Below are 110,962 nucleotides of genomic sequence, written 5' to 3'. Positions count from 1 at the left end.
GAAGATCGAACCGTTAAAAGCGCCGAACAAGTCGACATTTCCAACTCCTTCCAGGCTTCGATGAACTGAAGCGACCCGCCTTCGAAACCTACTTAACTCATTGAATCTCAAGGAGTTTTCCGTTTCGTCTGCGCCGGAAGTGGGGCGAATTATAGAGACTCAGGATCTGCCGTCAACCCTTAATTTCGCTTTTCTTTCAATAACTTGCGGATAGGCCAAAAAACATCCAATTCCCTCTATATAGAAAAGGATTCAGCACCCCTTCTATATAGAGAGAGAACCATCAGAGCACTCCATCCTCTTTCATCGCAGCCACTGCTCCAGCCCCAAGACCCAGCACCCGCTGCAAAACGTCCAAGGTGTGTTCGCCCAACAAAGGAGGCGCAAGGCGATACTCGACAGGCGTCCGCGACAACCGGATCGGGCTGGCCACCTGCGGCACCATCCCCGCCAGCGCGTGAGGCAGCTCAATCGCCAACCCGCGAGACTTCACCTGTGGATCCTCGAACACCTGTGACAGATCATTGATCGGTCCACACGGTACACCCGCCTGCTCAAGCTGAGTTACCCACTCGGCAGTAGTCTTGAAAACCGTCGCCTGACGAATCAGCGGAATCAGCACCGCACGGTTCGCCACCCGCAGCTTATTAGTCGCGAAACGCGGATCGTCCGCCCACTGGGGCTGCCCCGCCACTTCGGCAAATTTGCGGAACTGCCCGTCATTGCCCACGGTAAGAATGAAGTCGCCATCGGCCGTAGGAAAATCCTGGTACGGCACGATATTCGGGTGCGCATTCCCTAGCCGCTTTGGCGCATTGCCCGTCGTCAGGTAATTCATCGCCTGGTTAGCCAGACAAGCCACCTGCACATCCAGCAAAGCCATATCGATATGCTGCCCGCCGCCATCGTGATCACGGTGAGCCAATGCCGCCAAAATCGCCACGGTCGAATACAACCCCGTCAGGATATCCGTAAGCGCCACACCCACCTTCACCGGCCCGGCACCTTCATCACCCTCAGGTCGCCCGGTCAGACTCATCAGCCCGCCAAGCCCCTGGATCATGAAGTCATAACCCGCACGCTTGGCATACGGTCCGGTCTGACCAAAACCGGTGATCGAGCAATAGATCAGATCCGGATTGATCGCCTTCAGCGACTCGTAATCCAAGCCATACGCCGCCAGACCACCCACCTTGAAGTTTTCGATCAGGATGTCGGACTTGGCTGCCAGCTCCCGAACGAGCTTCTGGCCCTCGGGACGCGTAAAGTCGATCGTCACCGATTGCTTGTTGCGATTGGCCGACAGGTAATAAGCCGCCTCGCTAGTGTTCTCGCCATAAGCGTCCTTCAGGAAGGGCGGCCCCCAGGCGCGAGTGTCGTCACCATTGCCCGGGCGCTCGACCTTGATCACTTCCGCCCCAAGGTCAGCAAGAATTTGCCCGGCCCATGGGCCGGCCAGCACTCGCGATAAATCCAGTACCCGCAGATGCGACAGCGCGCCCATGGTCGCTCTCCTATTAATAGAACGCCTGCAGGCCGGTCTGCGCACGACCGAGGATCAGCGCGTGAACGTCGTGAGTGCCTTCATAGGTATTCACCACTTCCAGGTTGACCAGGTGACGGGCCACGCCGAATTCATCGGATATCCCGTTGCCGCCCAACATGTCACGCGCCATGCGGGCGATCTCGAGAGACTTGCCGCAAGAGTTGCGCTTCATGATCGAAGTGATTTCAACCGCAGCAGTGCCTTCGTCCTTCATGCGGCCCAGACGCAGACAGCCTTGCAGTGCCAAAGTGATCTCGGTCTGCATGTCAGCCAGCTTCTTCTGGATCAACTGAGTGGCGGCCAGCGGACGACCGAACTGTTGACGATCCAGGGTGTACTGGCGAGCGGTGTGCCAGCAGAACTCGGCAGCACCCAACGCGCCCCAAGAGATGCCATAACGTGCGGAGTTGAGGCAGGTGAACGGACCTTTCAGTCCACGCACATCCGGGAAGATGTTCTCTTCCGGCACGAACACATTGTCCATGACAATTTCGCCGGTGATCGAAGCCCGCAGGCCGACCTTGCCGTGAATCGCCGGAGCGCTCAGGCCTTTCCAGCCCTTCTCCAGAACGAAACCGCGAATATCGCCAGCATCGTCCTTGGCCCAGACCACGAACACATCGGCGATCGGGCTGTTGGTGATCCACATCTTGGCACCAGTCAGGCTGTAGCCGCCGTCGACTTTACGTGCACGTGTAATCATCGCGCCTGGATCGGAACCGTGGTTCGGCTCGGTCAGACCGAAGCAGCCGATCCACTCGCCGGAAGCCAGCTTCGGCAGGTACTTCTGCTTCTGTGCTTCAGTACCGAATTCGTTGATCGGCACCATCACCAGCGAAGACTGCACGCTCATCATCGAACGGTAGCCAGAGTCGACACGCTCGACTTCACGAGCGATCAGGCCATAGCTGACGTAGTTGAGGCCGCTGCCACCGTACTGCTCGGGGATGGTCGCGCCCAACAGGCCGACCTCACCCATTTCACGGAAGATCGCCGGGTCAGTCTTTTCATGGCGGAAGGCTTCGAGCACGCGCGGCGCGAGGCTCTGCTGGGCGAATTGCTCGGCAGTGTCGCGGATCATGCGTTCTTCTTCAGTCAGCTGTTGATCCAGCAGCAGTGGATCGATCCAGTTGAAGCTAGCTTTACCGCCCATGAGTGAGTCCTCGCAAATCGGGTGAATTAACGTGGCATTGATCCTAGGCGCGCTTCGCCATCCCGACAAACGAGGATTTCGCATCCTGTTGTGCTAATTTCTCACTCCGAAACGTCGCGAGATGCCGATTAAGCGATGTATTAGTGAGGTTGACGTACATGCGCCGCAAGATACCCAGCACCACCGCCCTGATCAGCTTCGAGGCTGCTGCCCGTCACGAGAGCTTTACCAAGGCCGCTGAAGAACTTTCCCTCACCCAGGGCGCCATTTGCCGACAGATCGCCAGCCTGGAGGACTTCCTCAGCGTCGAACTCTTCCGACGCTCGCGTCGCGGGGTGAAGCTGACAGAAGCGGGCCTTTCCTACAGTCGTCGGGTCGCCACCCAACTCGACGCCGTTGAGCGCGACACCCTGTCGGTGATGGGTCAGCAAGGCACCAATGTGATTGAGCTCGCCGTGGTGCCCACCTTCGGCACGCAATGGCTGTTGCCAAGACTGAAGGACTTCCAGCTCAAGCACCCGGAAGTGACGGTCAACCTGACCAACCGCACCCGCCCGTTCCTGTTTGCCGACACCGAATTCGATGCCGCCATCTACTTTGGCGATGCCGACTGGTCCGGTACCGAATCCCACAGGCTGATGGGCGAGAATCCGATGCCGGTATGCAGTCCCGTCCTGCTCGGCAACAAGACGCATCTGACACCCGATGAAATCGCCGATCTGCCGCTGCTCCAGCAAACCACCCGCCCCTACGCCTGGCGACAGTGGTTCAACTCGCAACACCTGAACATCCCCCGCGACATGACAGGTCCGCGCTACGAGCTATTCTCCATGCTGGCCCAGGCGGCCATGCACGACATGGGCATCGCGCTGATCCCACCGTTCCTGATTCAGCGCGAACTGGCCGAGAAACGCTTGGTGATTGCCAACCCGAAAGCGCTCTCCAGCATCAAGGCGTATTACCTGATGATTCCGGAGCGAAAGGTCGAATCCGCGTCACTCAAGGCTTTTCGCGACTGGCTGGTGAACCAGGCACACAGCTACAACCTAGAAGGCTAAAGGGTTTCAGCGATTGCTAACCCCGTAGTCAGGAAAATCAAAGCCCTACAGATATAACTATTTGTCGCAAATAGACAGACTGTATCCGAAAGTCGTACAGACGTCCCACAAGCGCCTGCCGACGTGGCTTTGCGCCCTCATTCGCGACTCATTGCGACCTATTCACGTCACCGATGAGAAAATTCTTCAAATTCATCCAGACTCCTTGAAAGGCACGGCCTGCAAGGGATTCAACTGGCCATCTGCGACATTCGGTCACGGGATGACTTGTAGTTAATTTTCCGTCACCCGTCATAATCCCTTGAAGGGCATAAACTTCGCCTGCAAAATGCCGCGCCCCGCCCTGATTTGGCGGGATCGTGCTGATCGGCCGCCCCAGTCGCACCATCCGTAGTGCATGGGTTTACTCAATAAGATCACGCAGGAGATTTGACGTGCACATTGGTGTTCCTCTCGAAACCCAGACCGGTGAAACACGGGTTGCTGCAACCCCGGAAACCATTAAAAAGCTGATCAGCCAAGGTCATAAGGTCACTGTGCAAACCGGCGCCGGCGTTAAAGCCAGCGTTGTCGACAGTGCCTATGAAGCGGCAGGCGCAACCATTGGCAGTGCCAATGACGCGTTTGGCGCCGAGCTGATTCTCAAAGTGGTCGCGCCAAGCGATGCCGAACTGACGCTGATCAAGCGCGGAACGGTGCTGGTGGGCATGCTCAACCCGTTCAACAACGACACCATCGCGAAGATGGCCGAGTGCGGAATTACCGCGTTCGCCCTGGAAGCGGCACCACGTACCTCCCGGGCCCAGAGTCTCGACGTGCTGTCGTCCCAGGCGAATATTGCCGGCTATAAGGCGGTGCTGCTGGCCGCTCACTACTATCCGCGCTTCATGCCGATGCTGATGACCGCTGCGGGCACCGTGAAAGCGGCGCGCGTGCTGATTCTGGGGGCCGGTGTGGCCGGGTTGCAGGCGATTGCCACGGCGAAACGTCTGGGTGCCGTCATCGAAGCGTCCGACGTACGTCCGGCCGTGAAGGAACAGATCGAGTCCCTCGGCGCCAAGTTCGTCGACGTGCCTTACGAGACCGATGAAGAACGCGAATGCGCGGTCGGCGTCGGCGGTTACGCACGCCCGATGCCGGCGAGCTGGATGCAGCGTCAGGCCCAGGCCGTGCACGAGCGCGCCAAGCAGGCTGACATCGTCATCACCACCGCACTGATTCCGGGCCGCAAGGCACCGACGCTGCTGAGCGCAGACACCGTTGCGCAGATGAAACCCGGCTCGGTGGTCATCGACCTCGCGGCCGCTCAGGGTGGCAACTGTCCGCTGACCGTGGCCGACCAGGTCGTGATCGAGAACGGCGTGACCATCGTCGGCCCGACCAACCTCGCCGGTGAAGTCGCCGCAGACGCCTCGGCGCTGTACGCACGCAACCTGCTGGACTTCCTGAAGCTGGTCTTCACCAAAGAAGGCCAGTTCGAAGTGAACCTCGAAGACGACATCGTCGCCGCGTGCCTGATGTGCCGCGACGGCCAAGTCATCCGCAAAAACGCCTAAGCAGGGATTCAGACGATGGAAGAGCTTATCTCCCCCGGTATCTACAACCTGATCATCTTCGTGCTGGCGATTTATGTCGGTTACCACGTGGTCTGGAACGTTACACCCGCGCTGCACACGCCTTTGATGGCAGTGACCAACGCCATTTCGGCGATCGTGATTGTCGGCGCCATGCTCGCGGCCGCACTGACCGTCACCCCGCTGGGCAAGACCATGGGCACCCTCGCCGTGGCACTGGCCGCGGTCAACGTGTTCGGTGGCTTCCTGGTGACCCGCCGCATGCTTGAGATGTTCAAGAAGAAAGCCCCGAAAGCAAAAGAAGAGGCGCCTAAGTAATGAGCATGAACCTCGTCACGACGCTCTACCTGATCGCGTCGATCTGCTTCATCCAGGCCCTCAAGGGTCTGTCGCACCCGACCACATCGCGCCGCGGCAACCTGTTCGGCATGCTCGGCATGGCGCTGGCAATTATCACCACTGTCGGCCTCATCTATAAGCTGGGCGCTGAGCTGGCCACCGCCGGTATTGGCTATGTGATCGTCGGCCTGCTGATCGGCGGCACCGCCGGTTCGATCATGGCCAAACGCGTTGAAATGACCAAGATGCCTGAACTGGTTGCGTTCATGCACAGCATGATCGGCCTGGCAGCGGTGTTCATCGCCATTGCTGCCGTGGTCGAGCCGCAGTCGCTGGGCATCGTCAAGCAACTGGGCGACTCGATCCCGGCGGGTAACCGTCTGGAGCTGTTCCTGGGCGCAGCCATCGGTGCAATCACCTTCTCCGGTTCGGTGATCGCCTTCGGCAAGCTGTCTGGCAAGTACAAGTTCCGTCTGTTCCAGGGCGCACCGGTACAGTTCAGCGGTCAGCACAAGCTGAACGCAGTGCTGGGTCTGGCGACTCTGATCCTCGGTGTCACCTTCATGCTGACCGGCAACCTCGCCGCGTTCGCGCTGATGCTGGCCCTGGCGTTCGTCATGGGTGTGCTGATCATCATCCCGATCGGCGGCGCCGACATGCCGGTGGTGGTGTCGATGCTCAACAGCTATTCCGGCTGGGCGGCGGCGGGTATCGGCTTCTCACTGAACAACTCGATGCTGATCATTGCCGGTTCGCTGGTGGGCTCGAGCGGTGCGATCCTCTCGTACATCATGTGCAAGGCGATGAACCGTTCCTTCTTTAATGTACTGCTCGGCGGTTTCGGCAATACAGCAGACGCCGGTCCTGCCGGTGAGAAGGAAGCCCGTCCGGTGAAATCCGGTTCGGCTGACGACGCGACCTTCCTGCTGACCAACGCCGACACCGTGATCATCGTTCCGGGTTACGGCCTGGCGGTGGCCCGTGCACAGCACGCCTTGAAAGAGCTGACCGAGAAGCTGACCCACCATGGCGTGACCGTGAAGTACGCTATCCACCCGGTGGCCGGTCGGATGCCTGGCCACATGAACGTACTGCTGGCCGAGGCCGAAGTGCCGTACGACCAGGTGTTCGAGATGGAAGACATCAACTCCGAGTTCGGCCAGGCCGACGTGGTACTGGTGCTCGGCGCCAACGACGTGGTCAACCCGGCCGCCAAGAACGATCCGAAATCGCCGATTGCCGGCATGCCGATCCTCGAAGCGTTCAAGGCCAAGACCATCATCGTCAACAAGCGCTCGATGGCCAGCGGCTATGCCGGTCTGGACAACGAACTGTTCTACCTGGACAAGACCATGATGGTCTTCGGCGACGCGAAAAAAGTCATCGAAGACATGGTCAAAGCGGTCGAATAACTCGCTCGCTGCTTCACCGGACGCCCCGACATGTCGGGGCGTTTTTGTTTGCGCAAAACGTCGGACAATTTGCCGCGTTGTTGCAGATCCAGTAACGGTGTTTTACTTGAAACCCGCTAAATAGACGCCTCGTTTGCGACCTTGGTAGCGGGACAGGCGCTCGCGAAATTCACTAGACTGCGCATCCTGCTACTCGCTGCCCGAGAAAATAATCCATGTACCGTGACCGTATTCGCCTGCCTTCGTTGTTGGATAAAGTGATGAGCGCCGCCGACGCCGCTGCGCTGATTGAGGACGGCATGACCGTCGGCATGAGCGGCTTCACCCGCGCCGGCGAAGCCAAGGCCGTGCCCCATGCGCTGGCCGAGCGAGCCAAGGTCACGCCGCTGAAGATCAGCCTGATGACCGGCGCCAGTCTGGGCAACGACCTCGACAAACAACTGACCGAGGCCGGTGTGCTGTCGCGGCGTATGCCGTTCCAGGTCGACAGCACCCTGCGCAAGGCGATCAACGCCGGCGAAGTGATGTTCATCGACCAGCACCTGTCGGAAACCGTGGAGCAACTGCGCAACCAGCAATTGAAGCTGCCGGATATCGCCGTGATTGAAGCCGTGGCCATCACCGAACAGGGCCATATCGTGCCGACCACCTCGGTGGGCAACTCGGCGAGCTTCGCGATCTTCGCCAAACACGTGATCGTCGAGATCAACCTGGCGCACAACGCCAACCTCGAAGGTCTGCATGACATCTATATTCCGACCTACCGCCCGACCCGTACGCCGATTCCGCTGGTAAAGGTCGACGATCGCATCGGTAGCACCGCGATCCCGATCCCGCCGGAGAAGATCGTCGCCATCGTCATCACCCAGCAGTCTGACTCGCCGTCCACCGTGTCCTCACCGGATGTCGACACCAAAGCCATCGCCGATCACTTGATCACCTTTCTCAAGCAGGAAGTCGATGCCGGGCGCATGACCAATAAGCTCGGCCCACTGCAGGCCGGGATCGGCAACATTGCCAACGCGGTGATGTGCGGGCTGATCGATTCGCCGTTCGAAGACCTGACCATGTACTCCGAAGTGCTGCAGGACTCGACCTTTGACCTGATCGACGCCGGCAAGCTGAGCTTCGCCTCGGGCAGCTCGATCACCCTGTCGGAGCGGCGCAACAGCGACGTGTTCGGCAACCTGGAGAAGTACAAGGACAAGCTGGTACTGCGTCCCCAGGAGATCTCCAACCACCCGGAAGTGGTGCGGCGCCTGGGCATCATCGGCATCAACACGGCCCTTGAATTCGACATCTATGGCAACGTCAACTCCACCCACGTCTGCGGCACGCGGATGATGAACGGCATCGGCGGCTCGGGCGACTTCGCGCGCAACGCACACCTGGCGGTGTTCGTGACCAAGTCGATCGCCAAGGGCGGCGCGATTTCCAGCGTGGTGCCGATGGTCAGCCACGTCGACCATACCGAGCATGACGTCGACATCCTGGTGACCGAGGTGGGCCTGGCCGACCTGCGCGGCCTGGCGCCACGGGAACGCGCCCGAGTGATCATCGATAACTGTGTGCACCCGGACTTCCGCCAGGCGTTGAATGACTACTTCAACAAAGCCTGCGCCATTGGCGGCCACACCCCGCATATTCTGCGTGATGCTCTGAGCTGGCACATCAATCTGGAAGACACCGGACGCATGCTGGCGGTGTAGTCCGCACAGATTTTCCGCTGGCGCAAACACAGTTTCGCCAGCGGGATTCTGAAAACCACCGAAGCCGTCAAAAACTGTACTGCTGTACCGGTCTTTTCCTACGGCTTTTGCCTACTCGAATCATCGAATTGGGTAAAAATGCACCAAATAAGCGCAGACAGGTACAGTTTGCGCGATTTTGACCCATACACCCTCTATAAACAGTTAACTGGTCACTCACAATACAGGTGAACTGTATCTAGAGAGTCTGGCCAAACGAGAGGATCATGGGCACCAGTTAAACCACTACCTAATCCCGCCACAAGCGGAAGGATGTCAACCATGGAACGTACACTCAGTTCCGAACTGTTCTTCGAAGACAAAGCTGTAAACACCCAGGCTTCCCTGCCTCTGCGCGTTATCGCCAACCTGATGCTGTGGCAGCGCCGCATCTCCAGCCGCCATCAACTGGCTCGTCTGGATTCGCGTCTGCTGGCTGACGCCGGGATTAGCGAAGCACAACGCTACGAAGAGCTGAGCAAGCCGTTCTGGCGCTAAGCAGCGTCGCTGGCTCTGGTCGCTAGACCCACCGCCAGCAACCCGAATTGAATACACAAGACCCGTCGCGGGAAACCGCGACGGGTTTTGTCGTTTGTGGGCTAGGAAAACCGAGTCTCCACCCTTGATCATCGAACAGGTACAGTTCTCATAATTTAATTAAAGGCAGGTACAGTTACGAGAAATCGATTAAGGCCAGCATCCTGACGACTGTGCGAAGTCGCAATGGAAGCCTAAGATCCATGCAGAACGTGGCGAATGCTGTGCGACTGGCGTCTGACCTTCAGACACCGAGCCACCTCTCAATACGGTTTATCCACAGGAGTTCTCCCATGTCCCGTCTTCGTCTGCTCAGCGCCGCCGCTCTGCTGGCCGTAGCTGCCAACGCCAGCGCCACCAGCTTCATCGTGACCACCGACGCCGTTGTTGGCGCGCTCAAGTCCTCTTCCGATGCCACCTCCGACGTCACCTCGTCCTTCCGGGACGACAAGATCGTGCTCGCTGCCCGTGACGACGCTGCCAGCTTCGTGGCCAGCGAAGGCGAAATCCGTGGCGTGAAACTGGAGAGCGCACTGGATCACATCCGTCATCAGGCTCCGCAACTGAACGCGACCGACGCACAGCTGGCCCAGGCCATTCTGACGATCTAAGCGACAGGGGCATCTCGGGACACGCCGCTAGTGTCCCGATGTTTCGGCACTGGCTCTAGTCCGGGCATTGCGCTAGCCTTGGGACTCGCCAACAGCTGCCGAGTCCCATGCGTTTTCTTACAAATCTGCTTATCCCTTCTGTACTGATCGCCGCCTGCTGGGTTCCTCTGGCAGACGCCTTCGATGTGTCCACACAGAACACTGTGGTCAGCGTCTGGGCCACCGGCATGGTGTCTTCCGCGCCGTTCGACCGTAAACTGATCATCGCCGCGCACGACGATGCTGCAGCGTTCGTTGCCAGTGACGGCCAGATGCGCGGTGCGCAGCTCGAATCCGCCCTGCATTACCTGCGCAAGAGCCGGCCAAAACTTCATGTCAGCGACCTTGAACTGGCACAGTCAATTCTCGTCCAATAGTCATCCCTGTCCTTTCGGAGTCGTTCCATGCGTAGCCCGCTGATTGCTGCCGCCCTTGGCCTGCTGTTGTTGGCCGATATGGCCCAGGCACACACCCTGGTAGCCACCAGTAACATCATCGTCCGCGCCTCCCAGCGCACCATCGATTTCACCTCCGACACCACTACGTCGATTCGCGATTCGAAAATCATCCGCGAAGCCCATGACGACGCTGCCAGTTTCGTGGCCAGCGACGGTGATATCCGTGGTGCAAACCTGGAAGCGGCCTTCAAGACCTTGCGCACCCGCGTGCCGGAAGCCCGCGATGCCAGCGATCAGGTACTCGCCGAAGCCATCCTCGCACTGTGAAGTCACTCGGCGCCTGGCTGCTGGCCGGGGCGTTGTTGCTGCTTGGCAACAGCGCCCACGCCGGCCTGCAATTGCGGCTCAAGACCGACGGCCTGAGCCCCACCCAACAACAGGCCAGCCAGGCGCTGCTCGATGAGGCCATGCAGGCATTGCCGCCGAGCTTCATCGAACGCCTGGATCGGCGCATCGATGTCGGCTGGACCGATGACATGCCCGGCAACGCCTACGGCCAGGCGACACTCGTCTCCGAGCTGGACCTGAACCGCAAACTGCTCGCCAGCCTCACCGACGGCAGCGCGGCCACGCAAAAAAACAATCGCCCCCACGGCACCGTTCGCCGGGAACTGCTGGCCACGGTGCTGCACGAAATCACCCACATTTACGATCGCGCGCGCTTGTGGCCGGCGGCCGAACGCACGCTGATCCAGCGCTGCACCCGGCGCAACAACAGCGCCGGGCTGGTCGGCATTCCCGACGAGTGCCGCGGCCAGAACGGTCGGCGCTTCACCCTCAGCGATGATCCACGCCTGCTCGACCTCGCCGGCTGGCAGCAATACGTCGGCCGTCGTGGCGAACGTGAACAGCACAACCGGCAGATCGCCCGCAGCCCCGACCTTTACGAAATCTCCAGCCCGAAGGAGTTTGTCGCGGTCAACATGGAGTATTTCCTCCTCGACCCGAGCTACGCCTGCCGTCGCCCGGCGCTGTATCGCTATTACCAGGAACACTTCGGTTGGGCACCGCCGGCAAAGGATGAATGCGCCAAAACCTTCGCTTTCCTCAATGCCGGAAACGACTTTGCCAAACAGCCCCTCGGCCAGGTCGATCCGGAGCGCGTGTACGCGGTGGATTACCTGTTGGCCGAAGCTAACCAGAATTGGGTCAGCCGCTGGGGCCACAGCATGTTGCGTCTGGTGATCTGTGCACCGGGCCGACCACGCGGGCCGGACTGCCGACTGGATCTGGATCAGCATCTGGTGCTGTCATACCGCGCCTTCGTCGGTGACGTACAGCTGTCGAGCTGGGACGGACTGGTCGGCAAGTACCCGTCACGACTGTTCGTGTTGCCGCTGGCGCAGGTGATCGACGAATACACCAAGACCGAACTGCGCAGCCTGGCGTCGGTGCCGCTGAATCTCTCGCGCAGCGAAATCGAGGGCGTGGTCGAACACGCCGCCGAAATGCACTGGAGCTACGACGGCAATTACTTCTTCCTCTCCAACAACTGTGCGGTCGAAGGCCTGAAACTGCTGCGCAGCGGCAGCAACAACGCCCGGCTCACCGGCCTCGACAGCATCATGCCCAATGGTTTGCTGGAAGTGCTGAAGGGGCGAGGTCTGGCCGACACCAGCGTGCTCGATGATCCGAAAGAGGCATTGCGCCTGGGTTATCGCTTCGACTCGTTCCGAGATCGTTATCAAGCGATGTTCGATGTGTTGAAGAAGCAATTGCCGATCAAGCAGACAACCGTTGAAGAATGGCTTTCGCTGTCTGCCGAAGAACGTCGTCCATGGTTCGAACGGGCTGACCTGCGCACCAGCGCCGCGCTGTTGTTGCTGGAGCAAGCCAGTTTCCGCCGCCAACTGTTGCTGGCTCAGGATGAGGTCAAGCAACGCTACCTCGGCGCCCGGGAGCTGGAGAACGGTGGAATGGACAAGGCCAACGCGACCTTGCAGCAGATCCTCGCCAACAGCGGCTTCCTCAGCCGACCGGCAGAATTGCTCGACTCCCGAGGTTATGGCCTGCCGCAACCAAGCGAATTCAGCCGACTGGAAGCAGAAAGCAGCCAGCGCCAGAAACAATTGCTGGCCCTGACCGGCGATCTCGATAAGGAAGTACGCGCATTGCTCGAGCCCAAACGAGCGGCCGAGATTGCGGCCAGCGAGGCCAACGTGAAGCAGATCGGCGAGCACCTGCGCAAACTGCACAAAGCCTCGGGCGGACTGGAATTGCCCTGAAAAACAACGGCCCTGAAAACAAAAGACCGCAGCCTGTGAAGGCTGCGGTCTTTTTTATACCTGACAGATCAGTACAGAACGCCATCCAACACTTCGTAAACAACCCCGCTACCCACCGCGATCAGCACGATGTCACCGCCGGCACGACGCCATTCATAACCCGGGTAATACGGCAGGCGACTCAACGCGCGGTTATCCAGCCGCTCGCCGTAATAGCCATGGGGCAGCGGTCGGCCACGGACCAGATGAATGCCTGGAGGCGGCGGCGCACCGCGCACGAAGTAGCCATGATTGTCACGGATCACCTGACGCACCGGGCCGAAGTCCCGAGGCGGCGGGCCGCCGCGATGGTTGCTTTGCCATTCATAGTGATCGCCACCGCGATTGTCGTAGTGGCCCTGTTGCGGGCCGCCGTGGTCGTGATCGTCGCGCGGATCGGCGCTGGCCAGCAGCGGCGTCGCGCTGATCATTAGCACGCCCAGACTGGCAATCAGACGTTTCGGCATTTTCATCGGGTCTTTCCTCACTGCACTGACAGCAAAAAGGGATTCAGAACGTGGTTCTGAATCCCTCGGTCTTGCTCAATTAGTCTGTGCCGCGAGGCCCTAATTCCTCTGTATCAGGAACTTTACCTTCAGCTGACGCGAGCCTTACGCACGCCTTCGGACAGCGCCGAACACAGGCTCAGCACGCCATCGATGGCCTGATCCGGCGTGGTCGCGCTGGCGATGTGATCAATCAGCGCCGAGCCCACCACCACACCATCGGCCAGACGCGCGATGGACGCGGCCTGCTCCGGCGTGCGGATACCGAAGCCGATGCTGATCGGCAGATCGGTATGCCGACGCAGACGCGCCACCGCTTCCTCGACGTGTTCCAGAGTCGCCGCACCGGCACCGGTCACACCGGCAACCGACACGTAGTAAACGAAGCCGGAGCTGCCGTTCAACACTTTCGGCAGACGCGCATCATCGGTGGTCGGGGTGGTCAGGCGGATGAAGTCGATGCCCGCTGCCTGGGCCGGGTCGCACAGCTCCGAGTTGTGCTCCGGTGGCATGTCGACCACGATCAGGCCATCAACGCCGGCCTCTTTGGCTTCGGCGATGAAGCGCTCGACGCCGAACTTGTGGATCGGGTTGAAGTAACCCATCAGCACCAGCGGCGTGTCGCTGTTGTCCTTGCGGAACTCGCGAACCATTTGCAGGGTTTTGATCAGGTTCTGCTTGGCGCCCAAAGCACGGATGTTCGCCAGCTGAATCGCCGGGCCGTCGGCCATCGGGTCGGTGAACGGCATGCCCAGTTCGATCACGTCGGCACCGGCTTTCGGCAGGCCTTTGAGGATTGCCAGCGAGGTGTCGTAGTCCGGGTCGCCAGCAGTGACGAAGGTCACCAGGGCGGCGCGATTCTGTTCCTTGAGTTCGGCAAAACGGGTTTGCAGGCGGCTCATCAGTGTTTCTCCTGCTTCGATTGCTCTTGTTGAGAGTGTTCCATGTGGTGCATGACGGTCTGCATGTCTTTGTCGCCGCGGCCGGACAGGTTGACCACCATCAGGTGATCCTTCGGCAGTTTCGGTGCGCGTTTGAATACTTCGGCCAACGCATGAGCGCTTTCCAATGCAGGGATGATCCCCTCGAGGCGGCAGCATTTGTGGAACGCATCAAGGGCTTCGTCGTCGGTCACCGAGGTGTACTGGACGCGGCCGATGTCATGCAACCACGCGTGCTCAGGGCCGATGCCCGGATAGTCGAGGCCGGCGGAAATCGAGTGGGCGTCGATGATCTGGCCATCGTCGTCCTGCAGCAGGAAGGTACGGTTGCCGTGCAGCACACCCGGTACGCCGCCGTTGAGGCTGGCCGCGTGTTTGCCGGTCTCGATGCCGTAACCGGCGGCTTCGACGCCGATGATCTCGACGCTCTTGTCATCGAGGAACGGGTGGAACAGGCCCATGGCGTTGGAACCGCCACCGATGCACGCCACCAGGCTGTCCGGCAGACGACCTTCCTGAGCTTGCAACTGATCGCGGGTTTCCTTGCCGATCACCGCCTGGAAGTCGCGAACCATGGCTGGATAAGGGTGCGGGCCGGCCACGGTGCCGATCAGGTAAAAGGTGCTGTCGACGTTGGTCACCCAGTCACGCAGCGCTTCGTTCATCGCGTCTTTCAGGGTGCCGGTGCCGGCGACCACCGGGATCACCTCGGCGCCCAGCAGCTTCATGCGGAATACGTTCGCCTGCTGACGCTCGATGTCGGTGGTGCCCATGTAGATCACGCAGTCCAGACCGAAACGCGCAGCCACGGTGGCGGTAGCCACGCCGTGCATGCCGGCGCCGGTCTCGGCGATGATGCGTTTCTTGCCCATGCGCCGCGCCAGCAGGATCTGGCCGATGCAGTTGTTGATCTTGTGCGCGCCGGTGTGGTTCAGCTCTTCGCGCTTGAGGTAGATCTTGGCGCCACCGCAGAACTCGGTCAGGCGCTCGGCGAAATACAGCGGGCTCGGACGTCCGACGTAGTCGCGCTGGAAGTAGGCCAATTCTTCTTTGAACGCCGGATCTTCCTTGGCCGCTTCGTATTCACGAGCCAGGTCGAGGATCAACGGCATCAGGGTTTCGGCGACGTAACGGCCGCCGAACGAGCCAAACAGGCCGTTGGCGTCAGGGCCGTTACGCAGATCGGAGGTGTTCGAAGTCTGGGTCATGGTTCGCTCCAGCGGATTTCACGAGAAGACAATGGCGTTCACTCTACCCCTGACCTTCCAGACTGAAAACCGATAAGATCGCCACAACCTGTCAGGAAAACTCACAGATATCATGAGCCATGACCTCCCCCCGCTGAACGCCCTGCGCGCCTTCGAAGCCACCGCCCGCCTGAACAGTGTCAGCCAGGCTGCGGAGCAACTGCACGTGACTCACGGTGCGGTCAGCCGCCAGCTCAAGGTGCTGGAAGAGCATCTCGGCGTCAGTCTTTTCGTCAAGGACGGTCGTGGCCTGAAACTCACAGATGCCGGCATCCGTCTGCGCGATGCCAGCGGCGAGGCGTTCGACCGCTTGCGCAGCGTTTGCGCCGAACTGACCCAAAGCACCGCCGATGCGCCGTTCGTACTCGGTTGCTCCGGTAGCTTGCTGGCGCGCTGGTTCATTCCCCGACTGGGAAGGCTGAATGCCGATCTGCCGGACTTGCGTCTGCACCTGTCCGCCGGTGAAGGCGATCTCGACCCGCGTCGCCCGGGACTGGATGCATTGCTGCTGTTCGCCGAACCGCCATGGCCGGCGGACATGCAGGTGTACGAGCTGGCCAGCGAGCGAATCGGCCCGGTCATGAGTCCGCTGTTCAGCGGCTACCAGCGCCTGCAATCGGCACCGCCCATTGCCCTGCTCGACGAACCCTTGCTGCACACGACTTCACGCCCGCAAGCCTGGCCGAGCTGGGCGCAGCAAAGCGGCCTCGACGCCAAGGCGTTGAAGCTGGGGCAGGGTTTCGAGCATTTGTATTACTTGCTGGAAGCGGCCGTCGCCGGGCTGGGCGTGGCGATCGCGCCGGAACCGCTGGTGACCGAAGACTTGAAGGCCGGTCGCCTGGTCGCGCCATGGGGCTTCAGTGAAACCCCGGCGCAACTGGCGTTGTGGCTACCCAAGCGCGCCGCAGACGGGCGCGCCCGGCAATTGGCGCAGTGGCTCAGGAACGAGCTGCGCCAGGCAGATCACTCGCCGCGCTTGAACAGCAAGTAAGCGGCCAGCAGACCCAGCGCACCGACCGCCACACCGGCGGTCGTCCACGGATGTTCCTGCGCGTAATCGCGGGTGGCGATCCCGGTCTCGCGGGTTTTGACTTTGACTTCTTCGTAGGCATCGCTGAGCAGGCTGCGCGAATGTTTCAGCGCACTTTCGGCATTGCTTTTCAGCGCCTTGAGGGTCTTGCGCGACTCGTCAGAAGCGTCGTCCTTCAGGCTTTCCAACGACTTGAGCAGACTCTCGATCTCCGCTTCCATGCTTTGCAACGAGGCTTTGCGTAACGAGGTGTTGGCCATGGTGGCTCTCCTGCATTGGTGATGAGTGGCGTGTGTTGTTTGGGACTTCACGGGTTCTGGAAAGTGCAGAAAATCTGAACTTCCCTTCGCCCAAGTCGCCGAAATCAACACGGCAAATCGCTGCTAGGCTCAATTGCACACTTCAAGGAGAACACCATGAGTGACCATCACACCTACAAGAAAGTCGAGCTGGTCGGCTCGTCCACCAGCAGCATCGAAGACGCTATCAACAACGCATTGGCGGAAGCCGCCAAGAGCATCAAGCATCTGGAATGGTTCGAAGTGACCGAAACCCGAGGCCACATCAAGGACGGCAAAGCGGCGCACTTTCAAGTGACCCTGAAAGTCGGGTTCCGGATTGCCAGCAGCTGAGTTTGGTCTACGCTTCTGAACTTGCGCGCTGGCCGAGTGCCATAGGAATGGCAATGCGCTACGAGGTGAGTGCATCGAGCGAACGGCTCGATGCCTGCCTTTTTTAATCCGACCAGGGAGTGCGACCGATGAAGAAGTTCATGTTGGCGGTAGGTTTGTTGAGCCTTGCGGGTGGTGCGTTTGCTGCCGGCAAGCCTTGTGAAGAACTGAAGGCCGAGATTGCAGCCAAGCTGGATGCCAAGGGCGTTTCCGGGTATTCGCTGGAGATTGTCGACAAGGGTGCGGCCAGTGGCGGCAAAGTCGTCGGCACCTGCGAAGGCGGCGCCAAAGAGATCGTCTACACCCGCGGCTGATCACGCCGGAAAAACGAAAGCCGACGCAATGCGTCGGCTTTTTTGTTCGCGGCGATCGGGCTCAGCCCTTCATGACCTGCGCCAGCAGCTCGTAGGAATGCAGGCGATCGGCGTGTTCATACAGGTCGCAGGTGAAGATCAGCTCATCAGCCTGAGTCTGTTCGATCAGCACTTCGAGTTTCGCGCGGATTTTCTGCGGACTGCCGACCATCGCCAGACCGAGGAAATCCCCCACCGCCTCACGCTCGTGGGGCAGCCACAGGCCGTCCATGGTTTTCACCGGCGGACGCTGCACCAGACTTTGCCCACGCATCAGCGCGAGAATTCGCTGGTACACCGAGGTCGCCAGGTAATCAGCCTGTTCATCGGTATCGGCCGCCACCAGCGGCACGCCGAGCATCACGTACGGTTTGTCGAGTACCGCCGATGGCTTGAAGTGATTGCGGTAGACGCGAATCGCCTCATGCATGAAGCGCGGTGCGAAATGCGAGGCGAAGGCGTAGGGCAAACCGCGCTCGCCGGCCAGTTGTGCACTGAACAGGCTGGAGCCGAGCAGCCAGATCGGCACATTGGTGCCGGTGCCCGGCATCGCGATCACGCGCTGATCAGGGGTGCGCGGCCCGAGATAGCGCGCCAGTTCAGCCACGTCTTCAGGGAAATCATCGGCGCTGCCGGAGCGCTCGCGGCGCAGGGCACGGGCAGTCATCTGATCGGAACCCGGTGCACGGCCCAGGCCGAGGTCGATCCGACCCGGATAGAGGCTTTCAAGGGTGCCAAACTGCTCGGCGATCACCAGCGGCGCATGGTTGGGCAGCATCACACCGCCAGAGCCGACCCGGATGGTCGACGTGCCGCCGGCCAGATAGCCCAGCAACACCGAGGTGGCGGAACTGGCGATGCCATCCATGTTGTGGTGCTCGGCGACCCAGAACCGGGTGTAGCCGAACTTTTCGACGTGCTGTGCCAGATCCAGCGAGTTGCGCAGCGACTGGGCCGGGCTGCCGTTCTCGCGCACCGGCACCAGGTCGAGGGTGGAAAACTTTACGTCGGACAGTTGCTTCATAAACCTGCATCTCCGATTGAGGGCGCAGGTGTGTTCTTGGCGAACGCAAACCTGCCCAATTCATAAGCGTGTTCTGTGCAATGAGGGCATATACCCGAGTTTCAATAGCCGATCCGAAATTTCCTACTAAAAAAGTCAACGATTTACTTGGGCTGAACTTTGTCCCGGCGTCTATCCTCAGAAGCCTTGCAGGCAAAAACCACGACGGCGCGGCGTTTCGCGCCCGATTTGAAGGAGGCACACATGGCTATCGTAAAGAAGGCATCCGCGCATTGGGAAGGTGACCTGAAAACCGGCATCGGCTCGATTTCCACCGAAACCGGCGTCCTGCGCGAAGCGCCCTACGGCTTCAAGGCCCGCTTCGAAGGCGGCAAGGGCACCAATCCGGAAGAACTGATCGGCGCCGCCCATGCGGGCTGTTTCTCCATGGCGTTCTCAATGATTCTCGGTGACGCCGGGCTCAAGGCCGACAGCATCGACACCCAGGCCGAGGTCACGCTGGACCAGGTGGATGGCGGCTTTGCGATCACCGCAGTGAAACTGATCCTCAAGGCAAAAATTCCGGGAGCGACCCAGGCGCAGTTCGAAGAGCTGAGCAACAAGGCCAAGGAAGGTTGCCCGGTGTCCAAGGTGCTGAATGCGAAGATCAGTCTCGACGCATCGCTGGTCAGCTGACTGCTTTGAGCCTGATCAGAACCCGCCAGGCAAAAATGTGGTCGAATAAATGACAGCAGCTTTCGCGCATCTTCGTGCGCGCTGCTTCGATGGAGCTTCAACCATGAAACGTTTTGCCTTGGCGGTTATCTGTGGCGTGCTGGCAACGTCGGCCTTCGCAGCGCCCAAAGACTGCGAAGAACTCAAGCAAGAGATCGAAATCAAGATTCAGGCGAATGCCGTGCCCTCCTACACCCTGGAGATAGTCTCCAAAGAGGAGGCTGAGAAACACGACATCGCCATGATCGTCGGCACCTGCGACAACGGCACCAAAGCCATCATCTATCAGAAGAACGACCGCTGATACGCCTCAGATGATGCAGTTGACTTCGCGGTCCTCGGCGACGATGTCCCGCTTGTCGTTGTACAGGCGGGCACTCGGGGTAAACGCCAGCGAACGGCCTTCGAGCAAGTAACGCTGACCCGCCTCGAAATGATCGTAGCGGATGGTCAGATAGCACAGCCGCTCAACGGGTCCGGTCATCAGGCTGCCGCCTCCGCCGAACACTTCAAAGTCGAAGCGTACCCGTAGCTCGTGGCTGCCGGGCGTTACCTGAAAGAAACGCCCGTCAGTCAGCCGCCTGTTGTCGAGACGCTCGGCCATCAGCAGTTTTCCGCCGGGGGTTGGCGTGGAGAATTCGACCCAGGCCATGTTCGGATCGACGGGGGGCAACGATGTCTGGCACCCGGCGAGTACGCCTGCGGCCAGCAACAGCATCAACGTGCGCATGATGGATGTCCGTGAGTTCGGACATCCAGCATAACGCCGATCAGGTTCGCTGGCAGCCCGCTGGCGTGCCCTGGCCCACCACGTTGCGTTGTTGGTCATAGAGCTTGGCCCACGGACGGAAACCGATGCTACCCGCCTGCAACTGATACCGCTGGCCAGCGTTGAAATCCTTGAATTTCACGTTCAACTGACAATCGCGCCACAGCGGCTCGGCATCCGGGCCGATGTTGGTCGCCTCGACCGGGAATTGATAACGAACCGTCAGTTCATGGCTGCCGGGCTGCACTTCGAAGTAACGATGATCGACGGAAGCCTTGTTGTCGACTTCCAGCGCCTGCAACGCCGTGTCCTGTTGCCGGGCATCCAGATCGATCCAGGCTTGCGAGGGGTCAGGGGACGGCATTCCGAATCCGGCACAACCGGCCAGCGTCAGCACGCTTCCTGTCAGTATCAACATGCGCATAGCGGAGCTCCAATGGGCGGGATAGTCTTGGGCAGACTTTCCGGGGGGATTTCTTATTTTGATCAGGCCGCTTCCAAGCCATGGGTTACTTGATCGCGTTTTGCGGATTTTGTTTCCGGGTGTGATGATTTTGTTGCTCAACGGTTGCTCAAGCCTGAGCTATTACAGCCAGCTGGCCAGCGGTCAGCTGCAGCTTTTGCGGGCGCGGGAGCCGGTGGCCAAGGTGATCGCCGACCCGACCCGCGACGCCAGACTGCGCACTCACCTGGCCCAATCCCAGAAAGCCCGGGCTTTTGCCAGCGAACATTTGCACCTGCCGGACAACCAAAGCTATCGCCTCTACGCCGACATCGGTCGGCCGTTTGTCGTGTGGAATGTGTTCGCCACCCCGGAGTTTTCCCTGAGCCCGCAGAACCATTGCTTCCCGATTGCCGGTTGCGTGGCCTACCGCGGCTATTACAGCCAGAGCGCGGCGCGGGGCGAAGCAGCGATTCAGCGCCTGCAAGGCATGGACGTGTCGATCGGCGGCGTCGAGGCCTACTCGACCCTCGGCTGGTTCAACGATCCGATCCTCAATTCGATGATGGGCTGGGGCGACGAGCGTCTGGCGACGCTGATCTTCCATGAACTGGCCCACCAACGTTTCTATGTGAAGGATGACACCGAGTTCAACGAGTCCTTCGCGACCTTCGTCGAGCAGGAAGGTACGCGGCAGTGGCGAGCGTTTCGTGGCTTGCCCCCGGAAAACGACTCGAAACTGAAGCAGCGGGATCAATTCATTCAGCTGATCCTCGATACCCGTTCACGCCTCGAAAAACTCTATGCACAACCATTGGCGACAGCGCAGATGCGCGAGCGCAAGGCGGCAGAGTTCGAACGGTTTCGACAGGATTACCGAGCGATGCGCGATGACCAGTGGGCCGGCGACAAACGCTATGACGCCTGGGTCAATGCGCCGTTGAACAACGCACGGCTATTGCCGTTCGGGCTGTATGACCAGTGGGTACCGGCGTTTGCGGCGTTGTTCAGGCAGGTTGGTGGGGATTGGGTCAGGTTTTACGCAGAGGTCGAAAAGTTGGGTGGCTTGCCGGTCGTTGAGCGTAAGTCGGCTTTGAAAGTGCTGGCAGGCTCATAAACCTACAGCGGCTTTTTTGGCCCCATCGCGAGCAAGCTCGCTCCCACAGGGACAGTGTTTCAGCAGTGGTACTCGGTTTCCTGTGGGAGCGGGCTTGCCCGCGAAGGCGATATCACTGGCGCTGCAAAAACGCCTGATGCAGCTCCGCCAGCGTCTCGAAGTGATACGCCGGTGCTTCAGCGCTCAGCTCTTCATGGCTGCCAAAACCGTAACCCACGGCCGCCGCATCCAGCCCGTTGCTGCGAGCACCGATCAGGTCATGCTTGCGGTCACCGATCATCAGCGTATTGGCCGGATCCAGCCCTTCCTCGGCCATCAGGTGCGCAATCAGCTCGACCTTGTTGGTACGGGTGCCGTCCAGTTCGCTGCCGTAAATCACCTTGAAGTGTCTGGCGAAATCAAAGTGCCGGGCGATTTCCCGGGCGAACACCCAAGGCTTCGACGTCGCGATATACAGCTGCCGACCCTGGCCGCTCAGGGTTTCCAGCAACGGCGTGACGCCCTCGAACACCCGATTCTCGTACAGGCCGGTGACCTTGAAGCGCTCGCGATAGAAATTCACCGCCTCCCAGGCTTTCGCTTCATCAAAACCATAAAACTGCATGAACGCCTGCAACAGCGGCGGGCCGATGAAGTGTTCCAGCTTGGTCAGGTCCGGCTCATCGATGCCGAGCTTGCTCAAGGCGAACTGAATGGAACGGGTGATGCCCTCACGCGGATCGGTAAGGGTGCCATCGAGGTCGAACAGTACGGTCTGGTAATGCATGAAAAATCCCGGGCAATAGAGAGAAAAATCAGAGCTGGTCGTAGCCTTCAGCCAGATGCAGGTCCTTGAGCTTCACGTAGTTCGCCGCGCTGTAGGTGAAAAAGGCGTTTTCCTTGTCGGTCAGCGGACGGACCTGTTTCACCGGACTGCCCACGTACAGGAAACCGCTTTCCAGGCGTTTGCCCGGTGGCACGAGACTGCCGGCGCCGATGATCACATCGTCCTCGACCACCGCGCCGTCCATGACGATGCTGCCCATGCCGATAAGTACGCGGCTGCCGACCGTACAGCCATGCAGCATGACCTTGTGGGCGATGGTCACGTCATCGCCAATCAGCAGCGGAAAACCGTCCGGGTTGAACGGGCCAGCGTGAGTGATGTGCAACACACAACCATCCTGCACGCTGGTGCGCGCACCGATGCGGATGCAGTGCATGTCGCCGCGGATCACGGTCAGCGGCCACACGGAGCTGTCTTCGCCGATTTCGACGTCGCCGATCACCACCGCGGAGCCGTCGACAAAGGCGCCTGGGCTCAAGCGTGGGGTGTGATTCTGGTACTTGCGAAGGGACACGATTAGTTCTCTCTCTGTCGCCGATAGCTGCGGTGGGTGTCGATTGTAATTAAGATGGGCGCATGTTTCTTCCAGCCAAGGTGCCAACCGTGAGCGTGAACAACCCTCTTCTGCAGTCCTACGACCTGCCGCCGTTCTCCGCGATCCGTGCCGAACACGTGCAGCCGGCCATCGAAACCATCCTGGCCGACAACCGCGCCGCCATTGCCGAAATCCTCAAGACCCAGGGCCAGAACCCGACCTGGGCCGGGCTGGTGCTGGCGATGGACGAACTCAATGATCGCCTGGGCGCTGCCTGGAGCCCGGTCAGCCACCTCAATGCCGTGTGCAACAGCGCCGAACTGCGTGAAGCCTACGAGTCGTGCCTGCCGGCGTTGAGCGCCTATTCCACCGAAATGGGCCAGAACCGCGAACTGTTCCAGGCTTATGAAGCCCTGGCCAACAGCCCGGAAGCCGCCGGTTTCGACGTGGCGCAGAAAACCATTCTGGAACACGCCCTGCGCGATTTCCGTCTGTCGGGCATCGACCTGCCGGAAGCCGAGCAGAAGCGCTATGCCGAAGTGCAGAGCAAGCTGTCCGAGCTGGGCAGCCGCTTCTCCAACCAGTTGCTCGACGCCACTCAGGCCTGGACCAAGCACTTGACCGACGAAGCCGCACTCGCCGGCCTGACCGATTCGGCCAAGGCGCAAATGGCCGCTGCGGCACAGGACAAAGGCCTCGACGGCTGGCTGATCACCCTGGAATTCCCGAGCTACTACGCGGTGATGACCTACGCCCAGGACCGTGCGCTGCGCGAAGAAGTCTACGCCGCCTACTGCACCCGTGCGTCGGATCAAGGCCCGAACGCCGGCCAGAACGACAACGGCCCGGTGATGGGCGAAATCCTCGACCTGCGTCAGGAACTGGCCAAACTGCTTGGTTTCTCCAGCTTCTCCGAACTGAGCCTGGCGACCAAAATGGCCGAGTCCAGCGATCAGGTGCTGAGCTTCCTGCGCGACCTGGCCAAGCGCAGCAAACCGTTTGCCGCCCAGGATCTGCAACAGCTCAAGGCTTACGCCGCCGAGCAGGGCTGCGCCGATCTGCAAAGCTGGGACAGCGGTTTCTACGGTGAAAAACTCCGTGAACAGCGTTACAGCGTCGCTCAGGAAACCCTGCGCGCCTACTTCCCGATCGACAAAGTGCTGGGTGGTCTGTTCGCCATCGTTCAGCGCCTGTACGGCATCGAAATCGCCGAACTGAAAGGCTTCGACACCTGGCACCCGGACGTGCGCCTGTTCGAAATCAAAGAAAACGGCCAGCACGTCGGTCGCTTCTTCTTCGACCTCTACGCCCGCGCCAACAAGCGTGGCGGCGCGTGGATGGACGGCGCCCGCGACCGTCGCCGCACCCTCGACGGTGTACTGCAAAGCCCGGTGGCCAACCTGGTGTGCAACTTCACCCCGGCCGACAGCGGCAAGCCTGCGCTGCTGACCCACGATGAAGTGACCACCCTGTTCCACGAATTCGGCCACGGCCTGCATCACCTGCTGACCCGCGTCGAGCATGCCGGCGTTTCCGGCATCAACGGCGTGGCGTGGGACGCAGTCGAGCTGCCGAGCCAGTTCATGGAGAACTGGTGCTGGGAGCCGGAAGGCCTCGCGCTGATTTCCGGCCACTACGAAACCGGCGAGCCGCTGCCACAGGATCTGCTGGAAAAAATGCTCGCGGCGAAAAACTTCCAGTCCGGCCTGATGATGGTGCGCCAACTGGAATTCTCGCTGTTCGACTTCGAACTGCACGCCACTCACGGTGACGGCCGCAGCGTCGCGCAGGTTCTGGAAGGCGTGCGTGACGAGGTGTCGGTGATGCGTCCGCCGGCCTACAACCGCTTCCCGAACAGCTTCGCCCACATCTTCGCCGGCGGTTACGCGGCGGGTTACTACAGCTACAAGTGGGCGGAAGTGCTGTCGGCAGATGCCTTTTCGAAGTTCGAAGAAGACGGCGTGCTGAATGCCGACACCGGTCGCGCCTTCCGTGAAGCGATCCTGGCCCGCGGTGGCTCGCAGGAGCCGATGGTGCTGTTCGTCGACTTCCGTGGCCGTGAGCCGTCGATTGACGCACTCTTGCGCCACAGCGGCCTGAGTGAGGACGCGGCAGCATGAGTGAGGCACCCGTGAAGACCAAAAAACGCTTTATCGCCGGGGCGGTCTGCCCGGCGTGCAGCGAGCCGGACAAACTGATGATGTGGAGCGAGGACGATGTCCCGCACCGCGAATGTGTGGCGTGCGGCTACAGCGATACGCTCAATGCCCAAGGGCTGTCGGTGCCGAAAGAGCTGGGCACGCGGGTCAACACCAGCGCGCTCAAGCCTGCCCCGGACAAAACGGTTCAGGCGGTGCAGTTCTTCCCGAATCCGAAGTTGAAGAAAAAGCCCGACGAGCAGCACTGATCCTCAATCACCTTCCCCGATTCGTCGGTGGAAGGTGGTATTGGCTTAACACCTGTCCCCCGCACTTGCTTCGTAGGCTGGCCTTTTGCGCCACGCCTCGAAGGAAGCTGCCATGCCCGACACCAATCCCCTCCTGCAACACTGGACGCTGCCACCGTGGCCAGCGATTCGCGCCGAGCACCTGCTGCCGGCGGTCACCTGCATCATTGCGGACAACCAAAGAATCATCGCCCAGGTGATCGCCAGTCAGACCGAACATCCCGGCTGGGATGATCTGGTACTGAGCATCGACGAAGCCGACGCGCGCCTCGGTGAAGTTCGCTCGATTCTTGAAACGTTGTCGATGGTCAGATCCGACGATGCGGTCTGGCTCGTGGAAAGCGCCAAAGCGCATCTGGCGATCAATCAGTATCGCTCTGAAAAAGCCCACAATCGCCGGTTGTACGAGACCTATCAGCGTTTGGCGCAGAGCTCGATCGCCGGCAGTTTCGATGAGGCGCGCAACATCGCACTGTCGCGAATTCTGCGCCGATTCAAGCAGTCGGGCATTGAGCTTCCCACTGAACAGCAGCAGGAGCTGGCGCGGTTGAACCGCGAGATCGGAGGCTTGGAATTCGTATTTCTGGACAACCTCGATCGCTGGACCGAGGCGTGGAGCAAACGTATTGACGATATTGCGCTGCTCGCAGGCTTGTCGCCGGCCATGAAAGATCGGCTGGCACTCGCCGCACGCCAGACCGGGCATGACGGCTGGTTGATCCGGCTGGACCAGAACACCTGCCAGCACATCCTCAAGTACGCCGAAAACCGCGCCCTGCGGGAGGAATGCTACGTTGCCTACATGACCCGTGCCTCCGATCGCGGGCCGCTGGCCGGTCGCTTCGATAACGGCCCGGTGCTGACCAGGCTGCTTGCCCTGCGCCAGCAAAAAGCCCGTTTGCTCGGCCATGAAAACGCCGCGCAACTGAGTCTGGCCAAAAACAGCACCCGGACGACGGAATGGGTCAGTGGTTTTCTCCAGCGTCAGGTGGCGCAGCTGGCACCTGCCCTCGCGCAGGATGCAAAACAACTGGCAGCCTTCGCGCAGCAACGCGGGATTGACCGGGTTCAGCCGTGGGATGAAGACTTCCTCGCCGAAGAATGGCGCCAGCAGCAGTTTCCCGGTGCGCTGGAAAACCTGCGTGATTACTTTCCGCTCGAGGGCACCCTGCGCAGGCTCTTTCTGTTCTGCGAACGGATGTTCGGGATCCGCATCGTCGAGCGGTCCGGTGGCGGCCACTGGCATGACGATGTGCGCCTGCTGGAAATCAGCGAGCATGAACAGGTCATCGGCTACATCTACCTCGACCCGTTTCACCGCGACAACGCGGTGGACTTCCCCGGCACCTCCACGCTGCGCAATCGCCGGATCAACGCCGAAGGCCGCCCGGCGCTGCCGATTGCCCTGCTCTACAGCAATTTCACACCGGCCACCGATACCCATCCGTGCTGGCTCGAAATCGACGATCTGCGGGTGCTGTTTCATGAGTTTGGCCATTGCCTCCAACACGTGCTGACACGCTCGCCCCATCACAGCCTGTCCGGCATCCTGCAACTGGGCCATGAAGCGGCGGAGTTTTCCGGGCAGTTGTTCGAGCAGTGGTGTTTGTCGCGGGAGTTTGTGCTGTGGCTCGGCGCGCATTTTCAGACCGGCGAACGCTTGAGCGCCACACGGGTCGACGCGGCACTGTCAGCTGCTCAGGCCCACTCCAGCCGGCAGCAGGCCTTGTTGCTGATGGGGGCGATGATTGATTTCGAGCTGCACCTGACCCCCGGCGACGGGCGCTCGGTCGAGGAGGTTTGCACCGCTGTGCAGCGCCGCCTGGGTCCTCTGCAACTACCGGACGATCACCGGTTCGCCAATGGATTCGATTACATGGTGACCCAATACGAGGCCTCGGTTTACGCCTACGTCTGGTCGGGCGTGCTGGCTCAGGAAGCATTCAAACGCTTCAGTCGCGACTGGGTGTTCAACGCGCAAACCGGCCGTGAGTTTCGTGCAACGTTCTTTGCGCCAGGCGCGGGGCGTCCGTTGCTGGACGCGGTAGAAGCGTTCATCGGCGGCCTCGTTGACGGAGAGGCCGGAGGGGTTACTTCAGATTGACCGTCTGAAACCAGCTCTTCATCGAGCACGTGGCAAACGCGCTGGTGCTGCAATCGCCATTGGCCAGCGCGGTACGCAATTTATCGACATCGGCCTGCATCACGTAGCGCACGCTGTCCCGGAAGTGCCCACTCTCACCAAAGCCGCCCTGAGTCATTTCGTTCAGAGCGTCTTCCTTGCTCCAGCCCTGCACGACGATCCGGTACATCGCCGCCATCAGGCCGGTGCGATCGGAGCCGTGCTTGCAGTGCATCAACACCGGGCCGTCGGCTTCGGCGGACTGGATGGCACGCAGGGTCTTGAGCACGTCACTGTCGTCCACGTGATTGGTGCGATAGGGCAATTGCACCTGATGGATACCGGGGGCTTTCAACCAGTTGGAATCCGCTTCCGGCAGGAAGTTGATGACCGTGGCCACCTTCAGGTTGTTCAGCAACGGTACCGCGCCGTCGTCGGGGAGCGCGCTGCGATACAGCGTGGGCGACATCTGGAACAGGTTGTATTGCACCTCTACCGGTTGCGCCCACTCGACGGGACGGGAAGCCGGAGTGTCCGCAGCCTGAGCGGGAATCCAGCTGAACAGCGCAAACAGCGACAAACAGAATGCGGAGGAAAAACGCGTCAGGAACATGCTTTACGGCGACCGTGTGGGTTTCGTCAGTGAAGGCCGCAGCTTGCTAGCCACGTAGTCAAATCCCCGTGAGGCGCTTGTAAAAGAATCGTGAATACGCCGGCTCCCTTGGTCGAAAAGCGGTCTTTTTTCGGCTGAATCGGTTCATCCGGTTGCTTAGCCTGCTACCATTTGTCACATCATGTTGCAGACGCGTCGCCTTTCTCCCGGTCATTCCGGCCACGTCGCAGCCAGAAAATTCTTGAGCCGTTCGCAGAAACGGCTGACAACCATCAATGCCTGATGAGGTGCATTACCCATGTCTGATGAAGATCGAGACAACCCGCGGCGTGAGTTTTTGCGCAAATCCCTGACCCTGATTCCGGTCGTGACTCTGGCCGGCAGCGGTCTCGGCAGCACGGTGCTGCAAGCAGCGCCTGAAAGCGCGCCTGCCACAGCTCCGGCGAAAACGGCCGCCTTTGAGGCCAGCACTTATCAGCCGAGCTACTTCACCGCCGAAGAGTGGGCGTTCATCAATGCCGCCGTCGCGCAGTTGATCCCCAACGATGCGCAAGGCCCAGGTGCACTCGAAGCTGGCGTGCCGGAATACATCGACCGTCAGATGAACACCCCGTACGCCGCCGGTGCTCTTTGGTACATGCAGGGCCCGTTCAATGCCGACGCCGCGCCAGAGATGGGCTGGCAGAGCAAACTGGTGCCAAAAGAGATCTATCGCCTCGGCATTGCCGCCACGGATCAGTGGGCAAAATCCATCAACGGTAAAACATTTGCCGAGCAAGACAGCGCTACCCGAGACGATCTGCTCAAGCAGCTTGAAGCCGGAAAACCGCAATTCGACGCGGTTCCGGCGAAGATTTTCTTCAGTCTGCTGCTGCAAAACACCAAGGAAGGGTTCTTCTGCGACCCGATCCACGGCGGCAATAAAGGCATGGTCGGCTGGACCATGATCGGCTTCCCCGGCGCCCGCGCCGATTTCATGGATTGGGTGGAACGCAACGAGCAGTACCCCTTCCCGGCAGTTTCGATTCGCGGCGAGAGGGCGTGAGCATGGCAACGGTAATGAAGAAGGTCGACGCAGTGATCGTCGGTTTCGGCTGGACAGGCGCGATCATGGCCAAGGAGCTGACCGAAGCCGGACTCAACGTGCTGGCGCTGGAACGCGGACCGATGCAGGACACCTACCCGGACGGCAACTATCCCCAGGTGATCGACGAACTCACCTACAGCGTGCGGAAAAAACTCTTCCAGGACGTTTCCAAGGAAACCGTCACCATCCGTCACAGCGTCAACGACATCGCCCTGCCGAACCGCCAGTTGGGCGCGTTCCTGCCGGGCAATGGCGTGGGCGGCGCCGGTTTGCACTGGTCGGGCGTGCACTTTCGGGTCGACCCGATCGAGTTGCGCATGCGCAGCCACTACGAAGAGCGCTACGGCAAAAGCTTCATCCCCAAGGACATGACCATCCAGGACTTCGGCGTCAGCTATGAAGAGCTGGAACCGTTCTTCGATTTCGCCGAAAAAGTCTTCGGCACCTCCGGCCAGGCCTGGACCGTGAATGGCCAACTGGTCGGTCAGGGCAAGGGCGGCAACCCGTACGCACCGGATCGCTCGAACCCGTTCCCGCTGGAAGCGCAGAAAAACACGGTTTCCGCACAGCTGTTCGGCAAAGCGGCTACCGAAGTCGGTTACAAACCCTACAACCTGCCTTCCGCAAATACGTCGGGGCCGTACACCAATCCCTACGGTGCGCAGATGGGCCCGTGCAACTTCTGCGGTTTCTGCAGCGGTTACGTTTGCTACATGTATTCCAAAGCGTCGCCGAACGTGAACATTCTGCCGGCGCTGAAGCCGCTGCCGAATTTCGAACTGCGGCCGAACGCTCATGTGCTGCGGGTCAACCTCGACAGCACGAAAACCAAGGCCACCGGCGTCACCTACATCGACGGCCAGGGTCGCGAGATCGAACAACCGGCGGATCTGGTGATCCTCGGCGCGTTCCAGTTGCACAACGTGCGCCTGATGCTGCTTTCCGGCATCGGCAAACCCTACGACCCGGTCAGCGGTGAAGGCGTGGTCGGGCGCAACTTCGCCTACCAGAACATGGCCACCATCAAGGCGTTCTTCGACAAGGACACCCACACCAACAACTTCATCGGCGCCGGCGGCAACGGTGTGGCGGTGGATGACTTCAACGCCGACAACTTCGATCACGGGCCGCATGGCTTCGTCGGTGGCTCGCCGATGTGGGTCAACCAGGCCGGCAGCCGACCGATCGCCGGCACCTCCAACCCGCCGGGCACTCCGGCCTGGGGCAGTGCGTGGAAACGCGCCACCGCCGATTACTACACCCACCAAGTGTCGATGGACGCCCACGGCGCGCATCAGTCCTACCGTGGCAACTACCTCGATCTGGACCCGGTGTACCGCGATGCCTACGGCATGCCGCTGCTGCGGATGACGTTCGACTGGCAGGAAAACGACATCAAGATGAACCGCTTCATGGTCGAGAAAATGGGCAAGATCGCCGAGGCCATGGGCCCGAAAGCCATCGCCGTGATCGGCAAGAAAGTCGGCGACCACTTCAACACCGCGTCGTACCAGACCACCCACCTCAACGGTGGCGCGATCATGGGCACCGATCCGAAGACCAGCGCGCTGAACCGCTACCTGCAGAGCTGGGACGTGCACAACGTATTCGTCCCGGGCGCCTCGGCATTCCCGCAAGGCCTGGGCTACAACCCGACCGGCCTGGTTGCCGCGCTGACCTACTGGTCGGCGAAAGCGATCCGCGAGCATTACCTGAAAAACCCCGGCCCGCTGGTTCAGGCTTAAGGAGCGATGACCATGAAGACTCTCGTTATCGCGACCCTGGCCCTGCTCGGCAGCACTGCCGTTCATGGCGCCGAAGTTGATCAATCCTTGATCAAGCAAGGCGAATACCTCGCCCGAGCCGGCGACTGTGTGGCCTGCCACACGGCCAGGGACGGCAAGCCGTTCGCCGGTGGCCTGCCGATGGAAACCCCGATCGGCACGATCTACTCGACCAACATCACCCCGGATAAAACCGGCGTCGGTGACTACAGTTTCGAGGATTTCGACCAGGCCGTGCGCCATGGCGTGGCCAAAAACGGCAATACCTTGTACCCGGCGATGCCATATCCGTCCTACGCCCGCGTCAGCGAAACGGACATGCAGGCGCTTTACGCCTACTTCATGCACGGCGTGGAACCGGTGGCGCAAGAGAACAAGGCCAGCGACATCCCGTGGCCACTGAGCATGCGCTGGCCGCTGATGGGCTGGCGCTGGCTGTTCGCGCCGAAGGTCGAGGATTACAAAGCCGCGTCGGAGGATGCCGTCGTCAGCCGTGGGGCGTATCTGGTGGAAGGCCTCGGACATTGCGGCGCCTGCCATACGCCACGGGCCCTGACCATGCAGGAAAAATCCCTGAGCGCGGCCGAAGGCAGCAGTTTTCTGTCAGGCAGTGCGCCGCTGGAAGGCTGGATCGCCAAGAGCCTGCGCGGCGACTACAAGGACGGTCTCGGCAGCTGGAGCGAAGAACAACTGGTGCAGTTCCTCAAAACCGGTCGCAGCGACCGCAGTGCGGTGTTCGGCGGCATGAGCGACGTGGTCACCCACAGCATGCAGTACATGACCGACGCCGACCTGACCGCGATTGCCCGCTACCTGAAATCGCTGCCAGCCAATGATCCTGCCGACCAGCCGCACCAGTACGACGAGAAAGCTGCCAAGGCCTTGTGGAACGGTGATGACAGTCAGCGTGGCGCGTCTGTGTACATCGACAACTGCGCGGCGTGCCACCGCACGGACGGCCACGGCTACACCCGGGTGTTCCCGGCGCTGGCAGGCAATCCGGTGTTGCAATCGGACGACCCGACCTCGCTTATCCACATTGTGCTCAAGGGCGGCACCTTGCCTGCGACGCACGCAGCGCCATCGACCTTCACCATGCCGGGTTTCGCCTGGCGTCTGTCGGATCAGGAAGTGGCGGATGTCGTGAGCTTTATTCGTGGAAGTTGGGGTAACAAGGGCTCCACCGTCACCGCAAAAGATGTTGCCAAGTTACGTACCGACGATATGACTACAACATCAGCCGGTGATCTCGGACAAGTAACAAACCACAACTAAACGCAGTAACCCCTGCATGATCAGTCATGCAGGGGTTATTTATTTAATGACTGTTACGGATTGGTAATACTGGCATAGGCTTTGGCCAGAGCAACCAGTTTGGCTCGATCCTGCTCACCGATTTCACCGTCACGATCCACATCGTGCTCCAGACGGCCAATGCTGAAGGTATGGCCGCCATCCCGGGAGGTGGCGGTGACAAAAATCGGATCAACCAGCATTTCGGTCTGCACGCCAGCCTCGGCATCCCAGCCCAGTTCCTTACGCGCCAGTTGCATGGAAACCAGTGTATTGGGTTCCGATGGACCGGGCTGCATCAGTTGCAGAAAAATACCGCGCGAATTAAAAAACGACATCATCAAATCCTTTTGTCTTTTATATAGTCAAGTGGTGTGAAGCGAAGTGGATACTACGAACTTGAACAGTAAACGAACAGCCAACTTATGTTTCTTCAATTTGCACAACTACAACTTTAGCTCTAGACAAACTTGCAACTAACCGCTCGATTTATTGATCGACGGCTGAACGGTAGTGGATCCTCCGCCACCTTGCGGATACTGTATGCATGTACAGACAAAGGACACCCGTGATGACCAGCCCCTTGCCCCCGCGCGGTCGCGGCACCGCGACCAACCCGCACAACCGCTTCGCGCCGAGTCGTTCGGTGGCCGAGGATGACGGCTGGTTTCAGGAAGTGCCTTTGACCCAGGGCACCGAAGTCAGCTTCGAAACCGCGAAGACCATCATCACCCGCAACACCTCGCCGGACCTGCCGTTCGACCGCTCGATCAATCCCTATCGCGGCTGCGAGCACGGCTGCATTTATTGCTATGCACGACCCAGCCACGCCTATTGGGACATGTCGCCGGGGCTGGATTTCGAAACCAAACTGATCGCCAAAACCAACGCCGCCCAGGTGCTGGAAGAACAGCTGGGGAAAAAAGGCTATCAATGCGCGCCGATCAACCTCGGCTCCAATACCGATCCCTATCAGCCGATCGAACGCGAACACCGGATCACACGCCAGACCCTCGAAGTGCTGCTGCGCTACCGGCATCCGGTGACCATCGTCACCAAGGGCTCGCTGATCCTGCGCGACCTCGACCTGCTCACCGAACTGGCGCAACAACAGCTGGTGGCGGTGATGATCAGCCTGACCACCCTGGACGACGAACTCAAACGCATCCTCGAACCCCGCGCCGCTGCGCCCAAGGCCCGGTTGCGGGCGATTCGGGTGATGCGCGAGGCGGGGATTCCGGTCGGTGTGCTGTGTTCGCCGATGATTCCGATGATCAACGACAGCGAAATCGAAAGCCTGCTGACCGAAGCCCACGCCGCCGGTGCCCAGAGCGCGGCCTACATGATGCTGCGCCTGCCGCTGGAGGTGGCGCCGCTGTTCGAGGAATGGCTTGAGGCGCACTACCCGCAACGTGCGGCGCATGTGTTGAGCCTGATCCGCCAGAGCCGTGGCGGCGAGCTTTACGACAGCCGTTTCGGTGCCCGGATGCGCGGCGAGGGTCCGTTCGCCGATCTGCTCGCCCAGCGCTTCGCCAAAGCGATCAAGCGCCTGGGGCTCAATCACCGCGAAGGCTTCAACCTCGACTGCACAGCCTTCTGTCCGCCGGGTCGCCAGATAGCGCTGATTTAGGGTCAATTGGCCTATGGTTGAGAGGAAGGAATGCTGGGCCCGGTTTACGCCGGTCACGTTTTTTGTGACCTGGAACACACGTTCTAGAGCGCTTGATTCAGTTTGAGTTAAGTTTCGGCGGTTACCTTGTTCATCGAGTGACTGACGGGTCGGGATGACCCGGATGTTCTAAACAGCCACTGGCTTCACACCGGAATACACGGGAACGACTCCCCGAATCCGCCAATGAGGATGAATCATGAGTGACAAGGATAAACAGCCGTTGGCTGCGTCGGCGCAAGCCGCCCCTGTGGCGGAATCCGCCGATGCAGCGTTGAATCGTATCGTTGACGGCTTTTTGCATTTTCATCATGAGGTCTTTCCGCAGCAGGAAGAACTCTTCAAGAAACTCGCCACGGCCCAGTCGCCACGGGCCATGTTCATCACCTGCGCCGATTCGCGCATCGTGCCCGAACTGATCACCCAGAGTTCGCCCGGCGATCTGTTCGTGACGCGGAACGTCGGCAACGTGGTGCCACCCTACGGCCAGATGAACGGCGGCGTTTCCACCGCCATCGAATATGCGGTTCTGGCACTTGGCGTGCAGCACATCATCATCTGCGGCCACTCCGACTGCGGCGCCATGCGCGCGGTGCTCAACCCGGACAGCCTGGAAAAGATGCCGACGGTCAAAGCCTGGCTGCGCCACGCCGAAGTCGCGAAAACCATGGTGCATGACAACTGCAACTGCGCCGACGAAAAAGAAAGCATGCCGATCCTCACCGAGGAAAACGTCATCGCCCAACTGCAGCACTTGCGTACCCATCCTTCGGTAGCCTCGCGCATGGCGAACGGTCATCTGTTCATCCATGGCTGGGTCTACAACATCGAAACCAGCGAAATCAAAGCTTACGACGCGGATCAGGGATGCTTCCTGCCGCTCGACGGCAGCCATCCGATCCCGGTGGCGACGCCCAAAGCGCGCTTCTAAATCCTCCTAAAAATCTGTGTGGTTTGACGCCGGCCGCTGTTTCAGCGGCCAGGCCTTGCCACGCCTGAAGAAAACTTCGGGAGTATCGCCATGCGTGCGGCTCAATTGAAAGCTGTGTTGCCACGGGAGCTGCTCGCTTCAGTGGTTGTGTTTCTGGTCGCCCTGCCGCTGTGCATGGGCATTGCCATTGCGTCAGGGCTGCCGCCGGCCAAAGGCCTGATCACCGGGATCATCGGCGGTCTGGTGGTGGGCTGGCTGGCGGGGTCGCCGTTGCAGGTCAGCGGGCCGGCGGCGGGTCTGGCGGTGCTGGTGTTCGAGCTGGTGCGCCAGCACGGCATCGAAATGCTCGGGCCGATCCTGCTGCTCGCCGGTTTTCTGCAACTGGTGGCCGGACGGCTGAAGCTCGGTTGCTGGTTTCGGGTCACGGCGCCAGCGGTGGTGTACGGCATGCTCGCGGGGATTGGCGTGCTGATTGTGCTGTCGCAAGTGCATGTGATGCTCGATGCGTCACCGAAACCCTCCGGCCTCGACAACCTCACGGCATTCCCCGGCGCAGTGGCGCAGGCCTTGCCGTCCTTAGGCTGGCAGGCCGGGTTGCTCGGGCTGTCGACCATAGCCGTGATGTGGTTGTGGGAGAAATTCCGCCCGCATTCGCTGCGCTTTATTCCGGGCGCGCTGCTCGGGGTCGGGCTGGCGACAGGCGCCAGCCTGCTGTTGGCGTTGCAAGTGAAACGGGTTGAAGTGCCAGAGAATCTCGCCGAAGCCATCGACTGGCTGAAACCGGCGGATCTGCTCAGTCTCGCCGATCCAACGCTGCTGATCGCCGCATTCGCCGTCGCCTTCATCGCCAGCGCCGAAACCCTGCTGTCCGCCGCTGCGGTGGATCGCATGCACAGCGGCCCGCGTTCGGATTTCGACCGGGAGCTGTCCGCGCAAGGCGTCGGCAACATGCTTTGCGGTCTGGTCGGCGCGCTGCCGATGACGGGGGTGATCGTGCGCAGTTCGGCCAACGTCCAGGCCGGCGCCACCACACGCTACTCGACGATTTTCCATGGCCTGTGGCTGCTGGCGTTCGTGCTGTTGCTGTCGAGCGTGTTGCAGAGCATTCCGGTGGCGAGTCTGGCGGGCGTTCTGGTCTACACCGGCTTCAAACTGGTGGACCTCAAGGCATTCCGTGGTCTGGCCCGATATGGCCGGATGCCGATGTTCACCTACGCCGCCACAGCACTGGCGATCATCTTCACCGACCTGTTGACCGGCGTGCTGATCGGTTTCGGTCTGACCCTGGTGAAACTGGCGTTCAAGGCCTCACGCCTGAAAATCAGCCTGATCGATCTGCCGCAGGACGGGGAAATGGAGTTGCGCCTGGTGGGCGCCGCGACGTTCCTCAAAGTGCCGGCACTGACTCAGGTACTGGGCAGCATTCCGCCGGGCACCACGGTGCATGTGCCGCTCAATAACCTGAGCTACATCGACCATTCGTGTCTGGAACTGCTCGAAGAGTGGGGCCGGGCGAATGCGGCCAAGGGGGCGAAGCTGTTGATCGAGTCGCGCGGGTTGAAACGACGGCTCGAGGGGCGGATCCGCACCACCACCGGGATCGGAGCGGCGGGCTGAAAACATTTGGGGGAACAGAGCAATCTGTTCCCCCAATCGTTTGCGCCGGGATCAAGCCGCAGGCTGATCCAGCTCCAGGCCCACGCCCAGACGGCGGCTCATGCACGGCCAGCGTTTCCACGCCGCACCGGTGTCCGGGCTGCTGAGTTTCTCGCGGTAGGCTTCCACCGACTCCAGCGCAAAGCTGTCGTCGTCGAGCATGCTGTCCACTGCGTGATGCACCACTTCGTCGAGTTGGTTGGCAAATTCCTCACCGATCAACTGGTGAGCAATCAGATTGGCGACCGTCATGTCCAAGGGGATCAGTGGCTGGCCGAAATGCTTGATGTACAGGTCGTTGACCTCTTCGACAAAACGGTGCGCCAGATAGGCTTCGTCCAGCAGACTGTCCAGGCCCACGGGCGGCTGGATGAAGTACTGCTCGGCGATTTTCAGCACCGGTTTGATCTGCGACTCGATTCCCGCTTCCCTGGCGACTTCATTGGCTGCATCCAGCAGGTCTGGCACTTCGTCGATGTAGGCGGCGACAAAACGCGTCAGCACGCCGTTGGCGTCGGTTTCCGGCAACTGGATGGCCGGGTGCAGGTGTTGCAGTTGGGCTTCCAGCTGACGGGTCAGCTTTCCGGTTTCAATCTCGTGTTGTCGGGCTATGTGGATCTGCTCGCGCAATGCGGCGGTGTTCATGAAAACTCCAGGAAACAAGGCAATGAAATAGGGAAGACATAACTTAGCTGGCTTACGAAAAATGCTAAGACGCATTTGTCATAATTATTTCATCCTTGATGCAACGGCGTTATATCGGTTTGCCAACACTCGTCTGCATCCTTCTCCATTCGTGCCCTGGAACGCAAGTGCCAGCTGTTTCATACGATTTACGTCCGCACATTGCATTTCTCGGTGGCTGTCTATACTCGCCATTGAATGGAGTTAGCTGATGACGCCCGACTGCCCACGCAGCAAGGCCCGGCGATTCAAGTTCGTAGTCTGATGCAGCCGCTCCCTTGCCTCTGGTGAAAGCCGGCGGGATAACAAGAACGATAAGGGGAACCCGCAATGATGCGACATCCACACGTCTGGATGGGCCTCCTGTTGTGGTCGATTTTCAGCCCGGTGCAAGCTGCCTGGACTGTGAATATGGCGCCTGGAGCGACTGAAATCAGTCACGCAGTATTCGACCTGCACATGACCATTTTCTGGATCTGTGTGGTGATCGGGATCATCGTCTTCGGCGCCATGTTCTGGTCGATGATGGTGCACCGCCGTTCTACCGGGCAGGTCGCCGCAAAATTCCACGAAAGCACCACCGTCGAAATTCTCTGGACCGTCGTCCCGCTGCTGATCCTGGTGGCGATGGCCGTTCCGGCGACCGCGACCCTGATCAAGATGTACGACACCAGTGAGCCGGATATCGATATCCAGATCACCGGTTATCAGTGGAAGTGGCACTACAAATACCTGGGCCAGGACGTCGAGTTCTTCAGCAACCTGGCCACGCCCGCCGAACAGATTCACAACAAGGAAGCCAAGGGCGAGCATTACCTGCTCGAGGTCGACAAGCCACTGGTGCTGCCGACCGGCGCCAAGGTGCGCTTCCTCGTGACCTCCGCCGACGTGATCCACTCCTGGTGGGTGCCGGCCTTCGCGGTCAAGCGCGATGCGATTCCCGGGTTCGTCAACGAAGCCTGGACCCGCATCGACAAGCCCGGCCTCTACCGTGGCCAGTGCGCCGAGCTGTGCGGCAAGGACCACGGCTTCATGCCGATCGTGGTCGACGTCAAGGAGAAGGCCGACTACGAAAAATGGCTCGCCGAGCGCAAGGCCGAAGCGTTGCAGCTCAAGGAGCTGACCAGCAAGGAATGGACTCTCGACGAGCTCAAGGAGCGCGGCGACAAGATCTACCACACCACCTGCGTCGCCTGTCACCAGGCCGAAGGCCAGGGCCTGCCGCCGATGTTCCCGGCCCTCAAGGGCTCGAAAATCGCCACCGGCCCGAAAGACGCGCACCTGAGCATTGTCTTCCACGGCAAGCCCGGCACCGCCATGGCGGCGTTCGGCAAGCAGTTGTCGGAAGTCGATATCGCAGCAGTCGTGACCTACGAACGTAACGCCTGGGGCAACAACAAGGGCGACATGGTCACGCCAAAAGAAGTGCTGGAGCTGAAACAGGCGGAAAGCAAATGAGCCGGTCTATTGCGTACTTCATGAACCGGCCGGAGCCCTGCGCCCCGGCCTGCCCAGTCCACTCACTTGAAGGAGACCGGCCATGAGCGCTGTCATCGATGACCACGGTCATGCCGACCACGACCATGCCCACGGCCCCGCCAAAGGCCTGATGCGCTGGGTACTGACCACCAACCACAAGGACATCGGCACGCTGTACCTGTGGTTTGCGTTCTGCATGTTCCTGCTCGGCGGCTCGTTCGCCATGGTGATCCGCGCCGAGCTGTTCCAGCCCGGCCTGCAGATCGTCCAGCCGGAATTCTTCAACCAGATGACCACCATGCACGGTCTGGTGATGGTATTCGGTGCGGTGATGCCGGCGTTCGTCGGCCTCGCCAACTGGATGATCCCGTTGATGGTCGGCGCGCCGGACATGGCCCTGCCGCGGATGAACAACTTCAGCTTCTGGCTGCTGCCGGCGGCGTTTCTGCTGCTGGTCTCGACCCTGTTCACCGCCGGTGGCGGGCCAAACTTCGGCTGGACGTTCTACGCGCCGCTGTCCACCACCTATGCGCCGGAAAGCGTGACGTTCTTCATCTTCGCCATCCACCTGATGGGGATCAGTTCGATCATGGGCGCGATCAACGTGATCGCTACCATCCTCAACCTGCGCGCCCCCGGCATGACCCTGATGAAAATGCCGCTGTTCGTCTGGACCTGGCTGATCACCGCGTTCCTGCTGATCGCGGTGATGCCGGTGCTGGCCGGGTGCGTGACGATGATGTTGATGGACATCCACTTCGGCACCAGCTTCTTCAGTGCCGCCGGTGGCGGTGACCCGGTGCTGTTCCAGCATGTGTTCTGGTTCTTCGGCCACCCCGAGGTGTACATCATGATCCTGCCGGCCTTCGGTGCCGTCAGCCAGATCATCCCGACCTTCTCGCGCAAGCCGCTGTTCGGCTACACCTCGATGGTCTACGCCACGGCGAGCATCGCGTTCCTGTCGTTTATCGTCTGGGCGCACCACATGTTCGTGGTGGGCATCCCGCTGGTGGGCGAGTTGTTCTTCATGTACGCGACGATGCTGATCGCGGTGCCGACCGGGGTGAAGGTGTTCAACTGGGCCAGCACCATGTGGCAGGGCTCGATGACCTTCGAGACGCCGATGCTGTTTGCCGTGGCGTTCGTGATCCTGTTCTCGATCGGCGGTTTCTCCGGGCTGATGCTGGCCATCGCCCCGGCGGACTTCCAGTACCAGGACACCTACTTCGTGGTCGCGCACTTCCACTACGTGCTGGTGCCGGGGGCGATCTTCGGGATTTTCGCATCGGCCTATTACTGGCTGCCGAAATGGACCGGCCACATGTACGACGAAACCCTGGGCAAGCTGCACTTCTGGCTGTCCTTCGTCGGCATGAACCTGACGTTCTTCCCGATGCACTTCGTGGGACTGGCGGGCATGCCCCGGCGGATTCCGGACTACAACCTGCAGTTCGCCGACTTCAACATGGTCTCGTCGATCGGCGCGTTCATGTTCGGCGCCACGCAGATCTTCTTCCTGTTCATCGTGATCAAGACCATCCGTGGCGGCGAGCCGGCTCCGGCCAAACCGTGGGATGGCGCCGAAGGTCTGGAATGGAGCGTGCCGTCACCGGCGCCGTATCACACCTTCACCACGCCGCCGGAAGTGAAATGAACCCTGTAGCCGTTGAGGGCCGCCACCATGGCTGACTCGATTTCGATGAAGAAGCTGGTCACCCGACTGCTCGGCGTGGTGGTGGCGATGTTCGTCTTCGGCTTTGCCCTGGTGCCGATCTACGACGTGATGTGCAAGGCGTTCGGTATCAACGGCAAGACCGCCGGGCAGTACGAGGGCGAGCAGACCGTCGATGCTTCGCGGCAGGTGCGGGTGCAGTTTCTGTCGACCAACACCGCCGACATGCCGTGGGATTTCTATCCCAAGCATGACGAACTGACGGCCAACCCCGGCGCGGTGAACGAGATGATCTTCATCGCGCGCAACCCCACCGACAAACCGATGAGCGCGCAAGCGGTGCCGAGCATCGCGCCGAGCAATGCGGCGGCGTATTTCCACAAGACCGAATGCTTTTGTTTTACCCAGCAGGTGCTGCAGCCCGGTCAGCAGATCGAGATGCCGGTGCGTTTCATCGTTGACCGCGACATGCCCAAGGACGTGAAGCACCTGACGCTGTCCTACACGCTGTTCGATATCACCGCCCGACATCCTCCGGTGGCTGCAAACACTGGCGGTTAAGCGTGCCCGATAAGGAGAACAATAAATGGCAACTCATGAGCACTATTACGTCCCGGCCCAGAGCAAGTGGCCGATCGTCGCCACGGTGGGGATGTTCGTCACCGTGTACGGTCTGGCGACCTGGTTCAACGATCTGAAGGCAGCGCGTCCGGAATCCCACGGCCCGCTGATCTTTTTCGTCGGCGGCCTGTTGCTGGCGTACATGCTGTTCGGCTGGTTCGGCACAGTGATCAAGGAAAGCCGCGCGGGGTTGTACAGCCCGCAGCTGGACCGCTCGTTCCGCTGGGGCATGAGCTGGTTCATCTTCTCCGAGGTGATGTTCTTCATCGCCTTCTTCGGCGCGCTGTTCTACGTGCGACACATCTCCGGCCCGGCGCTGGGCGGCGAAGGCACCAAAGGCATCGCTCATATGCTCTGGCCGAACTTCCAGTTCACCTGGCCGCTGTTGCACACGCCGGATCCGAAACTGTTCCCGCCGCCCAAGGAAGTCATCAGCCCCTGGGGCCTGCCGCTGATCAACACCATCCTGCTGGTGAGTTCCAGCGTGACCATCACCATCGCCCACCACGCGCTGAAGAAAGGTCATCGCGGCGCGCTGAAACTGTGGCTGGCGATCACCGTGCTGCTGGGTTGCGCGTTCCTCGGCTTCCAGGCCGAAGAATACATCCACGCCTACCACGAACTGGGGCTGACCCTCGGCTCGGGCATCTACGGCGCGACGTTCTTCATGCTCACCGGTTTCCACGGCGCCCACGTGACCATCGGCACGATCATTCTGTTCGTGATGCTGCTGCGCATCATGAAGGGCCACTTCGACAACGAACATCAGTTCGGTTTTGAAGCGGCGAGCTGGTATTGGCACTTCGTCGATGTGGTTTGGATCGGCTTGTTCATCTTCGTTTATGTGCTTTAACAGCAGCTGCGAGCCGCGAGCTGCGAGCTTCAAGTCAAAACGGTAAGGCTTGTAGCTTGTAGCTTGGCGCTTGCAGCTACCACGGCACGTGGGACACCAGTTGGCCGCTGTAGAAACCCCAGGCAATCAAGCCGACGGTGCAAGCGGCCAACGCCACCCGAACACTCAAGGCGATCACCAGCCGATTCGAGCTGCTGTCGTCCTTGACCAGGAAAAACAGGCCGCTGAACAGGCTGACCACCGTGGCAATCAGCATCAGGACGATGGCTGCTTTGAGCATGGGAAGAACTCCGGGGGAACAAGCGATGCAGTTGAGTATAGCGATCGCGTTCACTGATTTTCTGGCGCGACCATGAAGCGCTTCCGGCCGGGTGTGGTGCCGACCCTGGTGGTCGGCCTGCTGCTGCCGTTGCTGATTTCGCTGGGCTTCTGGCAACTGGGCCGGGGCGCGGAGAAAACCGCCCTGCTCGCCAGCTACGCCGAACGCCGCGCCGCCGAACCGATGGCCAGCACCGAGTTGCTGCACAGCGCCGATCCGGCCTTTCGCCGGGTGCATCTGCACGGCCAGTTCGACGCCGCCCACAGCCTGTTGCTGGACAACCGTCAGCGCAACGGCAAGGTCGGCGTCGAATTGCTGCAACCGTTTCAGGATCAACGCAGCGGCCAGTGGCTGCTGGTCAATCGCGGCTGGCTGCCGTGGCCGGACCGACGCACGGCCCCGCAATTCAACACACCGACCGATGCCGTGAATGTCGATGCCTGGGTGTACGTCGCCCCCGGCGCCACCTTCCAGCTGCATGCCGATCCGGTCAGCAGTACCTGGCCGCAAACCGTCACCGCCGTCGAACCCGCGAAGCTGTGGAAAACCCTCGAACGCGACGGCTTCGCCTACGAATTACGCGCCGAACCCGGTCCGGCCAGCTATCAGGCCGACTGGCCGGTGGTCGCGATGGGCCCGGAAAAACACCTCGGTTACGCCGTGCAGTGGTTTGCCATGGCCACCGCCCTGCTCGGTCTTTACCTCTATCTCGGCTGGCACAACGCAAAGGAGAAACACCATGGGAGCGGCCATGAATCCACCCAGCATGTCTGAAGCAAAAGCCCCGGCCAGTCGCCGTCGCGGACGCATCCAGCTGCTGCTGATCGTGCTTGGCGTGGTCGGTCCGATGATCCTCGCCACCGGCATGTACAAGTTGCAGTTCTGGGTGCCGGAAGGTCGCAGCTATCACGGCGAACTGATCGGCAACGGCCAGACCCGCGCCGACCTTGGCATCCAGGCTGACGAAACGCGCTGGCAGATGCTGGTCACCGCGCCGAAGGATTGCGCGGTGGACTGCCAGCAACTGGTGTACCTGGCGCGGCAGATCCAGATCGGCCTGGGCCGCGAAGCCGGGCGCGCCAGCCACGCCCTGGCCGCCGCGCAACCACTGGCCGCCGACTACGAAGCCAAGCTGACCCGCGAATACCCGCAGCTGCAACGCTACCCGCTGGACGCAGCCACCTTCAGCAAGGCCACGGGCGACAAGGCCACGCCGCAACTGTGGATCATCGATCCCCACGGCAACCTCGTGCTGCGCTACGACCCGAGCGTCAAGGGCAAGGATCTGCTCAACGACCTGCGCCACCTGCTGAAACTGTCGAACATCGGATAAGGGCATCGTCATGGCCAAACCTGGATTTCGCCTCGCGCTGTTTGCCACCCTGCTGGCACTGATCGTCGTGCTGCTCGGCGCCTACACCCGCCTGACCCACGCCGGCCTCGGCTGTCCGGACTGGCCGGGCTGCTACGGGTTCATCAGCGTGCCGAAAAGCGAAGCCCAACTGGCCCATGCCGAACTGCATTACCCCGACTCGCCGGTGGAGGCGCATAAAGGCTGGAACGAGATGATCCACCGCTACTTCGCCGGCACCCTCGGCATGCTGATCTCGGTACTGGCCGGGCGCGCGTGGGTCAATCGTCGTCATCCCGGGCAACCGCTGAAACTGCCGCTGTTTCTGCTGGCGGTGGTGTTCGCCCAGGCGGCGTTCGGCATGTGGACGGTGACACTCAAGCTCTGGCCGCAAGTGGTGACCGGGCATTTGCTCGGTGGCTTCGCGACCTTGAGCCTGCTGTTTCTGCTGACCTTGCGACTGTCCGGCGTGCTGCCGGCGCTGACCGTGCCCAAGCGTCTGCAATATTGGGCGACCGCCGGCCTGTTGCTGGTGATCGGCCAGATTGCTCTCGGCGGCTGGGTCAGTTCCAACTACGCGGCGGTGGCCTGCATCGACTTCCCGACCTGCCACGGCCAATGGCTGCCGCCGGCAGATTTCGCCAACGGCTTTCATCTGACCCAACACATCGGCCCCAACTACCTCGGCGGGCAACTCGACAGCGATGCACGCACGGCGATTCACCTGACCCATCGCATTGGCGCGTTGCTGGTGACGCTCGTCCTGCTCGGTCTGGCCTGGCAACTGAAAGTGGTGGGCATGACCCGACTGGCCGGGCTGGTGCTGATCGCCCTCGCGGCGCAGATCACCCTCGGCATCAGCAACGTGCTGTTCCATCTGCCGCTGCCGGTGGCCGTGGCGCATAACGCCGGCGGTGCGGCGCTGCTGCTGACGATGGTGCTGGTCAACTACCACGCGCGGACCAGTCTGGTTCGGGTCAAGCAGCCGATGATCGCGCGCTGGCGCCTGAGCCCGCGCAAACACTCGGCGGCGCCCATCACTATTAAAGGAGAGACGCCATGGCGATTCTGATCGGCGAACGTCCGGCGCAGGCGCTGTGGCGTGATTATCTGGAGCTGACCAAACCGAAAGTCGTGGTGCTGATGCTGATCACCTCGCTGGTCGGCATGTTCCTCGCAACCCGCGCCGGGGTGCCGTGGACGGTGCTGGTGTTCGGCAACCTCGGGATCGCGCTGTGTGCCGGTGGCGCGGCGGCGGTCAATCATGTGGTGGACCGACGCATCGATGCGGTCATGGCCCGCACCCATAAAAGGCCGCTGGCCGAGGGCCGGGTTTCGCCCACAGGCGCACTGACCTTTGCGCTGGTGCTGGCGCTGCTCGGCCAGGCCTTGCTGCTGACTTTCACCAATCCGCTGACCGCCTGGCTGACCCTGGCCTCGCTGCTCGGCTACGCGGTGATCTACACAGGTTTTCTCAAACGTGCGACGCCGCAGAACATCGTCATCGGCGGCCTCGCCGGCGCCGCTCCGCCACTGCTCGGCTGGACCGCGGCCACCGGCCACGTCAGTGCCGAACCGCTGCTGCTGGTGCTGATCATCTTCGCCTGGACCCCGCCGCACTTCTGGGCGCTGGCCATCCATCGCAAAGAGGAATACGCCAAGGCCGACATTCCGATGCTGCCGGTCACCCACGGCGAGCACTACACCAAGGTGCACATTCTGCTGTACACCTTCGCCCTGCTGGCGGTCAGCCTGTTGCCGTACGTGATCCACATGAGCGGCCTGCTGTACCTGATCTGCGCGCTCGGTCTGGGCGCCAGGTTTCTGCAATGGGCCGTGGTGCTGTACCGTGGCACTCGACCGCACGCGGCGATCAACACCTTCAAGTACTCTATCTGGTACTTGTTTCTGCTGTTCATCGCCCTGCTCGTAGACCACTACTTACTGTTGAACCTATGACTCGAACCCAGAAAACCGTCTTCATCCTCGTCGCCGTGATCGCGCTGATCCTCGGCCTGACCGTCAACAAAGTGCTGAGCGGCAAGGGCCAGGGCGACCCGACCGCGCTGATCGACGCCGGCATCATCCTGCTGCCGCAGAGCCGTAACCTGCCGGACGTGACGATGACCAATCAGGACGGCCAACCGGTCACGGTCAACGAGCTCAAGGGCAAGTGGAGCCTGCTGTTCTTCGGCTACACCTTCTGCCCGGACATCTGCCCGACCACCCTCGCCCAGCTGCGCCAGATCAAGAGCGAACTGCCGAAGGATGCTGTGGATAAATTGCAGATCGTGCTGGTCAGCGTCGATCCGAACCGCGACAACCCCGCGCAGTTGAAGCAGTACCTGGGTTACTTCGATCCACAGTTCATCGGCCTCACGCCGAAGTCGATCGAAGAACTGCAGAAGGTGGCGAACGCGGTGAGCATTCCGTTCATTCCGGCGGATACCAGCAAGCCGAACTACACGGTGGATCACAGTGGGAACCTGGCGGTGATCGGGCCGGACGGGACACAGCGCGGGTTTATTCGGGCGCCGTTAAATAATGCCAAGCTGGTGGCGCAGTTGCCGGTGATGTTGAACCGCAAGTAAGAAGATCAAAAGCTAGCCCTCACCCTAACCCTCCCGAAACGTCGGACCGCCCGGAGGGAGAGGGGACTGAATGGGGAATATTGGCGAGCTACACCGAATTTAACGTACTGCTTCGAATCCATAATCGCCAAGATCTTTCAGGTCGATGCAGGACGCAGGACACCTCGGTCGGCCCCCTCTCCCTTCGGGAGAGGGCTGGGGTGAGGGACGAATACACAGTGGGTCCAAAGCTGAACACCCGGCCACAAAAAAGGGGACGCCACTGGCGTCCCCTTTTTCGTTGCGGCGTCCGAATCAGAACGCCGGCAACACCGCGCCTTTGTACTTCTCGGTAATGAATTTCTTCACTTCCGGGCTGTGCAGCACAGCGGCCAGTTTCTTCATGGCGTCGCTGTCCTTGTTGTCCGCGCGGGACACGAGGATGTTCACGTAAGGCGAGTCGCTGCCTTCGATGACCAGCGCGTCCTTGGACGGATCGAGCTTGGCTTCCAGCGCGTAGTTGGTGTTGATCAGTGCCAGGTCGACCTGGGTCAGCACGCGCGGGATGGTCGCGGCTTCCAGTTCACGGATCTTCAGGTCTTTCGGGTTCTGGGCGATGTCCTTGACGGTCGACAGGATGTTGCTCGGATCCTTCAAGGTGATCACGCCGGCCTTGGCCAGCAGCAACAGCGCACGGCCGCCGTTGGTAGCGTCGTTCGGGATCACCACGTTGGCGCCGCTTGGCAGCTCTTCGATTTTCTTGAATTTGCTGGAGTAGGCGCCCAGCGGTTCCAGGTGCACGCCGGTCACGGACACCAGGCTGGTGCCCTTGGCCTTGTTGAACTCATCGAGGTACGGCTGGTGCTGGAAGAAGTTGGCGTCCAGACGCTTCTCGACCACCTGCACGTTCGGCTGAACGTAGTCGGTGAAGACCTTGACCTTCAGATCCACGCCTTCTTTGGCCAGTACCGGCTTCACGAACTCGAGGATTTCCGCGTGCGGCACCGGAGTGGCAGCAACGGTCAGGGTTTCGTCGGCGTGGGCCGAGAACGCTGCAACGGCAGCCAGGGCAACGATCAGTTTTTTCATTCAGCTAACTCCTTTTTACGGCGCCCGTCTGGCGCCTGCCAGCGAATGGCCGGCTCATGTCATTACAAAACCGGTTATTTGCGCGAGAAGTGCACGACCAGTCGGTCGCCTACCATTTGCAGCACTTGCACCAGGATCAGCAGCAACACCACGGTGACGATCATCACGTCGGTCTGGAACCGCTGATAGCCGAAACGGATCGCCAGGTCACCCAGGCCACCGGCGCCGACCACACCGGCCATCGCCGTGTAGGAAACCAGTGTAATCGCCGTCACCGTAATCGCTGCGAAGATGCCCGGACGGGCCTCCGGCAGCAAGGCGTTCATGATGATCTGGCGAGTGGTCGCGCCCATCGACTGGGTCGCTTCGATGATGCCGCGATCGACTTCACGCAGGGCGGTTTCCACCAGCCGCGCGAAGAACGGCGTCGCGCCCACTACCAGCGGCGGAATCGCACCGGCCACGCCGAGCGAGGTGCCGGTGATCAGCACGGTGAACGGGATCATCACGATCAACAGAATGATGAACGGCAGCGAACGCAGGATGTTCACCACCAGCGACAGCAATGCGTACACGCCTTTGGCTTCGAGCAACTGACGCGGGCTGCACAGGAACAGCAACACGCCCAGCGGCAGGCCGAGCAGCACGGTGAACAGCAGCGAACCGCCGAGCATCATCAGGGTGTCGCCGGTGGCGAGCCAGATTTCGTACCAGTCGATATTGGTGAAGAAACTCATCAGGTCTTCCATTAGCGCAACACCTCCATGTGAACGTCAGCGGCGGTGAAGCGCGCGAAGGCTGCTTCCATGTCGCCACCGGTGACGGCGAGGGTCAATTGCCCGTAAGGAATGTCTTTGATGCGGTCGATACGACCGGCCAGGATGCTGTAGTCCACACCGGTTTCCCGGGCGACGGTTCCGAGCAACGGCGCGTAGGTCGCTTCGCCCTGGAAGGTCAGACGCACGATGCGGCCCGGCACGTGAGCGAAGTCATCGCGCTGCTCGCTTTCGTCGATTTGCTCGCTTTCCTGAACAAAGCGCTTGGTGGTCGGGTGCTTCGGATGCAGGAACACATCGGCCACCGAACCTTGCTCGACGATCACACCGGCGTCCATCACGCCGACCTGATCGCACACGCGGCGGATCACATCCATCTCGTGGGTGATCAGGACGATGGTCAGCTTCAGCTCGCGGTTGATCTCGGCCAGCAGCTGCAGGACCGACGCCGTGGTCTGCGGGTCGAGGGCGCTGGTGGCTTCGTCGCACAGCAGGATCTTCGGCTTGGTCGCCAGGGCGCGGGCGATGCCGACGCGCTGCTTCTGACCGCCGGACAACTGCGCCGGGTACTTTTTGGCGTGATCGGACAGACCGACCCGCGCCAGCAACTCGGCCACACGCTGGTCGATCTCGGCGCGGGACAGTTCACCCGCCAGGGTCAGCGGCAGCGCGACGTTGTCGGCCACGGTCTTGGATGCCAGCAGGTTGAAGTGCTGGAAGATCATCCCGACCTGCTGACGAAAACGGCGCAGGCCGTTGGCGTCCAGCGCGGTGACTTCTTCACCGTCGACGATGATCTTGCCGCCACTGGATTGCTCCAGGCGATTGATCAGACGCAGCAGGGTACTTTTTCCCGCGCCGGAATGGCCAATCAGGCCGAACACCTGACCGTTCTCGATGGAGAAGCTGGTCGGGTGCAGCGCGGTGATGTCCTTACCGGCGACGCGGTAAGTCTTATGGACGTTTTGAAACTCGATCACGTAGCGAACCTTGTGGGGCGCGTTGGAAAAGGATCAGCGGTTAGCCGGGCGCGCATTTTAGCCTGTCCGTATAGAGGTTCTTAGCATTTATTTCGCGAATAACCTTCGATTTGGCAATAACAGGATCAAAGGTCATAAAAAAGGAACGCCCGAAACCCTCGTCAGTCACTACTTAAGCGACTTGAAAACCCTGGGTGCCGTGCCTGGGAAACACTCAAGCGTTCCGGAGCAATCCCGGGACAAACAGGAGTTCATGACTGATGAGTACCAAGAAACCTGCCAATGACAAAAGCCAACTGGCCGGCACCGATACCCCGGATCGCGCCAACACCAATGCCAAACTCGACAGCCTGGAGAAGTTTCGCTCCGACGCTACCGGTCAGGCCCTGCGCACCAACCAGGGCGTGAAAATTGCTGATAATCAGAACACCCTCAAGGCCGGAGCTCGCGGGCCGTCGCTTTTGGAAGACTTCATCATGCGTGAAAAGATCACGCACTTTGACCATGAACGGATTCCCGAGCGCATCGTCCACGCCCGCGGCACCGGCGCCCATGGTTTCTTTCAGAGCTACGAGAACCATTCGACGCTGACCAAGGCTGGCTTCCTGCAGGATCCGGGGAAGAAAACCCCAGTGTTCGTGCGTTTTTCCACGGTGCAGGGGCCGCGTGGTTCCGGCGACACCGTGCGTGACGTGCGTGGTTTTGCCGTGAAGTTCTTCACCGACGAAGGCAACTTCGATCTGGTCGGCAACAACATGCCGGTGTTCTTCATTCAGGACGCGATCAAGTTTCCTGACTTCGTCCACGCGGTGAAACCCGAACCGCATAACGAGATCCCTACCGGCGGCTCGGCCCACGACACCTTCTGGGACTTCGTGTCCTTGGTGCCGGAATCGGCGCACATGGTGATCTGGGCCATGTCCGACCGGGCCATCCCGAAAAGCCTGCGCAGCATGCAGGGCTTCGGCGTGCACACCTTCCGGCTGATCAATGCCGAGGGCAAATCGCGCTTCGTCAAATTCCACTGGCGCCCTACTGCCGGCACTTGTTCGCTGGTATGGGACGAGGCGCAAAAACTCGCGGGTAAAGACACCGACTACCATCGGCGCGATCTGTGGGAAGCCATCGAGATGGGCGATTACCCGGAGTGGGAACTCGGTGTACAGATCATCGAGGAGGAAAACGAGCACGACTTCGACTTCGACATCCTCGACCCGACCAAACTGATTCCCGAGGAAATCGTTCCGATTACGCCGCTGGGCAAGATGACCCTCAATCGCAACCCGGACAATTTCTTCGCCGAGACCGAGCAGGTCGCGTTCTGCCCCGGCCATATCGTGCCGGGGATCGACTTCTCCAATGACCCGCTGCTGCAAGGTCGGCTGTTTTCCTACACCGACACGCAGATCAGCCGACTCGGTGGGCCGAACTTTCATGAGCTGCCGATCAATCGTCCGGTCGCGCCGTTCCACAACGGCCAGCGCGATGCCCAACACCGCACGGTGATCGACAAGGGTCGCGCGTCCTACGAACCGAACTCCATCGATGGCGGCTGGCCGAAAGAGACGCCACCGGCCGCGCAGGACGGCGGTTTCGAGAGTTATCCGGAGCGTATCGACGCCAACAAGATCCGTCAGCGCAGCGAGTCGTTCAGCGACCACTTCTCCCAGGCGCGGCTGTTCTTCAACAGCATGAGCCCGCACGAGAAAGAGCACATCATCGCCGCCTACAGTTTCGAACTCGGCAAGGTTGAGCGTGAGTTCATCCGGGCGCGGCAAGTGAACGAGATTCTCGCCAACATCGATCTGGAGCTGGCCAAACGCGTGGCGGCCAACCTGGGTCTGCCAGCGCCAGGCAAAGGCACCGTCGACGTACCGAAAACATCACTGGATCACTCGCCATCGCTGAGTCAGGCCAACTTGTTGCCGGAAAACATCAAGACGCGGAAAGTCGCGATCCTTGCGGCCAACGGCGTCGATGGCGCAGCGATTGATGCGATGAAGAAGGCGCTGGCGGCAGAAGGTGCGCACGCCAAACTGCTCGGCCCGACCTCGGCGCCGGTGAAAACCGCCGATGGCAAAAGCCTGGCGGTGGATGCGTCGATGGAAGGTTTGCCTTCGGTGGCGTTCGATGCGGTGTTTGTGCCGGGTGGCGCGGCGTCGGTCAAGGCGTTGAGCGGTGACGGCGTGGCGTTGCATTACCTGCTGGAGGCGTACAAACACCTGAAGGCGATTGCGCTGCATGGCGAGGCCAAGCAGTTGCTGGACGTGCTGAAGCTGGAGGCGGATGCGGGATTACTGGAGGGCAAAGATGTGTCGGCGCTAACCAAGCCGTTTTTTGCCGCAATCGGGCAGCATCGGGTTTGGGATAGGGAAGCCAAGGCCAAGGCGATTCCGGCCTGATAGTTTTGTAATGCCTGAAATAGTCATCGCGAGCAAGCTCGCTCCCACAGGAATCATGTTGTACCTGTGGGAGCGAGCCTGCTCGCGATTTCTTATGGCTTGCGAGGACTCAAGACTACTTGAGCAGGAACGCTGCGCAGGATCTGCTTTTTGATCTGCAGATCGAACTCCGGATCGAGCTTCTTCACGCGCTTGGTGATCAACGTCGCCAGCCAAGGGTAATCATTGGTGCGCGGGGCCTGAATGCTCACCGCACAGTCGTAATTCACCACATCGGCGGCGATCGCATCCAGTTGGCGGCGAAGTTTGCGGCTATCGGTGATATTCAGCGCAACCGTGGTGCTCTCGGCGGTGGGATCGATCACCTTGGCTTTCGGCTTGGCTTCGGCGGCTTGCAGCGCTGCTTCGGCTTTCTCCAGCTCGGCCTTGCGCGCTTCGGTGATGGCACCGTTGACGCCACCGGTCAGTGCCGGGGCCTTGGGCATCAGCACGCGGGCACGGGCCAGCGCGGTCGCGGCCGCATTCACATCGCCCTTCTGCAGGACGATCTGGCTGCGACGCAGATAGGCTTCGGCCAACTGGCGCTGGTATTGCTCAAGGGATTGATCGTTGGGTGTTTCGGCTTGCAAGGCTGCCAGTTGGTCTTCGGCAGTGGCCAGTTCGCTGCTGGCCAGGCTTTGCTCCAGCTGTGCGATGGCCTTGGCCCGCGCATCGGGGACTTCGGCCACCGGCGGCGTGCTTTGGCAGGCGCCCAGCAGCACTGAAAAGGCCACAAGGAGCAGATAACGGGAGGCGAACGGCTTCATTCCTGCGACTCTCTATTTGCGCAAAAAACGAGCAAGTCTACACCCCTCGACGGGGCAGAACAAAACTCAGCAGAAACAGTGCGGCCGCCGTCACAACGATTGACGGGCCAGCCGGGGTGTCCTTGAACCAGGACAGCGCCAGCCCGCCACACACGGCGAGCATGCCCAGCACGCTCGCGCCCAGTGCCATCTGCTCCGGCGAACGGGCGTGACGTTGTGCCGCAGCCGCCGGGATGATCAACAACGAAGTAATCAGCAACACACCGACGATTTTCATCGCCACGGCGATCACCACTGCGATCAACAGCATCAGCGCCATGCGCAGACCGGCCACCGGCAGGCCTTCGACCCGGGCCAGCTCTTCGTGCACGGTGATCGCCAGCAGCGGGCGCCACAGCGTCACCAGCAACACCAGCACCGCCGCGCTGCCGCCGAGGATCCACGCCAGATCGGTCGGGCTGATCGCCAGCAGGTCGCCAAACAGGTAGGCCATCAGGTCGATCCGCACTTCATGCATGAAGCTTAGTACCACCAGCCCGAGAGAGAGTGTGCTCGGCGCAAGAATGCCCAACAGTGTGTCGGACGCCAGCGGCTGGCGCTGTTGCAAGGTCACCAGCAGCACCGCCAGCAACAGGCATCCAACGGTCACCGCCACGGTCGGGCTGACATCCAGCAGAAAGCCCAGCGCCACGCCGAGCAGTGCGGCGTGGGACAGCGTGTCGCCGAAATAGGCCATGCGCCGCCAGACCACGAACGAGCCCAGCGGCCCCGCGACCACCGCCAGCGCCAGACCTGCAAGCAGGGCGTAGAACAGAAAATCAGCCATGCTTGCAGCTATCTCCGTGAACGTGAGGTTGAGCCGACAGGGGCCCTTTGACCACCGAACCGTGCAGGTCGTGGGCGTGGTCATGATGGTGGTGATAGATCGCCAGGCTCGGCGCATTGTTGCCGAACAGTTCGACGAAGGCCGGGTCGCCACTGACCTGCTCGGGATGCCCGGAGCAACAGACGTGACGGTTGAGGCACACCACCTGATCGGTGGTGCTCATCACCAGATGCAGATCGTGGGACACCATCAGCACGCCGCAGCCGTGACGGTCACGCAGACGGGTGATCAGGCTGTACAGCTCGGCTTGCCCGGCGACATCGACGCCTTGCACCGGCTCGTCGAGCACCAGCAGTTCCGGCTCGCGAAGCAGTGCCCGAGCCAACAGAACGCGCTGCATTTCACCGCCGGACACGCTTTGCACCGGGCTGTCGATGACATGCTCGGCGCCGACTTCCTTGAGTGCCGCCAGCGCACGCGGACGATCGACGCCCGGCACCAGGCGCAGAAAGCGCAGCACCGACAACGGCAAGGTCGGATCGACGTGAAGTTTTTGCGGCATGTAGCCGACGCGCAGTTTCGGCTTGCGCCAGACGCTGCCGCTGTCGGGTTTCAACAGCCCGAGCACGGCGCGCACCAGCGTGGTCTTGCCGGCGCCGTTGGGGCCGATCAGGGTGACGATCTGCCCCGGCTCGACGCTCAGGTGAATGTTGTCCAGCACGTTCTGCCCGGCAAACCGGACCGCCACCTGCTCCAGACGGATCAGCGCATCGCTCATCAAGCCCCCCGGCAACCGGAGCAGAGGCCGACCACTTCGACGGTCTGGGCCTCGACGATGAAGCCGACGTCCTTGGCGCTGTGGACGATGGCGTCGCTGATGGTTTTTTGCTCAAGTTCGATGGCGGCGTGGCATTCACGGCAGATCAGGAACTGGCCCTGGTGCGAATGTTTCGGGTGAACGCAGCCGACGAAGGCGTTGAGCGAGGAGATGCGGTGCACCAGACCGTTTTCCAGCAGGAAATCCAGCGCCCGGTACACGGTCGGCGGCGCGGCGCGGCGGCCGTCCTGCTCGCTGAGCACCGCCAGAATGTCGTAGGCACCCAGCGGCTTGTGGCTCTGCCAGACCAGTTCCAGCACCCGCCGGCGCAGCGCGGTCAGGCGCAGGCCTTTCTGTGCACACAGGGCATCGGCCTCGGACAGCGCGCTGTGAACGCAGTGCGAGTGGTCGTGGGGACGGCTGGCAATCGGTGTAATAGGCATGAGCGGCGACGAGTTTGGTTAGAGACGTTATTATGTTACCCGTTCTCGCCTCATTGAGTGGTCATCGTGTCCCGACTTTTTTCTGTTTTTGTCGTATTCATCACCGGTTTTCTGCTGATCGGTCCGGCTCAGGCCGAGGTCAGAGTCCTCACCAGCATCAAGCCCCTGCAACTGATTGCCGCCGCGGTGCAGGACGGCGTGGCGATTCCGGAAGTGCTGCTGCCACCGGGCGCTTCGCCGCATAACTACGCCTTGCGCCCATCCGATGTGCGCAAGGTGCAATCGGTGGACCTGCTGTACTGGATCGGCCCGGACATGGAAGGTTTCCTGCCTCGCGTGCTGAACGGTCGTACGTTGCCGAGCGTCGCGGTACAGGACCTGCCGGGCATGAAACTGCGCCGCTTCGCCGCAGACAGTCATTCCCATGCCGAAGAAGCCGACGAACACGACCACGATCATCGTCCGGGCAGCCTCGATGCGCATCTGTGGCTATCGCCGGTGAACGCGCGAGTTATTGCCGACAAAATGGCCGCTGACCTGAGCGCTGCAGACCCGGCCAATGCCGAGCGCTATCAGAGCAACGCCAAGGCGTTCGATGAACGTCTTGATGCGCTCGATCAGCGCTTGAAGAAACGTCTGGCCGGTATTGAAGGCAAACCCTACTTCGTCTTCCACGAAGCCTTCGACTACTTCGAAGACGCCTACGGCCTGAAACACACCGGTGTGTTCAGCGTCGCGGCGGAAGTGCAGCCGGGCGCCCAGCATGTGGCGGCAATGCGCACGCGTTTGCAGGAAGTCGGCAAGACCTGCGTGTTCAGTGAGCCGCCGCTGCGTCCACGTCTGGCCGAAACCCTGGTGGCTAGCCTGCCGGTGAAACTGGCGGAACTGGATGCGTTGGGCGGATACACGCCAGCGACGGCTCAGGGTTATGAGCAAGTGCTGGAGAAGCTGGGGAATGATCTGGCGGGTTGTCTCGAATCGCTCTGATACAAAAAACCGCAGCCTGCACAGGCTGCGGTTTTTTCTTTTACAGGGCGAAAGGTAGCGGCGTACTGACCGTCTGACGCTGTGCCAGACGCTGCTCGAACTCTTTCGGATCGTGGATCAGCACGTCCTGCCCGGCGAACGATTCCGCCGCGATCAGGCGCGACAGCCAGAACCGCACGCATGCCACTCGCAGCATGGTCGGCCACAACTCAGCCTCGGCCGCCGTGAACGGTCGCAGTGCCGCGTAGGCACCCAGGAACGCACGCGCACGCGGGCCGTCGATCAGGCCGTCATCGTCCGAACACCAGTCGTTCAGGGCAATCGCCACGTCATAAAGCATCGGACCAGAGCAGGCGTTGTAGAAGTCGATCAGCCCGGTCAGATGCGTGCCTTCGAACATCGCGTTGTCGCGGAACAGGTCGGCGTGAATGTTCGCCCGTGGCAGCGCGAGAATTTTCTCTTTCTGTCGGGTGATTTCGTCCAGCGCGGTTTGCAGGAGCGCACGAGGTTCATCGCTCAGGTGCGAAAGAAACTGCGTGCCCTCTTCCAGCATCCAGTCCAGGCCACGATCGGTCTTGCGCTTGATCATGTTGTCGCCCTGGGTCGCCAGGTGCAGGTGCGCCTGCAACTCACCGACCTGCGCACAATGCTGGGCGTTGGCCTGCTTGATGTGCTTGCCGGCCAGGCGCGGTTGCAGCAGTGCTGGCTTGCCTTTCAGCTCGCGAAGGGCCACGCCGTCGGTGGTGCGCAGTGCGTAAGGCACCGGCAGATCGGCCTCGTGCAGCACGTCGAGCAGGTCGATGAAGAACGGCATTTCCTGCACCGGGCCGCGCTCGACCAAGGTCAGGACGAACTCGCCCTTTTCCATGCTGATGAAGAAGTTGGTGTTTTCGCTACCGGCGGCGATCCCCTGGAAATCGAGCAGACGGCCGAGCCCGTAAGGGGCGAGAAAGGTTTCCAGCTCGGGCCGAGCCAGGGGGGTAAACACAGACATGGTTAAAAACTGCTCAGTTCTGGCGCCGCCATCAAACGGCGCCGATTAAAAGTCAGGAAACTTACTTCCAGGTAAAGATTTCCCACGCTGGAATCAACATATTCGGCTGGTCGGACCGGATGTAATTCGCGTCCGTACCATCGGCGCGCACCAGGAAATAGGGTTTGCCGACCTTCGGTGTGACCTTGATCGCATACACGAATCCACTCCGGCTGTATTCCTGAATGACCTTGTCGCCTTCCGTGTGCGTGCTAATGGTAACTTCCGGCTCCGACGATGGCGCATCATCCGCCGCGATCGCGGCCAGCGGTGAGACAGCAATCAGACTGACCAGCAGCAAGCGATTTAACGTACGCATGATAACCTTGTCCCTTTGTCGTCAACGGTCCCGCTATTCTAGCGCCGGGCCCGCCGAAAAGGTTGATTCTGCTCATGAGCCAAGCCCCCCTCGTCCTGGTGGACGGTTCGTCTTACCTGTACCGCGCCTTTCACGCGCTGCCACCGCTGACCACCTCCAAAGGCCTGCCGACCGGCGCGGTCAAAGGCGTTCTGAACATGCTCAAGAGCCTGCGCAAGCAGTATCCGGACAGCCCGTTCGCCGTGGTGTTCGACGCCAAGGGTGGGACATTTCGCGATGAGATGTACGCCGAATACAAAGCTAACCGCCCAAGCATGCCCGACGACATGCGCGTGCAGATCGAGCCGCTGCATCAGAGCGTGATCGCCCTCGGTTTCCCGCTGCTGTGCGTCGAAGGCGTCGAGGCCGATGACGTGATCGGCACCCTGGCCCGCAGCAGCGCGGCCGCCGACCGCCCGGTGATCATCTCCACCGGCGACAAGGACATGGCGCAACTGGTCGACGGCCACATTACCTTGGTCAACACCATGTCCGGTAGCTCGATGGACGTGGAAGGCGTGAAGGAGAAATTCGGCGTTGCTCCCGAGCAGATCATCGATTATCTGGCCCTTATGGGCGATTCTTCCGACAACATCCCCGGCGTTCCCGGCATCGGCCCGAAGACTGCTTCCGGCCTGCTGGTGGGGGTCAACGGCGGTCTGACCGAGCTGTATGCGCAGCTCGACATCGTGCCGACCCTTCCGATTCGCGGCGCCAAGACCCTGCCGGCCAAGCTCGAAGAGCACAAGGAGATGGCCTTCCTCTCCTATCAACTGGCGACCATCAAGGTCGACGTGCCGCTGGATATCGGCCTCGACGACCTGCAAATGGGCCCGGAAGATCCGGCCAAACTGCTTGAGCTCTACACCCTGCTGGAGTTCAAGAGCTGGATCAACGATCTGGAGCGGGATGCCAAGCGCCAGGAACTGAGCGCGGCCGCCGAGCCTGCGCCGGCCGGTGATCTGTTCAGCGCGCCTGCCGAAGAGGAAGCGCCCGCCGCTCCGGCTGAAGCCGCGTACGAAACCATCCTCGATCAGGCGCGATTCGACGTCTGGCTGGAAAAGCTGAAAAGCGCCAAGCTGTTCGCCTTCGACACCGAAACCACCGGGATCGACGCCCAGCAGGCACAACTGGTCGGTCTGTCCTTCGCGGTACAGGCCAACGAAGCGGCCTACATCCCGCTGACCCACTCCTACATCGGCGTGCCGGAGCAGTTGGATCGCGACACCGTGCTGCGCGCACTCAAGCCGATCCTCGAAGACCCGAACAAGCTCAAAGTCGGCCAGCACGCCAAGTTCGACATGAACATCCTGGCCAACTGCGCCATCGGTGGCGATCAGAACGAAGGCATCACCGTGCGCGGAATTGCCTTCGACACGATGCTTGAGTCCTACGTGCTCAACTCCACCGCCACCCGTCACGACATGGACAGCCTGGCGCAGAAGTACCTGGATCACACCACCGTGAGCTTCCAGGACATCGCCGGCAAAGGTGCCAAACAGCTGACCTTCGACCAGATCGCTCTGGAACAGGCCGGGCCGTATGCCGCCGAAGATGCCGACGTGACCCTGCGCCTGCACCAGACGCTGTTCGAAAAACTCAGCGCCATACCGAGCCTGGCAAGCGTGCTGACCGATATCGAGATCCCGCTGGTGCCGGTGCTCGCTCGCATCGAGCGCCAGGGCGCGTTCGTCGACGCTGAACTGCTTGGCATCCAGAGCATCGAGCTGGGCAACAAGATGGTCGCGCTGGAGCGCGAAGCGTTCGAGATCGCCGGTGAAGAGTTCAACCTCGGCTCGCCGAAGCAACTGGGCGTGATCCTCTACGAGAAACTCGGCCTCCCGGTGCTGAAGAAGACCGCCAAGGGCCAGCCGTCCACCGCCGAAGAAGTGCTGGCGAAACTGGCCGAAGACGATCACCGCTTGCCAAAAGTGCTGATGGAACACCGCTCCATGAGCAAGCTGAAAAGCACCTACACCGATCGCCTGCCGGAGCAGATCAACCCGCGTACAGGGCGTATCCACACTTCATACCATCAAGCCGTTGCGTCGACCGGTCGCCTGTCGTCGAGCGATCCGAACCTGCAGAACATTCCGGTGCGCACTGCTGAAGGCCGACGCATCCGTCAGGCGTTCGTTGCGCCGAAAGGCTACAAACTGCTGGCGGCGGACTATTCGCAGATCGAACTGCGGATCATGGCCCACCTGTCCCGCGACGAAGGCCTGATGAATGCCTTCCGCAACAATCTGGACGTACACACCGCCACGGCGGCCGAAGTGTTCAAGGTCGAGCTGAACGAAGTGACGTCCGACCAGCGTCGTGGCGCCAAGGCGATCAACTTCGGCCTGATCTACGGCATGGGCGCGCAGAAGCTCGGCAAGGACATCGGCGTCGACACCAAGACCGCCAAGGCCTACATCGACACCTACTTCGCGCGTTACCCGGGCGTGCGCGAGTACATGGATCGCACCCGCGCCCAGGCTGCGGATCAAGGCTTTGTGGAAACAATTTTCGGTCGTCGCCTGTATCTGCCGGACATCAACTCCAACAAGCCGCAGGAACGCGCGGCCGCCGAACGTACGGCAATCAATGCGCCGATGCAGGGCACCGCGGCGGACATCATCAAGAAAGCCATGGTGGCAGTGGATAACTGGCTGAGCGCTTCCGGGCTGGACGCCAAAGTCATCCTGCAGGTGCACGACGAACTGGTGCTGGAGGTTCGCGAGGATCTGGTCGATCAGGTTCGCGAAGAAATTCGCGTGCACATGAGCGAAGCGGCAAAACTGGACGTGCCATTGCTGGTGGAAGTGGGGGTTGGCAACAACTGGGACGAGGCGCACTGAGGCCTCTGGATTGGGGTTTTGCCGCGACAGGGCGTCGCGGCAAAGGCATCGAAAATCGCTTAGGCCTGATCGTTCTTGAGCTTATTCCAAAGTTTTTTGAAAAGATTCTGAACTAATCTTGCGACAGGGCACTCAGAGATACTGAATGGCTGGTGAAGCCCTTCGATGCTCCTATGTTGTGTTAAGTGTTGGCAGATATCTGAACCCCGCCCTAGCGGTTCGGAACTTAAACCCCGGAACTTCTCCCTCCCCATATGAAGTCCGGGGCTTTTTTTGCCTCAAAACTGCCTGTGGCGCAGCCATGCTGCGTTAAAAGCGCAACAAAAAATGCTCATTTAGGTCCCCTAAACTCCGCTTTTTAGCAGTGCTTTTGCCTTGCCTGACAGCACCACAGACAGTTTTGAAATCCCTTACTCTGCCGCCGCTTCCACGCCTTTATCTGCCAGTTCCATCCAGCCTGCCAACACAGTGTAGGCCTCTTCCAGACCCATGCGTTTCGGGGCAGAGAACAGCTGGATCGTCACTTGATCGCCCCACCCCTTACGGATTTCCGACTGCACCTTGAACAGCGTGTTCTTGGCTGCGCCGTAGGTCAGTTTGTCGGCCTTGGTCAGCAGGATGTGCATCGGCATTCCGGCCGCAACGGCCCAGTCGAGCATCAGCAGGTCGAAGTCGGTCATTGGATGACGGATGTCCATCATCAGAATCAAACCCTTCAAACTCTCGCGGCCACCGAGGTAAGCCTCAAGATGACGCTGCCAGTGTTGCTTGAGCGGGATCGGTACTTTTGCATAACCGTAGCCCGGGAGGTCGACCAGACGCCGTTCATCGTCTAGCTTGAAGAAGTTCAACAGCTGTGTGCGACCCGGGGTTTTCGAGGTGCGCGCCAGGCTGGCGTGAGTCAAAGTGTTCAGTGCGCTGGATTTACCGGCGTTGGAACGACCGGCGAACGCCACTTCGAAGCCTTCGTCGTCGGGGCACTGATCGACTTTGGCGGCACTGAGCATGAACGTGGACTGTTGGCACAGGCCGAGGATGGGATTCTTGAGTTGCATGGGATTTCCGATGTGGGCGGCGCCGGGATTAGGCGCGGAACGCGGTGTCGCTTCCGTTTCAGTGACGCCAGTATATAATGCCGCAGATTTTGTGTGTGCTTTGTCCCAGCGAAGGATGAAGTTCACGAGAGCGACAGACCTTGATTGCGCATTAGAACGCAGAACGCTCTCAACCCTGAAAAGGTCGTTTTATGACGAAATGGCTGCTGGCTGCCGGAGTCTTGATGCCGCTTTACAGCGCACAGGCTACACAGGATCCGGAAGCCGTGTACAACCGTGTTTGTGGAGCCTGTCATTCCGGCCAACTACCCATGGCGCCCAAAAGAGGCGATCAGGAAGCTTGGACGCCGAGGTTGGCGAAAGGTATGGAGACGCTGGTGCAACACGTGACCCAGGGTTTCAAGGCGATGCCGCCGCGTGGTTTGTGCATGGACTGCAGTGCCGAGGATTACCAGGCCCTCATCCTCTGGATGAGCGAGAGTAAGCCCGGTCCATAACTCTTAACCCTTAGCCGTAGTTGGATTAGCTGATGAACAAACTGATCGTGAGTCTGCTGTTGACCGTGGGAATCTCAGGCTTCGCCCATGCTGCCGGTGATGCAGCCGCAGGCCAGGCCAAAGCCGCCGTATGCGGCGCCTGCCATGGCCCGGATGGCAACAGCATGGCGCCAAACTTTCCAAAACTGGCCGGACAGGGCGAACGCTACCTGACCAAGCAACTGCACGACATCAAGTCGGGCAAGCGCACCGTTCTGGAAATGACCGGCCTGCTGACCAACCTGAGCGATCAGGACCTGGCCGACATCGCCGCCTACTTCGCCAGCCAGAAAGGCAGCGTCGGCGCCGCCGATCCGAAGATCGTCGCTCGCGGTGAAGCCCTGTTCCGTGGCGGCAACCTCGAGAAAGGCCTGCCAGCCTGCACCGGTTGCCACTCGCCGAACGGCGCCGGCAACGCAGCCGCCGGCTTCCCGCACCTGGGTGGCCAACACGCTCAGTACATCGCCAAGCAACTGACCGATTTCCGCAAGGAAGAAGCCGGCCGCAACAACGACGGCGACGCGATGACCATGCGCACCATCGCCCGCAAGCTGAGCGACGAAGACATCGCGGCAGTCTCCAGCTACATTCAGGGCCTGCACTAAGACGCGCGATTCGAGCGCTGCGTGCAATGGCCAACGCCTGCCACGTTAACGCTCGATTAATCCGTTGCAGCAAGTATAAAAAGGGTGGCTTTGGCCGCCCTTTTTTGTGGCCGCTGCCGTTACACTACAGAACTCATGCCCGCCAGGATCTGTCTGAAAACAGGTCGCGCGAGGCGACCAAAATTGTCCAGGAGTAAAGCATGCGTAATCTGATCATCAGCGCCGCCCTCGTCGCTGCCAGCCTGTTCGGCGTGACCGCCCAGGCCGCCGAAGCCCCTGCTGCCCCTTATGTCGAACTGAGCAACCCGGTGCCGGTCGCCGTGCCTGGCAAGATCGAAGTGGTCGAGCTGTTCTGGTATGGCTGCCCGCATTGCTACGCGTTCGAGCCGGTGATCAATCCGTGGGTTGAAAAACTGCCGTCCGACGTCAACTTCGTACGCATTCCTGCGATGTTCGGTGGCCCGTGGGACGCTCACGGTCAAATGTTCCTGACCCTGGAAGCCATGGGCGTCGAGCACAACGTGCACGCTGCCGTATTCAACGCCATCCAGAAAGAACACAAGAAGCTGACCGACAAGAACGACATGGCCGATTTCCTCGCCACTCAAGGCGTGGACAAGGACAAGTTCCTGGCGACCTTCGACTCGTTCGCGATCAAAGGGCAGATCGTGAAAGCCCGCGAACTGGCCAAGAAATATGAAATCACCGGCGTCCCAACCATGATCGTCAACGGCAAGTACCGCTTCGATATCGGCTCCGCCGGCGGCGCCGAACAGGCGCTGAAACTGGCTGATCAACTGGTGGCCAAAGAGCGAGCGGCCAACAAGGCAGCCGCCAACTAAGCGCGGCAATCGCCATGCGCCGCTGGGGAACCGAACGCGTCGTTGGCCTGCATGAACCGCAGGTCAACGAGCATCACCTGGAATCGACGGGCCTGCCCGCAGACAGCCGTCTGCGCTTGCTCAGCTTCAATATTCAGGTCGGCATCAGCACCGAGCGCTATCGGCACTACCTGACCCGCAGCTGGCAGCATCTGCTGCCGCACCCCGGGCGTTCGAGCAATCTGCAAAAGATCGGCAATCTGCTTGGCGACTTCGATCTGGTCGCTCTGCAGGAAGCCGATGGCGGCAGCCTGCGTTCAGGCTACGTCAATCAGGTCGAACACCTGGCCCAGCTCGGCGCCTTCCCCTACTGGTATCAACAACTCAATCGCAACCTTGGCCGACTGGCCCAGCACAGCAATGGCGTGCTCAGTCGCCTGCGGCCGTGGGCGATCGAAGACCATCCGCTGCCGGGTCCGAAGGGACGCGGTGCGATTCTGGTGCGCTTCGGCGAAGGCCCGGAAGCGCTGGTGGTGGTGATGATGCACCTGGCGCTCGGCGCCCGGGTGCGCAGCATGCAACTGGCCTACATCCGCGAACTGATCGGCGGCTACAAGCATCAGGTGCTGATGGGCGACATGAACACCCACGCCAGCGATCTGCTGCAACACTCGCCGTTGCGCGACCTCGGCCTGCTGGCCCCGCAACTCGAAGCGACATTCCCCAGCTGGCGCCCGCAGCGCTGCCTGGACCATATTCTGCTCAGCCCGACCCTGACCCTGGAAAAGGTCGAAGTGCTGGCACAACCGATTTCCGATCACCTGCCGGTCGCGGTAGAGATTCGTCTGCCGGGTTCGCTCACGGCCGATGCATTGCCCGCGTTGAGCACTGCCCTTCGCGGAACCCCTGAATGAGCGACGAAGCCCAGCGCTGGAAAGAGAAATACCTCAAAAGCATCGAACAACAGGAAAAGCTTGAACGTCGATGGGACGCCCGGCTCGACCTGCTGCGCCGTGGTCTGGTGCGCAGCACCCTGGCGGCGGAAGGCACCGACCGCGTGGTCGATCAATGCATGAAAGAGATGCGCGACGTGGTGCGCACCGATGACATGGACGCCGGCCTCGCCGCCCTGCTCCCTCGCCTGGAAAAAGCCGTGCTCGATTCCGAGCAGCGCCGGGAAACCCGGATCGAACAGGTCAGCACCGCACTGACTGCGCTGGTTACTCAGTTGCAATCTCTCCCGCTGCCCCGAGATGTGGCCCAGCCGCTGAAGAAATTCGCCAAGCAGCTGGACGGCCGGGTAAGTCAGGCAAGGGAAATGCCGCTGTTGCTCAGCGAGCTCAGCGGCTTGCAAGGCAAGGCCTTGAGCCAGCTGGAGACGCCGGCGGAACCGGGACGACCGGGGTTGTTGCAGCGTCTGTTCGGCAGCCGCGACAACGAGGAAGCGCCTGTTCCAGTGATGCAGCCCGCGGCGGTCGTACTACCGGCACAAACAGAACAACCGCCCGTCACGCATGAAACCGCGCCCTTGCAGGAAGCGCCTGTCACGACCGCCGAACCGGTCGCCCCTGCGCCCGTCAGCCAAGCACCGGTCGCCGCCCCCGTGGCCGAACCCGCGAAAACTCCAGCGCCAACCCCCGAATATCATGCGGAGCCGGAGGTGGTGGCCTTCGAGCCGGCCAGAATCCTCACCGAATCCCCCTCCGCCCCCAGCGAACCAGAACCCGCCGAGCCTGAACCGGAGCCGCAGGCCTTTACGCCTCCTCCGGTTTTCGCGCCGGCAGTGCCAACAGCCATCAACCCGGACGAACTGATCCACCCCGGCGATACCCCGCCGCCCGTGATCCTCGACAGCCTGCCCATCCCCGAGCCCATCGCCCAGGCATTGGCCGCAATCGATCCGGAGCAATCCGAGCACGATATCCTTTACGCCCTGCCGGACTCGCCGGAACCGTCCTACAGTTCGGTCGCCAAACACATCGAAGACACGCTGATCGGGTTGCTGGACGACCTGACCTTGCCGGAGCGCCACCGCCCGCAAGCAGAGGCGATGCGCGACCGGCTGAAGAATGGGCTGAACTGGTACGAACTGTTGCCGATCCTCGACGATCTGGCGACTTTGATGCTGGCGATTACCGACAGCGGCCAGCACGAATTCGAAGCTTATTTGCAGCAACTCAACGAGCGGCTCGAAGCGTTTCAGAGCAATCTGCAGGCCGCCAGCGAAGGCCACGCCGACAACAGTTCTGCAGCGCGGGCGATGGACACGCAGATCCGCGAGCAGGTCGACGGCTTGCAGAACAGCGTGCAGGAAGCGGCCGATCTGGACGATTTGAAGCAGGTGCTGGAAAACCACCTCGAAGGCCTGCTCGGCACGATGGATCAGCATCAGAAACAGCGTGACGCCCGGGAGCAGGAAGTGGCTGTGCGCCTGAAAAGCCTGGCCGAGCGCGTCGCGCACATGGAGCAGGAAGCGCTGGGCTATCGCGAACACCTTGAAGAGCAGCGCCAGAAAGCCCTGATCGATCCGCTCACCGGCTTGCCCAACCGCGCCGCCTGGACCGAACGGCTCGAACATGAGATTGCCCAATGGCAGCAGCACGGCAACACTTTGAGCCTCGCCATGCTCGACCTCGATCACTTCAAACGGATCAACGACAACTACGGCCACCTGGCGGGCGACAAGGTGTTGAAGATCATCGCCACGGTGCTGCGCAAGCGTATGCGTGGCAACGATTTCATTGCCCGGTTTGGCGGAGAGGAATTTGTATTACTGCTGCCGGCAACACCGCCCGCCGTCGGTGCCAAGTTTTTGGAAACCCTGCGTGCGGCCATCGAAGCCTGCCCATTTCACTTCAAGGGTGAGCGCGTCACGATCACCGTTTCCATGGGTCTGACGACGTTCCGGGCGGGTGAGCACAGCGATCTGGTACTCAAAAGAGCCGATCAGGCGCTTTATCGGGCGAAAAACGCAGGGCGAAACCGGGTGGAGCTGGGCTGAGGCAATTGTTCCATATTGTTTAAATCAGCCATTCAAGCGTCGTAGCCCAAGGCGATACGTTACACTGTTGCATTATCGTCTTGCGTGTACCGCCCTCTGCCATGAAATTTTTTACCCTGCTCGCGTCGCTGATCCTCCTGGCCGGTTGTGCCAGCGGCCCGCGTTTTGACACTAGCCATCCTTCGGTCAATCACGACAGTCGCGTACAGTTTGTGATCGTGCACTACACCTCCGCATCGCTGGAACGCTCGCTGCAATTGCTGACCCACGGCGAGGTCAGCAGCCATTACCTGATCGGCGACGACAAAAACGCCACCATCTACAAACTGATGGACGAAAACCTGCGTGCCTGGCACGCCGGCGAAAGCGAATGGCAAGGTCGTACCTGGCTCAACTCCAGCTCGATCGGCATCGAGATCGTCAATCCGGGCTTCAAGGACACACCGACCGGTCGCCTCTGGTATCCCTACAGCGAAGCCCAGGTGCAGTCGCTGATCGTTCTGCTCAAGGACATCAGCAAACGCCAGGGCATCAGCCCGCGCCACATCATCGGCCATAGCGACATCGCCCCGCTGCGCAAGCTCGACCCGGGGCCGCTGTTCCCCTGGAAGCGCCTGGCAGCCGAAGGGCTGGGGCTCTGGCCCAACGAACAAGCCGTGGCACGCCAACAGGCGCAGTTCGACGCCGAACTGCCGAGCATCACCTGGTTCCAGAGCCAACTGGCTCGCCTGGGCTACTCGACGCCACAGACCGGCGAGCTGGATGTGGCGACCCGGCATGTGCTCGCGGCCTTCCAGATGCACTACCGCCCTACACGCTTTGACGGCACGCCGGATGCGCAAACAGCAGCGTTGCTGCTGGTGCTTAATCAGACAAAATAATGACGCCCGCCCGACGGTCAGGGCGAAAACGCAATCAGCAGCTATAACTCATTGGTAATTCTTCGGATATCCATGATGGTTGCTACCCGAGAGACGCTGCGTAGCTGGTTTTATCGCCCCTGGTTTCTGGCGATGATCGCGGCTGTCCTCAGTGCGAGCCTGCTGATTACCGGCGGTCTGTTCGTGGCCATGCGCCAGGTCGAACAAAGCGAAAGCCAGGAAATGAACGCCCAGGGCGAGCGCTTCCTGGCGCGTCTGGAGCAACTGTTCGGCCAGTTGCGCGAAAGCCTCGACGACCTCGAAGCCCAGCCCTTGCGCAGCTGCGACGACGAAATGATCGCGACGTTGCAGCAAGTGACGTTCAACTACCGCTTCGTCTATGAAGCGGCCTACATGGACGCCACGCGGATCTGCTCCAACCGTCCGCGCCAGGAAGGCCTGTCGGTGATCCGTCCTCCGGACATCAAGGGCCCGACCTACAGCTACTGGCTGAACACCACCACCGAACCCGATGAAAACCGCGCAGCGCTGATGCTCGGGCGCGGCAACTTTCGCGTAGCCACCTCGCGCGGACATCTCACCGACATGGTCGACCTGCTGCCCGGCAGCAGCCTGTTGGTAGTGCTGGATCACGGGACCCGGGCGATTCCGGTACTCGGCGTTCCACAGGCATGGCCACCCACCGAACCCTGGCCGCCGAAAACCCCGAACGCGCTGCAAGTCACCCAGTCGCATCTGATTTACCGCATGCCAACCGACAACCCGGAATACCAACTGGTGCTGATCAGCCCGCGCACGGGCATGCATATTCCGGAGCTCTGGTGGTGGATGGTGCCTTTCTGTCTGGTGCTCGGTGCGCTGGTGGGCGTTTTGGTGTTCTGGGTCGTGCGCCAGCGCCAGTCGCTCGACGCCGAGCTGCACGGCGCCATCCGCCGTGGCGAGTTGCAGGTGCTTTATCAACCGATCTTCGATCTCGACAGCCGCAACTGCGTCGGCGCCGAAGCCCTGCTGCGCTGGCGACGACCGGACGGCACGCTGACCAGCCCCGACCTGTTCATCCCGATGGCCGAGAACACGGGGCAGATTCGCCAGATGACCGACTTTGTCCTGCAACGCTTGCTTGAGCAGTTAGGGCAGTTGCTACGAGCCAACCCGCAGCTGTACATCTCGGTGAACCTGGCCGCCTGCGACGTGATGGTGCCGCGCATCGGCCAGGTCATGGCGCGGCTGTTGACCCTGCATAGAGTCGCGGCGCGGCAGATTGCTTTCGAGGTGACCGAACGCGGCCTGATCGATGTGGTGGTAGCCCGGGAAAACCTGCAAGCACTGCGGGATGTCGGCCATCAGGTGCTGATCGACGATTTCGGCACCGGCTATTGCAGCCTCGCCTACCTGCAAACCTTGCCGGTGGACTGCCTGAAGATCGACAAGGCATTCATCGACGCCCTCGGCCATGACGCCGCCAGCAGCGGCGTCGCGCCGCACATCATTCACATGGCCCAGGCGCTGGATCTGAAGGTGATCGCTGAAGGGATCGAATTCGAGTCCCAAGCGGCACTGCTGAGCAGCGAAGGGGTGAAGTTCGGTCAAGGCTGGCTGTTCGCCCATGCCTTGAGCGCGGTGCAGTTCATTGAACTGATCACTCGTGGGCGGCGGCTCGCCGGCCGCCGGATCGACGACGAAGCCTAGACCGCCAGCGCCATATAGAACTGCGTGCCCTGCCCCGGCCGCGAGTAAACGCCCATCCGTCCACCGTGCAACTGCACAATTTCCTTGCACAGCGCCAGACCCAGCCCGGCTCCGCCCTTCTTGCGCCCGACTTGAACGAACGGTTCGAAGATCCGCCCTTGTTGACCGTAGGCAATTCCTTCGCCGTTGTCTTCGACGCTGATGATCACCCGTTCGCCATGGCGCCGGGCCTGCAAGCGGATCAGCCCGTCGCGCGCCGTGTGGCGCAAGGCGTTGTCGATCAGGTTGTCGAGGACTCGATCGAGCTGCGCCTGATCCGCCTGCAAGCGTGGCAGCGGGCCTTGCGCTTCGACTTGCAGGGTAACGCCCTTCTGCGCCGCCGAATCGGCGAAACGCAAACGCGCCTGCTCCAGCAGATCCTCGATGGAGCACGGCGCCAGCGTGAGCTTCTGCAAACCGCTCTGATAACGCGAAAAGTTGAGCAGATCGTTGATCAACTGCATCAGGCGCTGCATTTCTTCATTGACCGTGTCGAGCAGGTCGGACTCGCGCGACTCCGGAGGAAACTTAGCCCGCTCGCGGAACAGCCCGAAAGCCATGTGCATGCCCGTGACCGGTGTGCGCAATTCGTGAGACGCGCGCAGCACGAACTCGCTGCGCACCCGTTCGAAGGCGCGCTGCTCGGTGACGTCATGCAAAACCATCACGGCGCCTAGGATATGCCCCTGGGTATGGCTGACCGGCGTAAGGCTGTAGGTCAGCAGGCGCGACTCGCCATCGACCTCGATGCTCAAGTCTTCCGGCGCCCGCTCGAGGGTGCCGCCGCGCAATACCAATTGAAGTTGTGCATCCAGCTCCGGACGTTGAAGCGCTGTGCCCAGGCCCTCGCCGAAACGGTCGCTTTCCCAGCCCAATTGTCGCTGGGCCACCGGGTTCAAGTGTTCCAGACGACCCTGACGGTCGATCATCAGCAAACCATCATCGATGCTGTCGAGTACCGCTTGCAGGCGCTGCTGGCCAGCGAGCAGTTCGTCGACATTGGTCGCCTGATGCTCGCGCAGGGCTTCGGCCATCAGCCCGAAGCGGCGCGTCAACAGATTGATCTCCATCGCCGAGGACACCGGCAGGGTCACTTCGAAATTGCCCTGGCCGATATTGTCCGCCGCTTTGGCCAACGCTTCGATCGGCGCACCAAAACGCCGCGCAATGCCCTGGGCGGTAACGAAACCAATGATCAGCACTGCCAGCCCCACCAGCCCGAGCAGGCCGGAAATCAGCAGCGCCCGGTCACGGGCAGCGTGCTGGACAGCGTTGATGTTATCCAGCGCGTGCTTGTGCTCGGTGATCAAACCGTTACGCAGGGTGTTGAATCGTTCGCGCAAGTCGCCACTACCACTCAGGGCGGCGCCCGGATCGCGGGAGATATCGAACGCCTCAAGGAAGGTCAGGTAATCGCTCTTCGCCTGACTGAAGCCATATTGGCGATTGTCGTTTTTCTGCTCTTGGGCGATACCCTCGTCGAGCAATTCGAAATAGCGTTGTTTGGATGCTTCGAACGCCACGGGATCGGGTTTCTCGGCAAGCATCATGATCAGTTGATCGCCAAGCGTCTGCCGCAGCTTGAGCCCCAGATCGAGGGTGACGAAGTTGTTGCGGATCAGCGCCTCCTGAGTCCCGGCCATCTGCATCACGCTGACCAGCCCGAGCATCAGCCCGAGCAAGGCCACGGTGATCAGCGCGGAAATGCTCAGGAACAAGCGAGTCCGCAACTTCATCGCCAGTTTCATCGGCGGATGCTCACAGGTTGTACTGCTTGCGCTTGCGATACAGGGTCGAGGCGTCGATCCCCAGAGTCTTGGCGGCCTGATCAAGAGTGCCGGCAGTCGCCAGTACCGCGCCGATGTGGGCTTTCTCCAGCTCGTCGAGGCTCAGCGCGGCGCCAACCCGTGGCGCGTTGTTCGCCGGTTGTTCGGCCATGCCGAGGTGGCTGATTTCGACACGCTCCTGCGGGCAGATGATGCTCGCCCGCTCGACCACGTTACGCAGCTCGCGGATATTGCCGGGCCAGCGATAACCCAACAGTGCTTCACGAGCCTCATCACTGAAACCCCGCGCGGGGCGCGCGTATTCCTTCACGAAGCGAGCGAGGAAACGGTCGGCCAGGGTCAGGATGTCTTCGGCCCGTTCGCGCAGCGGCGGCAAATGCAGGGTGATGACGTTCAGGCGATAGAGCAGGTCTTCACGGAAACGCCCGTCGCGCACCATGTCTTCAAGATTGAGGTTGGTGGCGGCGAGAATACGCACATCGGCGCGGCGGGTGACCGGATCCCCTACCCGCTCGTATTCCTTGTCCTGGATGAAACGCAGCAACTTGGGTTGCAACGTCAGCGGAAAATCGCCGATCTCGTCGAGAAACAGCGTGCCGCCATCGGCTTGGTTAACCCGACCCAGCGTGCTTTCGCTGGCCCCGGTGAACGCGCCACGACTGTGACCGAACAGCTCGCTCTCCATCAGTTCGGCGGTCAGCGACGGGCAATTGATGGTGACGCAGGATTTCTTCTCGCGCTTGCTCCAGCCGTGAATGGCTCGGGCCAGCTCACCTTTACCGGTGCCCGACTCACCCAGGATCAGGATGTTGGCGTCGGTGCCCGCCACTTGCCGCGCGGTTTCCAGTACGACTTTCATCGCCGGGCTGTGGGAATCGAGACCGTCCTTGGGTTTGCGGATCTCGCCTTCGAGGGCTTCCAGACGCGCCGACAGCTGGCGCACTTCAAGCTGCTTGGCGGTCGCAAGGCGCAATTGATCCGGGCTGCACGGTTTGACCAGATAATCGGCAGCGCCGGCCTGAATCGCGTCTACCGCGGTATCGACAGCCGAATGCGCGGTGACGATCACCACCCGCATCCACGGCGCCTGAATGCGCATCTGCGCCAATACATCCAGGCCGTTGTCTTCACCCAGGCGCAAATCAAGGAAGCACAGGTCGAACACCTGGCGTTGCAGCAGCGCGTCAGCCTGAGCCGCGCTGTTGGCGGTGGCGACGGTATAACCTTCGTCTTCGAGGCAATAACGAAAGGTTCGCAGGATGGCGGATTCATCGTCCACCAGCAGAATGCGGCCTTGGTGCTCAGTGGCTGATTCCATTTTTCCTACGCTCCATAAGTGAATGTCTTGGGTTAGTCCCGGAAAAATCGGGCAAGTTGCATGGTTGATTCTGATCGATTCGAGTCATTGCAGGGTAGCTCTCTCCTGCCCTAACGGCTAATCGACTGATTTCATTGGTTTTTTAAACATCGCACAGTTTCAGGTCGGTTTCCTGCCTACTTTTCTGACATCCGTACCCTGTCCTCAATTCAAAAATAATGATTTCTCCTACGAAATAATCGTGCATTACGCACGACCCTATGCGGACCATCGTGCAGGATGCGTCGTCAGGAATTTTCATACTGTTTGTAACTAGTTGATTTTATTGGTTTTTTTTAATCAAAAAAGCTGGCACGCAGGCTGCAATACCTCTCTCAGCCCGGGCAGATATGCACTGCCCCAATCGAACAAGAGTGAGGAACCCAGGATGACTCGCCCACGTGCCGCCCAAATGAGTATTTCGCCACTGCACTTGCAGCAGGCCCTGTTTGGCGCACTTGCGCTGCTGATCACGCTGATCGCCTGCCAGCAATACCTGCGCTGGGAGCAGAGTCAGCAACCTGAGCCACTGATCTCGATGCAACACGCGACGCAGACGCACTTCAGCGCCGTCAGCAGCAGCCAGGCCGACAACGGCGCGATGCGCATGATGGACGTCGACCAGCCACAGCCACTGGGCGACATGCCCCGTGAAGAACGCTGGGTTTTCTGATCAACGAATCTGGGCGCCCCCGCGCCGAGACCGGCAACATCCCTAAATAGAAGCAAGGAGAATCACCATGTTGAGCTGGGCAATCACATTCCTGATCATTGCCATCATCGCTGCAGTACTGGGCTTCGGTGGTATCGCGGGCACCGCCACGGGTATCGCCAAGATTCTCTTTGTCGTGTTCCTGGTGATGTTCATCGCTTCCTTCTTCTTTGGCCGTCGCGGTCGAGGTTGAACATGAAGGGTTTAAAGACACTGGCAGCCGCCCTGCTCCTGGGCGGTAGTGCCATGGCGATGGCGGCCAATGACGGCCAGGCGCGGGTCAACGAACTGTTGAGTTCCGACCCGCAATACAGGGAAACCTGGGAAGGTGTGGTGAAGAAGGAAGAACGCCTGCCGGAATGGGTGATGAACCTGTCCGGTACGCCTGACCAGCAGATGAATGCCGTAACCGAAGATGGCGACAAGTATCTGGTCGGCCCGCTCTGCGAATCCGCAGACAAGTGCATGAACCATCGCTTGATCGTCGCGTTCAGTTTCGACAAGAAAGACGCTTACGCCATGCTTGTGGATGTGCCTGAAGGGCTGCCGGCAGACAAGTCGCCAACGCGACATGCCACCTACCGCTTCCTCGGCAAGCCCGACCAGGGCATGCAGGATCTGTTGATGGAAACGCTGAAGAAAGATCCGAACTGGTATTGAACACGAGGGCAGCCGAAAGGCTGTCCTCCATTGCGTCGGCCCGAGGAAGGCCGGTGCATGACCAGGGGGCCGGGACGTTCTGACTGTTGCAGGGTCGGAGTGACCTACGGGTACAGGGAGTGCCTGCGATGAGGGCCGGGTCAGGGTAAAAGCTGCGACGCAAGTTCGCCAACCGAAGCGGTTTGACGGACTTGCGCTGAGCTTTCAACACGACAAAATGTTGATCCAGAGCGTCCTGCTCTTCATTTTTATCGCCCACACTGCGTGCTAAAGCATTTCGCGGTGTTTCGTCGCGACCGTATATCGAGAAAGAGTCGATCCACCAAGTCGGACATTTAGTTTCCGAACGTAGGCTTTTTCCCAAATTTTTCGTCGAAATCACTCGTTCAAAAAATAACCAACCTACGCTGTAATGGCCGGTTCACGGCACTTATGCCTGCCGAAATGTCGTATTCGAACCGGTTGGGACGCCAGTTTCATTTAAAAAAGCTCATGCCGATTCGGCATAGGGTAGGCGTTTACGGCATTAGACGGCGCAACCTTGCATCGGAATAGTTGCGCCTTTTTTCGCCTGCCGGAGAGCCGTAAACACGCGCTTCGGGGCACCTTATACGGAGGCAGATGCACAGACTTTTCCGCTGATGAGCGTTCCAGTTCCTGCATGTGCCTGAGTCAAACGCAAGTAAGGGTAAAGATAATGAAGAAGGCAAAGCTTAGCCTCGCCTGGCAGATCCTCATCGGTCTGGTATTGGGGATTGCAATCGGTGCGTTGCTCAACCATTTCAGTGCCGAGAAGGCCTGGTGGATCAGCAACGTCCTGCAACCGGCAGGCGATATCTTTATCCGTCTGATCAAGATGATCGTGATCCCGATCGTCATCTCTTCCCTGATCGTCGGCATTGCCGGCGTGGGCGACGCCAAGAAGCTCGGGCGCATCGGCCTGAAGACCATCATCTACTTCGAAATCGTCACTACCATCGCCATTGTTGTCGGCCTGCTGCTGGCCAACCTGTTCCATCCGGGTGCCGGCATCGACATGAGCACCCTGGGCACCGTCGATATCTCCAAGTACCAGGCGACCGCCGCCGAAGTGCAGCATGAACACGCGTTCATCGAGACCATCCTCAACCTGATCCCGTCGAACATCTTCGCGGCCATGGCCCGCGGCGAAATGCTGCCGATCATCTTCTTCTCCGTGCTGTTCGGTCTCGGTCTGTCGAGCCTGCAGTCGGACCTGCGCGAGCCGCTGGTGAAGATGTTCCAGGGCGTCTCGGAAAGCATGTTCAAAGTCACCCACATGATCATGAACTACGCCCCGATCGGCGTATTCGCTCTGATCGCGGTGACCGTGGCCAACTTCGGTTTCGCCTCGCTGCTGCCGCTGGCCAAGCTGGTGATCCTGGTTTACGTCGCCATCGCCTTCTTCGCCTTCGTGATTCTGGGCCTGATCGCCAAGCTGTTCGGTTTCTCGGTGATCAAGCTGATGCGCATCTTCAAGGATGAGCTGGTGCTGGCTTACTCCACCGCCTCCTCGGAAACCGTACTGCCACGCGTGATCGAGAAGATGGAAGCCTACGGCGCACCGAAAGCCATCTGCAGCTTCGTGGTACCGACCGGCTACTCGTTCAACCTCGACGGTTCGACCCTGTACCAGTCCATCGCGGCGATCTTCATTGCCCAGCTGTACGGCATTGACCTGTCGATCAGCCAGCAACTGCTGCTGGTCCTGACCCTGATGGTGACCTCCAAAGGTATCGCCGGCGTGCCGGGCGTGTCCTTCGTGGTACTGCTGGCCACTCTGGGCAGCGTGGGTATCCCGCTGGAAGGCCTGGCCTTCATCGCCGGTGTCGACCGTGTGATGGACATGGCGCGTACCGCCCTGAACGTGATCGGCAACGCCCTCGCCGTACTGGTCATCGCCCGCTGGGAAGGCATGTACGACGACGCCAAGGGCCAGCGCTACTGGAACTCGCTGCCGCACTGGCGCAGCAAGGAAAAACTGCCGGCCGGTGAAATCTCCAAAAACTGATGCAAAACCCTGTGGGAGCTGGCTTGCCAGCGATGAGGTGCGCACATTCAACATATTCGCTGAATGAACACCGCCATCGCGGGCAAGCCCGCTCCCACAGTGGTTGATGCAAGCCTTACCAACAACCCCCGGAGAAATCCGGGGTTTGTCGTTTCTGGCGACCCCGCTATCATTCGCCGCATCTTCCGGGGGATTTGACTGATGCTTAATGGCCTGTGGCTTGGCTTCTTCGTCGTGGCAGCCGTTTCGGCGCTGGGGCAATGGCTGATCGGCGGCAACGCCGGGATCTTCGCGGCGATGGTGGAAAGCATTTTTGCCATGGCCAAGCTGTCGGTCGAAGTCATGGTGCTGCTGTTCGGCACGCTGACCCTGTGGCTGGGCTTCCTGCGCATTGCCGAAAAGGCCGGCATCGTTGAATGGCTGGCCAAAGTGCTCGGGCCACTGTTCCTGCGGCTGATGCCGGAAGTTCCAGCCGGACATCCCGCGCTGGGCCTGATCACCCTGAACTTCGCCGCCAACGGTCTGGGCCTGGACAACGCCGCCACGCCGATCGGCCTTAAAGCCATGAAGGCGCTGCAAGAGCTCAACCCCAGCTCGACCATCGCCAGCAACGCGCAAATCCTGTTCCTCGTACTGAATGCCTCGTCCCTGACCCTGCTGCCGGTGACGATCTTCATGTATCGCGCCCAGCAAGGCGCGCCGGACCCGACGCTGGTGTTCCTGCCGATCCTGCTGGCGACCAGTTGCTCGACCATCGTCGGCTTCCTGTCGGTGGCGTTCATGCAGCGCCTGCGCGTGTGGGACCCGGTGGTGCTGGCTTACCTGATTCCCGGCGCGCTGATCCTCGGCGGCTTCATGGCGTTGCTCGCGACAATGTCGGCCACTGCGCTGGCGGGCCTGTCGTCGATCCTCGGCAACCTGACGCTGTTCGGCCTGATCATGCTGTTCCTGGTGATCGGCGCGTTGCGCAAGGTGAAGGTTTACGAGGCCTTCGTCGAAGGCGCGAAGGAAGGTTTCGACGTCGCCAAGAACCTGCTGCCGTATCTGGTGGCGATGCTTTGCGCGATCGGTGTATTGCGTGCATCGGGCGCACTGGATTTCGGCCTCGACGGCATCCGTCATCTGGTGGAGTGGGCAGGGTGGGACACACGCTTCGTTGACGCGCTGCCGACGGCGATGGTCAAACCGTTCTCCGGCAGCGCCGCCCGGGCGATGCTGATCGAAACGATGAAGACCTCGGGCGTGGACAGCTTCCCGGCGCTGGTGGCGGCGACGATCCAGGGCAGCACCGAAACCACGTTCTACGTATTGGCGGTGTACTTCGGCGCGGTGGGCATTCAGCGCGCCCGGCATGCCGTCGGTTGCGCGCTGCTGGCCGAGCTGGCGGGTGTGCTCGGCGCTATCGGCGTCTGCTACTGGTTCTTCGGCTGATATTCAGGGCCGGGCAGGTGGGGCAACTTTCTGCCCTTGCTCCACCGCCCACGCCACCACCTTCGCGGTGAGGCGATCACTGGCCTGACCGAAGCCGGCCACCACCGCCGGCACCTTCACATCACTGAGCGGCTGACGTTCTTCGAAGCGGCGACTGGCGAGGATCCGCTGGTCGTAACCGCGCACCAGCAACGCATCGACCCGCACCACCACGCTGGCCTGCGTGCCCTGATACTCGGTCTGAAACGCCTGCAGGCTGCCACCCAGTTCCAGGTCCGCCTGGAAATTGCTGTCGTCGGTGCTCAACAGCGACACCCGGCCATCGCGCTGGAAGCCATCGAGCAAGCGGTTACGCACCAGCACCGGCGCCGGATCGCTCCAGCGCGAGGCCTTGTAACTGCTGATCACATCGCCCTGAGGAATCACCGCGATGCTCGGCCGGTTCAGCGCTTCACTGGCCTGCAGTTTGTTCAGGCGCAGCGACCAGTGCTGGGTAGATGCCGAACTGGCCGAGGCGGGCGCCTGTGCCGTCGGCAGGCGATAGACATCCGACGGTTCGGACTTGGGCAGGATCGAGCACGCGCTGATCAGCGTGAAGCCGGCGAGGAGGGCGAGGCGAATCAGCTTCATGGCGTGAACTCCTTGTTCTTGTCACTGCCCAGCAGGTAACCGCTGGGGTTGGCCTCCAGGCGTTGGGAAATGGCGCGCAGCGAATTCAGGGTTTCACGCAGTTCGCGGATCGCCGGGGCCAGGCCGTTGAGGCCCTGCATGCCGCTGTCGAGGGAATTCTGATTCTTGCTCAACAGACCATTGATGGTGGCGCTGCTCTGCTCCAGGGATTTCATCGCCTGCTCGGCGCTGCCGAGCGCCTGTTTGCCCTGATCGTTGAGCAGGCCGTTGGCGTTGCGCATCAACGCGGACGTCTGTTCAAGCATGTTGCCGGCCTGTTTGCCGACCGTCGCCAGTTGCTGCATGGCCTGACGCAGGTCGCCGCGCTGATCGTTGATCGAGCCGGTGGTCTGCTCCAGATGTTCAAGGGTTTTGCTCACGCGCTCGATGTTGTCGGCAGAGAACATCTGATTGGCATTACTCAGCAACGTCGTGACCCCGCTCATCAAATCGTTGCTGTCGCTGAGCAGCCGCGAGATGGGCGAAGGCGAGGCGACGATGGTCGGCAGATTGCCGTCATGGCCCTTGAGTTTCGGGCTTTGCGGCGTGCCTCCGCTGAGCTGGATGATCGACGTGCCGGTGATCCCGGCCAAGGCCAGTTTGGCCTCGGTGTCTTCCTTGACCGGCGTGTCGCCGGCCAGGCGAATGCGTGCCAGCACTCGACGCGGGTCCTTCGGATCAAGGCGCAGGCTGACCACATCGCCGACCTTGATCCCGCTGTACTGCACCGGACTGCCGCGGGACAGCCCGCTGACCGCCTCGTTGAAGACGACTTCGTAATCCTTGAACTCGGTGTCGACGCTGGACTTGGCCAGCCACAGACCGAAGAGCAGGGCGCCCGCCACCACAATCACCGTGAACAGGCCGATCAATACATGATGGGCTCGGGTTTCCATGTCAGACCTCGTTGAGCTGTTTGGCGGCGTCCAGCGCCGAGCGGCCGCGAGGGCCGTGGAAGTATTCGTGAATCCACGCGTCATCGGTTTCCGAGACCACGTCGATGGGACCGGCCACCAGCACTTTCTTCTGCGCCAGTACCGCGACGCGGTCAGTGATGGTGTAGAGCGTATCGAGGTCGTGGGTCACCAGAAACACGCTCAGGCCCAGCGCGTCGCGCAGGGTCAGGATCAATTGGTCGAACTGCGCCGCGCCAATCGGATCGAGGCCGGCAGTGGGTTCGTCGAGAAACAGAATGTCCGGGTCCAGCGCCAGCGCCCGGGCCAGTGCCGCGCGCTTGATCATGCCGCCGGACAGCGAGGCCGGGTACTTGTCCGCCGCCGACAGCGGCAGCCCGGCCAGCGCCAGCTTCACTGCCGCCAGATGCTCGGCGTCGTCGCGGCTGAGCCCGGCGTGTTCGATCAGGGGCAGGGCGACGTTCTCGGTGACGGTCAGCGACGAGAACAGCGCGCCTTTCTGAAACAGCACGCCAAAGCGCCGCTCGATCAACGAACGCTCATGCTCCGGCAAGCTCGGCAGGTTCTGGCCGAACACCTTGACCATGCCTTCGCTGGGCCGGCGCAAGCCGACGATGCTGCGCAGCAACACCGATTTGCCGCTGCCTGAGCCGCCGACCACGGCCAGGATCTCGCCTTTGTACAAGTCGAGGTCGAGGTTCTCGTGCACGCTCTGACGGCCGAAGCGATTGCACAGGCCACGGACTTCGATCACCGCCTCGGAGGGCGCGCGGGGTAGACGACTCACCAGCCCATCTCCATGAAGAACAACGCGGCGACCGCATCGAGCACGATCACCACGAAAATCGATTGCACCACGCTTGAGGTGGTGTGGGCGCCGACCGATTCGGCGCTGCCGCTGACCTTGAAGCCTTCCAGACAGCCGATGGCGGCAATCAGGAACGCGAAGATCGGGGCTTTGACCAGGCCCACCAGGAAATGTTGAATCCCTATGTCGCTTTGCAACAGCGACAGGAACATCGCCGGCGAGATATCCAGCGACACCGCGCAGACCACTGCGCCACCGACGATCCCGCAGATCATCGCCAGAAAGGTCAGCATCGGCAGCGCCACCAGCAGCGCCAACACCCGGGGCACCACCAGTAATTCCATGGGGTCGAGGCCGAGGGTGCGAATCGCGTCGATTTCCTCGTTGGCCTTCATCGAGCCGATCTGCGCGGTGAAGGCACTGGCGGTGCGGCCGGCCATCAGGATCGCCGTGAGCAGCACCCCGAACTCGCGCAGGAAGGCGAAGCCCACCAGATCCACGGTGAACACGCTGGCACCGAAACTGGCCAGCACCGTCGCCCCGAGGAACGCCACCACCGCGCCCACCAGAAAGGTCAGCAACGCGACGATGGGCGCGGCGTCGAGGCCGGTCTGTTCGATGTGCGCAATCATCGGCGTGATCCGCCAGCGCTTGGGTCGGAACAGGCTGCGGGCGATGGTTTCGAGGATCAGGCCGACGAAGCCGAGCAATTGCAGGGTGTCTTGCCAGACCGTGTCGACGGCCCGGCCGATGCGGGTCAGCAATTGCACGCTGACGCTGATTTCCGGTTCCTTGATCGGCACGCAGAAGTCGGTCAGCGAGCGATACACGGTTTGCAGCAAGGCGCGGTCGGCGCTGGAAATCGTGCAGTCAGGGTGTTCGGCGGATTTTCCCAGCCGCTCGGAGCCGAGCAGTTCTACGAGCAGCGACGCGCCGGCGGTGTCGAGGGCGCCGAGGCCGTTGAGATCGATAGGGGTGTTGGCGTCGTACTGGCCGTGGAGCGTTTCGCTCAGTTGCTTGAGGTCGGCGTAATGGGCAAGCGTCCAGTCCCCGGTGACCCGCAGGCGGGCAGGGGTGATCGAGGTGTCCAGGCGGGCACTGCCGGTCATTGGGCTGCTGGTCATAAGCTCCGTGCTTGTTCGGCTGAATACGCTGGCATACGTAATAGCACGAACACGGTTACTTTTCTTTGGTCGGTGTGCTGTCCGTGACTTCGAAGCGCAGCACGCCAATCACCTGACCGTCCTCGGTCAACACCCGCACCTGCCATTTGCCTGCCGGGTTGCCGGGGAAATTCTGTTTGTGAGTCCAGGCCCGGTAGCCTTCCTTGCGCCCGCCGTGGATGTCGAGGGCAATGCGGTCGACCTCTTTGCCGTTGAATTGCCAGACGTGATAAATCCGCTCATCAAGCCCGCGCGGCGCGTTGATCGCGGTGTAGGCATAGAGCCCGCCGCCACGGATCTGTTCGGCGCTGACTTCCTTGAGGCTGGCGCCCGGAACCCGGTCCTGCACCTGAGTGCTGATCGCCACGTCGGTCATCCACAGCGTCGCCGGCGGCACCCACGAACGCAGGACCCAACCGACGCCACCGATGCCGACCGTGATACACAGGATCGCCAGCGCGTTGCGCACGGTGCGGATCGGGAAGATCGACGCCAGGCTCGGGAACGACAACACCACCGCAATCCCCAGCGCCCATTTGAAGCTTTGCGAGGTGGTCAGGTGCATGATCACCGGCAGCGCGGTGAGCAGGGCGGCGAACAGGGTCAGGGTGTGCAGCGCGAGGAACGCCCAGCGCCGTGGCGCCAGCCATTTGTAGTAGAGCGGGTCAACGATCGAGATCAGCGCCGCGATGCACAGCAGCCCGGTGAAAAACAGCTGGCCGCTGTTCCAGGTGGTGGTGATGAAGAAGAACGGCAGGACGAAAAACAGGCTTTCCTGGTGGATCATCTGCGTCGCGTAACGCAGCAGCGGCTGGGGGATTTCCCGTTTGAAGATCCGCGTGAACAGCTTGGTCAGGCTGTTTTCCAGCATCAGCCAGATCCAGCTCAGCAGCATGATCGTGGTGATCCAGCTCGCCAGCCCCTGTTGCCGGTCGACCAGAATGAAACTGCCGACCCCGGAGATGAAACCGCCGAGCGCAATGACCCCGGGGTAGCGCTTCATCAGTTCGAGAATGCGCTGGATCAGTAGGGTCAATTTAGACATTTGGGCGGTTCACGACAGTCGAGGAAAAAACCCCGACAGAGTACCGCCCGCCGGGCCGTGTGGCGAGGCTGCCGGTCAGTCTGGGTGCACGGATTTGCGCCGATGCAGGCGCCAGCCGAGCAGGATCAGCACCAGCACGCCCAATCCGCCCGCCAGCAGCCACAACACCTGATCGTCGCTGAGCAGCGGTTTCTCGATCCGCAGATAGCCCGGTTGCAGCAGCAACTCGCGCATGGCCTTGTTCGCCGCCTCCAACGTCACGCCTTGCAGCTCCCGCGCAGGATCAGCGAAGCGCCCATCTTCGTAGTCGCCCAACGCGCTCCAGTAATAGTCGGCCATGGCGCTGGTGCCTTGCACGGCCCAGGCCTGATGGGCGATGGCGGCTTGTTTCAAGCGATTGAAGGTATCGGCATCAAGGCCGTTTTTCAGCAGGTCGGCCTTGAGGTCTTCCAGCACTTGTTCGGCTTCGGCAATGTCGCCGCGATCCAGGTCGGCGTTGAGGCTCATGAAACCGACGCCGCCGAACACCTCGCGCTCGGCCCACGGCCCGTAGGACAAACCGTGGTTCAGGCGCAATTGGCGATACAGCGCCCACTCCAGATATTCCTTGAGCAGGTCGAAGGTTTCGTCGTACTGATCGTCCAGCACCGGCTCCGGCACCAGCCAGTGCAGCTTGGCGCTGTTGCCGATGAAGCCGCGAGTGATCGTGCGTTCGTGAGCGGCGCTGGCGCGGATGTCCGGCAGCGGACGGTGTTCGCTCGGGTCGACCGCTTCCAGCGCGCCCCATGCCCGTTCCAGATAGGCCGGCAACAGCTTGTCGAGGTCGCCGACGACAATCAGGGTCATGTTGTTCGGCGCGTACCAGGCCTTGCGCACCTTCTCCAACTGTTCGCGGGTCAGGCCATCGACCTCGGCCCGCTGCGGGCATTTGAGGCCCAGTTCGACCGCCAGCTGATTGCTCGCGGTGTGGCCCAGGTCCTGCCGGTCGAGAAAGCGTTGCAGCCGGGTGTAATGACCGCCGTCCTCACGCTCGACCACTCGCTTGGCAGCGTTGATCGCGTTGTCGTCGAAGCGGGTCTGAGTCAGCAGGTCCAGCAGCAGGTCGAGGACCTTGCGCTGGTTTTTCGCCGGGGCTTCGATGACGAAGGTGGTGTCGGCGTTGCTGGTGAAAGCGTTCCAGTCACCGCCGAGGGCCTGCATGCGCTCTTCGAGGCCACCTTCGCCGGTGGCGTCGATGCCGCTGAACAGCAAGTGTTCGAGCAGGTGCGGCAGCTCCTTTTCATTGCAGTCGAAATCGTCGAGACCGACACCGATCACCAGCCGGATCGCCACGTGCCCACGCTCGGTCCCGGGCTTGAGCAGCAATTGCAAACCGTTGGGCAGCGCATAGCCTTCGACCTGAAAACGATCCAGGGCGAAGGCGGGCAGGGAACCGAGCAACAGACAGGCGAACAACAGGCAACGCATAACGAGCTTCCATACGGCTGAATTGGAGATCCGTGTCGTCAGTCCGGCCGCGAGGCCGAACCTTGAGTTACTGACTGACCACAACCCCAGACGTTCAAGGCGAATGCGTGATGTCCGCCATATCGTCCGCCGCCAGCGCGCCGGTATCGGAAGTTTCCAGCACCACATAGGCGCTGCTGCAGAACAGCGAGTTCAGGCGTTTCATGTCGGCAATCAACTCCAGGTGCAACGAACTGGTCTCGATACTCTGCACGATCTTACGTTGCAACCGGCTGACATGAGCGTGGGCCAGACGCCGTTCCTGTGCGCGAAAGCGACGTTTCTCGCGCAGCAACTGGCGGGCGCTTTCCTTGTCGCCGCTGAGGAACACCGACAGCCCCAGCCGCAGGTTGGCGATCAGTTGCTGGTGCAGCCCGGCCAGTTCTTCCAGGCCGTCTTCGGAGAACGACCGGCGTTGAGAAGTCTTCTGCTGCTGCACTTTGCGCAGCATGCGTTCGATCAGGTCGCTGGCCAGTTTGAGGTTGATCGCCAGCTCGATGATCTCCGCCCAGCGCCGACTGTCCTGCTCGCCGAGATCTTCGCGGGGCATCTGCGCCAGGTACAGCTTGATCGCGCTGTACAGCGCTTCGACGTCATCGGTCAGCTTGCGCATTTCCTGAGTGATGGCGGTCTGCTTGCCGCGCAGCACGTCGAGGGTCGCGTCGAGCATGTTGTCGATCAGGTCGCCCATGCGCAGGGTTTCCCGAGCGGCGTTGGCCAGCGCCAGACTCGGCGTGACCAGCGCGGTGGCGTCGAGGTGACGCGGCTTGGCGGTGCCGTTGACCTCCGGCCGCTCCGGCAGCAGCCAGGCGCACAGCCGCGCCATCGGCCCGACGCTCGGCAGCAGGATCAGGCAACGCGCGGTGTTGTAGAGCAGGTGGAAGCCGATGACCATTTCCTGCGGACTGAAATCCAGGCTGTCGATCCAGTGCACCAGCGGGTCGAGCACCGGAATGATCAGCAGCAGCCCGATCAGTTTGTACAGCAGGCTGCCCAGCGCCACCTGCCGGCCGGCGGCGTTCTGCATGCTGGTGCTCATGAACGCCAGCACGCCGCTGCCGATGTTGGCGCCGATCACCAGACCGATCGCCACCGGCAGACTGATCACCGCAGCGCCGGCGAGCGTCGCGGTCAGCAGAACGGCCGCCAGACTCGAGTAGGAAATCATCGCGAACAACGCACCGACCAGGGCGTCGAGCAGGATATCGCCGGTCAGCGAGGCGAAAATCACCTTCACCCCTTGGGCATGGGTGATCGGCGCGGCGGCCTCGACGATCAGTTGCAGCGCCAGAATGATCAGCCCCAGCCCGATGGCCACACGGCCCATCTGCCCGAGCCGCGTCTGTTTGCGCGACAGAAAGAAAATCACCCCGATAAAAATCAGCAGCGGCGACAGCCACGACAGGTCGAACGTCAGCACCCGCGCCATCAGTGCCGTACCGACGTCGGCACCCAGCATGGTCGCCAGGGCCGGAGTCAACGCCATCAGGCCCTGACCGACAAACGACGTCACGAGCATGGCGGTGGCGTTGCTGCTCTGCACCATCGCAGTGACAACGATGCCGGCGACAAAGGCCAGCCAGCGTTTGGACATGTTCTGGCCGATCACATGGCGCAGATTGGTGCCGTACACCCGCAGGATGCCGGTTCGGACGATGTGCGTGCCCCAGATCAGCAGGGCCACGGCAGAGAGCAAATTGAGCAGGGTGAGCATGCAGACCCCCTGTAATGGCAGCGCCCCAGAGGGGCAAGTGGACGGTACCGCGCAATTTCTACGTTCTGATACTTAAGCTGTAGTTGGCTAACGGTCTGGGCGCCAGCATTGCACAGCTAAAGCGGGGATTGAAACAAAAGCGTCATGAAAACAGGTTCATGCGGCCATGAAAAAAGGGCCCGAAGGCCCTTTGATCTGTTGCGCAGCGTTCGGGTTACTGACCCGGAATATCCTTGCGCAGTTTCACCGGATCCTGCTGTTTGCGTTTTTTCGCGATGGCGGTGCGCATCTTGATGTTGATCGCTTCGACCGCCAGCGAGAACGCCATGGCGAAGTAGACGTAGCCTTTCGGTACGTGCACGTCGAACGACTCGGCAATCAGCACGGTACCGACCACCAGCAGGAACGACAGCGCAAGCATTTTCAGCGACGGGTGCTTGTCGATGAACTCGCTGATCTTGCCCGAGGCCAGCATCATCACCAGCACGGCCACGATGATCGCCGCAACCATGACCGGAACGTGGGACACCATGCCGACGGCGGTGATCACCGAGTCCAGCGAGAACACGATGTCGATGATCGCGATCTGGATGATGGTGTAGAGGAAATTGCCGCCCTTGCCGCCAGGCGTCTCGTCGCTCTCATCTTCACCTTCCAGCGCGTGGTACATCTCCTGGGAGCTTTTCCACAGCAGGAACAGACCACCGAAGAACAGGATCAGGTCGCGACCGGAAATGCCCTGGCCGAACACTTCGAACAGGTCGGCGGTGAGGCGCATGACCCAGGTGATCGACAGCAGCAACAGGATCCGCGTGATCATGGCCAGGCCAAGACCGAAGATCCGGGTGCGCTGCTGCATGTGTTTGGGCATGCGGCTGACCAGGATCGAAATCATGATGATGTTATCGATGCCCAGAACGATTTCCAGGGCGGTCAGGGTGAAGAAGGCAACCCAAATCTCAGGGTTGGTCAGCCATTCCATGTGTATTCCTTTGAGCGAGTGTTAAACCAGGACGCCAGCAATCAGCTGGCGTCCTGGTGAGTTTGGTGCCGTTACAACGTGCTGAACAGCGGGAAAGTCCCCAACAGCAAGGCTGCGACCAGTATGCACAGGCAGACCAGCACTGCCCACTTCAGGGTGAAACGCTGATGATCGCCGAACTCGATCCCCGCCAGTGCGACCAGCAGGTATGTCGACGGCACCAGTGGGCTCAGCAGGTGAACCGGCTGACCGACGATCGAGGCACGGGCCATTTCCACCGCGGTGATGCCGTAATGGCTGGCCGCTTCGGACAACACCGGCAACACACCGTAGTAGAACGCATCGTTCGACATGAAGAACGTGAACGGCATGCTCACCAGCGCCGTGATCACCGCCAGGTACGGGCCGAGGAAATCAGGGATCACCGCCAGCAGGCTTTTCGACATCGCATCGACCATGCCGGTGCCCGACAGGATACCGGTGAAAATGCCTGCCGCGAAGATCAGACTGACCACCGACAGCACGCTGCCGGCGTGGGCGGCGACGCGATCCTTCTGCATTTGCAGGCAAGGGTAGTTGACGATCATGGCAATACTGAACGCCACCATGAACAGCACCGGCAGCGGCAACAGGCCGGCGATCAGAGTGCACATCAGGGCCAGGGTCAGCAGGCCGTTGAACCAGATCAGTTTCGGACGGCGGGCATCCGGGAATTGCGAAACGCTGATTTCGCTGTGATCGATTTCGTCGCCGATCAGGTGCAGCTCACCCAGACGCGCACGCTCACGTTTGCCGTAGAAGTAGGCAATGATCAGGATCGCCACCACACCGGCAGCCATCGCCGGGATCATCGGTACGAAAATGTCCGACGGGTCCACGTGCAGCGCACTGGCGGCACGGGCGGTCGGGCCACCCCATGGGGTCATGTTCATCACGCCGCCGGCGAGGATGATCAGACCGGCCATGATCCGCGGGCTCATGCCGATGCGGCTGTACAGCGGCAGCATGGCGGCCACGCAGATCATGTAAGTGGTCGCGCCGTCACCATCGAGGGAAACGACGAGCGCCAGTACGGCGGTGCCGACCGAAACCTTCAGCGGGTCACCCTTGACCAGTTTGAGGATCTTGCGCACGGCCGGGTCGAACAGGCCGGAGTCGATCATCAGGGCGAAATACAGAATCGCGAACATCAGCATCACGCCGGTCGGCGCAAGCTTGGTAATACCTTCGAGCATCATCGGGCCGATCTTCGGCGCAAAGCCACCGAACAAAGCGAACAGGATCGGGATGATGATCAAAGCGATCAGCGCAGACAGGCGCTTGGTCATGATCAGGAACATGAACGTGATGACCATGGCAAAGCCAAGGAAAGTCAGCATGGGAATACTCCAGGCGTAGCGCGGCTAGGTAAGTGAGCGGATCGGCGGGATCAGCGCAGAACGGGAAGCACGAGGCGTACGAGCGGAGTGTCAGAAAAAAGGCGTGGGAGGAGGCGGGTTACAGAGGACATCAGAATCACCATTGTTGTTGTTAATTGGGCCTGTCGTGCGAGCAATCACACGCGTTGGCCAACCGGTCTGTTGCCGGCAGTGGGGGCGATCCTAATCGGGGAACCTTTCAGCTACCTTTCGCGCAAGAAAGCTTTGGGCGAACGGCCAACCGGCCGTCGGATGCGGGCTAGAGTCAATGAACACGGGAAGCGGAGGGCAGGGCGATGACTGAGTTGCACGGCGGTGGCTGCCATTGCGGACATATCCGCTATCAGTTCAGCGGCGCGTTGCAGGACATCGCCCACTGTCATTGTTCGATCTGTCGAAAGGTCAGCGGTGGCATCGTCACTACCTGGATCACGCTGCCGGCGGCGAACTTCCAGTGGCTGGCGGGGACGCCTTCGCGCTATGACTCATCGACCAGTTGCGCCCGGTTCTTCTGTCCGAACTGCGGCGCACAACTGGCGCTGGTAACGTTGCTCAGTCCCGAGAGCATCGATCTGACGATTGCCACACTGGATCATCCAGAACTGGCCGCCGCCGAGCGGCATATCTGGACCGACAGCCAGTTGCCGTGGCTGCACCTGGACGAGCATTTGCCGGGCGAGCCCGAAGAAACCATCTGATTAAAAAACAGACAGATCCAGCGGCCGCATCGCGCCCATCCAGATCGCGTGTTCGGTGTGATCGAGCAAGTCATCGCCGGTGTCCGGGTGCAGGAACACCACCAGTCCCTTGCGATTGAGCGCCAGCCACGGCAGCACATCGCCGATCAACTCCGGGCCGAAGGCCAGCTGGCAGCTCCAGTCCGGGTGCGGGCCGACCGGACGTTCATGCACGCGGCCCATCTTCAATGGGAATAATTGCGCGGCCTGCTCACACAGCGCCCGCGCCTGTTCGATCGTGCTGGCGTCGAAATAAACGTGGGCGTGATAACCCTTGATCGTCTGCATCGCAAACCCTCTGAATCGGTTCGAACCCTCGGCGTTGCCCGTATGTCACACGCCATACAAGGGAAAACAAAAGGGACCTCAGCCATGAAAAATGCCGAAACCCCGGCGGTGAAAGTGGTGCTCTATGGTGCCATGAGTAGCCTGGGCAGTGCGTTGATGGCTGAACTGCTGCGTCGCCAGCACGAAGTCATCGCGATCCTCGACGATCTGACGGCGCTCGCGCCACGGCCGGGGCTGCGCACCAAAAGCGGCGATCTGCTCGATGCCGAGCGGGTCAATCAGAGCGTGGCCGGCAGCACGGCGGTGATCTGCCTGCTGAATGCGCCAGGCTTGCCGCTGAGCAGCGATCATGTCGAGAAATCCGTGGTGCTGGGGCCGGTGGAACAGGTGCTGGCGGTGGATGCGTTGATCGACGGATTGCAGGCGGCGAACATCTCGCGACTGTTTGTCATCGGCGAATTCGAAGCACTGGACGATCCGGAAAACGCAGACCCATTGCAACGCCACGCCGCCGAAGAAGTGCGCGAAGCCCTGCAAAGCAGCCCGCTGCACTGGACGCTGGTGAACGCACCGCGCAGCGTCGCCGGGCTGACGATCGAGCATTTCAATCAGGTCGGCCGCACGCTCGAACCGGGTCTGGCCGAACCGCTGGAGCGCCTGAACCGGGTGGCGGTGGGCATTGCCGATGAGCTGCGGCTGAATTTGCATCTGCGCCAGCACGTGGATTTTGTCGCCGCCTCTTGATCCGTTACACCGCAATCGACGGCAGCGCCAGCCCGGCCAAGGATTCGGCGCTGCTCGCCTGTTCAGCCATCAGCCAATCCACGAACGTCTGGATCAACGCGCCCCGGCGTTTGCGCTGCGGCAGCACCACGTAATAACCGAGGCGCGACAGGGTGGTTTCGGCGATCGGCCGGCACAGCAGACCCTGGGTAAGCAAGTTATCCACAAGGTGCCGCCAGCCGATCGCCACACCCTGACCGCCAATCGCGGCTTGAATCAACAAGGTGTAATTGTCGAAGCGCAGCTGGCCCGGGGCTGGCGGCGTGCTGATGTTCAGTGCGCGGAAGAGACCGCTCCAATCGAACCAGTTACTGCTGTTTTCCCCGCGCAGGTGCAGCAGCGGAAACTCCATCAATGCCTGGGCCGGCAAGGGCAGGGGGCGATCCTTGAGCAGTTGCGGGCTGCACACCGGAAACACTTCTTCGCTGAACAACCAGTGACTTTCGCCCTGTTTGAAGCGACCGTCGCCGAACAGAACGGCAACGTCGATATCCGGACGCAGCATGTTGTGATTGCGTTCGCTGGTGACCAGGCTCACGTCCACCTGTGGATAAGCTTCATGGAAGCGGTGCAGACGCGGCATCAGCCAATACGCGGCGAAAGCGAAATCGGTGGCGACCTGCAGCACTTCATGTTGCTGTTGCGTGCTGATCGCGCTCAATCCTGCGTCGATATTCTGCAAACCGAGGGTAACCTGCTCGAACAGGATCGAGCCGACCTCGGTCAGTTCGATGCCCCGGTAGATGCGATCGAACAGTCGCGTTCCGAGCTGTTCCTCCAGCCGTTTGATCTGCTGACTGATCGCCGGTTGCGTCGTGCCGAGCTCAACCGCCGCAGCGGTAAAACTGCGATGACGGGCCGCCGCCTCGAAGGCGCGCAACAGGTCCAGCGACAAAACACCGAGGGCTTCATACATAAGCTGTGCTTATCCTAGTCATTGTCCGGCGCGGGCTTTACCGGATATTGCGGGGAATCCATGCTCGATCGCAGCAATGTCGCATAAATATTCACTATGGAATGCCGCGATCACATGAAGCGCAAGAACATTCTTTTCATCATGGCCGATCAAATGGCCGCGCCAATGTTGCCGTTCTACGGCCCATCGCCGATCAAACTGCCGAATCTCAGCCGCCTCGCCGAACAAGGCGTGGTGTTCGATGCCGCCTACTGCAACAGCCCGCTGTGCGCGCCTTCGCGCTTCACCCTGGTCAGCGGCCAGTTGCCGAGCAAGATCGGCGCCTACGACAACGCCGCCGATTTCCCCGCCGACATTCCCACTTACGCGCATTACTTGCGCCGCCTCGGTTATCGCACCGCGCTGTCGGGCAAGATGCATTTCTGCGGCCCCGATCAACTGCACGGTTACGAAGAGCGCCTGACCAGTGACATTTATCCGGCCGACTACGGCTGGGCGGTGAATTGGGACGAGCCCGACGTGCGGCCGAGCTGGTATCACAACATGTCTTCGGTGCTTCAGGCCGGCCCGTGCGTGCGTACCAACCAGCTCGATTTCGATGAAGAGGTGGTGTTCAGGGCTCAGCAATACCTGTTCGACCATATCCGCGAGGACGGCGATCAGCCGTTCTGCCTGACCGTGTCGATGACTCACCCTCACGATCCGTACACGATTCCCAAGGCGTTCTGGGATTTGTACGACGATGCGAATATCCCGCTTCCGACGACGCCGGATCAGCATTCACTCGATCCGCACTCCCAGCGTTTGCTCAAGGTCTACGACCTGTGGGACAAGCCGCTGCCTGTGGATAAAATCCGCGACGCACGCCGCGCGTACTTCGGTGCATGCAGTTATATCGACGCCAACGTCGGCAAACTTCTGCAAACCCTCGAAGATTGTGGGCTGACGGACGACACCGTCATCGTGTTCTCCGGCGACCATGGCGACATGCTGGGAGAGAAGGGCCTCTGGTACAAAATGCACTGGTACGAAATGGCCGCTCGAGTGCCCCTGTTGATAAGTGCACCCGGTCAGTTCAAATCGGGCCGTGTCAGCTCTGCCGTCTCCACCGCCGACCTGTTGCCGACCTTCGTCGAACTGGCCGGCGGCAGCCTGGAACCAAGTCTGCCGCTCGATGGCCGTTCGTTGGTGCCACATCTGCAAGGGCAGGGCGGTCACGACGAGGTATTCGGCGAATACATGGCCGAAGGCACTGTCAGTCCGCTGATGATGATCCGCCGTGGCGCCTTCAAATTTATCTACAGCGAAACCGACCCTTGCCTACTCTTCGATGTGGACAACGATCCGCGCGAGCAGGAAGAACTCAGCCAATCACCGCAACATCGCCAGCTTTTCGACGATTTTCTTGCTGAAGCACGGGCCAAGTGGGACATCCCGGCGATCCACCGTGAAGTCCTCGAAAGCCAGCGTCGCCGGCGCTTCGTCTCCGAGGCGCTGACGATCGGCAAGCTGAAGAGCTGGGATCACCAGCCGCTGGTGGACGCCAGTCAGCAGTACATGCGCAACCACATCGACCTCGATGACCTGGAGCGCAAGGCCCGTTATCCACAACCCTGCCAAAACCAATAACGTTAAGGGGAAGTCCATGGTCAAGTTATCCACAGTCGTGACGGTCAGTCTGCTGGCACTGGGCAGCGCATCCGCGTTCGCCGAGAGCTGCGACACGGTGAAAATGGCCGACCCCGGCTGGAGCGACATCGCCGCGACCAACGCCATCACCGGGTTTCTGCTGGATGGCATGGGCTACAAGGCCAAGGTCGACACCCTCGCGGTGCCGATCACCTTTGGCGGCTTGAAGGATGGCCAGGTTGACGTGTTCCTCGGCAACTGGATGCCGGCGCAGCAGGGCTTCTACGACAAGTTCGTGGCCACCGGTGACGTCACCCAACTGGCGAAGAATCTCGACGGCACCGAATTCACCCTGGCCGTGCCGGATTACGTGTGGGATGCGGGTGTGCATAACTTTGCCGACCTGAATAAGTACGCCGATAAATTCGAGAAGAAGATCTACGGCATTGGCTCCGGTGCGCCGGCGAATATCTCGCTGCAGGAGATCATCAAGAAGAACGACTTCGACCTGGGCCAGTGGAAGCTGATCGAGTCCAGCGAACAGGCGATGCTGGCCGAAGTCTCGCGAGCGGTGAAGAAGCAGAAATTCGTCACCTTCCTCGGCTGGACCCCGCACCCGATGAACGTGCAGCTGAAAATGCATTACCTCAAGGGCGGCGAGAAGTACTTCGGCGACACGGGTAGCGTCTACACCCTGACCCGCAAGGGCTACGCCGAGGCCTGTCCGAATGTGGGTAAATTGCTGACCAATCTTTCGTTCACTCAGGAGATGGAGAACAGCATCATGGCCGAGGTGGTGAACAAGAAGGTCAGCAATGCGGAGGCGGTGAAGGCGTGGATCAAGGCGAATCCGGCGGTGTTGGACAAGTGGCTTGATGGGGTGAAAACGGTGGATGGCAAAGATGCATTGGCGGCGGTTAAAGCGAAGCTTTGATCGCGGTGTGCTGAAGGTCTGAGTTCGCTTTAGATCTTTTCCCCCCTCACCCCATCCCCCTCCACCCCAAGTTGAGCGAGGGGGAAAGTGAGCTGACCGTCGTTGGTTTCAGAAACTGAGTTCGACTGAAGACGTTCAGGTCGATGGATTTCGAACAGACACCTCGGTAAGTTCCCTCTCCCTCCGGGAGAGGGTTAGGGTGAGGGGGCTGTTCCTGATTGACACCCTGATACCCTTCACACACCACCCATCCCAAACCGAGAGGATCCATGGCCCTCCCCAGCCGTCGCTCACTTTTCCCCTTCCTGACCTGGCTGCCTCGGCAGACTCGCGCCAGCGTCGGGCGGGACCTGGTCGTCGGCCTCAGCGGGGCGATTCTCGCGTTGCCCCAGTCGATTGCCTACGCCTTGATCGCCGGTCTCCCACCGGAATACGGGCTCTATGCCGCCATCGTCCCGGTGTTGATCGCCTGCCTGTGGGGCTCGTCGTGGCATCTGATCTGCGGGCCGACGGCAGCGATTTCGATTGTGCTGTTCGCCAGTGTCAGTCCGTTGGCCGTGCCTGCGTCACAGGACTACATCACCCTGATCCTGCTGCTGACCTTCCTTGCCGGGATTTTCCAGTGGCTGCTCGGCCTGTTGCGCTTCGGCGCGCTGGTGAATTTCGTCTCACATTCCGTAGTGCTGGGTTTCACCCTCGGCGCTGCGGTGGTGATTGCCATCGGTCAATTGCCGAACCTGCTGGGGCTGGATCTGCCGGCCAAGGCCACGGCGCTGGCCAGCCTGATGGATCTGCTGCGCCATCTCGGGGCGGTGGATCAACCGTCGCTGGTTCTTGGTGTGGCGACGGTGGTGGTCGGTGCGTTGCTCAAACAATGGCTGCCGCGCTGGCCGACGCTGTTGATGACCTTGGTCCTCGGCAGTCTGGTGGTGTGGCTGTGGCCGGCGATGTTCGGCCATGTTCAACTGGTCAGCGCGTTTGTCGGGCGCTTGCCGCCGTTCAGTGGATTGCCGCTGGATATGGACCTGATCCTGCGCCTGCTGCCCAGCGCCGTGGCGGTGGGCATGCTCGGGCTGGTCACCAGCCTGTCGATTGCCCGTTCAATTTCCGCACGCTCGCAACAGCTGCTCGACGCCAACCAGGAAGTCCGCGCCCAGGGTCTTTCGAACATTGTCGGGGCGTTCTTTTCGGGATCGTTGTCGGCCGGCTCGTTCACCCGTTCCGGGCTGAGCTACGAGGCCGGGGCCTGTTCGCCGCTGGCCGGGGTGTTTTCGGCGTTGTGGGTGGCGTTGTTCGCGATCTTCGGTGCCGGGCTGATCGCGCACATTCCGATTCCGGCCATGGCCGGCAGCATTCTGCTGATCGCCTGGGGACTGGTGGATCATCGCGGCATTCGCGCGTTGCTGCGGGTCAGCCGGGCGGAATTTGTGGTGATGAGCCTGACCTGCGTCGCCACGTTGCTGCTGGAATTGCAGACGGCGATCTATGCCGGCGTGCTGGCCTCGTTGTTTTTTTACCTCAAGCGCACTTCGCAGCCGAGGGTGCAGCATTGGCGCGATGGTGAAGACGATGTGTTGCGGGTCGGCGGGTCGATCTTTTTCGGCGCGAGCCACTACCTGCAAGTACGCCTGCAACGGATGCATGGCGCGCGGGTGGTGATCGAGGCGCAGCAGATCAACTTCATCGACTATTCAGGCGTGGAAATGCTCCATCAGGAAGCCCGGCGGCTTCTGCGCCAGGATCGCAGCCTGACCTTGCGTCAGGCGCGACCGCAGGTGGTGGAGGAGTTGCGCAAACTCGAAGGGCCGGAGAAATGCCCGATCCGGTTCGAGGACTGAGGGCGCCTTACAGCGCCAACTGCCGACGCAATTCCGCCAGAACCGGCGCAGTGTCCGGACGCACACCGCGCCACAGGAAGAACGCTTCGGCAGCCTGTTCGGCCAGCATGCCCAAGCCGTCCATCACCACGCCTGCGCCATGCTCGCTGGCCCAGCGGCAGAACGCGGTCGGTTCCTTGCCGTACATCATGTCGTAGCACAGCGTCTTGCCGGGCTCGATCAGGCTTGGGGCAATCGGCGGCACGTCGCCAGTGAGGCTGGCGGAGGTGGCGTTGATGATCACGTCCACCGGCTCGCGCAACCAGTCGTAACCACTGGCCGACACCGGCCCCAGGTCGCAGAACAGTTCGGCCAGCAGCTCGGCCTTGTCCACCGTGCGGTTGGCGATGATCACCGAGGCCGGTTTCTCCGCCAGCAACGGCTCCAGCGCACCGCGCACTGCGCCACCGGCGCCAAGCAGCAAAATGCGTTTGCCGGTGAGGCTGAACCCGGCGTTGACCGTCAGATCCCGCACCAGCCCGGCGCCGTCGGTGTTATCACCGAGCAGGCTGCCGTCGGCCAGTTTGCTCAGGGTGTTCACCGCACCCGCGCGTTCGGCGCGGGCGGTCAGGCTGTTGGCCAGGCGATAGGCGTCTTCCTTGAACGGCACGGTCACGTTGGCGCCGCGACCTTCCCGGAAAAACGCCGTGGCGCAGCCGGAAAAATCCTCGAGCGGCGCCAGCAGGGTGCTGTAGTCGAGGCTTTGCCCGGTCTGTTCGGCGAACAGTTTGTGAATCATCGGCGACTTGCTGTGGCCGATCGGGTTACCGAAAACGACGTAACGATCCATCAAAAGTCCTCAGGCCTGGGCCAGCCAGTCGCGGTCTTGCAGGAAGTACTCGGTCAGGCGTGCTTCTTCGCTGCCCGGCTCGGCTTTCCAGTCGTAGGCCCAGCGCACTTGCGGCGGCAGCGACATCAGGATCGACTCGGTACGCCCGCCCGATTGCAGGCCGAACAGGGTGCCACGGTCGTAAACCAGGTTGAACTCGACATAGCGGCCGCGACGGAATTCCTGGAACTCACGCTGCTTGGCGGTGAACGCATCTTTCTTGCGGCGCTGCACGATCGGCAGATAAGCGTCGATGTACGCATCGCCGATGGCGCGCATGAAGGCGAAACTGGTGTCGAAGTCCCACTCGTTCAGGTCATCGAAGAACAGGCCACCGATGCCGCGCGGCTCGTGGCGATGCTTGATGTGGAAGTAGGTGTCGCACCAGGCCTTGTAGCGCGGGTAGACGTCCGGGCCGAACGGCGCGCAGGCCTGTTCGGCGACGCGGTGCCAGTGGATGCAGTCTTCTTCGTTGCCGTAGTACGGGGTCAGGTCGAAGCCACCGCCGAACCACCAGACCGGTTCTTCACCTTCCTTCTCGGCGATGAAAAAACGTACGTTGGCGTGGGACGTCGGCACATGCGGGTTGTGCGGATGGATCACCAGCGACACGCCAAGGGCTTCGAAACCACGCCCGGCCAGTTCCGGCCGATGGGCGCTGGCAGACGGTGGCAGGCCACTGCCGAAGACGTGGGAAAAGTTGACGCCGCCCTTTTCGATCACCGTGCCGTTCTCGATCACCCGGGTCCGACCGCCACCGCCGGCCGGACGGGTCCAGGCGTCTTCGACGAAGCGCGTGCCGCCGTCTTCAATTTCCAGCGCGGCGCAGATGCGGTCTTGCAGGTCGAGCAGATAGGCCTTTACGGCATCGGTGCGGGTCGTCATGGCTTCACCTTGGATCGGGCGGAACTGCGCGGCGCCCCGCGCAAATGGGCGCGTAGCATACCATCGCAAACCGGCACGCCGCAGTTGACGAAGATCAAGCATGAGCGTTCGATAGGGACCTTCCCAAATGACCCAAGGAGTAGGCAGATGGCCAAGCGAATCCAGTTCCGCGCCCACGGCGGCCCCGAAGTGCTCGAGTACGTTGACTATCAACCCGCCGAACCCGGTCCGCAGCAGGTTCGCGTGAGCAACAAGGCCATCGGCCTGAACTTCATCGACACCTACTACCGCAGCGGTCTTTACTCGCCACCGACCTTGCCGTCGGGTGTGGGTGCGGAAGGCGCCGGTATCGTCGAGGCCGTGGGCAGCGAGGTCACCCGGTTCAAGGTCGGTGACCGTGTGGCGTACGGCAGCGGCCCGTTGGGCGCGTACAGCGACGTCCACGTCTTGCCGGAAGCGAATCTGGTGCACCTGCCGGACGCCATCAGCTTCGAAACCGCCGCCGGCGTGATGCTCAAGGGCCTGACCGTGCAGTACCTGCTGCGCCAGACCTACGAACTCAAGGGTGGTGAAACCATTCTGTTCCACGCAGCGGCCGGGGGCGTCGGTTTGCTCGCCTGCCAATGGGCCAGAGCCCTGGGCGTGAAGCTGATCGGCACCGTCAGCTCGAAAGCCAAAGCCGATCTCGCCAAGGCCCATGGCGCCTGGGAAACCATCGACTACAGCCACGAAAACGTCGCCCAGCGCGTGTTGGAATTGACCGACGGGAAAAAAGTCCCGGTGGTCTACGACGGCGTCGGCAAGGACACCTGGCCGGCTTCGCTGGACAGCGTGGCGCCCCGTGGCCTGCTGGTGAGCTTCGGCAATGCGTCGGGCGCGGTTGACGGCGTGAATCTGGGGATTCTGGCGGCGAAAGGCTCGCTGTACGTCACCCGGCCAACTCTGGCGACCTACGCCAACAACGCCGAAAACCTGCAGCGCATGGCCGACGAGCTGTTCGGGATGATCACCAGCGACAAGCTGAAAGTGGATATCAGCCAGCGCTATCCACTGGCTGACGCGGCGAAAGCCCAGACCGAACTGTCGGCGCGGCGCACCACGGGCTCGACTGTCCTGCTGCCCTGACCACCGATGACCTCGTCCCATCTTCATGACGGTGCCGGGGTCTGTTCAGACGTCACAAAAAACGGCGTCTTGCCGGCCAGGGTGGTTTCGAACTCCTGACGAGCAAGACGCTTCACCTCCAGCCCCAGCACACCGGGCAACCTGAACAGTGCGCTGGCTTGTCCTTCAACCTGCAACGCATCTTCAATGACGCTTCGTGTGTCGGCTGTCAGTGAGTCTTCGGCGAGGACCAGACGCATGCGTGCCCCCTCGGGCCGTCGATCAATCTGCACCTGGACATCGGTGGCCTGCAACTGCGGCAAAAGCTGCCGGAGTACGTGCAATACCTGTGACTGGGTGATGAGCGCGCCACCCAGTTTGATCGATGTCTCGACCCGCCCCTCAAGCGCCAGCACCGGCATGGGACTGCCACAGGCACACTTCGTCACTGTGCGCAGGATTCGCCCACGATCCCCGATCCGGTAGCGCAGCAACGGCACATGATCGGGCAGCAGCGGCGTCAGTAAAAACTCACCGGTTTCTTCTTCAGCCACAGCTTGCAGGGTCAGCGGATCAACCACTTCGAGCAACATGGCATCGGCATGCAGGTGATAAGAACCGTGGTCCAGATGGGCACACTGAAAACCGATGGGACCGGTCTCAGTCGAGCTGTAACCCAGCGAGCGGATCTTCAGCGTCGGCCAATCCCGGGCCAACTGGTCCTGCAGCGTTTTACCGCAGGATTCTCCAATGTAGTAAAGCCACTGCAGGCTGCACAATTGCACAGCGCCGACTGTTTCATGATTGAACAACGCGGCGGCGAAGGAGGGTGTGCATATCAACGTATCCACCTTGTGTGCCTGAATCAGCTCGGCAACGCGCTGCACGCCCATCTGTGAACCGCCAGGCAGCAGGCGTGCGCCAATGTGCTGGACGATGGCCGACGCGTATTGAAAGGCGCCCTGCATTTCCCCGGCCATCAGGCAGTTGATGACCACCTCAGGGCGTTCGTCCGTCTCGCCGAACATCCGTGCCCCCAAGGGTACGATTGCAGCGTTGAACGCCCAGGAATGGGTGATCTGTTTGCGATTGCCGGTGCTGCCTCCCGAGGTCAGGGTCAGCCCGCCACCCAGTGCTCGATGTGAAGCTTCACCGAGCGCGGAAAACAGCCCGCCGCCGGACTCGTCTTCCACCGCCAGAACCGGCAGTCGATGCAGATCGGCCAATCCCTGTACTTCCAGGATTTTCGGATACAGCGCACGAAACCATGGCAGTGAGCGTGCGTAAGCCAATTTGTGTGTTAGAGCCTCGGCCGATACATCCGTGACGAGTTCATTGCTCATGGCCGCGCCCTCCCTGACGAATGCCCAGCTCATCGAATCCGCTACGGACGGCGTTCGCCAGACATTCCAGCTGGCGCTGACTGTGACTCGCGCTGATGGCCAGACGCAGAATCGCCTCGCCCTTGGCCACCACCGGAAACAGCGCGGTGGTGACCGCCATACCCTGCCGGCGCAAATGCTGCGCCAGGCTGATCGCATCTTTCTCGGCGCCGACGCGGACGAAACGAATGGGGGATGCGACGTGATGATTACCCAGCACTGGCCCCAGCAAACGGTCGATCGTGGCGATATTTCTCCACAGCGCCACCTGCAACTGACCCAATTCCGGCGACAAATGAATTTTCCCCGAAGCAACTGCCGCGCCCACCCCGCCAACTGACAATGGTCCGCCAAACGTGTAGGTCGACGCATGACGCCGGATCATTTCGGCATCCGCTTCGGTGCGCACAGTGATCGCCCCACCGGTTGCACCGAACGCCTTCGACAGCGACGACACCAGGATCAGCCGGCCGCGTTGTCGTTCATCCGCCGCGTCCAGTGCGTAACCACCTCCAGCCACGCCATGGATCGAGGTGCCGTGGGCGTCATCCGCATAGAGATAACCGTCGAAACGCTCCGCCAGTTGCAGCAGCCGGTTGATCGGGTAAACACCGCGCATCGAGCCAATGCTGTCGGTCAGGATAATGGGCGTATTACCCGCCGCGACCGCCGTTGAGCACGCTTCCTCCACCTGCTCTACATCGCTGCAATCGCGGCGCTGTATCGGCCCGAATTGCCAGAGAATGCCTTGCAGCACTTGCATCGAAGCATGAGCGGAACGGTCGACAACCCAGCAGGGGCCACGACGCATGGGATATGAGGGCATCTCGCCGGAGCCGAGAAGCGGCAGACAGCCAAGGTGCGCACTGCCCACCGAGTTGAAGGTGACCGAATGCCCCTGAAATATCCGGTTCAGCAGTTCATCCAGCTCACGCATGGGTGGCAACAGCGCCCGGGTTCGTGCGGCGGCGAACTGCACGCCGAAGGACTCGACGGAGTGCATCGCCTCCTGAATCAAGCGAGGATCACACTCCAGCCCCAGATAAGAACACGAGAGAAACTCGGTCAGCCGTTCACCGCTGTCGAGCTCGATCTCTTTGCCTTCACGTTTAGCCAGTTTCAGACCATTGAGCCCGGCATCGAATAGCTGTTGCTGATCGTCACGCGCTTGCCGGACACGGTTTTTGACCCAATTGACGGTCGGTTGAAAAGTGTTCATCGGGATACCTGCAAAGAGGGTGTGCGGCGATAGATCTGGACATGCCAGAGCTGGGTTTTTTCTCGCGCAATGTCTGCCTGGTACTGCTGGGTGATATCGCAGAAACCTGCGCAATCGGGTCGCACCACATGCAAATGCCCGCGCATGACCACCTGTGCGTTTTCCGACAGGGCCGGTGCCAGGCGCTGCAAAACGTTCTTGCCGGCCGCTTCGGGCATAAAGGAAGGCACGTCCGACAGCGATACGAAATCGATGGCTGTTTCCCCGGCAACACAGTCAAGGATGTCGGTCTGCACCACGCGTAACTCGCACTGCTGAAGCCCCTCGCGGGCCCGCTGGAAAATCTGCGGATCGCACTCCAGCGGAAAGCCTTGTGGATAACGCAGCTCACCGAAAAACAGCATTTGCAGGAAAAAGCTCTCGCGGACCACCTGAGTGGTGAACAACGTATGGAAAATTTCCAGATACGCCGCGCGGGAACTGATCCCCAGGTTGTTGGGTGGAAACGCGCCCTTGTACAGCAGCGAATTGAGGACTGCTGCGTTTCCCAGCAAAGCGATCACGGCTTTCCAGCGCTTGAGGGGAAAGCGGTTTCGGTAATACGCCGTTTGCTCCTCGAGCTGGCTGAACTGAAAAATGCCCCGGCCGGCCTTGCCGGTGAACAGTCCGGTGATCTTCGCCAAGCGCTTCAGGGTCTGCTCGAATGCGCCCATGTAGATCGGCGCTTCCCAACGTCGGGACTGAAAAAACACGGACAGCCAGCGACGATCCGCCGGCGGTAAAACCAGTTGCTGGAAGATGGAGCGGCGTCGCGCCCTCATACTTTCCATTCGATAGCCCATGAACGCCATGAACGACTCGTGATCCGTCTGTTCCAGCAGGGCAAAACGCAATCGGGTAAACGCCAGTTGCGGCGCGCTGATATCGGTACAGGTCATGCGTGCCGGGGCGGCGGCCAATAACGGCAAGAGCCGGCCGCCGCATCCGGCGATACCCAGCACGTGCCCGGCATGTCTGGGCAGGATCGCGTACTCAAGCGCGGTGTCCTCATCGCCGAGCGTGTAGTTGAGCCGGTCGAAATAATCAGCCATGTCTGCCCCCAGCCTTCTGATCTGAACATGGGTGTGAGGCTGTCATTGGTTGTCCAGCGCATGGAGGAAGTCATAACGGGGCGCCAGCCCGTTTTGCCAGGCCTCGAACTGCTCATAAACCGCCTCGAGCATGTTGCCGGTCAGACGCAGACTGGTTTCCATGACGGTGCTAATCGCATCCCAGTCATCCTGACGCTTGCAGGTGCGCTGCAGCATGAGTTTGATTTCATTGAAGTGCTCGATATCAATGTCGGAATGCGCAATGAAGAAAGTCAGTTGCGCGGGTTTGAGCGCCAGCGTTTCACTCAGGCTATTAATGAGCGGAGTGATGAACTGATAGGCATTTTCTGCCCAATAACTATAACCAAGCCGTTGTAACGGGTTACCGGTAAAGGAAATCCAATATAAATAAGCGATCAGCACATCGGTGGCCGGAAGTGCTGGCGGAATATCGAAAATTTCATTCTTCAAACCTAGACTCATGACATCATGCAGAGCCATTTTTTCATGACCGACTTCCTGTGCCGCATGTTCAAAGCAGAACTTGGCATACACCGGATTATCCGCATGTCTAACACCCACCAGTCCTTGATTTCGCGCATTGTGCGCCGTGTAGTGAAAAGTCTGGATCATGTAGATCGCATACAAGGCTTTTGAAACGCTGCCTTCGCGGATGGCATTCACCAGCCGCGAACTTTCCAGAATATCGGCCCATGATTTTTCGATTCGCTCATCGAGCAGGCTTAATTGTTGTTCAAAACTGAGAGGCGTATTCATCAACGGGGGTCTCCAATGGGTTGGCGAGCAGGTGGGCGGACTGTTGAAGTGCTGTGAGGATTTGCTGCCATTGAGCCGAGAGCAGCCAGTAATCGCCGCGTTGGCGCTGTTCGATGCGAAGGGCGTCGGTGGTGATGGGCGTCAGGCCGAAGCGCTGGAACAGTCGCCGCTGCGGTGATCGGCACAGCGCGGTAACGCCCTCATAACCCCGCGTGACCGCCCATTCCGTGGCAGCGGCCAGCAGACCGTTGATCGACATGGGGAACTGAGTTTGCGAGTGACTGATCAAGCGACTGAACTCGACATGGCGCGACAGCGTCGTGGCGGGAGACAGTTGCTGCTGCGCCAGTGAGGCCCATTCGAACGGCGCAGGGGTCACTCTCAATACGGCCGTGGGCCTGTCGTGCTGATACAACAGAAAGTGGGTACTGCGCGAAATAATCGCCAGGCGTGTTTCAAGTGACCTGGCTCTGGGTGTCAACATGTAGTGTTGCAATCGCAATCGAAAATGACGGGAAACAAACCGTTCAAACTCTCGTGTGTCTGATCCTGCTTCAAGAATGACGATGCGATAGTTTTCATGACGCCTTTTAAAGGTCGCCTGAATCTCCTGCAGATAATCCGTTAATTGCGAATCCCTGATATCCATTTCTTCTCCGCAGCCGTTAACTTTTCGAAGTTTTCTGAGCGCATTGAAATAATGAATGGTTTTAGAAAAATCGCCACTGTGTGGCTTCTGAGAATAACGTCGGAAAAATTACAACAATTGAATACTTAAAGATTCATCTGACGTAGAAAGGAAAAATTCAAACAAAACGCGGGGCTATAACTTCAGCTAAATGAAGGAAAAATCGCAGGCACGCTTAGTACCCCTCGCCGTGAAAGCCGAGGAGTACTCACGAAATCAACCAAGGGTGGTATCAGGCCGGGCGCACGATATTGCCGGTGGCCAGATCCCGAATCAGGCTCGGGTTCTTGCGACCGCCAAGCGCTCCGCCGAGCACCAGATCGACCTGACCTCGGAAATATTGCTCGACCCGCAAGCGACTCTTCGCCGCCGGTCGCCCCTGTGGATTGGCCGACGTCGAAATCAACGGCCCGACCAGCGAGCACAGATCCCGCACCTGCGGATGATCGCTGACCCGCAGCGCCACGGTGTCATGCACCCCGGTCACCCACTCCGGCAACAGGTTCTGATGCGGCACCAGCCAGGTGTTCGGGCCCGGCCAGGTGCTGGCCATGCGGTCGATCCAGTCCTGGGGGAAATCCTCGAACAGAAAATCGAACTGACGAATATTGTCGGCGACCAGGATCAAGCCCTTGTCCACCGAACGGTTCTTGATCGCCAGCAGGCGATCCACCGCTTCTTCATTCCAAGGATCGCACCCCAGCCCCCAGACGGCTTCGGTTGGATAGGCAATCACCGCCCCGGCGCGAATCTCTCGTGCGGCTTGTTGCACACGCCAACTGTTAACCATGAAAAACTCTCCGCAAACAGGTTTCGCGCAGTTTACCGATCTTCAATGTAAAACCTAGCTCACGCGCGCAAACCAGCGGCCGTTTTCGCACACCGCGCGGCCATCCATCTCCAGTTCGGTCAGCGCCGCCAGCACTTTGGGCAGCGCCCAGCCACTGCTGTCGGCCAGCCCCTCGCTGGTGTGCGGCGCCGCGAGCAGCAGGCTCAACAATGGGTTCTCCGGATTCGCTGCAGCTGTGGATACCGGCAGGTGCTGCCAGCCGCGCAGCGCTTCGAGAATGTGCTCGATAGTTTCCACCAGCACGGCTCCGTCACGGATCAACTGATGACAACCCCGGGCGCCGGGGTGATGAATCGAACCCGGAATGGCGTAAACCTCGCGACCCTGTTCCGCCGCCAGCCGCGCAGTGATCAACGAACCGCTCGCAACGCTGGCCTCGACAACCAGCACGCCAAGGGACAAACCGCTGATGATCCGGTTGCGCCTGGGGAAGTTGCTCGCCGTTGGCCCGGTGTCCAGAGGAAACTCCGAAAGCACCGCACTGCCAGACGCAATCATCGCGTCCGCCAGCCGCCGGTTGCGCTGTGGATAAAAGTTTTCCAGACCGGTACCGAGCACGCCAACCGTTTGCCCGCCGACGTCGACAGCAGCTTGATGCGCGGCGGCATCGATGCCCAGCGCCAAGCCACTGGTGATGACAAATCCGGCCCCCGCGAGGCTGCGGGAAAACGCAGCGGCAGTGTCCATACCCGGGCGGGAAGCGCGGCGACTGCCGACCATCGCCAGTTGCGGTTTTTCCAGAATCCGTGGGTCGCCAGCGACGAACAGCAAGGGCGGCGGGTCGGGAATCTGCGCCAGCAAGGCCGGATAATCCGGGTGATCCCACATCAGCAAATGTTGATCCGGACGCTCTAGCCAGCGCAATGCGTGGCTGGCGCCATCACGAACTCCAGGGCAGCGTCGGGCCTCGGCGCAAGCCGCCGGCAAGCCCAGCGAGCGCCAGGCGCTGGCGGGAGCGCTGATAGCCTTTGAGGCACAGCCGAAGGCTTCGAACAGTTTGGTGAAACGCTTGGGACCGATTTCCGGCAAGCGGTGCAGGCGCAGGCGCGCTTCCAGTTCCGCCGGGGAAACCGATGGAGAGACAGGCATCATCATGGATCATCCTTGATCGTTATAAGGCCCGAACCTTTCGGAACAAGCTGTGGATAACTCTGTTGGTAACTTGTGAAGCCAGCTAAGGATTTCGCACCTTGTCCAGCACCGCCAGCGAGCGCGATGCGTTCAGCACGAGGCCGTAACTGAGTTTGTCGTAGGTGCGGAACACCATCAGCAATCCGGCGCGTTCATCGGGAATTTTCAGTGGCTGGCCAGTGATTCGGTCACGCACGGTTTCCCCGGTTTTCATCACCACCAGCACGTTGCCCTCGGCCAGGCCGTCGCGTTTGCCCTTGTTCAGGGTCACCACGTCCATCGCACCGATCTGCGTGACGCCGCGCGGCACATCGATGATCAGGCCGTTGATGTCGGTGGTGGGAGCGCTGGGCATGAAGGTCGAGTTGATCGAACGCTCTTCGCCGCTGAACAAGCGGTCGCCCAGGCGCACTTCCTGGGTCGTGCGTTGCAGGGCGAGGGTGGCGACGTCGCCTTCGGTGGCGACGATCTCACCGCCGCCGATGTCGTCGGCGTTGATCCCCAGAAACTCCTTGCTCTGCGGATCGGTGTAGACCTTGCCCTGGCGGAAGATGCCGTAGACCGGCTGGTTAGGATCGAAATGGCCACGGGCGAAGATCCGGTCACCGGTGCCGCTGAGCACCCGTTCGGCATCGCCGGCGACGATGTACGGCGCCTTGTCGAAGTCCTCGACCTTGTCGACGATGCGGTTGCTCAGCAGAAAGCTGTTGATGGATTTGAGCGGAATGCTCGGAATCGCCTCTGCTACCGGGCTGGTGCGGATGCGTGGCGACAACTTGATGGTGCCGCGCGACTCACCGCGATTGACGGTCAGGCGCGGCTGGCCGTTGACGTAACTGAGCGTCAGCGTGTCGCCGGGGTAGATCAGGTTGGGGTTTTCGATCTGCGGATTGGCCCGCCACAGCTGCGGCCACTGCCAGGGTTCGCGCAAATATTTACCGGAGATGTCCCAGAGCGTATCTCCCGAAACCACCGTGTATTGCTGTGGAAAACCTTCCTTGAGTTGCACTTGCCCGTGCGCGGCGCCGGCCGAGGCCAGAAACAGCAGGGCGAGTAGTGATTTCCTCATGCGGTGAATCCCTTTATTATGTGCGTTCGCGTGAAACGCCAGAGCCCCCGTGGCTCGCTCCCTGCTCTATGCTGAAAATCAAGGAGCTACGTTTCACAACGGTAGCCTGCATCTTCGGACCCGCCAGGCCATCGCCCGACTTTACCTCACACGTGCAGCAATCAAGCTTATGGCCATTTTGAACATCCTCGAATTTCCGGACCCGCGTCTGCGCACTATCGCCAAACCTGTGGCTGTAGTGGACGACGAAGTGCGTCAGCTGGTCGATGACATGTTTGAAACAATGTATGAAGCGCCGGGCATCGGCCTTGCCGCGACCCAGGTCAACGTGCACAAACGTATCGTCGTGATGGACCTTTCCGAAGACCGCACAGAACCGCGGGTGTTCATCAACCCCGAGTTCGAATCGCTGACCGAAGAAATGGAGCAATACCAGGAAGGCTGCCTCTCGGTGCCGGGTTTCTACGAAAACGTCGACCGCCCGCAGAAGGTCAAGATCAAGGCTCTGGACCGCGACGGCAAGCCTTACGAACTGATCGCCGAAGGCCTGCTCGCGGTGTGCATCCAGCACGAATGCGACCACCTCAACGGCAAGTTGTTCGTCGATTACCTGTCCACGCTCAAACGCGACCGGATCAAGAAGAAACTGGAAAAGCAGCACCGCCAGAACGCTTGATGCCCCTCTCCAAAGGCTTGCTGCGGCAAGCCTTTTTCTTTTTATGAGACTCCCCCATGACTGAGCCACTGCGCATCGTTTTTGCCGGCACCCCGGAATTCGCCGCCGAACACCTCAAGGCCCTGCTGGACAGCCCTTACGAGATCGTTGCGGTCTACACCCAACCGGATCGCCCGGCCGGTCGTGGGCAAAAACTGATGCCGAGCCCGGTCAAACAGCTCGCCCTGGAAAACAATATCCAGGTGTTGCAGCCGCCGACCCTGCGCAACGCTGACGCTCAGGCCGAGCTCGCTGCGCTGAAACCGGATTTGATGGTGGTGGTGGCCTACGGCCTGATCCTGCCGCAAGCGGTGCTGGATATTCCGCGTCTGGGCTGCATCAACAGTCACGCCTCGCTGCTGCCACGCTGGCGCGGTGCGGCGCCGATCCAGCGCGCCGTGGAAGCGGGCGATGCCGAGAGCGGCGTGACCGTGATGCGCATGGAAGCCGGCCTCGATACCGGGCCGATGCTGCTCAAAGTCGTGACCCCGATCAGCGCCGAAGACACTGGCGGCAGCCTTCACGACCGCCTCGCCGAGATGGGCCCGCCAGCCGTCGTACAAGCGATTTCCGGTCTGGCCGCTGGCACCCTGAAAGGCGAAGTGCAGAACGACGAGCTCGCCACCTACGCGCACAAACTGAACAAGGACGAAGCGCGCATCGACTGGAGCCGCCCGGCCGTTGAGCTGGAGCGTCTGGTCCGCGCCTTCAATCCATGGCCGATCACCCACAGCACGCTCAACGGCGAAGCGCTGAAAGTGCTGGCGGCGACCCTGGCCGAAGGCAAAGGCGCACCGGGCACGATTCTCGGCGCCAGCAAGGACGGTCTGCTCGTCGCCTGTGGCGAACAGGCGCTGTGTCTGACCCGCCTGCAATTGCCCGGCGGCAAGGCGCTGAACTTCAGCGATCTGTTCAACAGCCGTCGTGAGAAATTCGCCACCGGCACCGTACTGGGTACAGCGGTGGATGCGCAATGAACCCGCGTATGGCCGCCGCCAAGGCACTCGCTGCTGTCCTCAGCGGCAAGGCTTCGCTCAACAGCTCCCTGCCGACGCAACTGGACAAGGTCGAGGATCGCGATCGCGGTTTCACCCAGGACCTGGCGTTCGGCACCGCCCGTTGGCAGCCACGCTTGTCGGCGCTGGCGGAAAAACTGCTGCAGAAACCGTTCAAGGCAGCGGACGCCGATGTCGAGGCTTTGTTGCTGGTCGGTCTCTATCAACTGCTCTACACCCGCGTCCCGCCACACGCCGCCATAGGCGAAACCGTCGGTTGCGCCGACAAGCTGAAAAAGCCGTGGGCCAAAGGTCTGCTCAATGCCGTACTGCGCAATGCCCAGCGCGAACATGAGGCGATCTTCGCCGAACTGGAGCGCGATCCGGTGGTGCGTACCGCCCACCCGCGCTGGCTGCAAAAATCCCTCAAGGCCTTCTGGCCTGAGCAATGGGAAGCGATTTGCGAGGCCAACAACGCGCATCCGCCGATGATCCTGCGGGTCAACCGCCGTCATCACAGCCGTGACGCCTACCTTGGTCTGCTGACTGAAGCGGGTATCGCCGCGCAGCCGTGCACCTTCAGCCGCGACGGCATCGTGCTGGAGGCCGCTGCCGACGTGCGCAGCCTGCCTGGCTTCGCCGAAGGCTGGATCAGCGTGCAGGACGAGGCCGCGCAGCTGGCCGCCGACCTGCTCGACCTCGCGCCGGGCCAGCGAGTGCTGGACGCCTGCTGCGCGCCGGGCGGCAAGACGTGCCACATCCTCGAAGCCGAACCGGCACTGGCCGGCGTGGTGGCGGTGGATCTGGAAGCCAAGCGGCTGGTGCGAGTGAAGGAAAACCTCGAGCGCCTCGGTCTGAACGCCGAACTGATCGCCGCCGACGGTCGCGACACGGCAGCCTGGTGGGACGGCAAACCGTTCCAGCGCATCCTGCTCGACGCGCCGTGCTCGGCCACCGGCGTGATCCGCCGCCATCCGGACATCAAGCTGACCCGTCAGGCCGACGACATTGCCGCCCTCGCGCAACTGCAAGGCGAGTTGCTCGACGCGATGTGGAAAACCCTCGAAGTGGGCGGCATCCTGCTTTACGCCACCTGCTCGACCTTGCCGACCGAGAACACCGAAGTGATCGCCGCGTTCCTTGAGCGCACACCGGGTGCCCGGGAGCTGGATCTGGCCACCACCGCCGGGATCAAGCAGCCCCATGGTCGCCAACTGCTGGCCCAGCAGGGCGGGCATGACGGGTTCTACTACGCCAAGCTGATCAAGATCGCTGCCGCGCGCGGCTAAACGGATTCAATGGAGTGACTGGATGAAAATCATCATCCTCGGTGCGGGACAGGTCGGCGGTTCGCTGGCTGAACATCTGGCCAGCGAGGCCAACGACATCACGGTGGTCGACACTGACGGCGACCGTCTGCGCGATCTTGGCGATCGCCTCGACATCCGCACAGTACAGGGCCGTGGCTCGTTGCCGAACATTCTGCGTCAGGCCGGTGCCGACGACGCCGACATGCTAGTCGCGGTGACCAACAGCGACGAGACCAACATGGTCGCCTGCCAGGTCGCTCACACCCTGTTCCACACCCCGACCAAGATTGCCCGGGTGCGCGAAGCGTCGTACCTGACTCGCGAAGAGCAACTGTTCCAGAACGAGGCGATTCCGGTCGATGTGCTGATCAGTCCCGAGCAGGTGGTCACCAACTACATCAAGCGTCTGATCCAGCATCCCGGCGCCTTGCAGGTGATCGATTTCGCCGAAGGCCAGGCGCAACTCGTCGCGGTGCGCGCCTACTACGGCGGGCCGCTGGTGGGTCAGCAACTGCGCCAGTTGCGAGAACACATGCCGAATGTGGAAACCCGAGTGGCCGCGATTTTCCGTCGTGACCGACCGATTCTTCCCCAGGGCGATACCGTGATCGAGGCCGACGACGAAGTCTTCTTCATCGCCGCCCGTGCGAACATTCGCGCAGTGATGAGCGAAATGCGCCGTCTAGACGAAAGCTACAAGCGCATCGTCATCGCCGGTGGCGGGCAGATCGGCGAGCGGCTGGCCGAGGCCATCGAAAGCCGCTACCAGGTGAAGATCATCGAGATGAACCCGGCGCGCTGCCGTTATCTCTCCGACACACTCGACAGCACCGTGGTGCTGCAGGGCAGCGCGTCGGATCGCGACCTGCTGCTGGAAGAGAATATTGCCGACGCGGACATCTTCCTTGCCCTGACCAACGATGACGAAGCCAACATCATGTCGTCGCTGCTGGCCAAACGTCTGGGCGCGAAGAAGGTGATGACGATCATCAACAACCCGGCGTACGTCGACCTGATCCAGGGCGGCGACATCGACATCGCCATCAGCCCGCAACTGGCGACTATCGGCACCTTGCTGGCCCACGTGCGGCGCGGCGATATCGTCAGCGTGCACTCATTGCGTCGGGGCGCGGCAGAGGCCATCGAAGCGGTGGCCCATGGCGATTCGAAGTCGAGCAAAGTCATCGGCAAGGCCATCGAAAACATCGCGCTGCCGCCGGGGACCACCATCGGCGCGATCATTCGCGATGAAGAAGTGATCATCGCTCATGACGACACGGTGATCGCAGCGGGCGACCATGTGATCCTGTTCCTTGTGGATAAAAAGCATATTCGCGATGTGGAGAAGCTGTTCCACGTAGGACTGAGTTTCTTCTGACCGACCAAGAGGCGAGACCGATGATCGAATCCCTGGAAAAAATGCTCGCCAAGGGTGTGGATAACTCGCTGCTGCGCTTCGGCCTCGGCAAGAGTTATCTGGATCTGGGGGAGAATGCGAAGGCAGCCGAGCATTTCCAGCGTTGCGTCGGCTTCGATCCGAAATACTCGGCGGCGTGGAAATTGTTGGGCAAGGCGCAAGTGGCGCTGGGTGACATGGCGGCTGCGCGTCATGCGTGGGAGCAGGGGCTGGAAGCGGCCCGGGCCCATGGCGACAAGCAGGCCGAGAAGGAAATGACGGTGTTTCTGAAGAAGCTCGAACGGCAGAAGCCGTGACGGCTGTGGATAACCCGTTTGGTCAGGTTATCCACAAACGCACATTGCCGATCAGTACCAGCGCGCTTCGCCCGGCGGACGCTTCTTGAAGCGCTTCATGCTCCACATGTACTGGCTCGGATAAGCCGCCACATAACGCTCGACGACTTTACTCATCGCCGCGCAGGAGGTTTCAGTGTCGGTGCTGTACATCGCTTCCGGCGCCGCTTCGAGGATCACCTTATAGCCGGAACCGTCCGGCAACCGCAGGGCATGCAGGAACACCCCAACCGCTTTGCCACCGGCGAGCATGTTCGGTACGAACTTGCTGGTCAGGGCCTGAGTAGCGAAGAACGGCACGAAGATCCCGGCGGATTCGGCCGGTTCCGGGTCCGCGGGAATCCCCACCTGACCACCCTTGCGCACTTCCTTGATGACACTGAGGATGCCTTCCTTGGTCGACGCAGCGACCTTGTTGCCCAGTTGCACGCGTTGTTTGCGCAGCAATTCGTCCACAGCCTTGAGCTTCGGCGGCCGGTAGAAAATGATCGGTTTGCACTGGCTGCAATAGAAGTGGTTGAGCACCTCCCAGTTGCCCAGGTGGCTGGTGATGCCGACCACGCCCTTGCCCGAGGCCAGCGCTTCTTTCAGCACTTCGAGCCCTTCGACTTCGCGCACCAGGTCGATGGAACGCTGGGCCGGCCAGATCCAGGCGCAGGCGCTTTCGGTCAGGGACTTGCCGATGTCTTTCAGGGTCTGGCCGACCAGACGCTCGCGTTCGGCCGGGTCCATCTGTGGAAAACATTTGGCGAGGTTGATCCGCACCACATCGCGGGAACGGTTGGGGGTTTTCCACATGATCCAGCCGATCGCCGAACCCACGGCCTGCACGGCCCGCCACGGAAGCAGGGCAAACAGCCGCAGAGCGCCAACCAGCATGGCGCCTTTAAACTTTTCCACAGGTCACTCCTGATCTTGTGCTGTGCGCGAGGCGGCCATTCTAACCGGCGTTGACGAGCTGCGCGTAGCGGTCGCAGTCCTGGGTGTGATCCATGACCATGCCCGAGGCCTGCATCAGCGCGTAGCAGATGGTCGGACCGACAAAGGTGAAACCGGCCTTTTTCAGGCCTTTGCTCATGGCCACGGCCTGCGGGGTGATCGCCGGGACTTCGCTGCGATCCTTGAAATGATTGATCACCGGGCGGTTATCCACAAACGACCAGAGGAAGGCCACCGGATCCTCCAGCGCCAGCCAGGCCTGGGCGTTGCGCCGCGCGGCGTTGAGCTTGAGGCGGTTGCGGATGATCCCCGGATCGAGCATCAATTCGTCGATTTCCGCGTCGCTCATCTGCGCCACGCGCTGTACGTCGAAGCCGAACAACACCTCGCGATACCGCTCGCGTTTACGCAGTACGGTGATCCACGAAAGCCCGGCCTGGAACCCTTCGAGCAAAAGCAACTCGAACAAACCCTGCGCATCGCGTAGCGGCGTGCCCCACTCCTGATCGTGGTAAGCCATGTACAGCGGATCTTCGTTGCACCAAAAGCAGCGTGGCATAAGGCTCCAGGGGGTGGAGGTGCGACTGAATCGGGTATACTCCCGCTCTTTAAATCGCAGCCCAAGAAACAGGTGAATTTCGTGAGCCAGCCTACGCCAGCCGTGCGTACCTTCCAAGACTTGATCCTCGCGCTCCAGCAATACTGGGCCGAGCAAGGTTGTGTGGTACTTCAGCCCTACGATATGGAAGTAGGCGCCGGCACTTTCCACACCGCGACATTCCTGCGCGCCATCGGCCCGGAAACCTGGAACGCCGC

The 110,962-nt window shown here is 61.0% G+C and carries 111 protein-coding genes (1 of these 111 cut by a window edge); 61 read left to right on the top strand and 50 right to left on the bottom strand.

Going from position 1 to position 110,962, the window contains the following annotated elements; translation table 11 throughout:
* Positions 1–283: 283 nt before the first annotated feature.
* Positions 284–1,504, bottom strand: coding sequence for a CaiB/BaiF CoA transferase family protein (locus L6D82_RS17325; RefSeq protein WP_236190586.1), 1,221 nt, complete (start codon positions 1,502–1,504; stop codon positions 284–286).
* 13 nt (positions 1,505–1,517) lie between these two features.
* On the bottom strand, positions 1,518–2,699 hold the full coding sequence (locus L6D82_RS17320; protein ID WP_011331834.1) for an acyl-CoA dehydrogenase: 1,182 nt from the start codon (positions 2,697–2,699) through the stop codon (positions 1,518–1,520).
* 158 nt (positions 2,700–2,857) lie between these two features.
* Between L6D82_RS17320 and L6D82_RS17315 the strand changes: the two genes are divergently transcribed.
* The 10 genes from L6D82_RS17315 to L6D82_RS17270 all read left to right on the top strand — a co-directional run bounded on the left by L6D82_RS17315 (position 2,858) and on the right by L6D82_RS17270 (position 12,700).
* Positions 2,858–3,757, top strand: coding sequence for a LysR family transcriptional regulator (locus L6D82_RS17315; RefSeq protein ID WP_236190584.1), 900 nt, complete (start codon positions 2,858–2,860; stop codon positions 3,755–3,757).
* A 434-nt stretch (positions 3,758–4,191) separates the two neighbouring features.
* Positions 4,192–5,313, top strand: a complete 1,122-nt coding sequence (locus tag L6D82_RS17310) for a Re/Si-specific NAD(P)(+) transhydrogenase subunit alpha (RefSeq protein WP_011331831.1) — start codon at positions 4,192–4,194, stop codon at positions 5,311–5,313.
* A gap of 15 nt (positions 5,314–5,328) precedes the next feature.
* On the top strand, positions 5,329–5,649 hold the full coding sequence (locus tag L6D82_RS17305; RefSeq protein ID WP_003220416.1) for an NAD(P) transhydrogenase subunit alpha part 2: 321 nt from the start codon (positions 5,329–5,331) through the stop codon (positions 5,647–5,649).
* Complete coding sequence (locus L6D82_RS17300) at positions 5,649–7,082, top strand: NAD(P)(+) transhydrogenase (Re/Si-specific) subunit beta (protein WP_085613551.1); 1,434 nt, start codon at positions 5,649–5,651, stop codon at positions 7,080–7,082. The genes L6D82_RS17305 and L6D82_RS17300 overlap by 1 nt, the downstream gene beginning before the upstream one ends.
* Before the next feature lie 215 nt (positions 7,083–7,297).
* Entirely contained in the window at positions 7,298–8,791 is a 1,494-nt protein-coding gene (locus L6D82_RS17295) for an acetyl-CoA hydrolase/transferase family protein (RefSeq protein WP_236190582.1), read from the top strand.
* A 321-nt stretch (positions 8,792–9,112) separates the two neighbouring features.
* The gene (locus L6D82_RS17290) at positions 9,113–9,328 is read left to right on the top strand and encodes a DUF1127 domain-containing protein (RefSeq protein ID WP_007911656.1); all 216 of its coding nucleotides are present in this window, start codon (positions 9,113–9,115) and stop codon (positions 9,326–9,328) included.
* 332 nt (positions 9,329–9,660) lie between these two features.
* Positions 9,661–9,978, top strand: a complete 318-nt coding sequence (locus L6D82_RS17285; RefSeq protein WP_007953908.1) for a DUF2388 domain-containing protein — start codon at positions 9,661–9,663, stop codon at positions 9,976–9,978.
* A 107-nt stretch (positions 9,979–10,085) separates the two neighbouring features.
* Complete coding sequence (locus tag L6D82_RS17280; RefSeq protein ID WP_236190580.1) at positions 10,086–10,394, top strand: DUF2388 domain-containing protein; 309 nt, start codon at positions 10,086–10,088, stop codon at positions 10,392–10,394.
* 27 nt (positions 10,395–10,421) lie between these two features.
* On the top strand, positions 10,422–10,742 hold the full coding sequence (locus L6D82_RS17275) for a DUF2388 domain-containing protein (RefSeq protein WP_039764795.1): 321 nt from the start codon (positions 10,422–10,424) through the stop codon (positions 10,740–10,742).
* The gene (locus L6D82_RS17270) at positions 10,739–12,700 is read left to right on the top strand and encodes a DUF7844 domain-containing protein (protein WP_236190578.1); all 1,962 of its coding nucleotides are present in this window, start codon (positions 10,739–10,741) and stop codon (positions 12,698–12,700) included. Before L6D82_RS17275 ends, L6D82_RS17270 begins: the two co-directional genes overlap by 4 nt.
* 68 nt (positions 12,701–12,768) lie before the next feature.
* Here L6D82_RS17270 and L6D82_RS17265 read toward each other — a convergent pair whose 3' ends face one another.
* The 3 genes from L6D82_RS17265 to trpB all read right to left on the bottom strand — a co-directional run bounded on the left by L6D82_RS17265 (position 12,769) and on the right by trpB (position 15,394).
* Entirely contained in the window at positions 12,769–13,212 is a 444-nt protein-coding gene (locus L6D82_RS17265; protein ID WP_236190572.1) for an anti-virulence regulator CigR family protein, read from the bottom strand.
* Positions 13,213–13,334: 122 nt separating this feature from the next.
* Positions 13,335–14,147 carry a tryptophan synthase subunit alpha gene (gene trpA, locus L6D82_RS17260; RefSeq protein WP_236190571.1) on the bottom strand — a complete coding sequence of 271 codons (813 nt, stop codon included), beginning with the start codon at positions 14,145–14,147 and terminating at the stop codon, positions 13,335–13,337.
* Positions 14,147–15,394, bottom strand: coding sequence for a tryptophan synthase subunit beta (trpB, locus tag L6D82_RS17255; RefSeq protein ID WP_085748067.1), 1,248 nt, complete (start codon positions 15,392–15,394; stop codon positions 14,147–14,149). The genes trpA and trpB overlap by 1 nt, the downstream gene beginning before the upstream one ends.
* 112 nt (positions 15,395–15,506) lie before the next feature.
* Between trpB and L6D82_RS17250 the strand changes: the two genes are divergently transcribed.
* Positions 15,507–16,424 (top strand): LysR family transcriptional regulator, encoded by a 918-nt coding sequence (locus L6D82_RS17250; RefSeq protein WP_085748066.1) that lies wholly within the window; start codon positions 15,507–15,509, stop codon positions 16,422–16,424.
* Here L6D82_RS17250 and L6D82_RS17245 read toward each other — a convergent pair.
* Entirely contained in the window at positions 16,397–16,723 is a 327-nt protein-coding gene (locus L6D82_RS17245) for an ElaB/YgaM/YqjD family protein (protein WP_011331820.1), read from the bottom strand. The genes L6D82_RS17250 and L6D82_RS17245 overlap by 28 nt on opposite strands.
* Positions 16,724–16,879: 156 nt before the next feature.
* Between L6D82_RS17245 and L6D82_RS17240 the strand changes: the two genes are divergently transcribed.
* Together L6D82_RS17240 and L6D82_RS17235 are read left to right on the top strand one after the other, a co-directional pair.
* The gene (locus L6D82_RS17240; protein WP_075947107.1) at positions 16,880–17,095 is read left to right on the top strand and encodes a dodecin; all 216 of its coding nucleotides are present in this window, start codon (positions 16,880–16,882) and stop codon (positions 17,093–17,095) included.
* A gap of 128 nt (positions 17,096–17,223) precedes the next feature.
* Positions 17,224–17,448, top strand: a complete 225-nt coding sequence (locus tag L6D82_RS17235) for a DUF1161 domain-containing protein (protein WP_085748065.1) — start codon at positions 17,224–17,226, stop codon at positions 17,446–17,448.
* 61 nt (positions 17,449–17,509) lie between these two features.
* On the opposite strand, the gene L6D82_RS17230 is transcribed toward L6D82_RS17235, so the two are convergent.
* Positions 17,510–18,511 carry an LLM class flavin-dependent oxidoreductase gene (locus tag L6D82_RS17230; RefSeq protein WP_236190569.1) on the bottom strand — a complete coding sequence of 334 codons (1,002 nt, stop codon included), beginning with the start codon at positions 18,509–18,511 and terminating at the stop codon, positions 17,510–17,512.
* A 243-nt stretch (positions 18,512–18,754) separates the two neighbouring features.
* Here L6D82_RS17230 and L6D82_RS17225 point away from each other — a divergent pair, with 243 nt between their 5' ends.
* Together L6D82_RS17225 and L6D82_RS17220 are read left to right on the top strand one after the other, a co-directional pair.
* A complete protein-coding gene (locus tag L6D82_RS17225) occupies positions 18,755–19,186 on the top strand; it encodes an OsmC family protein (protein WP_011331817.1) in 432 nt (143 codons plus the stop codon).
* A 103-nt stretch (positions 19,187–19,289) separates the two neighbouring features.
* Positions 19,290–19,529 carry a DUF1161 domain-containing protein gene (locus L6D82_RS17220; RefSeq protein ID WP_007953935.1) on the top strand — a complete coding sequence of 80 codons (240 nt, stop codon included), beginning with the start codon at positions 19,290–19,292 and terminating at the stop codon, positions 19,527–19,529.
* 6 nt (positions 19,530–19,535) lie between these two features.
* Here the strand turns inward: L6D82_RS17220 and L6D82_RS17215 are convergent, their stop codons facing one another.
* Positions 19,536–19,955 (bottom strand): PA0061/PA0062 family lipoprotein, encoded by a 420-nt coding sequence (locus L6D82_RS17215; RefSeq protein ID WP_236190566.1) that lies wholly within the window; start codon positions 19,953–19,955, stop codon positions 19,536–19,538.
* A 40-nt stretch (positions 19,956–19,995) separates the two neighbouring features.
* On the bottom strand, positions 19,996–20,418 hold the full coding sequence (locus tag L6D82_RS17210) for a PA0061/PA0062 family lipoprotein (protein WP_085748062.1): 423 nt from the start codon (positions 20,416–20,418) through the stop codon (positions 19,996–19,998).
* 58 nt (positions 20,419–20,476) lie between these two features.
* Between L6D82_RS17210 and L6D82_RS17205 the strand changes: the two genes are divergently transcribed.
* Complete coding sequence (locus L6D82_RS17205) at positions 20,477–21,553, top strand: aminopeptidase (protein WP_236190565.1); 1,077 nt, start codon at positions 20,477–20,479, stop codon at positions 21,551–21,553.
* A 112-nt stretch (positions 21,554–21,665) separates the two neighbouring features.
* On the opposite strand, the gene L6D82_RS17200 is transcribed toward L6D82_RS17205, so the two are convergent.
* A complete protein-coding gene (locus L6D82_RS17200; RefSeq protein ID WP_102718505.1) occupies positions 21,666–22,319 on the bottom strand; it encodes an HAD family hydrolase in 654 nt (217 codons plus the stop codon).
* 28 nt (positions 22,320–22,347) lie between these two features.
* Positions 22,348–22,893, bottom strand: coding sequence for a gamma carbonic anhydrase family protein (locus tag L6D82_RS17195; protein WP_102718506.1), 546 nt, complete (start codon positions 22,891–22,893; stop codon positions 22,348–22,350).
* A 62-nt stretch (positions 22,894–22,955) separates the two neighbouring features.
* Between L6D82_RS17195 and prlC the strand changes: the two genes are divergently transcribed.
* From prlC to L6D82_RS17180, 3 genes are all read left to right on the top strand, one after another.
* The gene (prlC, locus tag L6D82_RS17190; protein ID WP_236190562.1) at positions 22,956–25,034 is read left to right on the top strand and encodes an oligopeptidase A; all 2,079 of its coding nucleotides are present in this window, start codon (positions 22,956–22,958) and stop codon (positions 25,032–25,034) included.
* Positions 25,031–25,321: a YheV family putative zinc ribbon protein gene (locus L6D82_RS17185; protein ID WP_007953955.1), complete on the top strand. Its 291-nt coding sequence runs from the start codon at positions 25,031–25,033 to the stop codon at positions 25,319–25,321. Before prlC ends, L6D82_RS17185 begins: the two co-directional genes overlap by 4 nt.
* Before the next feature lie 112 nt (positions 25,322–25,433).
* Positions 25,434–27,464: a M3 family metallopeptidase gene (locus tag L6D82_RS17180; protein ID WP_236190560.1), complete on the top strand. Its 2,031-nt coding sequence runs from the start codon at positions 25,434–25,436 to the stop codon at positions 27,462–27,464.
* On the opposite strand, the gene L6D82_RS17175 is transcribed toward L6D82_RS17180, so the two are convergent.
* Positions 27,451–28,095 carry a phosphatase domain-containing protein gene (locus L6D82_RS17175; RefSeq protein ID WP_102718508.1) on the bottom strand — a complete coding sequence of 215 codons (645 nt, stop codon included), beginning with the start codon at positions 28,093–28,095 and terminating at the stop codon, positions 27,451–27,453. The two genes, L6D82_RS17180 and L6D82_RS17175, sit on opposite strands and share 14 nt — an antisense overlap.
* Positions 28,096–28,393: 298 nt before the next feature.
* On the opposite strand from L6D82_RS17175, the gene L6D82_RS17170 reads away from it, so the two are divergent.
* Genes L6D82_RS17170 through L6D82_RS17160 form a run of 3 tightly spaced genes read left to right on the top strand, consistent with a single transcriptional unit; the run spans position 28,394 to position 32,241 of the window.
* The gene (locus L6D82_RS17170) at positions 28,394–29,140 is read left to right on the top strand and encodes a gluconate 2-dehydrogenase subunit 3 family protein (protein WP_236190551.1); all 747 of its coding nucleotides are present in this window, start codon (positions 28,394–28,396) and stop codon (positions 29,138–29,140) included.
* Between the two features lie 2 nt (positions 29,141–29,142).
* The gene (locus L6D82_RS17165) at positions 29,143–30,927 is read left to right on the top strand and encodes a GMC family oxidoreductase (RefSeq protein ID WP_236190549.1); all 1,785 of its coding nucleotides are present in this window, start codon (positions 29,143–29,145) and stop codon (positions 30,925–30,927) included.
* A 12-nt stretch (positions 30,928–30,939) separates the two neighbouring features.
* Positions 30,940–32,241, top strand: a complete 1,302-nt coding sequence (locus tag L6D82_RS17160) for a c-type cytochrome (RefSeq protein ID WP_236190546.1) — start codon at positions 30,940–30,942, stop codon at positions 32,239–32,241.
* 53 nt (positions 32,242–32,294) lie between these two features.
* Here L6D82_RS17160 and L6D82_RS17155 read toward each other — a convergent pair whose 3' ends face one another.
* Positions 32,295–32,597 (bottom strand): hypothetical protein, encoded by a 303-nt coding sequence (locus L6D82_RS17155; protein WP_007953977.1) that lies wholly within the window; start codon positions 32,595–32,597, stop codon positions 32,295–32,297.
* Positions 32,598–32,830: 233 nt separating this feature from the next.
* Here L6D82_RS17155 and L6D82_RS17150 point away from each other — a divergent pair, with 233 nt between their 5' ends.
* The 3 genes from L6D82_RS17150 (at position 32,831) to L6D82_RS17140 (ending at position 36,476) form a co-directional block, all read left to right on the top strand.
* The gene (locus L6D82_RS17150) at positions 32,831–33,889 is read left to right on the top strand and encodes a PA0069 family radical SAM protein (protein WP_236190543.1); all 1,059 of its coding nucleotides are present in this window, start codon (positions 32,831–32,833) and stop codon (positions 33,887–33,889) included.
* A gap of 238 nt (positions 33,890–34,127) precedes the next feature.
* Entirely contained in the window at positions 34,128–34,859 is a 732-nt protein-coding gene (locus tag L6D82_RS17145) for a carbonic anhydrase (protein ID WP_039764830.1), read from the top strand.
* A 90-nt stretch (positions 34,860–34,949) separates the two neighbouring features.
* Positions 34,950–36,476, top strand: coding sequence for a SulP family inorganic anion transporter (locus L6D82_RS17140; protein WP_102688243.1), 1,527 nt, complete (start codon positions 34,950–34,952; stop codon positions 36,474–36,476).
* 51 nt (positions 36,477–36,527) lie between these two features.
* Here the strand turns inward: L6D82_RS17140 and L6D82_RS17135 are convergent, their stop codons facing one another.
* Positions 36,528–37,160 carry a hypothetical protein gene (locus L6D82_RS17135; protein WP_007953981.1) on the bottom strand — a complete coding sequence of 211 codons (633 nt, stop codon included), beginning with the start codon at positions 37,158–37,160 and terminating at the stop codon, positions 36,528–36,530.
* 369 nt (positions 37,161–37,529) lie between these two features.
* On the opposite strand from L6D82_RS17135, the gene coxB reads away from it, so the two are divergent.
* From coxB to L6D82_RS17115, 4 genes are all read left to right on the top strand, one after another.
* Positions 37,530–38,657, top strand: a complete 1,128-nt coding sequence (gene coxB, locus L6D82_RS17130) for a cytochrome c oxidase subunit II (protein ID WP_102718512.1) — start codon at positions 37,530–37,532, stop codon at positions 38,655–38,657.
* An 82-nt stretch (positions 38,658–38,739) separates the two neighbouring features.
* Positions 38,740–40,332 (top strand): cytochrome c oxidase subunit I, encoded by a 1,593-nt coding sequence (ctaD, locus tag L6D82_RS17125; RefSeq protein ID WP_085612523.1) that lies wholly within the window; start codon positions 38,740–38,742, stop codon positions 40,330–40,332.
* 27 nt (positions 40,333–40,359) lie between these two features.
* Entirely contained in the window at positions 40,360–40,911 is a 552-nt protein-coding gene (locus L6D82_RS17120; protein ID WP_011331799.1) for a cytochrome c oxidase assembly protein, read from the top strand.
* 25 nt (positions 40,912–40,936) lie between these two features.
* Positions 40,937–41,824, top strand: coding sequence for a cytochrome c oxidase subunit 3 (locus L6D82_RS17115; RefSeq protein ID WP_102688242.1), 888 nt, complete (start codon positions 40,937–40,939; stop codon positions 41,822–41,824).
* 76 nt (positions 41,825–41,900) lie between these two features.
* Here the strand turns inward: L6D82_RS17115 and L6D82_RS17110 are convergent, their stop codons facing one another.
* A complete protein-coding gene (locus L6D82_RS17110) occupies positions 41,901–42,104 on the bottom strand; it encodes a twin transmembrane helix small protein (RefSeq protein ID WP_085748051.1) in 204 nt (67 codons plus the stop codon).
* Positions 42,105–42,176: 72 nt separating this feature from the next.
* Between L6D82_RS17110 and L6D82_RS17105 the strand changes: the two genes are divergently transcribed.
* The 5 genes from L6D82_RS17105 to L6D82_RS17085 are packed head-to-tail and all read left to right on the top strand — an operon-like array spanning position 42,177 to position 46,085.
* Entirely contained in the window at positions 42,177–42,917 is a 741-nt protein-coding gene (locus L6D82_RS17105) for an SURF1 family protein (protein WP_207984543.1), read from the top strand.
* Positions 42,883–43,476, top strand: coding sequence for a hypothetical protein (locus L6D82_RS17100; protein WP_085606407.1), 594 nt, complete (start codon positions 42,883–42,885; stop codon positions 43,474–43,476). Before L6D82_RS17105 ends, L6D82_RS17100 begins: the two co-directional genes overlap by 35 nt.
* A gap of 10 nt (positions 43,477–43,486) precedes the next feature.
* The gene (locus L6D82_RS17095) at positions 43,487–44,566 is read left to right on the top strand and encodes a COX15/CtaA family protein (protein ID WP_085748048.1); all 1,080 of its coding nucleotides are present in this window, start codon (positions 43,487–43,489) and stop codon (positions 44,564–44,566) included.
* The gene (gene cyoE / locus L6D82_RS17090; RefSeq protein ID WP_007953992.1) at positions 44,554–45,453 is read left to right on the top strand and encodes a heme o synthase; all 900 of its coding nucleotides are present in this window, start codon (positions 44,554–44,556) and stop codon (positions 45,451–45,453) included. The genes L6D82_RS17095 and cyoE overlap by 13 nt, the downstream gene beginning before the upstream one ends.
* Positions 45,450–46,085: an SCO family protein gene (locus tag L6D82_RS17085; protein WP_085733848.1), complete on the top strand. Its 636-nt coding sequence runs from the start codon at positions 45,450–45,452 to the stop codon at positions 46,083–46,085. Before cyoE ends, L6D82_RS17085 begins: the two co-directional genes overlap by 4 nt.
* 294 nt (positions 46,086–46,379) lie before the next feature.
* Here L6D82_RS17085 and L6D82_RS17080 read toward each other — a convergent pair whose 3' ends face one another.
* The 3 genes from L6D82_RS17080 to L6D82_RS17070 form a co-directional block, all read right to left on the bottom strand.
* The gene (locus L6D82_RS17080; protein WP_236190540.1) at positions 46,380–47,153 is read right to left on the bottom strand and encodes a MetQ/NlpA family ABC transporter substrate-binding protein; all 774 of its coding nucleotides are present in this window, start codon (positions 47,151–47,153) and stop codon (positions 46,380–46,382) included.
* A 74-nt stretch (positions 47,154–47,227) separates the two neighbouring features.
* Positions 47,228–47,902 carry a methionine ABC transporter permease gene (locus tag L6D82_RS17075; protein WP_011331789.1) on the bottom strand — a complete coding sequence of 225 codons (675 nt, stop codon included), beginning with the start codon at positions 47,900–47,902 and terminating at the stop codon, positions 47,228–47,230.
* Positions 47,902–48,909, bottom strand: a complete 1,008-nt coding sequence (locus tag L6D82_RS17070) for a methionine ABC transporter ATP-binding protein (RefSeq protein WP_007953999.1) — start codon at positions 48,907–48,909, stop codon at positions 47,902–47,904. The genes L6D82_RS17075 and L6D82_RS17070 overlap by 1 nt, the downstream gene beginning before the upstream one ends.
* A 260-nt stretch (positions 48,910–49,169) precedes the next feature.
* Between L6D82_RS17070 and katE the strand changes: the two genes are divergently transcribed.
* Positions 49,170–51,311: a catalase HPII gene (gene katE / locus L6D82_RS17065; RefSeq protein WP_236190538.1), complete on the top strand. Its 2,142-nt coding sequence runs from the start codon at positions 49,170–49,172 to the stop codon at positions 51,309–51,311.
* A gap of 92 nt (positions 51,312–51,403) precedes the next feature.
* Here the strand turns inward: katE and L6D82_RS17060 are convergent, their stop codons facing one another.
* Genes L6D82_RS17060 through zur form a run of 4 tightly spaced genes read right to left on the bottom strand, consistent with a single transcriptional unit; the run spans position 51,404 to position 54,203 of the window.
* Positions 51,404–52,117 (bottom strand): PA5502 family lipoprotein, encoded by a 714-nt coding sequence (locus L6D82_RS17060; RefSeq protein ID WP_236190535.1) that lies wholly within the window; start codon positions 52,115–52,117, stop codon positions 51,404–51,406.
* A 37-nt stretch (positions 52,118–52,154) separates the two neighbouring features.
* Positions 52,155–52,943 (bottom strand): zinc ABC transporter permease subunit ZnuB, encoded by a 789-nt coding sequence (gene znuB / locus L6D82_RS17055; protein WP_085647186.1) that lies wholly within the window; start codon positions 52,941–52,943, stop codon positions 52,155–52,157.
* A complete protein-coding gene (znuC, locus tag L6D82_RS17050; RefSeq protein WP_085690422.1) occupies positions 52,936–53,721 on the bottom strand; it encodes a zinc ABC transporter ATP-binding protein ZnuC in 786 nt (261 codons plus the stop codon). The genes znuB and znuC overlap by 8 nt, the downstream gene beginning before the upstream one ends.
* The gene (gene zur, locus L6D82_RS17045) at positions 53,721–54,203 is read right to left on the bottom strand and encodes a zinc uptake transcriptional repressor Zur (protein ID WP_011331783.1); all 483 of its coding nucleotides are present in this window, start codon (positions 54,201–54,203) and stop codon (positions 53,721–53,723) included. Before zur ends, znuC begins: the two co-directional genes overlap by 1 nt.
* A gap of 66 nt (positions 54,204–54,269) precedes the next feature.
* Here zur and L6D82_RS17040 point away from each other — a divergent pair, with 66 nt between their 5' ends.
* Positions 54,270–55,190, top strand: coding sequence for a zinc ABC transporter substrate-binding protein (locus tag L6D82_RS17040; protein WP_236190533.1), 921 nt, complete (start codon positions 54,270–54,272; stop codon positions 55,188–55,190).
* Between the two features lie 40 nt (positions 55,191–55,230).
* Here the strand turns inward: L6D82_RS17040 and L6D82_RS17035 are convergent, their stop codons facing one another.
* Together L6D82_RS17035 and L6D82_RS17030 are read right to left on the bottom strand one after the other, a co-directional pair.
* Positions 55,231–56,184 (bottom strand): homoserine kinase, encoded by a 954-nt coding sequence (locus L6D82_RS17035; protein ID WP_085748044.1) that lies wholly within the window; start codon positions 56,182–56,184, stop codon positions 55,231–55,233.
* A 61-nt stretch (positions 56,185–56,245) separates the two neighbouring features.
* On the bottom strand, positions 56,246–56,542 hold the full coding sequence (locus tag L6D82_RS17030) for a DUF2782 domain-containing protein (protein WP_007954026.1): 297 nt from the start codon (positions 56,540–56,542) through the stop codon (positions 56,246–56,248).
* 74 nt (positions 56,543–56,616) lie between these two features.
* Here L6D82_RS17030 and polA point away from each other — a divergent pair, with 74 nt between their 5' ends.
* Positions 56,617–59,424, top strand: a complete 2,808-nt coding sequence (gene polA / locus L6D82_RS17025; protein ID WP_236190531.1) for a DNA polymerase I — start codon at positions 56,617–56,619, stop codon at positions 59,422–59,424.
* Between the two features lie 410 nt (positions 59,425–59,834).
* On the opposite strand, the gene yihA is transcribed toward polA, so the two are convergent.
* Positions 59,835–60,479, bottom strand: coding sequence for a ribosome biogenesis GTP-binding protein YihA/YsxC (yihA, locus tag L6D82_RS17020; protein ID WP_236190530.1), 645 nt, complete (start codon positions 60,477–60,479; stop codon positions 59,835–59,837).
* A 191-nt stretch (positions 60,480–60,670) separates the two neighbouring features.
* Between yihA and L6D82_RS17015 the strand changes: the two genes are divergently transcribed.
* The 7 genes from L6D82_RS17015 to L6D82_RS16985 all read left to right on the top strand — a co-directional run bounded on the left by L6D82_RS17015 (position 60,671) and on the right by L6D82_RS16985 (position 68,012).
* Positions 60,671–60,976, top strand: a complete 306-nt coding sequence (locus L6D82_RS17015) for a c-type cytochrome (protein WP_085690419.1) — start codon at positions 60,671–60,673, stop codon at positions 60,974–60,976.
* A 32-nt stretch (positions 60,977–61,008) separates the two neighbouring features.
* Positions 61,009–61,620: a c-type cytochrome gene (locus L6D82_RS17010; protein WP_039764863.1), complete on the top strand. Its 612-nt coding sequence runs from the start codon at positions 61,009–61,011 to the stop codon at positions 61,618–61,620.
* 200 nt (positions 61,621–61,820) lie between these two features.
* Positions 61,821–62,462 carry a thiol:disulfide interchange protein DsbA/DsbL gene (locus L6D82_RS17005; RefSeq protein ID WP_102688236.1) on the top strand — a complete coding sequence of 214 codons (642 nt, stop codon included), beginning with the start codon at positions 61,821–61,823 and terminating at the stop codon, positions 62,460–62,462.
* Positions 62,463–62,476: 14 nt separating this feature from the next.
* The gene (locus L6D82_RS17000; protein ID WP_011331775.1) at positions 62,477–63,355 is read left to right on the top strand and encodes an endonuclease/exonuclease/phosphatase family protein; all 879 of its coding nucleotides are present in this window, start codon (positions 62,477–62,479) and stop codon (positions 63,353–63,355) included.
* Positions 63,352–65,442: a diguanylate cyclase gene (locus L6D82_RS16995; protein ID WP_129973329.1), complete on the top strand. Its 2,091-nt coding sequence runs from the start codon at positions 63,352–63,354 to the stop codon at positions 65,440–65,442. The genes L6D82_RS17000 and L6D82_RS16995 overlap by 4 nt, the downstream gene beginning before the upstream one ends.
* Before the next feature lie 101 nt (positions 65,443–65,543).
* The gene (locus tag L6D82_RS16990) at positions 65,544–66,323 is read left to right on the top strand and encodes an N-acetylmuramoyl-L-alanine amidase (RefSeq protein WP_115079834.1); all 780 of its coding nucleotides are present in this window, start codon (positions 65,544–65,546) and stop codon (positions 66,321–66,323) included.
* 72 nt (positions 66,324–66,395) lie between these two features.
* A complete protein-coding gene (locus L6D82_RS16985; protein WP_085748039.1) occupies positions 66,396–68,012 on the top strand; it encodes an EAL domain-containing protein in 1,617 nt (538 codons plus the stop codon).
* Here the strand turns inward: L6D82_RS16985 and L6D82_RS16980 are convergent.
* Both L6D82_RS16980 and algB read right to left on the bottom strand, forming a co-directional pair.
* Complete coding sequence (locus tag L6D82_RS16980; RefSeq protein ID WP_085748038.1) at positions 68,009–69,799, bottom strand: KinB sensor domain-containing domain; 1,791 nt, start codon at positions 69,797–69,799, stop codon at positions 68,009–68,011. The genes L6D82_RS16985 and L6D82_RS16980 overlap by 4 nt on opposite strands.
* A gap of 10 nt (positions 69,800–69,809) precedes the next feature.
* On the bottom strand, positions 69,810–71,156 hold the full coding sequence (gene algB, locus L6D82_RS16975; protein WP_007954049.1) for a sigma-54-dependent response regulator transcription factor AlgB: 1,347 nt from the start codon (positions 71,154–71,156) through the stop codon (positions 69,810–69,812).
* 427 nt (positions 71,157–71,583) lie between these two features.
* Here algB and L6D82_RS16970 point away from each other — a divergent pair, with 427 nt between their 5' ends.
* The 5 genes from L6D82_RS16970 (at position 71,584) to L6D82_RS16950 (ending at position 76,027) form a co-directional block, all read left to right on the top strand.
* Entirely contained in the window at positions 71,584–71,868 is a 285-nt protein-coding gene (locus L6D82_RS16970; RefSeq protein WP_102688232.1) for a hypothetical protein, read from the top strand.
* Positions 71,869–71,935: 67 nt separating this feature from the next.
* Positions 71,936–72,100: a DUF1328 domain-containing protein gene (locus tag L6D82_RS16965; RefSeq protein ID WP_003177151.1), complete on the top strand. Its 165-nt coding sequence runs from the start codon at positions 71,936–71,938 to the stop codon at positions 72,098–72,100.
* Positions 72,101–72,102: 2 nt separating this feature from the next.
* Positions 72,103–72,567, top strand: a complete 465-nt coding sequence (locus L6D82_RS16960; protein WP_085748037.1) for an inhibitor of vertebrate lysozyme family protein — start codon at positions 72,103–72,105, stop codon at positions 72,565–72,567.
* 697 nt (positions 72,568–73,264) lie between these two features.
* A complete protein-coding gene (gene gltP / locus L6D82_RS16955) occupies positions 73,265–74,596 on the top strand; it encodes a glutamate/aspartate:proton symporter GltP (RefSeq protein WP_102688231.1) in 1,332 nt (443 codons plus the stop codon).
* 201 nt (positions 74,597–74,797) lie between these two features.
* Positions 74,798–76,027 (top strand): nucleoside recognition domain-containing protein, encoded by a 1,230-nt coding sequence (locus L6D82_RS16950; protein WP_011331768.1) that lies wholly within the window; start codon positions 74,798–74,800, stop codon positions 76,025–76,027.
* 3 nt (positions 76,028–76,030) lie between these two features.
* On the opposite strand, the gene L6D82_RS16945 is transcribed toward L6D82_RS16950, so the two are convergent.
* The 9 genes from L6D82_RS16945 to L6D82_RS16905 all read right to left on the bottom strand — a co-directional run bounded on the left by L6D82_RS16945 (position 76,031) and on the right by L6D82_RS16905 (position 86,207).
* Entirely contained in the window at positions 76,031–76,657 is a 627-nt protein-coding gene (locus L6D82_RS16945; protein ID WP_085748036.1) for an ABC-type transport auxiliary lipoprotein family protein, read from the bottom strand.
* Complete coding sequence (locus tag L6D82_RS16940; RefSeq protein WP_102688230.1) at positions 76,654–77,592, bottom strand: MlaD family protein; 939 nt, start codon at positions 77,590–77,592, stop codon at positions 76,654–76,656. The genes L6D82_RS16945 and L6D82_RS16940 overlap by 4 nt, the downstream gene beginning before the upstream one ends.
* 1 nt (position 77,593) lies before the next feature.
* The gene (locus L6D82_RS16935) at positions 77,594–78,397 is read right to left on the bottom strand and encodes an ABC transporter ATP-binding protein (protein WP_102688229.1); all 804 of its coding nucleotides are present in this window, start codon (positions 78,395–78,397) and stop codon (positions 77,594–77,596) included.
* On the bottom strand, positions 78,394–79,542 hold the full coding sequence (locus L6D82_RS16930; RefSeq protein WP_045121722.1) for an ABC transporter permease: 1,149 nt from the start codon (positions 79,540–79,542) through the stop codon (positions 78,394–78,396). The genes L6D82_RS16935 and L6D82_RS16930 overlap by 4 nt, the downstream gene beginning before the upstream one ends.
* Positions 79,543–79,597: 55 nt before the next feature.
* On the bottom strand, positions 79,598–80,626 hold the full coding sequence (locus L6D82_RS16925) for a DUF5924 family protein (RefSeq protein WP_039764894.1): 1,029 nt from the start codon (positions 80,624–80,626) through the stop codon (positions 79,598–79,600).
* Between the two features lie 75 nt (positions 80,627–80,701).
* Positions 80,702–82,093 carry a M16 family metallopeptidase gene (locus L6D82_RS16920; protein ID WP_007954066.1) on the bottom strand — a complete coding sequence of 464 codons (1,392 nt, stop codon included), beginning with the start codon at positions 82,091–82,093 and terminating at the stop codon, positions 80,702–80,704.
* Between the two features lie 94 nt (positions 82,094–82,187).
* Complete coding sequence (locus L6D82_RS16915) at positions 82,188–83,846, bottom strand: Na/Pi cotransporter family protein (RefSeq protein ID WP_102688228.1); 1,659 nt, start codon at positions 83,844–83,846, stop codon at positions 82,188–82,190.
* Positions 83,847–84,060: 214 nt separating this feature from the next.
* On the bottom strand, positions 84,061–84,828 hold the full coding sequence (locus L6D82_RS16910) for a TerC family protein (RefSeq protein WP_007954068.1): 768 nt from the start codon (positions 84,826–84,828) through the stop codon (positions 84,061–84,063).
* A 71-nt stretch (positions 84,829–84,899) separates the two neighbouring features.
* Entirely contained in the window at positions 84,900–86,207 is a 1,308-nt protein-coding gene (locus tag L6D82_RS16905; RefSeq protein ID WP_007954069.1) for a CitMHS family transporter, read from the bottom strand.
* Positions 86,208–86,542: 335 nt separating this feature from the next.
* Here L6D82_RS16905 and L6D82_RS16900 point away from each other — a divergent pair, with 335 nt between their 5' ends.
* Positions 86,543–86,944, top strand: a complete 402-nt coding sequence (locus L6D82_RS16900) for a GFA family protein (protein ID WP_102688227.1) — start codon at positions 86,543–86,545, stop codon at positions 86,942–86,944.
* Here L6D82_RS16900 and L6D82_RS16895 read toward each other — a convergent pair whose 3' ends face one another.
* Positions 86,945–87,271, bottom strand: coding sequence for a DOPA 4,5-dioxygenase family protein (locus tag L6D82_RS16895; protein ID WP_102688226.1), 327 nt, complete (start codon positions 87,269–87,271; stop codon positions 86,945–86,947).
* 84 nt (positions 87,272–87,355) lie between these two features.
* On the opposite strand from L6D82_RS16895, the gene L6D82_RS16890 reads away from it, so the two are divergent.
* Positions 87,356–88,015 carry an NAD(P)-dependent oxidoreductase gene (locus L6D82_RS16890; RefSeq protein ID WP_102688225.1) on the top strand — a complete coding sequence of 220 codons (660 nt, stop codon included), beginning with the start codon at positions 87,356–87,358 and terminating at the stop codon, positions 88,013–88,015.
* 4 nt (positions 88,016–88,019) lie between these two features.
* Here L6D82_RS16890 and L6D82_RS16885 read toward each other — a convergent pair whose 3' ends face one another.
* Entirely contained in the window at positions 88,020–88,970 is a 951-nt protein-coding gene (locus L6D82_RS16885; protein ID WP_102688224.1) for a choline sulfate utilization transcriptional regulator, read from the bottom strand.
* A 114-nt stretch (positions 88,971–89,084) separates the two neighbouring features.
* Here L6D82_RS16885 and betC point away from each other — a divergent pair, with 114 nt between their 5' ends.
* The 3 genes from betC to L6D82_RS16870 all read left to right on the top strand — a co-directional run bounded on the left by betC (position 89,085) and on the right by L6D82_RS16870 (position 93,371).
* Complete coding sequence (gene betC, locus L6D82_RS16880; protein ID WP_102688223.1) at positions 89,085–90,599, top strand: choline-sulfatase; 1,515 nt, start codon at positions 89,085–89,087, stop codon at positions 90,597–90,599.
* Between the two features lie 16 nt (positions 90,600–90,615).
* Positions 90,616–91,533 carry a choline ABC transporter substrate-binding protein gene (gene choX, locus L6D82_RS16875; protein WP_102688222.1) on the top strand — a complete coding sequence of 306 codons (918 nt, stop codon included), beginning with the start codon at positions 90,616–90,618 and terminating at the stop codon, positions 91,531–91,533.
* Between the two features lie 269 nt (positions 91,534–91,802).
* On the top strand, positions 91,803–93,371 hold the full coding sequence (locus L6D82_RS16870; RefSeq protein ID WP_102687896.1) for a SulP family inorganic anion transporter: 1,569 nt from the start codon (positions 91,803–91,805) through the stop codon (positions 93,369–93,371).
* Between the two features lie 7 nt (positions 93,372–93,378).
* Here L6D82_RS16870 and aroE read toward each other — a convergent pair whose 3' ends face one another.
* Both aroE and hemF read right to left on the bottom strand, forming a co-directional pair.
* Positions 93,379–94,200: a shikimate dehydrogenase gene (gene aroE / locus L6D82_RS16865; protein WP_007954078.1), complete on the bottom strand. Its 822-nt coding sequence runs from the start codon at positions 94,198–94,200 to the stop codon at positions 93,379–93,381.
* A 9-nt stretch (positions 94,201–94,209) separates the two neighbouring features.
* Complete coding sequence (gene hemF, locus L6D82_RS16860; RefSeq protein WP_236190527.1) at positions 94,210–95,124, bottom strand: oxygen-dependent coproporphyrinogen oxidase; 915 nt, start codon at positions 95,122–95,124, stop codon at positions 94,210–94,212.
* Between the two features lie 147 nt (positions 95,125–95,271).
* Between hemF and L6D82_RS16855 the strand changes: the two genes are divergently transcribed.
* A complete protein-coding gene (locus L6D82_RS16855; protein WP_102687897.1) occupies positions 95,272–96,249 on the top strand; it encodes an NADPH:quinone reductase in 978 nt (325 codons plus the stop codon).
* A 23-nt stretch (positions 96,250–96,272) separates the two neighbouring features.
* Here the strand turns inward: L6D82_RS16855 and L6D82_RS16850 are convergent, their stop codons facing one another.
* From L6D82_RS16850 to L6D82_RS16815, 8 genes are all read right to left on the bottom strand, one after another.
* A complete protein-coding gene (locus tag L6D82_RS16850; RefSeq protein WP_102687898.1) occupies positions 96,273–97,571 on the bottom strand; it encodes a phenylacetate--CoA ligase family protein in 1,299 nt (432 codons plus the stop codon).
* Positions 97,561–98,829 (bottom strand): aminotransferase class I/II-fold pyridoxal phosphate-dependent enzyme, encoded by a 1,269-nt coding sequence (locus L6D82_RS16845; protein WP_085748021.1) that lies wholly within the window; start codon positions 98,827–98,829, stop codon positions 97,561–97,563. The genes L6D82_RS16850 and L6D82_RS16845 overlap by 11 nt, the downstream gene beginning before the upstream one ends.
* Entirely contained in the window at positions 98,826–99,920 is a 1,095-nt protein-coding gene (locus tag L6D82_RS16840) for a DUF3419 family protein (protein WP_085748020.1), read from the bottom strand. Before L6D82_RS16840 ends, L6D82_RS16845 begins: the two co-directional genes overlap by 4 nt.
* Before the next feature lie 42 nt (positions 99,921–99,962).
* Positions 99,963–100,697, bottom strand: coding sequence for an iron-containing redox enzyme family protein (locus tag L6D82_RS16835; RefSeq protein WP_102687901.1), 735 nt, complete (start codon positions 100,695–100,697; stop codon positions 99,963–99,965).
* The gene (locus L6D82_RS16830) at positions 100,675–101,346 is read right to left on the bottom strand and encodes a GNAT family N-acetyltransferase (RefSeq protein ID WP_085748018.1); all 672 of its coding nucleotides are present in this window, start codon (positions 101,344–101,346) and stop codon (positions 100,675–100,677) included. The genes L6D82_RS16835 and L6D82_RS16830 overlap by 23 nt, the downstream gene beginning before the upstream one ends.
* Before the next feature lie 271 nt (positions 101,347–101,617).
* Positions 101,618–102,175, bottom strand: coding sequence for an L-threonylcarbamoyladenylate synthase type 1 TsaC (tsaC, locus tag L6D82_RS16825; RefSeq protein ID WP_007954101.1), 558 nt, complete (start codon positions 102,173–102,175; stop codon positions 101,618–101,620).
* A 54-nt stretch (positions 102,176–102,229) separates the two neighbouring features.
* Positions 102,230–103,330, bottom strand: a complete 1,101-nt coding sequence (dprA, locus tag L6D82_RS16820; protein WP_085748017.1) for a DNA-processing protein DprA — start codon at positions 103,328–103,330, stop codon at positions 102,230–102,232.
* A 79-nt stretch (positions 103,331–103,409) separates the two neighbouring features.
* Complete coding sequence (locus L6D82_RS16815; protein ID WP_007954103.1) at positions 103,410–104,435, bottom strand: LysM peptidoglycan-binding domain-containing protein; 1,026 nt, start codon at positions 104,433–104,435, stop codon at positions 103,410–103,412.
* 169 nt (positions 104,436–104,604) lie between these two features.
* Between L6D82_RS16815 and def the strand changes: the two genes are divergently transcribed.
* From def to L6D82_RS16790, 5 genes are read left to right on the top strand one after another with little or no spacing between them, the layout of a single operon-like run.
* Positions 104,605–105,111 (top strand): peptide deformylase, encoded by a 507-nt coding sequence (def, locus tag L6D82_RS16810; RefSeq protein ID WP_064116564.1) that lies wholly within the window; start codon positions 104,605–104,607, stop codon positions 105,109–105,111.
* A gap of 56 nt (positions 105,112–105,167) precedes the next feature.
* The gene (gene fmt / locus L6D82_RS16805; protein WP_102687902.1) at positions 105,168–106,127 is read left to right on the top strand and encodes a methionyl-tRNA formyltransferase; all 960 of its coding nucleotides are present in this window, start codon (positions 105,168–105,170) and stop codon (positions 106,125–106,127) included.
* Positions 106,124–107,434: a 16S rRNA (cytosine(967)-C(5))-methyltransferase RsmB gene (rsmB, locus tag L6D82_RS16800; protein ID WP_236190525.1), complete on the top strand. Its 1,311-nt coding sequence runs from the start codon at positions 106,124–106,126 to the stop codon at positions 107,432–107,434. The genes fmt and rsmB overlap by 4 nt, the downstream gene beginning before the upstream one ends.
* A gap of 22 nt (positions 107,435–107,456) precedes the next feature.
* Positions 107,457–108,833, top strand: a complete 1,377-nt coding sequence (gene trkA / locus L6D82_RS16795) for a Trk system potassium transporter TrkA (protein WP_085606334.1) — start codon at positions 107,457–107,459, stop codon at positions 108,831–108,833.
* 20 nt (positions 108,834–108,853) lie between these two features.
* Entirely contained in the window at positions 108,854–109,168 is a 315-nt protein-coding gene (locus tag L6D82_RS16790; RefSeq protein WP_134021484.1) for a tetratricopeptide repeat protein, read from the top strand.
* Between the two features lie 51 nt (positions 109,169–109,219).
* Here the strand turns inward: L6D82_RS16790 and L6D82_RS16785 are convergent, their stop codons facing one another.
* Both L6D82_RS16785 and tag read right to left on the bottom strand, forming a co-directional pair.
* Positions 109,220–110,107: a lysophospholipid acyltransferase gene (locus L6D82_RS16785; protein ID WP_085748012.1), complete on the bottom strand. Its 888-nt coding sequence runs from the start codon at positions 110,105–110,107 to the stop codon at positions 109,220–109,222.
* A gap of 40 nt (positions 110,108–110,147) precedes the next feature.
* A complete protein-coding gene (gene tag, locus L6D82_RS16780) occupies positions 110,148–110,705 on the bottom strand; it encodes a DNA-3-methyladenine glycosylase I (RefSeq protein WP_007954111.1) in 558 nt (185 codons plus the stop codon).
* An 81-nt stretch (positions 110,706–110,786) separates the two neighbouring features.
* Between tag and glyQ the strand changes: the two genes are divergently transcribed.
* Positions 110,787–110,962 carry the 5' portion of a glycine--tRNA ligase subunit alpha gene (glyQ, locus tag L6D82_RS16775; RefSeq protein ID WP_003187265.1) on the top strand. Its footprint extends 778 nt past the window's final position, so the window shows 176 of its 954 coding nt (coding positions 1–176); it begins with the start codon at positions 110,787–110,789; its stop codon lies beyond the right edge, outside the window.

It is taken from the genome of Pseudomonas paraglycinae (genome assembly GCF_021601625.1).
GTDB lineage: Bacteria > Pseudomonadota > Gammaproteobacteria > Pseudomonadales > Pseudomonadaceae > Aquipseudomonas > Aquipseudomonas paraglycinae.
This window is presented reverse-complemented; position numbering and strand designations above follow the sequence as displayed.

What these genes read in the sequence shown, in the direction of transcription:
- L6D82_RS16835 (WP_102687901.1), bottom strand. Translation starts at nt 100,697, where the DNA reads ATGAATACGCCTCTCAGTTTTGAACAACAATTAAGCCTGCTCGATGAG.
- L6D82_RS17290 (WP_007911656.1), top strand. Translation starts at nt 9,113, where the DNA reads ATGGAACGTACACTCAGTTCCGAACTGTTCTTCGAAGACAAAGCTGTA.
- L6D82_RS16945 (WP_085748036.1), bottom strand. Translation starts at nt 76,657, where the DNA reads ATGAAGCTGATTCGCCTCGCCCTCCTCGCCGGCTTCACGCTGATCAGC.
- choX (WP_102688222.1), top strand. Translation starts at nt 90,616, where the DNA reads ATGGTCAAGTTATCCACAGTCGTGACGGTCAGTCTGCTGGCACTGGGC.
- L6D82_RS17030 (WP_007954026.1), bottom strand. Translation starts at nt 56,542, where the DNA reads ATGCGTACGTTAAATCGCTTGCTGCTGGTCAGTCTGATTGCTGTCTCA.
- L6D82_RS17285 (WP_007953908.1), top strand. Translation starts at nt 9,661, where the DNA reads ATGTCCCGTCTTCGTCTGCTCAGCGCCGCCGCTCTGCTGGCCGTAGCT.
- L6D82_RS17230 (WP_236190569.1), bottom strand. Translation starts at nt 18,511, where the DNA reads ATGAAGCAACTGTCCGACGTAAAGTTTTCCACCCTCGACCTGGTGCCG.
- L6D82_RS16995 (WP_129973329.1), top strand. Translation starts at nt 63,352, where the DNA reads ATGAGCGACGAAGCCCAGCGCTGGAAAGAGAAATACCTCAAAAGCATC.
- L6D82_RS16990 (WP_115079834.1), top strand. Translation starts at nt 65,544, where the DNA reads ATGAAATTTTTTACCCTGCTCGCGTCGCTGATCCTCCTGGCCGGTTGT.
- L6D82_RS16940 (WP_102688230.1), bottom strand. Translation starts at nt 77,592, where the DNA reads ATGGAAACCCGAGCCCATCATGTATTGATCGGCCTGTTCACGGTGATT.
- L6D82_RS16815 (WP_007954103.1), bottom strand. Translation starts at nt 104,435, where the DNA reads ATGAGGAAATCACTACTCGCCCTGCTGTTTCTGGCCTCGGCCGGCGCC.
- katE (WP_236190538.1), top strand. Translation starts at nt 49,170, where the DNA reads ATGAGTACCAAGAAACCTGCCAATGACAAAAGCCAACTGGCCGGCACC.
- L6D82_RS17240 (WP_075947107.1), top strand. Translation starts at nt 16,880, where the DNA reads ATGAGTGACCATCACACCTACAAGAAAGTCGAGCTGGTCGGCTCGTCC.
- tag (WP_007954111.1), bottom strand. Translation starts at nt 110,705, where the DNA reads ATGCCACGCTGCTTTTGGTGCAACGAAGATCCGCTGTACATGGCTTAC.
- L6D82_RS17145 (WP_039764830.1), top strand. Translation starts at nt 34,128, where the DNA reads ATGAGTGACAAGGATAAACAGCCGTTGGCTGCGTCGGCGCAAGCCGCC.
- L6D82_RS16925 (WP_039764894.1), bottom strand. Translation starts at nt 80,626, where the DNA reads ATGTCTAAATTGACCCTACTGATCCAGCGCATTCTCGAACTGATGAAG.
- L6D82_RS17225 (WP_011331817.1), top strand. Translation starts at nt 18,755, where the DNA reads ATGGCTATCGTAAAGAAGGCATCCGCGCATTGGGAAGGTGACCTGAAA.
- polA (WP_236190531.1), top strand. Translation starts at nt 56,617, where the DNA reads ATGAGCCAAGCCCCCCTCGTCCTGGTGGACGGTTCGTCTTACCTGTAC.
- trpA (WP_236190571.1), bottom strand. Translation starts at nt 14,147, where the DNA reads ATGAGCCGCCTGCAAACCCGTTTTGCCGAACTCAAGGAACAGAATCGC.
- L6D82_RS16850 (WP_102687898.1), bottom strand. Translation starts at nt 97,571, where the DNA reads ATGAGCAATGAACTCGTCACGGATGTATCGGCCGAGGCTCTAACACAC.
- L6D82_RS16890 (WP_102688225.1), top strand. Translation starts at nt 87,356, where the DNA reads ATGAAAAATGCCGAAACCCCGGCGGTGAAAGTGGTGCTCTATGGTGCC.
- L6D82_RS16970 (WP_102688232.1), top strand. Translation starts at nt 71,584, where the DNA reads ATGACTCGCCCACGTGCCGCCCAAATGAGTATTTCGCCACTGCACTTG.
- L6D82_RS16950 (WP_011331768.1), top strand. Translation starts at nt 74,798, where the DNA reads ATGCTTAATGGCCTGTGGCTTGGCTTCTTCGTCGTGGCAGCCGTTTCG.
- dprA (WP_085748017.1), bottom strand. Translation starts at nt 103,330, where the DNA reads ATGATGATGCCTGTCTCTCCATCGGTTTCCCCGGCGGAACTGGAAGCG.
- L6D82_RS16885 (WP_102688224.1), bottom strand. Translation starts at nt 88,970, where the DNA reads ATGTATGAAGCCCTCGGTGTTTTGTCGCTGGACCTGTTGCGCGCCTTC.
- L6D82_RS17015 (WP_085690419.1), top strand. Translation starts at nt 60,671, where the DNA reads ATGACGAAATGGCTGCTGGCTGCCGGAGTCTTGATGCCGCTTTACAGC.
- L6D82_RS17315 (WP_236190584.1), top strand. Translation starts at nt 2,858, where the DNA reads ATGCGCCGCAAGATACCCAGCACCACCGCCCTGATCAGCTTCGAGGCT.
- L6D82_RS17170 (WP_236190551.1), top strand. Translation starts at nt 28,394, where the DNA reads ATGTCTGATGAAGATCGAGACAACCCGCGGCGTGAGTTTTTGCGCAAA.
- L6D82_RS16905 (WP_007954069.1), bottom strand. Translation starts at nt 86,207, where the DNA reads ATGCTGACTTTCCTTGGCTTTGCCATGGTCATCACGTTCATGTTCCTG.
- L6D82_RS17140 (WP_102688243.1), top strand. Translation starts at nt 34,950, where the DNA reads ATGCGTGCGGCTCAATTGAAAGCTGTGTTGCCACGGGAGCTGCTCGCT.
- L6D82_RS16930 (WP_045121722.1), bottom strand. Translation starts at nt 79,542, where the DNA reads ATGACCAGCAGCCCAATGACCGGCAGTGCCCGCCTGGACACCTCGATC.
- L6D82_RS16960 (WP_085748037.1), top strand. Translation starts at nt 72,103, where the DNA reads ATGAAGGGTTTAAAGACACTGGCAGCCGCCCTGCTCCTGGGCGGTAGT.
- L6D82_RS16900 (WP_102688227.1), top strand. Translation starts at nt 86,543, where the DNA reads ATGACTGAGTTGCACGGCGGTGGCTGCCATTGCGGACATATCCGCTAT.
- trkA (WP_085606334.1), top strand. Translation starts at nt 107,457, where the DNA reads ATGAAAATCATCATCCTCGGTGCGGGACAGGTCGGCGGTTCGCTGGCT.
- L6D82_RS17215 (WP_236190566.1), bottom strand. Translation starts at nt 19,955, where the DNA reads ATGCGCACGTTGATGCTGTTGCTGGCCGCAGGCGTACTCGCCGGGTGC.
- L6D82_RS17035 (WP_085748044.1), bottom strand. Translation starts at nt 56,184, where the DNA reads ATGTCTGTGTTTACCCCCCTGGCTCGGCCCGAGCTGGAAACCTTTCTC.
- L6D82_RS17180 (WP_236190560.1), top strand. Translation starts at nt 25,434, where the DNA reads ATGCCCGACACCAATCCCCTCCTGCAACACTGGACGCTGCCACCGTGG.
- zur (WP_011331783.1), bottom strand. Translation starts at nt 54,203, where the DNA reads ATGCCTATTACACCGATTGCCAGCCGTCCCCACGACCACTCGCACTGC.
- L6D82_RS17220 (WP_007953935.1), top strand. Translation starts at nt 19,290, where the DNA reads ATGAAACGTTTTGCCTTGGCGGTTATCTGTGGCGTGCTGGCAACGTCG.
- rsmB (WP_236190525.1), top strand. Translation starts at nt 106,124, where the DNA reads ATGAACCCGCGTATGGCCGCCGCCAAGGCACTCGCTGCTGTCCTCAGC.
- L6D82_RS17300 (WP_085613551.1), top strand. Translation starts at nt 5,649, where the DNA reads ATGAGCATGAACCTCGTCACGACGCTCTACCTGATCGCGTCGATCTGC.
- L6D82_RS17100 (WP_085606407.1), top strand. Translation starts at nt 42,883, where the DNA reads ATGGGAGCGGCCATGAATCCACCCAGCATGTCTGAAGCAAAAGCCCCG.
- ctaD (WP_085612523.1), top strand. Translation starts at nt 38,740, where the DNA reads ATGAGCGCTGTCATCGATGACCACGGTCATGCCGACCACGACCATGCC.
- L6D82_RS17010 (WP_039764863.1), top strand. Translation starts at nt 61,009, where the DNA reads ATGAACAAACTGATCGTGAGTCTGCTGTTGACCGTGGGAATCTCAGGC.
- gltP (WP_102688231.1), top strand. Translation starts at nt 73,265, where the DNA reads ATGAAGAAGGCAAAGCTTAGCCTCGCCTGGCAGATCCTCATCGGTCTG.
- L6D82_RS17060 (WP_236190535.1), bottom strand. Translation starts at nt 52,117, where the DNA reads ATGAAGCCGTTCGCCTCCCGTTATCTGCTCCTTGTGGCCTTTTCAGTG.
- L6D82_RS17080 (WP_236190540.1), bottom strand. Translation starts at nt 47,153, where the DNA reads ATGAAAAAACTGATCGTTGCCCTGGCTGCCGTTGCAGCGTTCTCGGCC.
- L6D82_RS17320 (WP_011331834.1), bottom strand. Translation starts at nt 2,699, where the DNA reads ATGGGCGGTAAAGCTAGCTTCAACTGGATCGATCCACTGCTGCTGGAT.
- L6D82_RS17245 (WP_011331820.1), bottom strand. Translation starts at nt 16,723, where the DNA reads ATGGCCAACACCTCGTTACGCAAAGCCTCGTTGCAAAGCATGGAAGCG.
- L6D82_RS16830 (WP_085748018.1), bottom strand. Translation starts at nt 101,346, where the DNA reads ATGGATATCAGGGATTCGCAATTAACGGATTATCTGCAGGAGATTCAG.
- L6D82_RS16855 (WP_102687897.1), top strand. Translation starts at nt 95,272, where the DNA reads ATGGCCAAGCGAATCCAGTTCCGCGCCCACGGCGGCCCCGAAGTGCTC.
- L6D82_RS17120 (WP_011331799.1), top strand. Translation starts at nt 40,360, where the DNA reads ATGGCTGACTCGATTTCGATGAAGAAGCTGGTCACCCGACTGCTCGGC.
- L6D82_RS17135 (WP_007953981.1), bottom strand. Translation starts at nt 37,160, where the DNA reads ATGAACACCGCCGCATTGCGCGAGCAGATCCACATAGCCCGACAACAC.
- L6D82_RS17175 (WP_102718508.1), bottom strand. Translation starts at nt 28,095, where the DNA reads ATGTTCCTGACGCGTTTTTCCTCCGCATTCTGTTTGTCGCTGTTTGCG.
- L6D82_RS17105 (WP_207984543.1), top strand. Translation starts at nt 42,177, where the DNA reads ATGAAGCGCTTCCGGCCGGGTGTGGTGCCGACCCTGGTGGTCGGCCTG.
- L6D82_RS16965 (WP_003177151.1), top strand. Translation starts at nt 71,936, where the DNA reads ATGTTGAGCTGGGCAATCACATTCCTGATCATTGCCATCATCGCTGCA.
- L6D82_RS17210 (WP_085748062.1), bottom strand. Translation starts at nt 20,418, where the DNA reads ATGCGCATGTTGATACTGACAGGAAGCGTGCTGACGCTGGCCGGTTGT.
- L6D82_RS17295 (WP_236190582.1), top strand. Translation starts at nt 7,298, where the DNA reads ATGTACCGTGACCGTATTCGCCTGCCTTCGTTGTTGGATAAAGTGATG.
- betC (WP_102688223.1), top strand. Translation starts at nt 89,085, where the DNA reads ATGAAGCGCAAGAACATTCTTTTCATCATGGCCGATCAAATGGCCGCG.
- L6D82_RS17005 (WP_102688236.1), top strand. Translation starts at nt 61,821, where the DNA reads ATGCGTAATCTGATCATCAGCGCCGCCCTCGTCGCTGCCAGCCTGTTC.
- L6D82_RS17000 (WP_011331775.1), top strand. Translation starts at nt 62,477, where the DNA reads ATGCGCCGCTGGGGAACCGAACGCGTCGTTGGCCTGCATGAACCGCAG.
- L6D82_RS17115 (WP_102688242.1), top strand. Translation starts at nt 40,937, where the DNA reads ATGGCAACTCATGAGCACTATTACGTCCCGGCCCAGAGCAAGTGGCCG.
- L6D82_RS17165 (WP_236190549.1), top strand. Translation starts at nt 29,143, where the DNA reads ATGGCAACGGTAATGAAGAAGGTCGACGCAGTGATCGTCGGTTTCGGC.
- cyoE (WP_007953992.1), top strand. Translation starts at nt 44,554, where the DNA reads ATGGCGATTCTGATCGGCGAACGTCCGGCGCAGGCGCTGTGGCGTGAT.
- L6D82_RS17185 (WP_007953955.1), top strand. Translation starts at nt 25,031, where the DNA reads ATGAGTGAGGCACCCGTGAAGACCAAAAAACGCTTTATCGCCGGGGCG.
- coxB (WP_102718512.1), top strand. Translation starts at nt 37,530, where the DNA reads ATGATGCGACATCCACACGTCTGGATGGGCCTCCTGTTGTGGTCGATT.
- prlC (WP_236190562.1), top strand. Translation starts at nt 22,956, where the DNA reads ATGTTTCTTCCAGCCAAGGTGCCAACCGTGAGCGTGAACAACCCTCTT.
- L6D82_RS17095 (WP_085748048.1), top strand. Translation starts at nt 43,487, where the DNA reads ATGGCCAAACCTGGATTTCGCCTCGCGCTGTTTGCCACCCTGCTGGCA.
- L6D82_RS17155 (WP_007953977.1), bottom strand. Translation starts at nt 32,597, where the DNA reads ATGTCGTTTTTTAATTCGCGCGGTATTTTTCTGCAACTGATGCAGCCC.
- L6D82_RS17150 (WP_236190543.1), top strand. Translation starts at nt 32,831, where the DNA reads ATGACCAGCCCCTTGCCCCCGCGCGGTCGCGGCACCGCGACCAACCCG.
- L6D82_RS16840 (WP_085748020.1), bottom strand. Translation starts at nt 99,920, where the DNA reads ATGGCTGATTATTTCGACCGGCTCAACTACACGCTCGGCGATGAGGAC.
- L6D82_RS17275 (WP_039764795.1), top strand. Translation starts at nt 10,422, where the DNA reads ATGCGTAGCCCGCTGATTGCTGCCGCCCTTGGCCTGCTGTTGTTGGCC.
- aroE (WP_007954078.1), bottom strand. Translation starts at nt 94,200, where the DNA reads ATGGATCGTTACGTCGTTTTCGGTAACCCGATCGGCCACAGCAAGTCG.
- L6D82_RS17235 (WP_085748065.1), top strand. Translation starts at nt 17,224, where the DNA reads ATGAAGAAGTTCATGTTGGCGGTAGGTTTGTTGAGCCTTGCGGGTGGT.
- trpB (WP_085748067.1), bottom strand. Translation starts at nt 15,394, where the DNA reads ATGACCCAGACTTCGAACACCTCCGATCTGCGTAACGGCCCTGACGCC.
- L6D82_RS17280 (WP_236190580.1), top strand. Translation starts at nt 10,086, where the DNA reads ATGCGTTTTCTTACAAATCTGCTTATCCCTTCTGTACTGATCGCCGCC.
- znuC (WP_085690422.1), bottom strand. Translation starts at nt 53,721, where the DNA reads ATGAGCGATGCGCTGATCCGTCTGGAGCAGGTGGCGGTCCGGTTTGCC.
- L6D82_RS16980 (WP_085748038.1), bottom strand. Translation starts at nt 69,799, where the DNA reads ATGAAACTGGCGATGAAGTTGCGGACTCGCTTGTTCCTGAGCATTTCC.
- fmt (WP_102687902.1), top strand. Translation starts at nt 105,168, where the DNA reads ATGACTGAGCCACTGCGCATCGTTTTTGCCGGCACCCCGGAATTCGCC.
- znuB (WP_085647186.1), bottom strand. Translation starts at nt 52,943, where the DNA reads ATGGCTGATTTTCTGTTCTACGCCCTGCTTGCAGGTCTGGCGCTGGCG.
- L6D82_RS16920 (WP_007954066.1), bottom strand. Translation starts at nt 82,093, where the DNA reads ATGCGTTGCCTGTTGTTCGCCTGTCTGTTGCTCGGTTCCCTGCCCGCC.
- L6D82_RS17075 (WP_011331789.1), bottom strand. Translation starts at nt 47,902, where the DNA reads ATGGAAGACCTGATGAGTTTCTTCACCAATATCGACTGGTACGAAATC.
- tsaC (WP_007954101.1), bottom strand. Translation starts at nt 102,175, where the DNA reads ATGGTTAACAGTTGGCGTGTGCAACAAGCCGCACGAGAGATTCGCGCC.
- L6D82_RS16985 (WP_085748039.1), top strand. Translation starts at nt 66,396, where the DNA reads ATGATGGTTGCTACCCGAGAGACGCTGCGTAGCTGGTTTTATCGCCCC.
- L6D82_RS16915 (WP_102688228.1), bottom strand. Translation starts at nt 83,846, where the DNA reads ATGCTCACCCTGCTCAATTTGCTCTCTGCCGTGGCCCTGCTGATCTGG.
- hemF (WP_236190527.1), bottom strand. Translation starts at nt 95,124, where the DNA reads ATGACGACCCGCACCGATGCCGTAAAGGCCTATCTGCTCGACCTGCAA.
- L6D82_RS17265 (WP_236190572.1), bottom strand. Translation starts at nt 13,212, where the DNA reads ATGAAAATGCCGAAACGTCTGATTGCCAGTCTGGGCGTGCTAATGATC.
- L6D82_RS17160 (WP_236190546.1), top strand. Translation starts at nt 30,940, where the DNA reads ATGAAGACTCTCGTTATCGCGACCCTGGCCCTGCTCGGCAGCACTGCC.
- L6D82_RS17200 (WP_102718505.1), bottom strand. Translation starts at nt 22,319, where the DNA reads ATGCATTACCAGACCGTACTGTTCGACCTCGATGGCACCCTTACCGAT.
- L6D82_RS16845 (WP_085748021.1), bottom strand. Translation starts at nt 98,829, where the DNA reads ATGAACACTTTTCAACCGACCGTCAATTGGGTCAAAAACCGTGTCCGG.
- def (WP_064116564.1), top strand. Translation starts at nt 104,605, where the DNA reads ATGGCCATTTTGAACATCCTCGAATTTCCGGACCCGCGTCTGCGCACT.
- L6D82_RS17110 (WP_085748051.1), bottom strand. Translation starts at nt 42,104, where the DNA reads ATGCTCAAAGCAGCCATCGTCCTGATGCTGATTGCCACGGTGGTCAGC.
- L6D82_RS17325 (WP_236190586.1), bottom strand. Translation starts at nt 1,504, where the DNA reads ATGGGCGCGCTGTCGCATCTGCGGGTACTGGATTTATCGCGAGTGCTG.
- L6D82_RS16895 (WP_102688226.1), bottom strand. Translation starts at nt 87,271, where the DNA reads ATGCAGACGATCAAGGGTTATCACGCCCACGTTTATTTCGACGCCAGC.
- L6D82_RS17085 (WP_085733848.1), top strand. Translation starts at nt 45,450, where the DNA reads ATGACTCGAACCCAGAAAACCGTCTTCATCCTCGTCGCCGTGATCGCG.
- L6D82_RS17305 (WP_003220416.1), top strand. Translation starts at nt 5,329, where the DNA reads ATGGAAGAGCTTATCTCCCCCGGTATCTACAACCTGATCATCTTCGTG.
- L6D82_RS16910 (WP_007954068.1), bottom strand. Translation starts at nt 84,828, where the DNA reads ATGGAATGGCTGACCAACCCTGAGATTTGGGTTGCCTTCTTCACCCTG.
- L6D82_RS16870 (WP_102687896.1), top strand. Translation starts at nt 91,803, where the DNA reads ATGGCCCTCCCCAGCCGTCGCTCACTTTTCCCCTTCCTGACCTGGCTG.
- L6D82_RS16790 (WP_134021484.1), top strand. Translation starts at nt 108,854, where the DNA reads ATGATCGAATCCCTGGAAAAAATGCTCGCCAAGGGTGTGGATAACTCG.
- yihA (WP_236190530.1), bottom strand. Translation starts at nt 60,479, where the DNA reads ATGCAACTCAAGAATCCCATCCTCGGCCTGTGCCAACAGTCCACGTTC.
- algB (WP_007954049.1), bottom strand. Translation starts at nt 71,156, where the DNA reads ATGGAATCAGCCACTGAGCACCAAGGCCGCATTCTGCTGGTGGACGAT.
- L6D82_RS17250 (WP_085748066.1), top strand. Translation starts at nt 15,507, where the DNA reads ATGAGCCATGACCTCCCCCCGCTGAACGCCCTGCGCGCCTTCGAAGCC.